The organism is Winogradskyella vidalii (assembly GCF_013403955.1).
In the GTDB taxonomy this organism is placed as follows: domain Bacteria; phylum Bacteroidota; class Bacteroidia; order Flavobacteriales; family Flavobacteriaceae; genus Winogradskyella; species Winogradskyella vidalii.
Genome location: NZ_JABFDG010000007.1, coordinates 57,672 through 173,014 on the forward strand (window position 1 = coordinate 57,672; position 115,343 = coordinate 173,014).

A 115,343-nucleotide genomic window follows, 5' to 3' on the forward strand; every position below is an offset into this window, starting at 1 on the left:
CAAATTTTTAAGCGATTTGCAGATAGAGTTCACTTTTTACACTTAAGAAGTACCAAACGTGATGACAAAGGCAATTTTTACGAAGCCAATCATTTAGAGGGAGATGTAAATATGTTTAACGTTGTTAAGGAAGTAGTTATCGAAGAACGGAGAAGAAAATCAGCAGATATGAAAGACGCGCTAATACCTATGCGCCCAGATCACGGCCATCAAATGCTTGATGATTTGCACAAAAAAACGAATCCTGGATATTCAGGAATAGGTCGACTAAGAGGTTTGGCAGAGTTGAGAGGTCTGGAGCTGGGGATTATGAAGTTATTTTAAAATAAATTTGAGTTAATCTGCTTAAGCCCATTATTAAAAATGATGATTGGGCTTTTGTGTTTATATTAATCACTTACCAAATTCCCCAACATTTGAGCAAAAAATCCTCATTAATTTAGTCTTGGAAACAATTTCAAGGGTGTTGCGAGTATTTTCATTTTTAATATAAGCTTAAGAAGTTATTAATACATAAACAGAGTTTTAATAACTTTTAAAATGAGTCCGCCAAATCAAATTCTCTTACACCTTTCACTTCACAAAGTTTTAAAATTTAGATTGAGACAGACTGCATAATCAGGTTCATGCCTCAATCTATTTATAAGTCTTCATTTAGTCTAAATTTTAAATAAGATTCCGAAAAGGTAACAGCGATGGCGCTATTAGAAATAAGTGAATAAAGTGGAGTTTAAACCTAATCTATATCGTTTTATTCTAAATAGACTGGTAATTAGAAGACAACATAGAATTTCGTGCCAAAAGAAAAGGGAAGCGCTCAAAATAGAATAAGTATATGATTAAAAAAGAGACCGCCTATCAAATTATATTAAACTATCTAAAAATATTACCGATTTTAATTGAATTTAAATGTTTGGAATAATACAAGCCGCTATTAGTCATTTGAATATGAGTTATTTTGCTATTATTTGGATTATCTAACTTTATTCAAAATCCAATGTCCATTAGGACGTACGGGTTCAAGTCCCGTCTTCAGTACAGATGAAAAGCCGAAAACGAAAGTTTTTGGCTTTTTTGTTTTAAAAAATTAAGGAGAGCTAACTTTATAAGAAATTTTTAAATCAAAAAAGTGGTTCTCTCGACACCAATCGGGGTTCAATCCACTTCTCTTAGCATGTTAATATGGACTCGGCGAAGCTAATAGGCGTCTTTAGTACATAAAAAAACGTAATTAATTTTATATAAAAAGTGTTGCGTTATTTTTTTATCTGATTAGTGTTTGCATTTTAATTTTGCCAACTAGTTAGTTTTCCATTTTCGAAATATAAGTATCTATTCTTGTAAACCCATTGTTCATGAGTGCCATATGTGCCTGAAGATTTATTGATGTCCTTAGGTTTACCAATACTTAACTCTGTCATCTTTTTCGTCATGCCAATCCATATTCTACCATTAGAAATTTTTTCAGCAATTTCTTTATTGTATTTTATACTTAAAGTTTCATTCTTGTAGTTATTTTTGATTTTCATCATATCACCTAACTCTCCTATATCATTTTGTCTAACATAACCTCTTATAGAGTCCCTTTCAATTAGCCAGTAACCGTTTTCGTAATCATAAACATTTACCATTTTATATTGCTCTATTACACCTACTGTATTTCCTGTAAAACTAGGTTCATCCTTAATGAAAACCTTTGTTTTGGTTCCAACTTTAGCTATTAAGGTTTTTCCATCTGTTGAGTTATCTCGTTTTGATTTTAATAGATTGATTTTTATTTCGAGTTTATTGATTGAATCGTTTATCTCTTCGCTTTGTTTTGTAAGTTTAATTCTAATCTGTTCTAGTTGTTTTATTTCTTTGTTTTGTGAATTTATAACAGCTGATGTTAATAAGAAAAGGATTAGTAGTTTGTACATAACGATTTGTTTTGGTTCTGTAATTTCTCAAGAATTTAATGAGTTTTTTTATTTATAATATTGAAATAGGATGCTGTCAGTTTTATTTTAGTAATAAATATAAAAAAGCTTTATAAAAAGTTCAAATAAACTTTTCTTCACATTAAGCATTGCCAAAAAGCCTTTTAAATTTAGAGCATTAAATTTTTCGATTGCAATCAAAATGATACAATAATAAACTTTTAGAAAGCTTATTATTCTATAAACTACATATTACTCAATATAGATTATTTTTTCATCAATATCTATATAATCATCATACCTAAAAGGACGTTTTGTGCCGGTGCTGTCTACAATAACTAATGGAAGTAGTGTTTTGTTTTTACTAAATTGAGACTTAATCCATTCACGTGTTGCTATTTTTTCTTTTACAGAAGCTTCAACTTCATTGTAGTTTGAATCTTGTACTTTTTGTATCCATGATTGTATATCAACTTTACCAGAAAACAAGGTTGACGCAGAAACGGAGTTTAAAATGCTTATGCTTCCTCCTTCATCATTGTAAGGTGAAATCGCTACAAATTTTTCTGGAATAAAAATGGTATCATTCATCAGTTGAGAAGCCAGTAAGTTGATTTCATTATTTACGGTTAAAGCGACGAATGTTCTGAAATCTTTAGCTGCGGCTTCGTTTAGAGTTGATTCTTCTAAAATATTCCCGTGAACATATTTAAAACCTTTGTTTTTTGCATTTTCACAATTGGCTTTATTGGCATCGATAAATGTGACTGAGTTGTGTTCTGCTAGGTGCTTACCTAGCAATAAGGCTAATGGGTTGGCGCCAAGAAATAAATAGCCTTTTCGAGAGAATTGTTTTACCAACTCGCCACGTTTTTTTAACCAATTTGTAGACCAAGTTAATAGCACGGGTACAGACAGGGTTGTTATGATGGCCATAAAAACGAGAATAGAGAATATTTCTGGAGTGATTATGCCTTTCTGCAAACCAATACCGGCAATAACGATTTCTACGGCGCCACGACCGTTCATTCCGGTTCCCACGGCTAAACCTTCTCGCCAACCATTGCCACTTGGTAAATAGAATAAAATTGTACCGACTATTTTTCCTACAAATGCCACACCTACAATTAGAAGCAAAAGCATTAAATCAGTTTTAAAAACATCTAAAGTGACGTGGAAACCTGCTGTAACAAAGAAAATAGGCGCCATGAAACCTATAGATACATCGTGAAAAACTCGTGTAATATCTTTGGTGATTTTATCATGAAATACACCATCTTTTATAAATATACCAGCAATAAATGCACCTAGAATTCCATGAAGACCAACGAGTTCTGCTAATTCAGAAAGCCCAAAAACAATGAGAAGTAGAAGTGTAAAATAGGTGGTTCGATTTTCGATGTTTCTTTTTGCCATCCACTTTCCAATTCGTGGTAAGGCATAGAGTCCGAAAGCTGCAGAAAATGCAAAAAACAGTATAATTTTACCTGCAATTATTAATATTTCAGACATATTTACAGCACCAGCATCTATAAAACTAGAGAGTCCAGCGAAAATGATTAAAGCTAAGGTATCAGAAATTAAAGCACCTGCCATTAACACATAGGCAATTCGGGTATCTAATAAGTCTAAATCAACAAGAATACGGCTCTTAGTGGCTAGTGAAGTAACACCTACAGCAATACCTACAAATAGTCCTGCCATACTTGTACCACCAGATAGTGTGACCACAAAATAGCCTAAACCAAACGGGACAACAAACCCGCCGACTGCTGCTAGTAATCCAGCCCAAGAGGCTTTACCTAAGTCTTTAAAGTTTATTTCCATACCAATGTAGGCCATAAGTAATATAACCCCAGCTTCAGAGATAATAACTAATGTGCTTGAGGATTCTACAAGGCCTAGTAAAGGTGGACCAATTATTACACCTATCAATAGTTCGCCTAAAATTGCTGGGTATCCAATACGTTTAATTAATGCGCCTGCTCCCCAAGCAGCAAGTAGTACAATAAATAAATTTAAAATGTCAAATCCTTCCATACGCTTCTTCGTTTATTTGTGAAAAATCAAATTTCATAAATATCGGATTTTTTTTTCAAAAAATTTCATTAACACTTCTATTTAATGGACTTATGATCAAATGTTAACATTAATTTTTGTTTTTCAAGAGTATCAGATTTTGGAAATGTAGTTAGGTAATAATCGAGAAAATCTAGAGCTGATTTTAGAGTTGAAATTAATAATAAAGCATAAAATTGTATAGACTGTTTCTAAAAACTTGTGATTTTAATGAAGAATTTAATTAAATCTTATCTTCTTTTATCAATGACCATAACCGGTTTTCTGCTCATATTAGGAAATTGTAATTTTAGAATTTCCTTTTTGTCATAAAATTCAATTTTAGGTAATACGCGTAGTTTTGCTCTAAAATGATTTTTAATATTTTGCAATAAGTAAACTGTAGGTGTATTTACGGCTATTTTAACGCATATTTCGTCTGTTCCTATGGCATTGTGAGAAAGTTCTATAACAAAGGCTTCTACCTCGTTAAAATCATTTAAAATATTATGCATGGCTGGCGGATACAAAGTAGTGCCTTTATATTTAATCATTTGTTTCTTTCTTCCAATAACAGGGCCTAAACGCATCGTGTTTCTTCCACAATTACATTTTTCATGATGTGCTTTTACAATATCCCCTGTTTTAAACCGAAGTAAGGGCATGCCTTCTACACCTAATGTTGTTATGGTAAGTTCTCCGGCTTCACCTTGAGCTACAGGTTGGTCGTTATCATCTAATATTTCTGTAATAATTAATTCAGGATGTTGGTGACCGCCTTGTTGTTGTGCACATTCTGTAAAAGCGGTATTCATCTCTGTAGAAGCGTAGGTGGAATACAATTCAATATTCCAGTTCTCTTTTATTTTTTTTGATAAAGTATTTAACGAAAAATCTTGATTACGTAAAGGTTCGCCAATACAAATAGCACCTTTGATTCCAGAGCTATTTAGGTCAATATTTTGCTGTTTTGCAAACGCTATCAGTTTTAATAAAAAAGAAGGTACTGCGATAATATAGGTTGGCTTAAATTTTAGAATAGAATCCCATTGCAGTTCTGGAATACCATTACCAACTCTAATAATTCCTGCTCCAAGCTTTCTAGCGCCTAAAAAATAAGCTAAACCCGCCATAAATCGTCGGTCCATGGTAGTCATTAGCTGAATGACATCATCTTTACCAACACCTGCACAAGCAAAAGAGATGGCTTCGTTATACGCTAAACGCTCTAAATCAGTATCGGTTAATCCAAAAAGAACGGGGTCTCCCAATGTTCCGGAAGTGGTGACATAATCCACAATTTTATTTTTAGGGACACAAATAAAATCGTCATTATGTTGTTGTAAATCGTCTTTTGTGGTTGTTGGGATAGTCGCTAAATCTTCAAGCGAATTTATAGTTGAAATATCAATGTTATGAGTACTAAATAAGCGCTTGTAAAAAGCAGAATTTGTATTTAAATACTGTAAAAGCACCTGTAGTTTTTCAACTTGAAAGTTGTTTATCTCCGCTTTGGAAGCATATTCTATTTCAGGAATCATAATTCTAACTTTCTTTTTAATTTCTTAATGTAGTTGTCGACTTCTAAGGCTTCAGGTACCGTTGTAATCTCTTTAGTTTTTGCTGTCTCAAAGGCATTTAAAGCCGCTCTATAATACCCTTTATTATAATAGTAGTTGCCTATTAAAAAATAGGCTTCCCAGTATTCTGGGTTTAAGGTTTTTAAATTTAGAACTAATTGAGATGCTATAGATTCGTTATTGTGAATAGCATGCCATACTTCTGCTCTAAGTTTTCTATAGCTTTGGTAATCGGTATAGGCTTGTGTATATTGAAATGGGTCTTCTTCGATATTTAAGGGTGTATCTGCAAGTGGCGTTTTAATAGGGTTTTTAAATATTTCATTTAAATCATAAGCCACAAACTCTCCTAATTGATATGGATTAGAAGATACCCAAACCAAACGTTGTTCGGGTTTAAAAACCACAGAATGATGCGCTAGTAATTGGTTTAAAGCTTTTTCGTTACCATAACCTATTGCTTTATTATTTAACCCTTCTTTATTTCTTAAAATGTCTACTGCAATTTCAGGTGTTATTTTGGGGTTTTGGTCCAAAAGCTCCTGCATGCGTTCGTAACGGTATTGCGAATGACTTTCTTTAATGTGTTCTTTGTTCTTTTCGTCATTAGCATAAGCGTCACTTTGAAAATGATTAGAACAGATTAATTGATTGGTGTTTTCTACGTCGTAAACGCCAAATTTGTTTGGGGATACTTCAATTAATATGGCTTTTCGGTCGGTTGCGCTTCCTACTAAAATAGATTCAGATACAAATACCTGACGTTTTTTTGCAATTGCAATCGCTTCATTAATGTTGGTTGCATATTGTAAAATTTCACGATTTAAGATAGAAATGGGTGTTTTAGCAACTAATGGAATTTCAGATTTTCCAGCATTAATAGACACCGTTAAACCATGTTCATTCATACCAGAAAGTACGCCTAGCATGCCTGCCCATGTCACCGACATAAATTTATAACCATCGGTTGGATTAGTAAAGGACACTATTTTTTCTTCAGCAAAATCATCACCGGCATAAAAATCTAAATTACGACCAATAATTAAGCTTCCATCTTCTGTTTTTTCATCCCAAGCAGCAAATGAAGTACAGCCCACTAAAGCCAAATCTTGTAAAGCATGACCAATATCGTGTGCGCCATGAAAATAGAGCACTCTTAAATAAGGTTCTGCGATATAATTGTATTTAGGCGAAGCATATTTTGATAGCCCTAAAATTTCGGTTTTGTATTCTAAAGGCACGTTGAGGTACATTTTACGGTTAAACCAAGCTAAAAAACGTCTTAATAGAGCTTGTTTCAGTTTCGATGGAACAAACTCATCAATTTTTGAAACAAAGATGCCTTCTTGTTTTTGAAATAATTCTTCAGTAAGACTTCCTGTAATTAAACCTCTTTGATACGGATTGCCTTCTACATAAAGCTCCCATAACCCTTGTTTATTTTTGCTAAGATGATTGTTTCCTAGTTTAAAAGTTGAATCGGAAGTTTGTACACGTTCCGGAATTACCGAATTATAGGTGCTTACATCTGGAACATCATGTATTGATTTTGATATGCCACATGAGGTTATACTTACAAATAGAAAAAGTAAAAGTCCGTGATGTATGCTTAAATTAAGCTTCATGTTTTTTAATTTTCGATGCTTTCTTCGATTTTATTGGCCTCTAATATTTTTTCTAATAAAGGTTTCATACCCACAATTTCCGAACAGGTAAGAACAGCGCCAATGGTAACGCCTAAAATACCATGCATGTTTAGGCTTTGGCCTGTTAATAAAAGGTTTTTAATTTTTGTACGTGGCGAAACAAAAGAGGCCAAAGGATTATTAGCGTCTTTTACATAGCCATAGATAGAACCTCGATTAGAACCTATATAATCGCGATACGATAATGGTGTTGAGGTGTAAATCTCTTGAATACATGCTCTAATATTTGGATATTTTTTCTCTAATTCTTGAATGAGTATTTCGGCTTTTTCGGCTTTAAATTCTTCATACGTTTGACCTCGGTCGTTTTTATTAGCAACCGTATTAAATGTGTTTTCCCAAGGTTCAACTTCTTCATAACGCATGTAGGTCATCACCGTTAAGCTTTCACCATAAACATCTGTTTTTTTATTAATTCCCATAGATACCATATAACCTTCTGGCCAAGTGTCTGAAGTGTAATCTTGTCCGTCCCATATTTTATTAGGGTCTTTTATATGGTAAATGTTTTTGTTTTGATACTTAAACGTGTTAGGCTTTAAAACAATATACAAGCTAAATCCTGCAATGATGCTTTCAATATTATTGATGCGTTTTGTATATACTTTTCTGAATTTATCTTCACCAACTAATTTTATGGTCAGTTTTGGTTCAATATTAGAAATAAATAAATCGCCTTTGATTTCTTTGCCATTTTTGGTAAAAACAGAACTGATGTTTTTGTCTTTAAATCCAAATTTAACTACCTCGTGATGTTTAAAAGCATCACCACCATTTTCTTTTAACCGTCTGATTAGTAGTTTAGAAATCTGGCTTCCCCCATTTACACAACGATAAGCACTTTCTATATATGAATTTATGGTTAAGGCATGTACATAAAAAGGTGTACGGTCTGCATCTCCAGCATATAGATAATTAGTGCCAGCGAGAACTGCTTGTAATTTTTTATTCTCGGTAATGGAATCAATATAATCTTTAGCTTTTAAACTAAAAATATCGGTATTTTCATAATACGGTTTACCGTGTTTTAATCCATAAAGGGGGAATTGACTACAAACTTCTTTTAACTTATCGCAATACGTAACAATAGCATTTTCTTCCTCCGGAAATTCAATTAATAAATTTTCAATGAATTTATCGTAGCCTTGAGCGTGTTTATATTCATGTGTATCATTATCAAAAGTAATGACATCAAAGCCGTCTTCATCGAGTTTTTTTAAGTTTAAATCGTCAATAATATCAAGATACTTAAAATACTGATATAGATTCTGACCTTCATTTAATCCGCCGATATAATGAACACCTGTGTCAAAAATAGTTTTATCACGAACAAAGGTTTGTAAATTTCCGCCATATTGATTGTTTTTTTCTAAAACACAAACACTATAGCCTTCTTTAGCGAGTAAGTTTGCAGAGACCAAACCACCTAAACCGCTTCCTATTATAACAACATCGTAATGAGATTTCATCTTGCTTTTTACTGTTTTGATAAGATAATAATATTTTCTGATTGGTAGGTACAATCAAAACTTAAATCGAGTTTATTTGTGGTATACAAATGCGTACTTTCTTTTAATAAAATAATATGATTTAAATCGGAATGTATCCCTTCTTTTAATTTTATTTCGCTACAATCTACATCACTTATAATTAAAGATTGCGCTTTAAAAGGTAAAGCATCTTCTATAGTATTTACACAAGTGATATTTCGAGAATTGGTAATAAAACTGTTATTAACGATTGTTCTATTTTCTTCACCTTCAATGTAAGACACAATTTTTCTATCAACAGCATCTAAAGCGAGTAAAAAATCTAGCTGACCTGCATCTTTAGACAAATGTAGTATCTTATCTTTTGTTCCAATAGTATTTAAAACTGTTTTATAAATGCCTTTATTGGTTTTTAAATCCTTTTTTACACGTTTATATAAGGCATCTCCTTTGTATCTGTAATCGTCTAAAACTAGCTTATGAAAATAGGTTTCGTTTTCTCTTTCACTTCTAAAAGCACTAAATTCTGTTCTAAAATAAGAAGCCCCTATTTGTTTAGCGCGTTGTGAGTAAGAAGTGCTGAATCTAGAGTCGTTTGGTGTAATTCTATCTAAGATTTTTAAAGTGATATGACCATCTCTAATCATAGATTCTCCTTTAGGGATGATTTCAGAATTCCCATGAATTAACACCGGAATAATATCTAGATTAAATTGTTCTGCCAAATAAAATGCGCCTTTATGGAATCGTTTTATTTTGTTAGTTGTTGAACGCGTCCCTTCAGGAAAAGCCATTAATGTGTAGCCTTGCGCTACTTTTTTCTTTAAATGCTCTAATCCGTTTTCAATACCACTAGATACAGGATAAAAACCAGCCAATTGTACGGCTTTACCAAATACTGGCGAGTTATAAACCCAATCATTTACCAAGAAAATGATTTTTGGATGTAACATGCCAATGGCTAAAATATCTAAAAACGACGTATGATTTGCTATAATTATAGCTTGCTTTTTAAAATCTTCTTTAGGTTCATTTATTACTTTTTTAACAAGAAATAAATGGGTGTACAATACCGATTTCATGAATTTTGAAATACAAACATGAAACCATTTCATCTTTGTTTTTTTAGGAACCGGAATAATTTTTAAAATAGTAACACTAAACAACGATAATAAAACGCCACCTAATCCAAAATAAAAGAATGATATTACGGAATGAAGAAAAACACGTAATGAAACGGGACGTTTCGTCTTGCTACCAATAAATAATTTAAATAATAAAGGTTGCACACTAAAAGCAATAAGAACTGCCGAAATAATACCAATTAAACAAACTAATGCTATAGAATGTAAAGCAGGATGTTTAGCAAAAATTAATACACCAACGCCTAAAATAGTGGTAATTACCGACAGTAAAATGGACGTTTTATGTGTGGTTAATGCGTTTTCTCCTGTTCTGTATTCATGCAATAATCCATTGGTAATAAAAATGCCATAATCTATACCTAAACCAAAAATAAATGTAGAAATGATAATATTAAAAATATTAAATTCTAGATGGAAAAATCCCATTATTCCTATGGTTAGCAACCAAGTTAAACAGATAGGAATTGCAGTAACTAGAGTTAAAGAAAAGCTTTTGTAAAAGAGTAGAAGAATAAGAATAACCGCAATTAAGGAATACCCAATTAAACTATTAAAATCGGTTTTTAAATCCCCTAAAAAGGTTTCGTTCATTTGTTTCCTATCAATTACCAAAGTTTGTGCATCCTCTTTAAAAGCATCCATTACGGCCTTTGCTTCTTCTACTTTTATTAATGTAGTAATGGTGGTGAATGTATTATTGGTAGACATATAATCGTCTATAGAAAAAGCATTTATAGCTTTGTAGTCTTTACTTTCTAAGGGTTGAAACGATGTATTTAAAAGAGTGTAAAAACGATTAAATGTTTCCGGTTTAAAACCTAAACTGGTACCACTTTCGGTGAGGTATTGCTTTGTGGAATTAACAGTGTTTTTGTTCCAAAACGATTGCCAACGTTCAATTTGTTGGTTTTGCTGTTTTTTAGAATGTACAAAAGTACTGATAGAACTATAATTAATAAGTTTGCCTTCGTCTTTTAAGTTTTGCAACTTTGTTAAAATAGCATCATTAACTTGAAGTGTCTTTTCTTCCGAATCGCCATAAGCGGCAATGTATATAGATTTTGAAGTACTATTAATAAGTTGGTCTAAGCGTAATTCTGCTGCTTCTATATCTTTGGGCATATAATTCATTGCACTTAAATCCTTATTGAAAGCAACGGTATTATAAGTAAAGAAACTAGCAAAGCACAATAAGAATAAACCCAAAATAACCCATTTGTTTTGGTGCATATTATACGATGCAATTTTATCTAAAGTGGTACTTTTTTTAGTTCTATTTATTTGCTCTTTATATACTTGAGGGATAAAAAGTAAGGCGAAAAAAGAAGAACCAATAACACTAATTGCAGCAAAAATCCCTAAATCTTGTAAGGCTTGCGAGTTGATAAATAATAAACACAAAAATGCGAGCGCTGTGGTTAAGCTACTCATTAAAATAGGTTTTGAAATTTCTTGATAAAGATTCTTTACATTGTTGTTACTTCTAATATGGGTAAGAATATGTAAAGAATAATCTAAAGTAACACCAAGTAAAACAGAGCCAATACCTAAAGAAATAGCTGAGATTTTTTCTCGTATTACAAAAAGTATAGCAATAGCTAAAAGACCACCAAAAATGGTAGGTACAAATAAAATAATAGGTACCATTAACTTTTTATAGAACAGTATAAATATAAGTAACAGTATGGTTAGGGCTATACCAATGGTGAGTTGTATATCCTTTTTTATTTGCTTAGCATTTGCTACTGCTATTAATGTTCCTCCAAAATATTCACTGTAAACTTTATCTTTATAAACGCTATTGAGTTTTCTATTGGTTTTATAGAGATTTTCTACAAACTCCGAGTTTTTAGCAGTTTCATTAGAACCTAAAGCAGGCGTGATAAATAAAAGGATATGCTGTTTATCCTTACTGAATAAAAATCCGTTTTTTAGATTAAAATTGTCTCCAAAACTTAAGTCTTGTATTTTTTTTAAAGCTATAAATGATAAGCCTAAAGGGTCTTTTAGAATAAAATCTTTTGCGACAATACCTGAAGGGGAAATAAGGGTTTTGTAATTTTTTAATGTAATAGCCTCAATACTATCTTCTTGAATTTTATTGGTAATAGTTTTATAGTCATTCGCATCTAAAAAGAGTGGTAAATTATCGTAGATAAAATTCGCTGTGTTCTTAATGTCTTTATCTTTAATTCTACCTTGAATTTGTTCTATATATGGACCAGAAGAAGCGTTAATACTATCAATAAATTGGGATGCATATTGCGTTAAGTCATCTATAGAACCATTGGTGTCTTTGGTGATATTTACAATGATTTTATCCGCAAAGTTGGTGTTTTTTAAAACCTTCTGTAATTCTGCGTTTTTAGCGTTAGTAGGAATTAGTTTCGTGATATCTTCTTCAAATTCAATTTTAGAAGCTACAAACACTAAAGCCAAAAGTAAAATTGCCAAAACGCTTAATCCAAGTCCTTTTCTGGAATTAAAATAATGATATATTTTATAAAAAATACTATGCATTGGTTGTAGTTACTTTTTTCTTTTCAAAAAATAAAAACAGGAAATAACTCAAGGTTCCTATGGACAATGCAGTAACCGTTGCCAAAGCAAAACTGCCAATTAAATATGATTTAAGATGTTTTAATACTTCAAAGTCTGCAATAATTTCACTGATATTAAACGTGACTTCTTCGCCTAATATAAAATGGCCTAATTGAAAACTTGTAAAAATAATAAAAGGAATAAATGGCGGAATACTAATGTTTGAAAAAGCGAAGGCAATCGTTTTATTTAACTTAAAAACAAAAGCTAAAAAAATAACAATTACAGTTTGAGCACCCCAAAAAGGGGCAATACCAATAAATAGACCTAGAGCTATAGATGCTGCTTTTTTTTGAGAAGAATCGTTACTTCCAATGATATCTTCGGTTAGGAATCTTTTAAAGCCTTTTTTTTTAAAGCTTCTAAAAAAATCACGTGGCTTTATGTATAATAAAGTAAGGATAACCAGCCATGTGTTTAAAATACTAATTCGTGTAAAATCTTTAAAAGGTCTAAAGTGAGACACACGTTCGTTTTCGTCATATAAAACTTGAATAGGAATGTTTTTTACAACGGTTCCAGACCAAGCGGCTTTTACAATGACTTCTATTTCAAATTCGAATTTTGAGGTATAGAATTTTAAGTTTTTTAAATGTTGAATCGGGTAAAGTCTAAAGCCCGATTGTGTGTCTTGTAGCTTAATTCCGGTTTCTGCCCAATACCAAAAATTAGAAAATTTATTTCCAAAACTACTTTTTTTAGGCACGCTATCGTGTCCCATATTTCTAGCACCAATAAGTAGTAAGTTTTTGTCTTCAGCAACTTCTAAGGCGTCTATAAATGAAGGAATATCTTCAGGAAAATGTTGTCCATCAGAATCTATAGTAATTGCGTAGTTATAACCTAAACTTTCGGCATGTTTAAAGCCTGCCCTTAAAGCTTGCCCTTTGCCTTTGTTTGCTTTAAAATGAATCTGTTCTAAACCTGAAAATTCTTTTAAAATTTCTGAAGTTTTATCTGTAGAACCATCATTGATAATAATGATATTTTCGGTGTAGTTTAAAACACCTTTAATAACACGTTGTAGTGTTTTAGGATTGTTGAAGGTGGGTATAATTACACAACAATGCAAATCGTTTAGTTTTTGATGTATCGTAATATCCTTCATTTAGTCGCGCGAATTAGGTGTAAGACTAAGCTAATTCTTTAGTTTTTATAAATGTACCATTACATTTTAAAGCAATAGTATCATCTGTAAATTTAGTGCTATTTTTAATTTTTACAGCATCGTTTTCTTCATTAATAGAAAGTTCTAAAATGAGTTCTGAATTTATGTTGGGGTTAATTAATGCTGTAAATTTCATATTAGAAATGGTCTGTAAGCATAAAGAATTTCCAACATAATCTTGTGTGATTTCCTTTATAGTTTGAAGCATACAAACTCCTGGTGTAATAGGATTTCCTGGAAAATGGCCATTAAATACCTCATGGCTTTTATTCAGTTTTATAATAACATGAATAAGATTTTGGTCAATAATCGTTGTCTTTAAAATAGTGTAGAAATCTTTAATAAGCATCAGTTTATAATTTAAATTGATAACCAACGCTTAATTGAATAACGTTGTTTAAAATTAACTCACTAACCTCGGTCGTTTCATAACCGTTTCCAGTATCTACATTTCTACCTAATAAATCGGTTAAACCTTGTTTGTAACCTATAGACATCACTAAACCATTACCTATATCGTAACCTATAGCTCCTGCTAAAGCAATATCTACGGTTTGAGGGTCATGGACATCTTTATGACTTAATATAATATCTATAACAGGTGCGATTTGAAAATTAATACCACTGTCTCCAATAAAAAATCTGTTGTTTACAGGTATAGACAAATAATTGAGTTCTATAGTTTGTGTTCCTTCGTTTCCAAATGTTTTGTATTCACTCCCTTGTTTAGAGTAAACTATTTCGGGTTGTAGGGTATAAAATCTTGCGAATTTAAACGACAAAGTGGCGCCAATATGAAATGTGGTAAGTTTTTCACTGTTTAAACCGCCATTCTCTTCAAGGTTGCTTAATCCGGCGATATTCATTCCTAATTTGAGCCCTGGTTTAATTTCTACTTGTGCATTGGTTGTTGTATAAAATAACAGTGCAATTAAAATAATAGTAAATTGTTTCATAGTAGTTTAAGTTCGTTTAGCGGAATACAAAAATGCGGAAATATGTTGTCTTTAAGAAACAATACAGTGTTTATTGTTGCTGATTTAAAAAGCTTAAATCAATTTGAATAGGGGCTGTATTATGTGTAATAGAAATGTTCTTTGCTATGGTGTTTTTAACCTTAGAGAAGGTAATTGTTATTTTTTCTTTGGAATGATTCGTATTTATTATTTGCAAAAGTAGTTGTGTTTTCTCGTCAACGATATAATGATTAAATCGTTTTTTTGTTTTAGATTGAAAGATGATTTTGCCCTCATTGTCTCTAAAAGATTTATGGATAGGATTCCGTTCTTGCGTTAAAGTTTGAAAATCTCTTTTAAGGGTGTTGATAATGATTTTTTTATCTAAATCCTTCATAATAAAATTTGTTTTCATTTCATTATCAAGCAATTCAAAATCAAATATTTTATTTCCAAAATTGGTTGTAAACACAATACGATGCTTATGGTCTTCAATTTTTTTTATAATTAAAATGCCACCAAAATCATTATTATAAGCCTTAATCTTAGCTTTGTAAATATAATCTGTTGTAGGGTTTGAAAAATAAGGATTAGTATATTCCGTGATTTCTGTTTTGTATTCCGGAAGCCCTTTTATGGTAGGAATTCCACAAGACGCAAACAGAGTTACTATACATAGATTAAGGATTAAAAACCGCTTCATTCAAGGTTGTGTTTCGTGTTTTATTCTTAAAAACAATTTTTGTGTAATCTTCTGAAGGTTCTATCATTTTTACTTCGGTAACATCGCTTGTTTTAATGTCGAATTTTAATTCGAATGCCGCAATAAATTGAAGCATGTCTTTATCCTTCGGAATAAATTTTACTAAATAAAAATCATCAACTTTAAAATAAGAGATATCAAAGGCGTTGTCATCAAACATATTTCCTTTTACACTATTTGTAATAAGACTATTTAGACCTTTAAACATTTTATTAGAACCAATATCAATGTTGCTTTTATCGCCTTCGTCATCAATAAATAACTTGTCATCTTTAAAAATAATACTGTATTTATAAGGCGATGTGTATTCCCATTTTACCAATCCAGGAACTTTAAAAGCGAGCTTCCCTTGGGTTTCAACATCATTACTTAAAAAACTAAGGTGTTTATATTGTACAAAATCACTAACAATCGTTTTGGTATTGCTATCTAGTTTTTCTACAGCTGATTTAAAAGCGTTTATTTCTTCTGTTGTAAGTGACTTTTGAGCATTAGAAATCTGAATTCCGATACATAAAAAAAATAAAGTGTAAATATTACGCATAAGCTTTAATATTATATAAAGTGTCTATTGTTACGGATTGATAATTGTTCTCTTGCAAAAATAACAACAATTGTTCCAAAACGCGTACTGTAATTTCCTGTGAGTCATGTAGTAAAATAACAGCACCAGGATTGAGGTTTTTAGTGATTCGGTTTAAGATTTCTTTTTCGTCTTTTTTAACAGTATCTAAAGAACGAATATTCCATCCTATAACGTGATGTTTAGTGTGTTTTATGGCTTTTGTAATGGCGGGATTTGTAACGCCATATGGCGGACGAAACAATTTCATTTCTTTATTTATAATTGAAGCAACAGTAGTATTTGTGTTTTCAATTTCAGTAATTACCTTTTGTTTTCCGTAAAAATCGAAAACATTGGAATGCGAAAAGGTGTGATTTCCAATAGTGTGACCTTCTGCTATAATTTGTTGCACCAATTTGGGCTGTTGTTCGGCATGTTTACCGATAAAGAAAAAAGTTCCTTTTGCCTGATGCCTTTTTAGTAAAGCTAAGATTTGAGGTGTAAATTCTTTATTTGGACCATCATCAAAAGTAATAGCAACTTCTCTTTTAGAATGGTTTTTTTTTGAATTGAAAGCTTGTAAATGATAGTTCCAACCGATATTAAAACTACCAATAATTGTTATAGTAAACCATAGTATAAAGAGTGTTATAAAAACAAAAATAGAGGTATAAAAAAAGAAACTAAATATTAGTAAGCTAACAAATAGAGCAAGAGTGATACCATTTATGTTTTTAAAATTTAACATGATGTTACTAAGGTAAAACTATGTTGTTGTCCTTTAAGTTGATTGTAAAGCAGTACGTTTTTATAGCTAGATTTAGCGATAGAATTTAGCGTTAAAACATCAGGGATTTGTTGTTGTTTAATAATGTTTGTTGCTATCCAAAAGCCAAAGGCCGAAGCTGTAAAAAACTCGCCACAAAGATGTTTGTAATGCAATTGTGGTGTGTCTCTAAATATTGAATCTTGAAGTGTTTGATATAAAACATCAAAAGCATCTCCATTTTTTCCAAGGATTACAGCATCAATATCCTCAGGAACTAAATAATTTTCTTTTAAAAAAGCTTTAATTTTTGTTTCAATTGTGTCTGTTCTAGCTTTATTAAATATTTTGAGCCCTTTTAAAGCACAAAAACTATTGGTTTGTTTGTAAGAAGATAAACTAAAAAAATGAGCACCTTCACCAAAAGGTGTTTGGATAGGATGTTCTTCTGCTTCTTCAGCAAATATAATGTCGTTAATAAGAAATTTTCCTAATTCGTCTGTGCCACCTACTAAAATTGTGTTTGCTTCATTTTCATGAAGCATTAATTGAGCATCAATAACAGCAGATTCAAAAGAAGCAGCACCTTGTACATAAGTAACATTGTAGCCTTTACATTTTAAGGTTAGTGCAATTTGGGCACCAACGGTGTTATGTGTAGATTGAATAAACGATGTTGGTGTTAAAAACTCTTCGTCATTATCGAGTATAGCATTTAAAAACTTTTCAGAATCTTCTATACAGCCAATTCCGGTTCCGGTAATAATAGCGTCGGGCATTTCTAATTTAGCTAATTCTAATGCTTTTTTTGCTGCTGCAACTCCCATTTTTACAGCAGTTGCCATTCGCCTACTAGCAATTGGGCTTAGAAATTTTTTATAATTAGGATGAATAGCTTCAGCTAATTTACCTTCAAAAGAAATCGTATTTTCTAAAAAGTTCGAATCATTTAAAGTGTCTTGTGCGGAAATTGAAACTGCACTATTTATATAGCAAGGTTTCATTATTTTTTTGAGAATATAAGCGTGGAACAATTACCGCCAAACCCAAAAGAATTAGAAAGCACATACGCTAAAGGTTTTTTAGTGAGTTTGGTTACAGGAGTTATGTTGAGTTCTGGAATCGCGGTTTTAAAATTTAAATTTGGAAACATTACATTATTCTGAAGTGCTAAAACAGAATATACAGCTTCAATTGCACCTGCAGCTGCTAATGTGTGTCCCGTAAAGGCTTTTGTGGAACTAAAATCGGGGACAGAATTTCCGTAAATACGTTTTAAAGCTCTACCTTCAGATAAATCATTATTAGGTGTTGCAGTTCCATGGGCATTAATATAATTTATATGTTCAGGATTTAATTTTGCAATTTTTAAAGCTTTTGTTATTGAAAAGTAAGCACCTTCACCGTTTTCGGATGAAGCAGTTTGGTGAAAAGCATCATTGGCATTTCCGTAACCTGCTAAATAGCCTAAAACGGTTTTTTTTTCTTGTTTTACTACAACATCAGATTCTAATACTAAATACGCAGCTGCTTCCCCTAAATTTAAACCTTTTCTGTTCGCATCAAAAGGGGTGCAATGGGTATCCGATAGAATCATTAATGTTTTAAATCCATTGATGGTGAATTTTGCTAAGCCATCCGTTCCACCAACTATAACACGGTCTAATTGTCCAGATTTTATTAATCGCGCCCCTAACATTATAGCGTTTGCCGCGGATGAACAAGCGGTACTAATGGTTGATGTAAAATCCGTAATCCCTAAAAGTGCTGCAATTTTTTCGGTACTATCTACCGCATGATGACTGTTAATTAACTTTCTGCTTTCTTCGTTGTAATTTTGGAAATGTTTTTCTGTCAAATCCATACCACCAACACTAGTTGCAGATATTAAACCTGTTTTAAAGGCTTCAATATCTTTAATGTTAGCATCCTTTATAGCTTGTTTAGCAGCAACACAACCTAATAATGCGGTTCTAGAATAGTTGTGCTTTTCATCTAAATCAAGGCTTTTGGCAAGCTCTTTATTTGTTTGTGAAACTTCACCAACCTTAATCTCGTTTTTATGTTGTGTTTCAATATTTACAATAGTTGCAATGCCTTTTTTATTGTTTAAAAGCGCATGCAAATTTTCTTCTACAGAGTTTCCTATAGAAGAAATAATTCCCATCCCGGTTATGGCAACACGATTTTTCGACATCTTATTTTGTACGGTTATCTGTAATATATTTGGCTAAAACCTCCACAGAAACAAATACTGCTTTTCCTTCATTGGGATCGGTTAATTTAATACCATAATCTTTATCTAGCATTACAATAAGCTCTAAAGCATCAATAGAATCTAATCCTAAACCATCTCCAAATAAGGCATCATCATCTGCGATATCATCAACACTAAAATCCTCTAGATTTAGTTGTTCAATAATACTTTCTTTAAGTTCTTTTTTTAACGCGTCCATTAATCTTCTGTATATATTTTTTTAATAATTTCTTTTGAGTATTTCTGAGGTCCTTCCTCTGCTACAAGGTACATAAAAGCATCATATTTGTCCTTATCAATATCGACCCAACCACATAAAACAAGATCACTTTTTTTATTCTGAATTAAACTTGAAGCATATTGCTCTAATAGTATTTCATTAAACTGTTCTGCAACAAAAAAGACATTTTCACCTTTTATTTGATGTCGAATACTAATTTCTCCAATCATAATATTAGCTAAAGTATAAACAAAAACGGCAGGACTAGGATAATAATTATTTTTATCGTTTATCGTTTCTTGATGCTTTCTATCTGTGTCCAAACTTGAAGCTCTATTTGAGAGTACTATCCCTGTGTTTTTTATAATGTCTGAATCTAGTTTTGCTGCTTCAAAAATAAATTCTGAAGCTAAAAAACCTAATTTAGATAAGTTATCCATTTTAAAAAACTTAGGATAAGCGATGTTTTTTTCTTTATAAACTTGTTTTGCAAATTCAGGAAAAGTAAGCTGAGAATCTTTTGTATAAAGCAACTTGCCATTTACTGAAATAGTATGGTTTTTTATGCGACAATATGCAATGGTATTTAGATTTTTTTTCAATGCGTTACTTTTTTGAAAATTACAGCCGTATTACAACCACCAAAACCAGATGCCGTTTTTAAAAAAGTATTAATCGTCTTTTTAGTGGTGTTTTTAATAATATTTAATGGCATAGAAACACCTAATTCATCAAAACCTAAAGACTCATAAAGTGTATTGTTTTTTAAGGAATGCATACCGATTATAGTTTCTAATAATCCGGAAGCTCCTAAGGTATGACCATAATAACCTTTTAAACTATTTAAAGGAATATGTTCTAATTTTGCACGGTTAAAAGCAATAGCTTCCATTTCGTCATTAAAGGCAGTTGCGGTTCCGTGAGCTGAAATATAATTGATTTCTTCTGGTTGAATTTTTGCTTCTTTCAAGGCTGAAAGCATACTGAGATATAAGCCTTCTCCTGTTCTTGAAGGGCCAGAAATATGGTTGGCATCATTACAGCTTCCATCTCCAATAATTTGAATCGCTTCTTTTGCTTTATTTTGATTTGAAATAGCTACAGACGCAGCAGCTTCACCAATACTAATTCCGGTTCTGTGTTTAGAAAACGGTTTGCAGGGTGTTTCACTTATAGCTTGAAAGGATTGAAATCCGGAAATCGTAAATTCAGAAACAATATCACCTCCAACCACAAAAGCATTATCGTAATAATCGTTTTGTATAAGTCGTTTAGCTGTTGCAATGGCTAAAATGCCCGATACACATGCATTAGAGATAATGATGGGCTCGGTTTTAAAATTAAAGAATGTTTTTATTTTTTCGCTTAGAGCAGGTAAATAAGCGCGTTCTGGTTTAAAATTATTGTTCAACGCATCAATATTACCTTTTGTAGTGGCAATAATTAAGGCGGTCTTGTCGGTTATGGTAAAAGAGGACTGAGAAATGGTGTCTTGCAAAGACAAAATCATCATTTTCTCTAGCTTTGTGTATGCTTTTGGGTTTCCTAAAGTATAAAATGCTTTGTCTAGTTTCTTATTATCTATAATAGCAGCATAACAAGGCATTGTGCTAATGTCTTTATGTAACGTAATTCCAGAATGAGCTTTAGAAATTTCTAAAACATTGGTTTCGGAATTAAAACCTAGTGGAGAAACTATGGTGTTTGAGGATATAAAAACGTCTTTCATCGTAATTTATAAAAGATTGTTTTTAGTTTTCCATGCTTCAAAAAAAGGAGGTACTGTAAGGGATAAGTTATTGTTATCGTCTACAAAAACCTGAATGGTTTCTCCTGTGCAAACTGTTTGTCCGGTTTCATTTAATATTTTATATCTAAAGATAATTTTTGCAGCAGGTGTATTTATATAAGTGGTTTCTACAGTGGCAATATCACCATATTGTAATGGTAATTTATGTTCGCAACTCGATTTTACAATAGGGGAAACATAGCCTTCTGTTTTGGTGTCTAAATAAGAAATACCATGTTTTCTACCAAAAGCTTCACGTCCATCTTCAAAATAGTGTAAATAATAGCCATGCCAAACTATACCTAAAGCATCGGTTTCATTAAAGCGCACTCTAATATGATGTGTAACTTTTAAATTGGTTTCCGTTATGTTTTCTTTTTTAGTACTCATTTTTAAGCGTCCTGTTTTAGTACTGTTTTCATCTGGGCCGTTACAATTGTTTCTCCATTTAATTTTGTAGTTCCTTTTACTAAAGTAACCCCTAAAACTTCATGTAGAATTTCAACTTCCGTTTCTATTTGTTGATGGATCTCAGGTAATTTATTAATAGTAACACCTTTTATTGCACCAATATAACCCTCTGGAGCAGGAATGTTTTGGATGTAGAAATGATAGCCTGTATAAAGTGCTACGGTTTGTGCCATATGCTCAATAAGTCCGGGTTCTGTAAAAATACCATTATCAACAAACATATTGTCATTGGTAATTGTTAATCCAGAAACCACTTTAGTATCATCAAAATATAACAACGCATCTACCATAACAATAGGAGGGCGTTGCGGAATTAATTTTAAAATGATATTTTGATCTGTGATAGGGGCTTTAAGTAAATTCATGAGCTGTTAATCTTTTAAATCATTCCAAAAATCAAAATAGTTAAACCATTGCAAAGGGTATTTCTTTAAAATCCATTCTAAACTTTCGGTATAGGATTTTAATAATGCCATTTGATCTCGTTTTTTAAAATCTGCTATTCTAGCGTATAAGTGATAGTGCTTTGTTGTTTCTTTCATCACATACACAAAAATAACAGGCACTTTTAAGCGTGATCCCAAAAGAAAAGGGCCAGCAGGAAACAGCGCTTCTTGGTCTAATAAATGATGCGAGAGCGACTTAGAAGACTTTACGTAGCGGTCTCCGGTAATGCAAATAATTTCATTTCTAGATAAGGCGGCGTTTATTTCAAAGATATGAGATAAATCGTCTTTAATGATTATAAATTTAATATTGGATTTTTCTGTAACACTTTCTAAATAGGCTTTAATATCTCCGTGTTCGGAATCTGTTGTTAATAAACTAATGGTGACATCTTCTTCTAGCTCATTTAAAAAATATTCTGCAATTTCAAAATTACCAACGTGCGCACTAATAAGAATGCCTCCTTTTTTAGATTTTAAAACCGTATTTAGATGGTCAATCCCGTCAAAAGTATAGGTGAATTTGTCTCTTAATCCTGAAGAAATAGCGATTTTATCTATAATCGTTTGTCCGAAGACAAAGTAACTTTTATAGATGCTTACGATACTTTTTAATTTAGAATATTGACGTCTTTTTCGGAAATAATAGTAGATGGATTTAGTACTGCTTTGAGCAAAAAAACAGAAATAAAAAGCTACAAAAATGAGGACAAAATAAGCAGTATGTAAACCGAGGTTTTTAATACAAAATACAAAAATCTTATATCCTAAAACTGAACCTCTAGATTTGCCTTCCCATTCTGTAGCCATTAAATTTTAATACAAATTAGCTTAATTTATTTTCAATAAGATCGTAGAAATCTTGAAGCGTAAGGATATTAATAAAATCTTCACCAACTAGTTTCACACCAAAATTAGCTTCAACAGCAACTACAAGGTCAACAAAGTCTAAACTATCTAGTTCTAATGCTTCTTTTAAATTAGCTTCTGGTGAAAGGTCTTCCGCTTCAACTTCAAATTCATCTATAAGAAAGTCGTTTATTTTTTCAATAATAACTTCTTTATTCATAACAGGGACTATAATTTTTTAATAATTAGGGCTGAGTTTGTTCCTCCAAACCCAAAAGAATTGGACAAAAATACATCAATTTTTTTATCTAGTGTTTTGCTAACTAGATTTAATTTAATGGCATCTTCATCAGGGTTTTCCAAATTAATATTTGGTGCAATAAAAGAGTTTTGAATCATAAGCATAGAGTAGATAACTTCACTCGCTCCTGCCATCCAACACTCGTGTCCTGTCATAGATTTTGTAGAACTCACATAAGGTCCGTTTTCTCCAAAGACGTCAAATATAGCTTTGGCTTCATTGGCATCTCCAACAGGTGTTGAGGTGGCGTGAGCATTTACATAGTCAATACTATCAATTGAAATATTAGCTTGTTCTATGGCTTTTTTCATTGCTCTAGAAGGGCCATCTACATTTGGTGTCGATATATGTTCACCGTTAGATGAAAATCCATAGCCGATAACTTCGCCTAAAATTGGAGCGCCACGTTTTACGGCAGATTCATAGCTTTCTAAAACTAATGTTGCACCACCGCCACTTGGAATAAGGCCATCTCTGTTTTTATCAAAAGGTTTAGAGGCTTTTCCTGGTTGATCTACATTTGCAGAAAAGACGCCTAAACCATCAAAACTTCCCATAGCAAGCTCATTAATTTCTTGTGCGCCACCGCAAATAATACAATCTTGCATTCCGCTTTTTATAAGCTGATAAGCCATACCAATAGCATGAGAGCCACTGGCACAAGCTGCGCTTATAGTAAAATTGATTCCTGTTAATTTAAAAATGGTGGATAAATTCATGGTAATGGTAGAATTCATCCCTTTGAATATCGCACCAGAACCAACTAATGTCGTATCCTTCTTTTCTCGGATTAAATCTGCAGATTCAATAACAGATTTGGCGGTACTATCGTTTCCGTAAAGAATACCAACTTCATTGGTGTCTAAAAACTCTTGTGTAATATTGGCGTTTTTTAGCGCTTCTAGTGTTGCCATATAAGCATAGGTACCTTCTTCTCCTAGACTTATGCGCTGCCTTCTAGTTAAAAGTTTTTTTAATTGAGGTTCCTTTACCATACCTGTTAAACAGGATCGGTAGCCAAAAGGTTTGCGTTTTTCATCGAAAACAATTCCTGAAGTCCCATTATATAAAGAGGTCTTAACTTCTTCTAAATTTTCTCCTATACAAGAATAAATTCCCATACCTGTTATTACAACTCTACTCATTATATAATTTTGTTTAAGAGTAAATTCCTCCATTGATATTAATCACTTCACCTGTAATATAAGAAGCTTTCTGTGAAGCTAAAAATGATACTAAATGTGCGACTTCTTCAGGGGCTCCAAAGCGATTAGCGGGAACCATTTTTTTAAGTTCTTTTTCGTTTAAGTCTCCTGTCATATCTGTTTTTATAAATCCAGGAGCAACGGCATTTACGGTGATTTTTCGTTTCGCTATTTCTTGAGCCAACGCTTTAGTTGCTGCAATAACAGCACCTTTTGCTGCAGAATAATTAGTTTGTCCTGGCGTGCCTTTTAGGCCCGACAGAGATACTATATTTATAATTCTACCATATTTTTGAACCAGCATTTTCTGAATTAAATGATTGGTGACATTAAAAAAGCCATTAAGACTTGTGTTAATTACATTGTTCCAATCCTCTGTTTTCATCCACATAAACAAACCATCCTTTGTAATCCCGGCGTTGTTAACGATGACTTCAATAACAGCTTCTTTATTTTGGTCTTGCCAAGCATCTAAAGTAGATTGTACATTTTCAATATCTACCACATTAAAGGGTAAAAGTTCACCAGTTCCACCAGCTTCTTTAACTGCTTCTAAGGTTTCTAATGCTGCTGCTTTATTGCTTTGATAATTAATTAAAATATGATAATTTGAATCTTTTGCTAATTGTATGCAAATGGATTTTCCTATGCCTCTAGAGCCACCTGTGATTAATGCGCATTTCATTTATTTATATTCTTTTTTCCAAATTTTATATTCTACCTTTTTAATATTATTTAAAATATTATAAAAAGCTCCCATCCAATAATTTCTTAATCCAAATCCTCTTGGCACTCCTATAAGTTCCTTATGGTATATGATTTCTTTTGTTTTTGAATTAAAATAAACCAAATTGACAACAGCGTTTTTTCTGAATTTATTTAACGCATTCACGATAAAAACCATGGAAACTTCATTTTGAGAATCAACGTCATAAGCGTTTACCATTTCTTGTAATTTATCTAAAGCAAAAGATTTTGGTGTTATGTTGGTTACTAACTCATTTTCATCAACTGAATTATTTAGGATTTCCACAGATTCTATTAAATAATCTACGTTTTCTTTTTTTAGATATTTTGCAACGTCATATTTTTCAGGTTCACTATAGAAAAAGTTATTCCACTTTGGGAAATAGTCATTTTTTATAATTTCAGCATTTTTGAAATCAGAAGATGTACCAACTAATTTACATTCCGAAAAATCTATGCCAATGAAACTAATAGTATAATCTTTTTCTATTAAAACATCTTTTAATTCTTGTGCATTTAAATAGGTGATGTTTTGAAAAATAAGAAATAATAGGATAAGTTTTAGTTTCATTTTTCAATATTATTTTCATGATTCATGATATATTCTTTAACTTCATTTACAAAAGGATACATGATCACGTCTTCCTTAAAGGCAGGAACAATAGTTCTAATAGCATCATACAATTTTTTAGTTTTAGAAGATGCTTTGTCTTGTATGCCTAAGTATTCTATAGCTTGTATGATGGTTATTAGTTCTATAGCAACAACCTCATAAGCGTTTTCAATTACTTTTTTTGTAATTAAAGCTGCATTTGTTCCCATGCTTACTACATCTTGATTGTCGTTGTTATTTGGAATACTATGTACGTACATTGGGTTAGATAACATTTGGTTTTCAGCTGTTGTTGAGGTTGCTGTAAATTGCACACCTTGCATACCAAAATTTAAACCTAAAGTCCCCATATTAACAAAGGCAGGAAGAATTTTATTAAGGCTAGGATTGAGTAAATAATTTAATTGGCGTTCTGCTAGCATACTCATTTTTGTAACGACCAATTTTAATTTATCCATTTCTAGAGCTACGTAATCACCATGGAAATTTCCACCGTGATATACATTTTGTTTTTCTACATTAACAATAGGATTATCGTTTGCAGAGTTTACTTCTTCAAATAAGATATTCTCAACACTATCTAAAGTGTCTAAAACCGGACCTAAAATTTGAGGAACACACCTTAGAGAGTAATATTCTTGTACTTTTTCTTCAAATACGGTGACGTTTTGTGCTTTATTGTATAAATGGTCTTCACGTTTACGAGTCAGTTGACTATCGCTTAGATTAGCTCGCATTTGCTTAGCAATTTCGTGCTGTCCTTTATGTCTTTTAGCGTGGTTTAATTCTGAAGATAAATGATCGTCATAAGCTTCTACAATTTCGTTGATTGCAGAAGAGCAAAGCACAGACCAATTTAATAATTGTCTGGTGTTAATGGTATTCATAATACCAATTCCTGTCATAACAGAAGTGCCATTCATTAAAGCAATACCTTCTCTTAAAGCAACAGTTATTGGTTCTAAATTTTCAATTTCAAAAACCGCTTGTGTGGCTTTTATTTCCCCTTTGTAGAATACTTCGCCTTCTCCAATTAATACCAATGCTAAATGTGCAAGTTGTACTAAATCACCACTAGCTCCAACGCCTCCATGTTCGTAAATTAAGGGAATTATATTGCGATTAATTAATTCAGTCATTAATTCTATGGTAGATCTGTGCACCCCTGAGTTCCCTAAAGACAGGGTGTTAAGCCTAGCAATCATTGCTGCTTTTACGTATTGTGGCGCAATAGGATTTCCTGTTCCAGAAGCATGGCTGCGTATTAAATTGTATTGTAATTTAATTCGGTCCGTATCTGCAATTTTATATTGCGCCATTGGTCCAAAACCCGTATTTACACCATAAATAGTTTTGTTTTCTGAGAACGTTTTTAAAAAATTAAAACTATTCTCTACAGTTTGAAATACAGTTTTTTCAATTTGTATGGGATTCTTTTCAAAAATGATTTTATAAAAATCGTTAACACTTAAACTTCCGGATAATTTTGGCATCTATATAATTGGTAATATTTAATAAAAATAATAGTTAAATAACGAAAAATGAAGTTATTTTGGGATGCAAATTTAGAATAATAAATGATTATTGTACTATTATGGATATTAGTGTTGAAAATGTTGATGTGTTAATCATTGGTGCTGGGCCATCTGGAAGTGTTGCAGCATCATATTTACATAACAATGGAATAAAAGTTAAGGTGGTTGAAAAAAAATCATTCCCAAGATTTGTGATTGGAGAAAGTCTTTTACCGCGTTGCATGGATCATTTTGAGGAAGTTGGTTTATTAAATTGTTTGAAAAAACGAAATTACGAAGTAAAAGCTGGTGCTAGATTTTTGAGAGGAGATGTGGTTTGTAATTTTGATTTTAGTAAAAAACATACTAAAGGTTGGGATTGGACATGGCAAGTACCTAGAGCAGACTTTGATAAAACATTAACGGATGAACTTATAAGCCGAGGTGTTAATATTTCTTTTGAAGAAGAAGTTGTAGCTGTTGATTTTAATAAAGATGGATCTTCGGAAACTAAAACTAAGAATAAATCTGGGGAGTTTAGTTTAGTACATGCAAAGTATATTATAGATTCTAGTGGCTATGGGCGCGTATTGCCACGGCTTTTAAATTTAGATAAAGCATCCGAACTTTTGGGTCAGTCTTCTATATTTACACATGTAAAAGATGTCAATAGACCTGAAGGTTGGGAGGGAACTCGAATAACTTTTGATGTTATAGACTTAAGAACTTGGTTGTGGGTAATTCCTTTTTCTAATGGAGAAACAAGTGTTGGTTATGTTGGTTCTAACGCGTTTTTACAATCGTTTGAAGGTGCTTCTTCAGAGAAATTAAGAGCTATGTTACAGCTTTCTAATTACTATAAAGATCGATTTAATGATGTGGAATTTAGATTTGAACCTATTGAGATTTCTGGTTATTCTAAATCCGTAAAACAACTTTATGGTAATGGCTATGTATTGACTGGGAATAGTGCTGAGTTTTTAGATCCTGTATTTTCTTCTGGTGTTACATTTGCAACAGAATCCGGGTTGTTAGCAGCAAAATTGATTACAAAATCTCTAGATAAAGAATCCGTAGATTGGGAAAAAGAATATTCAGATTATATGAAAAGAGGCGTCGCTGTTTTTTCAACTTATGTTAAAGAATGGTATACTGGTAATCTTCAGAAGCTATTTTTTCATCGCCCAGAAAACCCTGAAATTAAAAAACAAATTTGTTCCGTCTTAGCTGGTTATGTATGGGATACTACAAACCCTTTTGTGAAAAACCACCATAGGCTTGTTAAAGCTGTAGCTCATGTCATTGATATGGGAAAATAAAAAAAGGAGCCTTTTAAATGGCTCCTTTTTTTATTTGTAATAATATTTTAAAATGCTTTTTTCATTATTAATTTAGATAAGGTTTTTCCTGTTTTGGCAAAACCTTCACCTATACGGTCTTCATTACTAAAGGTGCCTCCAAATTTATTTCCTGGAGCTTCTTTACTAGTTATTTCTAATAAAACATTATCTCTATTTGCTGTTTCAACGAACTTTATCAATGTAGTAACTTTTGCTGGTTGTCTCATAACGGCAGCATTCCATCCTGGATATATCCAAACAACTTCTAAAATTAACGTGTATTTTGCATCCGGAAAATCTTTTTCAAATGAGATACCTTTATCTTCATATAAATCACGGTTCATTAACTCTAAAAACTTTGAAGCATAGATAAGGTCTTTACTTGCTTCCCATGATTTTTTCCACGCCTTTCCTTTTCCCTTTCCTTTACTTTCTAAATCGGCAACTCTTTCCGCAACGTATTCATCATTGGTAAGGTTGTCTTTGTTAATTTTAAGATTACTGTAATCAAATTCTACATTAATTTCAGTTTGGCCTTTAAAAAAGCTGAAATCCCCTTCCTTAACTTTTGTCTTTTGAGCATAAATAGCAGTTGTAAACAGCAATATAAATGCTAAGTGTAATATTTTTTGCATGGTAAATTGTTAATTGTTTGATTGTTCTCAAATATATCGTTTATAATTTAAAGGTTGATATTTTTTATAGGAGAAATTATAATTCTATGAATTACTTTGATCTCAGGTGATGTTTAGTTAATTTCACACTTTTATCATAAGTTATTTAACTATACATTTCTTGAGGGTGTAAAACATAAAGGTCTGTTTTTTAGGTTTTTTTGTAAATTTATAACCTTAACAATTCGTAACAAAAGCAATTTTTATGTCAAAGGTCTATAAGCATCACATGCTATGTTTTTATTTTATAAGTTTTTGTTTTTATTATCATTGTAGTGCCCAAGAAATTCCTCCAATTCAAGTTTTTACACCTCAAGATTATGTTGCTGAAGATCAAAATTGGTCCATAGGTCAAACTGCAGATAATTTTATTTATGTCGCAAATAATAAGGGTCTGTTAGAGTATAATGGTGCCTCTTGGCAATTATATAATTCTCCTAATGATGCAATTTTAAGAACTGTAAGTGTAGTAGAAGATATTATATATTCTGGCGGTTATATGAGTTTTGGATACTGGACTAAGAACAAGCAAGGTAAGTTGTTTTATACATCTTTAAGTGATCATGAATCATTGTCTATTAAAGAAGATGAAGATTTTTGGGGTATTGTTGGTGTTGAAGATTATATCTTATTTCAATCTTTCGACCGGATTTACATTTATAATACAATAGACAAAAGCTTTAGTATAATTGATTCCGATTCACGAATTAACAGAATATTTAAAGTTGACGACGCTATTTATTTTCAAAAAACGGGTGTCGGTATTTTTAAAATTATAAAAGGACAAGAATCTTTAGCTATTCCATCAATCGCTATAAACAACAGTGAATTAATAAATATTTTTGATTCTGATTCAGGATTGCTTTTACAAACAAAAGAACAAGGGTTTTTTAGATTTCAGAATGCTACAATTACACCCTGGAAAATCAGTGCAGATAACTTATTGTCCAACTTTAGTGTTTATAGTAGTATACGCTTAAAAGATGGCAGTTTTGTACTTGGAACCATTGCTAATGGAATCATTCATTTAGATGCCAATGGTAATGAACTACTCAAAATTAACCAATCTTATGGTTTGAGTAATAATACGGTATTAGCTATGAAGGCAGATAGCTACGGGAATATTTGGTTGGGCTTAGATAATGGTATTAATGTGGTAAATTTAAATTCTCCTTATAGTGTTTACACGGATAAGCAGGGTAGTTTAGGGACGGTTTATGCTGCCGCCAAAACAAATAATTTTCTTTATTTAGGAACCAATCATGGGTTGTTTTATAAGCCAATAGATTCCAATGCAAAGTTTGAATTTATTGAAGGTACTAAGGGACAGGTCTGGATGTTGTCGTTACTGAACGGAACCTTGTTTTGTGGACATGACAAAGGAACATTTGTAATAGAAAGTACTGACGCAAAACTCATTTCTAGCGAGTTAGGAACTTGGACAATTAAGGCGATAAAAGGCAAACCTAATTTATTAATACAAGGGAATTACAAAGGGCTTAATATTTTAGAATTTGTTGATAATACTTGGCGCTTTAGAAATAAAATAAAAGGCTTTGGTAAATCATCTCGTCATGTGGAGTTTATTAATTCTACGGAGTTATTAGTTAATCATGAGCATAAAGGCGTTTATAAAATTGAAGTTAACCAAGACTTTACAAATGTTTTAGGTTATGAGAAACTTGCGATAAAAAAAAGTGCAAAATCAAGTGTTTCAAGCTATAATGATACTGTTTTGTATAGTTCTAAAGAGGGTGTTTTTGCTTATGATTTGCAAGAGCAACGTTTCCGAAAAGATAGTTTATTAAGTGAGTTAATCAGTGGTGAAAGGTATGCATCAGGGAAGCTTATTAATGGTGAAAATAAATTATGGGGTTTTTCAAATTATGATATCATATATCTCGAACCAGGAAAACTTTCTACAACGCCTAAAGTTAATGTGATACCGATTTCTAAAGTTGTACGTAAAATGAAAACGGCTTACGAAAATGTACTAGAATTAGGAAATAATAAATATTTAATAGGAACTACTGATGGCTATTTAATTATAAATTTAAATCGTATGTTACCTCAGGCATATGATATTAATTTGAACAGTATAGATTACGGGGCTCACCCTAATCAACTTTCGCCTTTTCAATTATCTAATGCAGGTGAGTTTGAGAATAAAACCAATAATATTCAATTTAAATATAGTGTTACAAATTATAACAAACTTTCACAATCAAAATACCAATACCGATTAATTGGTCTTTATGATGATTGGAGCGATTGGACTACGGATTCTAAAACCTTTTATGAAAATTTACCATATGGTGACTTCATCTTTGAGGCAAGGGCGTTGGTTGGAGGTCAACCTTCTAATAACAAAATCGCTTTCAGTTTTACGATAGATAAACCTTGGTATATTAAACCAATGGCTATTATTTCTTATGTACTATTGGCTTCGCTATTTATTTATGTGCTTTATTATTTTAATAAAAAACATTATAAGAAAGAGCAAATTAAATTAATAAGAGATAAGGAGCGACAGCTAGAGTTAGAGCAGCTTGAAAACCAACGTCAATTAATTCAGTTTGAAAATAAAAGCTTACAACAAGATATTGATAATAAAAACAGAGAGCTTGGTATGGCAACCATGAACTTAGTTAAGCGTAATGAATTGCTAAGTAATATTAAAAGTAAGTTATCTGAAAGTAAATCGTTAGGTGAAGTTAGTAAAGTTATTAAATTGATTAACTCCAGTATAAACGATACAAGTGATTGGGAATTGTTTGAAGAGGCTTTTAATAATGTTGATAAAGATTTTATGAAGAAGATAAAAATACTTCACCCTTCAATAACTCCAAATGATCTTCGACTCTGTGCCTATTTAAGACTCAACTTATCTTCCAAAGAGATAGCACCACTTTTAAATATTTCTCATAAAAGTGTAGAAGTTAAACGATATCGTTTGCGTAAAAAGATGGGGTTAGACCATGAGCAGAGTTTATCAAACTATATTATTGAGTTATAGTTCCTATACAACTAGTTTTTTTACCTATACATTACCTATACAAAGCACTAATCTTGTAGCTTTTCTTTAACACCTGTTAATTATTGTTAATTCCTTAATGTCGATGCGGATACTTTAATTTAAAGGCTTTTTCGTTATGATATTGGTATTTTAAAGCTATTTTTTTGAAATGTATGTTTTTTGTATAGTCTTATTTTAAGAAACTGTTAAGGTTTTGTTATAAATTGCAGTATCTAAAATTTAAATTATGAAAATTAAACTTTTAACGCTCATGACTTTCATATTATCAATGGGAGTGTTTGGGCAGAATTTAAATGTTACTGGTACGGTTACTGAAGCATCTTCAGGGCAACCACTTCCTGGCGTTAATGTAGTTGTTAAAAACACAACAAAAGGAGCATCAACAAATTTTGATGGCGAGTTTACTTTAAACGATGTGCCAATGAATTCTGTTGTTGTTGTCTCCTATATTGGTTTTGTAACGCAAGAATTTACAATTGTAAATAGTGATCCAGTAAATGTTTCTTTAGTTGAGGACGCAGAGTCTTTAAGTGAAGTTGTCGTTATTGGATATGGTGTACAAAAGAAACGTGACGTAACTGGAGCGGTTTCTATTGTCGACTCAGAAACTTTAGACAACCTTAAACCTGTTAAAGTAGAACAGGCATTACAGGGTACGGTTTCTGGAGTAAATGTAACAAGCCAATCTGGTGCACCTGGTGCAGGATTGGATATTAGAATTCGTGGTATTTCTACCAACGGTGCCAATGGGCCTTTAGTAATTATTGATGGTTATCAAGGTGATTTAGGGATATTAAACCCTAATGATATTGAAACTATAACCGTATTAAAGGATGCACAAGCAGCTATTTATGGTACAATTGGTGCAAATGGTGTCGTATTAATTACCACTAAAAGTGGTAAAAAGGGTGGTAAAACGCAAATTTCGTTTAACAGCTATGTTGGTTTCCAAGAAGCGACTAAAGAACTCTCTTTATTAAATGCTACAGAGTATGCATTAATTTTAAATGAAAGTTATGCTAATGGCGGTCAGGCATTACCTTATCCTAATGTAGCTGGCCTTGGTGAAGGTACAGATTGGCAAGAAGAGGTACTTAATACAGCTGTACCAATTATCAATCATGACTTTAGTATTTCTGGAGGGTCAGAGAAAATAGCTTATGCTATAAGTGGGTCTCACTTATACCAACAAGGTATTGTAGCTCCTAAAAAAACAGATTTTAGAAGAAATACTGCAAGAGCCTCAATAAGAGCTGATCTATCGGATAAGTTTAAAATTAACACAAATATTACTTACACATATTTAGATAGAGATTCTGTTAACGACTTTGGTTTAGGTTCTGTGCTGTTTAATGCTTTAAATACACCTTCTACCTATTCGCCTTACGATAGCAATGGTGATTTTACTTTATTGCCAAGTAGTGCTGGTTTAGGAATAGAAATTATTAATCCACTAGCACAAATCGCAAATACCTATAATGATTACGATTTAAAAAAACTAAACGGTATGGTCTCTTTAGAGTATCAAGTTTTAGATAAATTAAATTTAACAAGTAGAGTTGGTTTTAACACGGCAAATAGTGAAAGTCGATCATTTTCAAAAATTGTTGATTATGGTGGGAAAGTCTTCGATAATCAAAGAAGTCGTGTAGATCAGAATGCGATAAATGATAACGATTATACTCTAGATATTTTTGGAACCTATGCAAACTCATTTTCAGAAAGTCACAATGTCACTTTAACTGGAGGAACCACGGTGTTTAAAACATTTGGTAACGGTTTATATGCTTCAGGATACGATGTACAAAACAATTCTTGGGATTATGCAGATATTGCATTGGCTCAAGGTACAGGTGGTGATGGCGTTAGAGACGTTAGCGCTTATGCTTATGATGAAAGGCGTTTGTCATTCTTTTCAAGGTTACAATACGACTTTGAAGGTAAATATTTATTCTCTGCCATGTTACGTAGAGATTCTTCAACAAAATTTGGTCCTGGTAGAAAAGTAGGGTATTTCCCTTCAATGACGGCAGGTTGGATCATCTCTGACGAAGGATTCTTTGGAGATTCTAGTGTGTTTAGCTTCATGAAACTTAGAGCGAGTTATGGTGTGCTAGGTAATGATCAAATTGGTGATAATGGTTATGTAGGTTTGTTAAACGGCCAAGCAACTTATGTCTTTAATGGCGTTTTGGTAAACGGAAGGGCTATTGGTCAATTACCAAATCCAGATTTACAATGGGAAGAGGCTAAAAAGTTAGATATTGGATTAGACTTTAGATTATTAAATAATAAAATTGACATCACAACCGATTACTTTATCAATAAACGAGATAATTTACTTATCAATAATATTCCAGTCTCTGGTATTACTGGTATTTATGCGCCAGGCGGATCAGCACCAACAGTAAATGCTGGAGCGGTTGAAAACAGGGGTTTTGAATTCTCAATCAACTATAAAGAAACGTTTAGTGATAACTTTAATCTTTCAGCAAGTTACAATGTAACAACACTTAAAAATGAAGTTACAGAGGTAAATAATAGTACAGGCTTTTTAGAAGCTGGTGATTTTAGTGTTGGTCAACCTGTAATATCTAGAATGGAAGCAGGGCAGCCAATGGGTTATTTCTATGGCTACCAAACAGACGGTATATTCCAGAATCAAGCCGAAGTCGATGCACATCCTTCACAGGTAGATTTAGGTGCGGTAGCATCACCTGGTGATTTAAGATTTGTAGATACCAATAACGATGGTCTTATCAATTCAGACGATAGAACTAATCTTGGTGATCCAATACCAGATGTTACCATGGGACTTAATCTAACATTGAATTATAAAAATATTGACTTTACGGCTTATGCGTTCGCTTCTATCGGAAATGATATGGTAAGAAATTACGAACGTAGTGTCACAGATGCCAATAGATTAAACTATGTGTTAGACAGATGGACAGGTGAAGGAACAAGCAACACAGTGCCAAGAGTAACAACAGGTGCTACTGCAAATAGAGTCTTTTCAGATTTTTTTGTTGAAGATGCGTCTTACCTAAGAATACAAAATGTTCAAGTTGGGTATTCACTTCCTCAAGATGTCATAGAGAAAATAGGCATCACTAAAATGAGAGTTTATTTTGGTGTCAATAACTTATATACATTCACAAAATATAAAGGTTATGATCCAGGAGCTACAAGTGGTGCACCTATTGGTGGTGGTATTGATTATGGTTTTTACCCAATACCAAGAACTTATTTGTATGGTGTAAATCTTAATTTTTAAAAACATTGAAAATGAAAAATAATAGTATAAAAAAAATCATTGCTATAATTATTGTGGTCTTTGCCTACCAATCTTGTACTGATGATTTTATAGAAAGAGAACCCGAATACTCTATTGATTCAGAGAATTATTTTAATTCTGAAGCGGATTATCAAAACGGCTTAATAGCATGTTACGATTTGTTACAGTCAACCTATGTTAATGTATTGCTAGGTGAGATAGCTTCTGATAATACGTTGTGCGGCGGTGGTGATGCTAACGATGTTATTGGTTTTCAGCAGGTCGATGATATGATTCATACCGAAATAAACTCTAATATTAGAGATGTATGGAACTGGATGTATGCAGGTGTTAGTCGTACCAATTATTTATTGGAGTTTCAAGATAAAACAGATTTTGAAGGTCGTGAAATCATAGTTGCTGAGGCAAGATTCTTAAGAGCATATTACTATTTCGAATTAGTAAAATGGTTTGGGCCTGTGCCTGTAAAAGAGACTCGATTTAATTTAGGAGATGAAACAATAATTCCTAGAAGTCCAGTAGAAGATGTGTATGCCTTAATTGAAAGCGATTTAATTTATGCGTCAAACACTTTGAGCTATACAGCGCCACAACTTGGTAGAGCAACTAAAGGTTCTGCACAAGCTTTATTAGGAAAAGCATACTTATATCAAGATAAATTTTCAGAAGCTTCAGTTGTGTTAGAAGACTTAATTCAAAACGGTCCATACGATTTAGTATCAGATTACGACACTATTTTTGAAGAAGAAGGCGAAAACAGTATCGAATCAGTGTTCGAAGTACAATACACCGATGTTCAAGGTGCAAGTTTCGATTGTTTACAATGTAGTGAAGGTAACGTTGCTGTTGGTTTTAGTGGTGTAAGAAATTACAGCGGATCATTATTTACTTCAGGTTTTAGTTTTAACGTACCAACCCAAGAGACCGTTGATCAGTTTGAAGAAGGCGATTTACGTAAAGATGTCGCCATTTTAGATATTGAAAGTTGGGCTACTGAAACAGGTGCTTCTTACGGTACTGGTTATGAACATACGGGTTACTTTAATAGAAAGTATTTACCTAGAAAACGAAGTGAAAATGCTGCAGGAGATTTAAACTTAACTAACCCTAATAATTACAGAGCCATTAGATTTGCCGATGTATTATTAATGGCTGCAGAAGCTTTTAACAGAGGTGGTATTAACGATGCGAAAGCACAACAATACTTAAATAGAGTTAGAGACAGAGCTTTTGGAGATACAGATCACCAAATATCAGCTACAGGATCTTCATTAACTGATGCCATTTCTCAAGAACGAAGAGTTGAGTTAGTAGGTGAAGGCCATCGCTTTTTCGATTTAGTAAGAACAGGTCAAGGTTCTGAAATCGATGGATTTACAACAGGTAAAAATGAACTATTCCCAATACCACTTGAAGAAATTCAATTTTCTAATGGTAATTGGTTGCAAAACGATGGATATTAAAAAAAGAAGCATGAAAATAATAAAACACACATTAAGATTATGTCTTTTAGTAATGGTTTTTTATGGCTGTACTGAAGATGATGCAAATACAAGCTTTGTAGACCAAATTGATTCACCTACTAACATTTCAGCAAATGTTGTAGTCACTCAAGATAACACAGGCTTAGTAACAATAACACCTCAAGGGGAAGGCGCAACAAGTTATGTTGTAACTTTTGGTGATGGGTCAGAAGATTCTGGAGCTATTCAGCCAGGTAACAGTGCCAGTAATATTTATGAAGAAGGCGCTTACGAGGCGCTTATAATTGCTTATGGTTTAAACGGATTGTCAACCACTATTACATTACCCGTAATAGTGTCTTTTCAAGCACCAGAAAATTTAGAAGTCACAATATCTAATGATGCAGCACTGTCTAAAACGGTTAATGTAGAAGCTTATGCAGATTTTGCGACATTCTATGAGGTCTCATTTGGTGAAGATGAAAACGCAGAACCTGCAATACTTAACAATGATGAAGTCGTTTCCTATACTTATGAAGAAGCAGGTGTATACACTATAACAGTTGTTGCTTTGAGTGCCGCAATTGAAACTATAAGTTATACTGAAGACTTTGAAGTTACTGAAATAGTACAACCATTAAGTTCTGCACCAGGACAACCTTCAAGAGCAGATGCTGATGTAGTATCAATTTTTAGTGGTACTTATACGGATATTGAAGGTGTTGATTTTTATCCAAATTGGGGACAATTAACAGCGTTTAATCTATTTAATTTAGAAGGCGACGAAATGCTTCAATACACCAACCTAAACTATCAAGGTATAGATTTTTCAGGAACACCAATTGATGTATCGCAAATGGAATATTTACATGTTGATATCTGGACAGCAGATGAAAACGAAGCTAAATTATCACCAATAAGTTCTGGGCCAAATGAAACAGCGTATGATCTCGATCTAACAGCGCAACAATGGACGTCATTTGATATTCCATTATCATTTTTTACAGACCAAAACCCATTGGTAGATTTAGCAAGTATTATTCAGCTTAAGCTTGAAAGTGTTCCTGAAGGAGGTGCAATTTTTGTAGATAATATTTATTTCTACAGAGAGAGTGAAGAGCCAGTAGATGGTGTAACACCAATTACTTTCGAAAGTGAATTTGAATTAAGTGGTTTCGATGGCGGAGGAACTTCTGTTGTTGAAAACCCAGATGCCAATGGCAATTCATCAGCTATGGTATTAGAAATGGTTAAAGGTGGTGGTCAGCCATGGGCAGGATCTAAAATAACAATGTTTGAACCATTTAATGTTACTTCCGATATGGTAGTGACAGCAAAAGTATGGTCACCTAGAGTAGGATTAGATCTCTTAATGAAAATGGAAGACGATATGCTTTGGCCAGATACATCAGCAACTGCTGAGATTACGGCTACAACAACAGTTGCTAATCAATGGGAAACCTTAATATTCGATTTTTCTGATGTTGATACTTCTATAAATTGGTACGGTCTTGTTTTAATTATGGACAATGGTACTCAAGGTGACGGATCATCTGATTACACCATTTATGTTGATGATATTTCAACAAATCCGCTATTAGATTTTGAAGTTGACTTTACGCTGAGCAGTTTTGATGGTGGAGGAATTTCTGTTATAGCAAATCCAGATATGAATGGAAATTCTTCTGGTATGGTCGCAGAAATGATTAAAGGTGGCGGTCAAACTTGGGCAGGTTCTAAAATAACAGTACCAGCACCATTTGAAGTAACAAGTAGTTCTACAATGACCATAAAAGTATGGTCGCCAAGAGTAGGCTTAGAATTGCTAGCAAAAATGGAAGATAATACGCCATGGCCAGATGTAGCCAGTACAGCAGAGATTACGGCAACAACAACAGTTGCTAATCAATGGGAAACTTTAACATTCGATTTCTCTGGTACAGATACCACTATAGATTGGAATAACCTAGTGTTGATTATGGATAATGGTACTCAGGGAGATGGGTCTTCTAATTATACCATTTACATTGATGATATAACACTAAATTAAAAATAAAGAATATGAAAAATATAAAATATACTTTAATTAGTTGTCTTAGTATTTTGTTTGTCCTTGTGGGTTGCCAAGAGGATGACGCAGAATTTGGAGAAATAATTTCACCGAGTAATTTGGTGATAACTGCAGACATTGTAGGACAAGATGATGCAAACCCTTATGGAGACGGAAGTGGTATTGTTAATCTTACAGCTGTTGCAGACGATGCCTTAAGCTATAAGTTTGTAGTCAACGAAGCTCAATATAATGCGCCTTCGGGTTCATCTCAGGTTAGTCTTAACCAACAAGGGATACATTCTTATGTTATAAACGCTATTGCTTACGGTACAGGAGGTGTTGCAACGTCAACATCTATTACAATCGAAGTTTGGGCAGATTACGAACCACCTCAAGAACTTATCGACAAATTAGTCGGCGATGGTTCTAACGTTTGGAGAGTGAAATCTGAAGCTCCTGGCCATTTTGGTTTAGGTCCAGTAGGCGGTACAGTTCCTGCGGAATGGTATGGTGCAGGCGCTAACGAAAAAGTTGGTGTTGGTATGTATGATGACCGCTTTATTTTTGGTGAAGATGGCACCTATACGCATATCACAAATAACACAAACGATGATCCAGTGACTGATACTTCAGGAACTATTTTTGGACGTGGTGGACAGGTTGAAGAGTTAGCTTCTGGAGGAACACCAGAAGGTGATGATGTTCAAAATGTGCCTTACAATGATTATACATCGAATTGGGTTTTAATTGCTCCTGGTGATGTAGAAACCATAAGCTTAAGTGGTTTAGGTTTTATAGCGTATTACACAGGTGGTAATCATCAGTATCAGATTTTTGATCGCTCAGTTCCTAATGAATTAATTCTGAAAACAACTGATGGGAATGGAGATTTTGATTGGTGGTTTATATTAACGACAGAAGAAGAAGGTGGAGGAGACAATACTGGTGGTGATCTTGATTTAGTATGGTCTGATGAATTTGATGCAGACGGCGCACCAGATGCTTCTAATTGGACCTATGACCTTGGCGATGGTGGCTGGGGAAATCAAGAACTACAAACCTATACTGACAATGCTGAGAATGTAATTGTAGAAGATGGTATATTGAAAATTACCGCTAAAGCTAATGGTAGCAGCGGGTATACTTCTGCTAGAATTAAATCGGAAGGGCTTCAAGAATTCACCTATGGTAAAGTTGAAATTAGAGCTAAACTACCAGCTGCAGAAGGCACTTGGCCTGCACTTTGGATGTTAGGCGCAAATTACCAAGATGTGGGCTGGCCATTAAGTGGAGAAATAGATATCATGGAACAAACAGGTTGGGATAAAAACACAACCTTAGGAACGTTTCACTGGTTCGATGATGGTACTCAAGAGAATGCAAGCTATGGTGAAACTACCGCTGTAGAAAATGCAGCAACAGATTTTCATTTGTACACCCTTGAGTGGGATGAAGCTGCTTTGACGATTTCATTAGACGATGTGCCCTTTGTAACCTTAACGAATAGTCCTGACTTTCCTTTTAATGAAGACTTCTTCTTTATTATGAATATCGCCATGGGCGGAACTTTGGGAGGAACCATTGATCCAGCATTTACAGAAGCTGTAATGGAGGTGGATTACATTAGAGTATATCAATAAAAAATAGAAACGAATATTTGAGTTAGAGCGTTTTTATAAAAGGTCGAGTTTTTTTGGCTCGACCTTTTATAATCTACGTCGTATTTAATAAAAGCTTACACACAGAAATTTAAACCAACCCATGACTAAAAATCCCATATACATAGGAAATAAATTAGCTTCAAATGATGATTTTGAAGTTAAAGGAGAACTTGTAACACTTCAAAATGAAGCTTATTACAAAATTTCTAATAGCGATAAAATGAGACCATTCTTTATGAGTTTGGTAAGTAACTCTAACCATTGGCTATTTATTTCTAGTAACGGCGCTTTAACTGCCGGAAGAAAAAATGCTAATAATGCGTTATTCCCTTACTATACGGATGATAAGATTACGGAATCATTAGAAACTACAGGGAGCAAAACGATAGTTCAAGTTCATAAAGATGATAAAACATTTTTATGGGAACCATTTTCTAATCGGTATGAAGGGGTTTATACAACACAAAGAAACCTTTACAAAAACAGTTATGGTAATAAAGTACGCTTTGAAGAAATCAATGAAGATTTAGGGTTGACATTTAGGTACCAATGGAGCACTAGTGATCAGTATGGCTTTGTGAGAAAAGCGAATATTATCAATAATTCAAACGCACAGATAGAGGTGACTATTTTAGATGGTATTCAAAATATTCTACCTTATGGTTTAGCTTCAGATTTTCAGAATGCAACTAGTAATTTAATCGATGCCTATAAAAAGTGCGAGTTAGAGGAAGATACAGGAATGGGCATCTTTGCCCTAAGTGCAATCATTGTAGATAGAGCAGAGCCTAGTGAAGCTTTAAAAGCAAATACAGTTTGGTTCTCTGGATTAGAACAGCCAACACACTTAATTTCGTCATTGCAATTAGATAACTTTAGAAACGGCGAGACAATTACCCAAGAAAAAGATATTAGAGCAGAAAAAGGCGCCTATTTTATATCTAAGGATTTAAGTCTAAACCCTAAGTCTGAAAACAGTTGGATGTTTGTCGCTAATGTTAATCAAACCATAAGTGCGATTAATAATATTTCTGAAAAAATAAAAAATAACACCAACCTTGAAGCCCTTATACAACAAGATATTGATGCCGGAACACAAAACCTTCTAGAATTAGTTGGTGCTTCAGATGGGATTCAATTAGGCGATGACCAGTTAAGAAATACAAGGCATTTTGCAAACACACTTTTCAATATTATGAGAGGTGGAATTTTTGATAATGATTACAAAATTGAAAAAGATGATTTTGTAAAATACATGGCTAAAGCTAACGTAGAGATCTCAAAAAGCAAAGAAGATATTTTAGAAGGCTTACCTGAGATTTTCAACCTAGAGTATATTAAAAACATTGCAGATGACGATGCGGATAGCGATTTTAAAAGATTATGCTATGAGTATTTACCATTAAAATTTAGTAGAAGACACGGTGATCCAAGCCGACCTTGGAACAAGTTTTCAATTAACACACGTAGTGAAATAGATGGTTCTAAAATTTTAGATTACGAAGGCAACTGGAGAGATATTTTCCAAAATTGGGAAACATTAGCACATTCTTATCCTGCATTTATGGAAGGTATGATTCATAAATTCTTTAATGCCACAACCTTTGAAGGCTATAACCCTTACCGCGTTACTAAAGATGGTTTTGATTGGGAAGCCATTGAAGAAGATGACCCATGGTCTTATATTGGTTATTGGGGGGATCATCAAATCATTTATTTGCTTAAATTTTTAGAGTTTATAGAGAAGCATTACCCAAGTAAACTGTCGCGTATTTTTACACAAGATTTATTTGTTTACGCAAATGTGCCTTATAAAATTAAGAGCTATCAAGATACCTTAAAGAATCCTAAAGATACGATTGATTTCGATTACAAGTTACATCATAAAATCAATCAAGAAAAAGATAAATTAGGTGCTGACGGCGCTTTATTAAGAGCTGAAAACCATGAAATTTACAAGGTTAATTTAATTGAAAAATTACTTGCAACTGTTTTAGCTAAAGTCTCTAATTTTATTCCAGAAGCTGGTATTTGGTTAAATACACAACGCCCAGAGTGGAATGATGCTAACAATGCTTTAGTCGGTAATGGTGTGTCTATGGTGACTTTATATTACCTCAGACGTTTTATTAACTTCTTTGAAGGGATTGTAGAAAATGCATCAACAGCAGAATACAATCTTTCAGTGGAATTAAAAACGTTTTTTCAAGCAGTAGTTTCAACTTTAGAAGCGAATGAAAGCCTACTCTCAGGAAGCGTTTCTGATACAGCAAGAAAAACCATTTTAGACGGACTTGGTACTGCCGGAAGTAACTACCGATTAAAAATTTATAAAGCCAAATTTACGGGGGATAAGGCATCAATTTCAAAAGCGGATTTATTGGGCTTTTTCAAGGTGTTAAAACATTACTTAGATCATACAATTGTCGCTAATAAGCGTGCAGATAACTTATATCATGCTTATAATTTAATGACGGTTGAAAGTGATTCTGAAATTTCAATTTCCTATTTACCAGAAATGTTAGAAGGACAAGTAGCTGTATTAAGTTCAGGGTATTTAAAGCCAAAAGAAGCGTTGAGTGTATTAGATGGTTTAAAAACTAGTGCCTTATTCAGAGCCGATCAATACAGTTATATTCTATATCCAAATAAGGAATTATCACGTTTTGTAGATAAAAATAATATACCGAAAGCAGCTGTTGAAAAATCAAAATTATTAAAGCAGCTTATTGCAGATAATAATACACAGATTATAGAAAAAGATGCTATAGGACAATTTCATTTTAATGGCAATTTTAATAATGCAGATAGCTTAAAAGCGGCATTAACCAAGTTACCGAAAGAAAAATATAAAGCCCTAATTGAAGCTGAAAAACCATTACTCTTAGCTGTTTTTGAAGACATGTTTGATCACAAATCATTCACGGGACGTTCAGGAACATTTTATGGTTACGAAGGGTTAGGGTCTATTTATTGGCATATGGTTTCTAAATTGTTATTGGCCGTTCAAGAAAACTGTTTGTTAGCGATTAATAAAAAAGAAAGTGAAGAAACTATAGGGCGATTATTAGAACATTACTACGAAATCAACGAAGGTATCGGTGTTCATAAATCACCAAAATTATACGGTGCTTTCCCTACGGATCCTTATTCACACACACCAGGTGGTAAAGGTGCCCAACAACCAGGAATGACAGGTCAAGTGAAAGAAGATATCTTATGTCGATTTGGTGAATTAGGTGTTTTTGTAAAAGAAGGCCAACTATATTTTAACCCAAGGCTCTTAAGGTCTGAAGAGTTTTTAACGGAACCTAAAGAGTTTAGGTATACTAACATCGCTAAAGAGTTAGAAACAATTCAATTACATAAAGGTTCGCTTTGCTTTACCTATTGCCAAGTACCGATAATTTATAAAAAGGAAGAAAGTGATAAGGTAGAAGTTGTATTTAATGATGGCTCTAAATCACAGTTTGAGAATTTAAAGCTTGATGCTCATACCAGTACTAAGATATTTAATCGTACAGGTGAAGTCGTTCAAATTGTGGTTTCAATAAATAAATAATCGAAGGTCCAACATGAAAAATAGTATAAAATCAGCAGTTATTGTTTTTGTAGTGCTACTTGTGTTTTCATGTAACAATACAAAGAAAGAAAATCGAAGTAATGAAACTTTTAACGAAGAAGAAGTTTTAAATGCTGAGCATATACTAGGAAACCCTGAGTATTTGGCAATTTCTTATGGTGGTTATAGAGAAAATGACCGAGACATTCAGCCGACAATTCCGGAGCTTAAGGAAGACATGAAGATTTTGAACGCTATGGGAATTCGGATTCTGAGAACCTATAATGTGCATTACGATCACGCTGAAAATGTATTAAAAGCGATAACCGAATTAAAACAAGAAGATCCTACTTTTGAAATGTATGTGATGCTCGGCATTTGGATAGATTGTAAAAATGCTTTTAGTACAGGTGGTGGAGAACCTAATCATGATGAAGAAAGTGAACGAAATCCTGTTGAGGTTAATACCGCAATTGACTTAGCACAACAATATCCAGATATTGTAAAAATTTTAGCCGTAGGTAATGAAGCTATGGTAAAATGGGCTACCTCGTATTATGTGGAACCTTGGATTATTTTAAAATGGGTCAATCATCTTCAAGGCTTAAAACAAACAGGAGAATTGCCTGAAGATTTATGGATTACAAGCTCAGATGATTATTCGTCTTGGGGAGGTGGAGATGCTATCTACCATACAGAAGATTTAGAAAAATTGGCTAATGCTGTAGATTATATTTCTATGCATACATATCCATTCCATAACTCCCATTACAATTCTGAATTCTGGGAAGTTCCAGAAGATGAAATGCATCTATCGGATAAAGAAAAAATCGATGCCGCTATGATACGTGCCTTCGAGTTTGCAAAAGCACAGTACGATAGTGTTGCAAATTACATGACACATATAGGTGTCAATAAACCTATTCATATTGGTGAAACGGGTTGGGCAACAACGTCTAATGGTCAATACGGTAAAGCAGGATCTAGAGCTACAGATGAATATAAACAAGGCTTATACCATAAGCATTTAAGAGCGTGGACTAACAAAGAAAAAATAGCTTGTTTTTATTTTGAGGCTTTTGATGAACAGTGGAAAGATGCTGCCAATCCTTTAGGTTCAGAAAATCATTTTGGATTAATTAACCTAAACAGTGAAGCAAAATATCCGTTGTGGAACTTGGTTGATAAAGGCATTTTTGAAGGGCTAACTAGAGACGGCAAGCCAATTACCAAAACGTACAATGGAAATCTTGACGCATTAATGAAAGACGTGTTAGTGCCAAAAACAGATTACCCAAAATAAAACACACAATACATGAAAAAACGATTTCTCATACCGCTTGTTTTAATTGCTTTTGTGTCGTGTAAAAATGAAACAAAAAAAGCTGAAGAACCAGTGATTGAACCTGTTTTAGTGAACGATGTTATCTCTATTTCAGAACGCCAATTAATGGTTAATGATGAATTTTATTTAATCAAAGGGATTTGCTATCATCCTGTACCAAAGGGAAGTCCAAACCAAAGAGATTTTAGCACTTTAACCCAAGATTTAGAACTTATGGTTGAGGCAGGTATCAATACCATTAGAGTTTATGCACCAATTACAGAAGAACATGTTCTCGATGAAATTAACGAAGCCGGATTAAAAGTGATTATCGGGTTTGGCTATGACCAAGGTGGCAATTTTGATATCGCTTCAGGATCATTTATAGATTATGTCAATAAATATAAAAACCACAATGCCATTTTAATGTGGGAATTAGGGAATGAATATAATTATCATCCCGAATGGTTTGATGGTGATATTAAAAACTGGTATAAAGCCATGAATGCTGCTGCGGCCGTAATTCATGAAAACGATTCGTCTCATCCTGTAACAACAGCACATGGCGATTTACCAAACGAATTAGCACGCACTATGAGTCCGAATATTGATGTTTGGGGCATGAATGTGTATCGCTCTGTAAGACCAGAAACCATTTTTGAAGAATGGAAAACCGTTAGTAATAAACCGATGTATTTGTCTGAAACAGGTGCAGACAGTTATATGCAAATTGCCAATCAAGGTTATGAGCAAGGGGTTAATGAATTTGCGCAAGCAGATGCCACAACAATCATTTTGAACGCCACTTTTAATGGTCAAGATATTTGTTCTGGAGTCACTTTGTTTTCATTTACAGATGGTTGGTGGAAAGCCGGTAATAACGATGTTCAAGATACAGGTGGAACGGCGCCAAACAGTACAGGAGTCCCTTTTGATGGAAGTCCGAATGAAGAATTTTGGGGCATTGTTGATATTGATAGAAATAAGAAAAAAGTATTTGATGTTGTAAAAGATATCTATACAAGTCATACGAAAACTAAAAATTAAAAATGCAGATATGAAAACATTCGGAAAAAGCATATTGGTACTCTTAATTCTCACCATATTGAGTTGTACGTCAGAAAAAAAAGAAAATAAAAATTTGAAGGTTGAAGTGTATGAAACTTCAGAAAGTGGTAATAAACTAACCCGAATGACTGATTTTTCAAAAGCAGATTCTTCAGCAGTTATTAAAATTTTACCCGAACAAAAGTTTCAAACAGTAACCGGATTTGGAGGGTCGTTTACGGAGTCTTCAGCCTATTTATTAAATCGATTGAGTGAAAAAAATCGTGATACCATTCTTCAGGCTTATTTTGCAGAAGAAGGCGCACGCTATTCCTTGACAAGAACACATATTGCGTCTTGTGATTTTTCTCTCAACAATTACACTTACGCACCTGTTGCAGATGATATGGAATTAGAACATTTCAACATTGATGAGGATCGTGACGATTTAATACCAATGATTAAAGATGCTATGGCAATTTCGCAAGATGGTTTTGAAATCATCGCATCACCTTGGACCTCTCCGCCATGGATGAAGGACAATAAAGCTTACGTAGGTGGAAAATTACTGCCAGAATATAACGATGTATTTGCGCTTTATTTTTCTAAATACTTAGAAGCTTATAAAGCTGAAGGCATTGATGTTTGGGGTTTAACACCAGTTAATGAGCCACATGGCAATGGAAATAATTGGGAAAGTATGCATTTTACACCCGAAGAGGAAACCGATTTTGTTCAAAATCATTTAGGCCCAAAGTTAGAAGCTGATGGCTATGGAGACGTTAATATTCTTGGTTACGATCAAAACCGAGCGGGTTTAGGGGAATGGGTAGATGCCATGTTTAAAGATGAAGCGTCTTCTAAATATTTTGCAGGTACAGCAATTCATTGGTACGAGAGTACATATGATCATTTTCCAGAAGAGTTGCAATATGCACATGAAAAAGCACCAGACAAGTACTTAATAGAAACTGAAGGATGTATCGATTCAGAAGTTCCTGCATGGCAAGATGATGCTTGGTATTGGAAAAAAGAAGCTACGGATTGGGGTTATGATTGGCGTGAAGATGATAAGAAATACTTGCACCCAAAATATGCACCTGTTAACCGCTACGCAAGAGATATTATTGGCTGCCTAAATAATTGGGTAGATGGTTGGGTAGATTGGAATATGGTTTTAGACCGTCAAGGTGGGCCAAACTGGTTCGAAAATTGGTGTGTGGCTCCAGTAATTGTTGACCCTGATGCTGATGAGGTTTACTTTACGCCATTATATTACACCATGGCACATTTTAGTAAATATATAAGACCAGGTGCTGAGGTTATTGGAGTAGAAAACTCAGATGATTCTATTTTAGTCACTGCAGCCCAAAACTCAGATGGTTCTATTGCTGTTGTATTGTTTAATGAGGGTAAAGTTGAAAAACACTTTGATTTAAGCCTGAACAATCAAACAGTAGCGGTTAAAATAAATGGCCAAGCGATACAAACAATTATGATTCCATCTAAAACAGAATAACTATGGCTACAAGAACCAATAAAGTGCCTTTAGGGCAAAAAGTTGCTTTTGGAGTAGGCATGCTTGCTAATCAAATGTTTCCTGCTGTTATTGGTATATTCATTGTTGTTTTGGTAAAAGATTTGGGCTTCCCAGGTTGGATGTGGGGCATTATATCTTTAGTGCCACGACTTTTTGATGCAATTACAGATCCAATTATGGGTTATATTTCAGATAATACAAAATCGCGTTGGGGACGACGACGACAATATGTTTTTATTGGCGCACTCATTATGGGTATTGCATTTATGGTGATGTGGCAATTGTATAGAGATAATCCATTAGATTATAACTTTATATATTTCTTGTTGTGGTCATTTGTATTTTACTTGGGCTTAACCATTTTTAGTGTGCCTTATGTGGCCATGGGTTATGAAATGAGTGATGATTTTCACGAGCGCACCAGTATAATGGCTATAGCACAATGGATTGGGCAATGGGCTTGGGTCATTGCACCTTGGTTTTGGGTGATTATGTATGATCCTGAATGGTACGTGACTGCTGATGTAGCGGTAAGAGAATTGGCCGTTTGGGTTGGCGTTATATTCGCTATTTGTGCTATGATACCTGCTATTTTTATTAAAAGTAGGTCTACCGTTAATGAAAATTATTCGCCACTTACCTTAAAAAATATTGGAGGTAGTTTAAAAGAAATTGGAGATAATTTTGTGGAGGCTTTCAAATCAAAGCCCTTTAAAAAACTTTGTTTTGCTACGTTTTTTGTGTACAATGCCTTTAATACGGTAGCAAGTTTTACGTTTTTTATTATTGTTTATTACCTTTTTAAAGGCGATGCTGCTGCGGCAGGGGTTTGGCCTACACTATTTGGAAGTGTAGGTGCTTTAGTAACCATATTTTTGGTAATTCCTATCGTTGCTAAAATCTCTAAACTATTAGGAAAGAAAAAAGCCTTTATGGTCTCGCAAGGGATTTCTATAATTGGATATGTTATGCTGTGGTTTTTGTTTATTCCAGGAAAACCCTATCTCTTTTTATTCGCTTTACCTTTTTTCTCTTTTGGAATAGGAGGCCTTTTTACACTTATGATGTCTATGACTGCCGATGTAATTGATCTCGATGAATTAAATACAGGTAAACGACGTGAAGGTGTTTTTGGATCCATTTATTGGTGGATGGTAAAGTTTGGTTTTGGAATTGCTGGCGGATTAAGTGGTGCAATTTTATCGATAGTCGGATTTGATTCTGCGGTTAATGTGCAATCAGAAAGTGCATTAATCGGGTTGCGGATTTTCTTTTCAGGATTACCTATTTTAGGAACATTAGCCGCTATGTGGATAATGAATGATTATGATATTGATGAAAAACGTGCAGGTGAAATTCGTGAAGCATTAGATAAGCGAAAGACAGAAGAGGTCTAACTATAGGATAATAGCTATATAGGTTCTTGGTTTATTAGGAAAGCAATTACTAAATCGATCACTAAACACTTTAGAGGTTATGATTGATGCTTCAAAATTAAACGAAGGGGTGTATATTGCTAAAGTTTCAATACATAATGGCAATAAAATTAATAAACTTATTAAAAACTAGTTTAAATTTTTTTTAATAGCAATTAAAGAGCGTATATTTTGCGCTCTTTTTGTTTTAAATAAACAACTGTAAAAATGACAACACTCAAAGAATTAGCTGCCCTTTTAAATATTTCTGTTTCTACCGTTTCTAAAGCGTTAAACGATAGTCATGAAATTAGTGAAAATACAAGAGTTCGTGTTAAGGAATTAGCAACGAAATTAAACTATAAACCCAATCGGATAGCGCAGCAACTTAAAACAAATAAATCTAAAACTATTGGAGTTATTTTGCCAACAGTTACCAACCCATTTTTTGCCGAAGTATTGCATGGTATTGAAATGGCAGCAACAAATAGTGATTACGACATTATAGTTTGTCTTTCTAATGAAACTTTGCACAAAGAAAAACGAAGTTTAGAGTTGTTGTCTAATGGTAGTGTTGATGGGTTTATTATGGCTGTAGCAAGAGAAAGTCAAGTAAAAAAGAATACGGACCATATTAAGGCAACAATTGAAAGTAAACTTCCTGTCCTAATGTTTGATCGTGTTGTTAATTCAATTGAATGTAATAAAGTAATTGTAGATGATTTTCAGTCGGTATACGATGCTACCGAACATTTAATAGTTAAAGAACAACGTAAAAATATTCTATTGGTAAGTAATATTGAAGAGCTTAGTGTTGGTAAATTGAGAATTCAGGGCTATACCAAAGCCTTAGAAGATTATAATTTAAAACCAGAAATTTTAAAATTAGATCATGCCGTTGATTTTGATGTTGAGAAAAAAATATGTGACTATCTAAAGGCGAATAGATCAATTGATGCTATTTTGTCTATTGATCATGTTACAGGAATTGTAGCCATTAATATGGCTAAGAAATTAGGGATAGATATTCCTAAGAAACTGTCTATTGTTGGTTTTGGTTATGAGCACACACAATTATTATCAAGTCCAAGAATTTCAATTATCCATCAGAAAGCACATAAGATAGGTGAAATGTCAGCCCAACTACTAATTGATAATATTAATAACGAAGATTTAAAACCGCGAACAATAGTGGTGCCTAGCGAGCTTAAGCTGAGTGATTCTGTTAAGTAGTTTAAATTTTAAACATAAAAAAAGCCTGATGAAAATCAGGCTTTTTTTATGTTTATGAATAGTATCTTACAATCCATTAACTTTACCTGCAGCTTCGTTTACAGCATCAGTTCCTGCTTTTTTAGCATCATCAACAGCGTCTTTACCAGCTTCAATAGCACTGTCTCCAGTCGCTTTTGCTTTGTCAACAGCATCATTAGTAGCTTCTTCTAATTCATCAGCCATATCTTCAGCTTTATCTTCAATACTATCAACAGCTTCTTCTGTAGCAGCTTCAGCATCTTCTAATGCTTCGCTAGAAGTTTCGGCAGCATCTTCTAAAGCATCGTCCATAGTTTCAACGGCTTCGTCAATTGATTCTCCAGCATCATCCATTGCGCCTTCAATTTTATCTTCAGTTTTTTCCTTTGTATCTCTACAAGATGTAAATGATAATCCTAATACAGCAACTAGTGCTAAACTTAATACAACTCTTTTCATTTTAATAGTTTTAGTGTTAATTTTAGTTAATATACGAATTTAATAATTTGAAATAAATTTTAACTTTTTATTTGGTTTTTTTGACGTAAATATGAATTATATACGTTTCAGTTTGTTGATTTGGATGTTGTTTAGGCCTTTTTTTTGACTTCTAATACTTTTATTGTTCTAATGAAATTATATTTACTAAAGTAATTCCTTCAAAATAGATAAGATATGGCATCACCAAAATCTAATTATAAGACACTTTTTTTGTTTACAGTTCTTTGTTTTTCAATTTTAAGCTATTCTCAAAACAATAAGTCAGAGAAAAATATTATAAAAGCGGTTGATAAACATACGCATAGCGCTATAGCTTTAATTAAGAAAACGGTAAATATCAATAGTGGCACTATGAATTTTGAAGGTGTAAAAGAAATCGGAAGTTTGTTTAAAAATGAATTAGATAAATTAGGCTTTAAAACCGAATTAACAAATGGTGATGCTTACGGAAGAGCCGGACATTTAATAGCAACAAGACAAGGGAAAAAAGGTCCTAAGGTTTTATTAATTGGTCACTTGGATACCGTATTTGAATTGGATAGTCCTTTTCAAGAATACACCATGATTAACGACTCTATAATGAAAGGGCCTGGAGTTGCTGATATGAAAGGGGGTAACGCTATTATAATTTTAGCCATGCAAGCTTTAGAAGATGTCGGACTCTTAGATGAGCTTTCTATAGAAATTGTAATGACTGGTGATGAAGAAAAAAGTGGTCGTCCTTTAAACTTATCTAAAAAGGACTTAATTGATGCAGCCAAACGAGCAGATATTGCTTTAGGTTTTGAAAATGGAGATAATAATCCAAAAACCATTGTGGTATCTCGAAGAGGGTCTACCGACTGGAAACTGAAAGTAACCGGAAATTCTGCGCATTCTTCTCAGGTTTTTACAGAAGCAATTGGCACAGGTGCCATCTATGAAACGTCGAGAATTTTAAATGAATTTTACAAGCAACTTGCCAATGAAAAAGACCTTACGTTTAATCCCGGATTTATTATTGGAGGAACTAATTTACAGGAAAATGAAGATGGCACAGGAGGAAACGCCTCTGGAAAAACAAATGTGGTGTCGCAAGAAACAGTTGTTCGTGGTGATTTACGTGCCGTTTCTTTAGAGCAATTGAAAAAAGCTAAAGCAACGATGACAAAAATTGTTTCAGAAAATTATCCGAAAACCAACGCGGAATTAAGGTTTTCTGATGGTGCATATCCGCCATTAACCAAAACAGAAGGTAATGTAATACTATTAGGGTATTATAATATGGTAAGCGAAGATTTAGGTTTTGGATCTGTTACGGCTGTAAATCCTAGAAATGCAGGTGCCGCAGATATTTCATTTACGTCAGAATATGTGGATATGGCAATCGATGGATTAGGACTTACAGGTGGAGGTGATGATCATACCATTAATGAAACAGGAAATCTAAATACCGTAGCAACACAAGCAAAAATTACAGCAGTTTTAATGTACCGTTTGGTGAATTCGAAAATGTAAAAAAATTAATACAATGGACTTATTTAATTCAGAAATAGCATCTAACCTTTTACCGTTTGATGGTGAAGTAAGTTATTACGGTTCCATAATGTCTATTGAAAAAGCACAAGATTATTATGATAAATTGCTTCGTAATATCAATTGGGAGAATGATAAGGCCATCATCTTTGGAAAACTGATTATTACCAAACGTAAAGTAGCTTGGTATGGCGATCAACCTTTCGATTATACCTATTCTAAAACGACCAAGTCGGCTTTACCTTGGAACAAAGAGCTGTTAGAACTCAAAGAAATGGTAGAACAGAAAACAGGTGAAACTTTTAACTCGTGTTTACTCAACTTATATCATAATGGAGAAGAAGGCATGGCTTGGCATAGTGATGGTGAAAAGGATTTAAAGAAGAATGGCGCCATAGGGTCGTTAAGTTTTGGTGCGGAACGTAAATTCTTGTTTAAACATAAAGTGACCAAGCAAAATGTAGCCGTTCATTTAGAAAAAGGAAGTTTATTAGTGATGAAAGGCGTAACACAAACCCATTGGTTACATCGCTTACCACCGACAAAAAAAGTAAAAACACCAAGGATAAATTTAACTTTCAGAACCATAGATTTAAAATCTAAAGATTCAAATAATTCATAATTTTAAGCACTGCTCCTGTGTTAGAATCGATATAGGATTTGGTAATATCACCTTGTTTTTTTCGTGAATTAGCATCTGTAATTAAAGTGTTTAAAGTTGCGTTAAATAAAGAAGCGCTTGAAACACTTGTAACACCTCCTAATTCAATTAAAGTCTTTGCTTCAGGAAACTTTTCGTAGTTTTTTCCAATTAAAATAGGGATTCCAAAAACAGCAGGTTCTAAAATATTATGTAATCCTGTTGTACCAGCACCACCGCCAACATAGGCAATATCGGCGTAACTATAGACTTTACTTAAATAACCAATAGTATCTAATATAAACACGTTATAATCGGCTAAATTTTCGTTTTCATTTAACTCTGAATAACAAATCGTTTTTACGTTTAATTGTGATTTCAACGAAGCCACATAGCTCGATTTAATATTATGTGGTGCAATGATAAACTTTAAATTTGGGTGTTTATGAGAATTGATAAAATCCATGTATAACTTATCATCTTCTGGCCAAGAGCTTCCAAAAACCACACACAGATTGTCGTTTTTAAAAGCTTCAATAAAAGAAACTGAATTATCTGTTTTAAGTTGATTAGAAACCCGATCAAATCGTGTATCTCCTGAAACGGAAACAGAATTGTAATTTATCTGTTGAAGTAATGCTTTAGAGTTTTCCTCTTGTGTAAAAATATGTTGGAAACCAAATAAAGCAGATTTCATATAACCGCCATACCATTTAAAAAAAGCTTGATTTTTTCTAAAGACAGCCGAAATTAAAATGGCATTTAAATCACGTTTTTTTATTTCATGTAAAAAGTTAGGCCATATTTCATATTTCACAAATAAGATATAATCTGGATTCACTAAATCTAAAAAGCGTTTGGCATTTGCAGGCGTATCTAGTGGAAGGTAAACAACAACATCTGCTATCTCAGTGTTTTTTCTAACCTCATAACCCGAAGGTGAAAAAAAAGATATTACCACTTTGTAATTGGGATGCTTTGCTTTTAAAGCTTGAAAAACAGGTAAGCCTTGTTCGTATTCGCCCAAAGAAGCACAATGAAACCAAAAGGTTCTATCTTTTGATTTAACCACATGTTTAAGCTTTGAAAATGTAGATTTTCTTCCAATAACGCCTTGTTTCAATTTAGAATTGAATAACGCTACAATTTTAATAATAAAACTTGCCAAGTAAATTCCTATGGAATAGAGTCTTTTCAAAAAACAAAGATTTATGCTAAAATACACTTCTTTCAATTAATGGCATTGTATTAAATAGTTCAATTTTTAGGGGGGTAAAAATCCGTGTTTTAAAATGTTTTAGGGTTAACGGCGTTATCTAAAAAGAAATATTAAAACACAAGTTAAGTTCATTGCTATAGCGCTCACAATTTCGTATTTTCGCTTAGAGCTTTTAGCTTGTTTATTTACACATTAAAATGTAGTCTTTAGAATGAAAAAAATACAGATGGTTGACTTACAAAGTCAGTATGCCAAAATTAAAGATATAGTAGATCCTTCGATTCAAGAAGTTATGGATAGTGCCGCTTTTATCAACGGCCCAAAAGTGCATCAGTTTCAAAAAAATCTTGAAGATTATTTAGGGGTTAAGCACGTTATTCCTTGTGCCAATGGCACAGATGCGTTACAAATTACTATGATGGGCTTAGGTTTACAACCCGGAGACGAGGTGATTACAGCCGATTTTACCTTTGCAGCAACCGTTGAGGTGATTGCTTTATTGCAATTAACGCCTGTTTTGGTAGATGTAGATCCGGTAACTTTTAATATTGATGTTGAGGCAATAAAAAATGCAATCACACCAAAAACAAAAGCTATAATACCTGTTCATTTATTTGGTTTACCAGCAGAAATGGATGCCATTATGGCGTTAGCAGAAGAACATAATTTATATGTTATTGAAGATAATGCACAGGCTATCGGCGCGAGCTATACACACAAAGATGGTAGTAAAACTAAAACAGGTGCTATAGGTCATGTAGCTTCTACGTCTTTTTTCCCTTCTAAAAATTTAGGCTGTTATGGCGATGGCGGTGCTATTTTTACAAACGATGATGACTTAGCCCATACTATTAGAGGTATTGTAAATCATGGTATGTATGAACGCTATCACCATGATGTCGTTGGTGTAAATTCACGTTTAGATGCTATACAGGCTGCAGTTTTAGATGCAAAATTACCGCACTTAGATACTTATAATAAGGCGAGACGTAATGCAGCAAGAAAATATAATGAAGCCTTTAAAAATCATCCGAATATCGTGACTCCTACTGGTTTAGAGCAAGATGATAATGATGATGCACACGTGTTTCATCAATATACCCTAAATCTTAAGGGTGTTGATCGTGATGCTTTGGTAGCCCATTTACAAGCTAACAACATTCCATGTGGCGTTTATTATCCAATTCCATTACATTTACAAAAGGCTTACCAAGATGAGCGTTATAATGAAGATGATTTTACGGTAACTAATCAGTTGATTAAATCGGTTATTTCACTTCCTATGCACACAGAGTTAGATGATGAACAAATTGAATTTATCACAAGCACAGTCTTAAACTTTATAAATAGTAATAAATAATATTCTTTATTTTTGAGACGTTAAGTTTAGCACACGTTTTAAATCAACTAAAAACAAAGTATTATATATGAAAATTTTAGTAACAGGAGGTCTTGGCTTTATTGGTTCTCATACCGTTGTAGAATTACAAAATGAAGGTTTTGAAGTCGTTATTATAGATGACTTATCTAACTCTACAATCGAAGTTTTAGACGGAATAACTGCGATTACCAATAAAAAACCACTGTTTGAAGAGTTAGACTTAAAAGTAAAGCCAAACGTTCAAGATTTTTTTAAACGTCATCATGATATTGTTGGTGTCATTCATTTTGCGGCAAATAAAGCGGTTGGAGAAAGTGTTGCTGAGCCATTGATGTATTATGAAAATAATATTTCGACCTTGGTTTATATTCTTCAAGAATTAAAAAAATTAAATAAGAAAAACTTTATTTTTAGTTCATCGTGCACGGTTTATGGTCAAGCAGATGAATTACCTATTACTGAAAATGCTCCTGTTAAACCTGCAGAATCGCCTTATGGAAACACCAAGCAGATTGGTGAAGAAATTATTAGAGACACTTGTAGAGTAAATGGCGATATTAAAGCTATTGCCTTACGTTATTTTAACCCGATTGGTGCGCACCCTTCAGCAGAAATAGGCGAGTTACCAATAGGTGTGCCTCAGAATTTAGTACCTTATATTACACAAACTGGTATTGGTATGCGTGAGCAATTATCGGTGTTTGGTGGTGACTATCCAACTTCCGATGGAACTTGTGTACGCGACTATATTCATGTGGTTGATTTAGCAAAAGCACATGTTGTGGCATTGCAACGTTTATTAGAGGGGAAAAATGATTCTAATTTTGAATTTTTCAACCTCGGAACAGGAACAGGAAGCACTGTTTTAGAAGCCGTACAGTCTTTTGAGCGTGTTTCAGGCCAATCGTTAAACTATAAAATTGTAAATCGTAGAGAAGGGGATGTTACAGCAGCATATGCTGAAACATCTAAAGCTAATAATGTGCTAGGCTGGAAAACAGAACTAACGCTAAACGATGCTATGGCTTCTGCTTGGAAATGGGAGCAAAAAATTAGAAGCAAATAAGCTTTAAGCGCTTTAATTTATTTTTTGAAATAAAGTTTTTAGCTTTCTTAATATTATAAAAATCGGCTGTGTTTATTAAATACAGTCGATTTTTTATTGAAATTTAACTTATTGAATGTGTAAATTAAGGTCGTTAATGTTGCGAATATACTAGCTTTTGCTCAAGCTAACATCGAATACGATAATATAAAATATTGTTAATCAGGTTTTAACATTGATTTCTTGGAGTTGACTACTAATATTCGTTATTTTGTAGGGAATGATAATTGAATAACATGAAACTGATTAGTATTAAACGAGAGACCAAAACTGAAGGTCGCTTCACAAAAAAAATGGGTGTATTACAAACAAATGTCACCTACATTAAAAAACGATTTTTAAGTATTCCTTACAAAACGCTTCACAAGTACCGTGAAACGTATTATGGTGAAGTTAAAGATTGTGATGATTGTCGCTTGGCGCGTTAAGCCGAAACCTTTTCTTTTTTCTTACTGTTAAATACACCACTGAATAATAACATTATCATTCCAGCGGTAACAGACATATCAGCAACATTAAAGATGCCTGTTTTAAATACACCACCTAAATCTATAAAAAAGAAGTCTGTAACTTGACCAAATACAATACGGTCAAAAACATTGGCAATACCTCCACCTACAATACAACAAAAAGCAATAAGACTTAAGCGGTCTAATTCTTTGGTTTTAATGATGTAGTAAATTACATAACCTAAGACTAGGGTTGGTAATATAAGTAAGAATATCAATCTTAACGTGGGGTCCATATCACTTCCCATACCTAGAAAAGCACCTTTATTTTCTACCCATATTAATTGAAAATAATCTCCAATAACATCAATCTGTTTTCTAAAAGTTAGTGTGTTCCTAACAATGACTTTAGAAATTTGGTCAATAGCAATGTTAAAAATAATAAGTAGTACAATAAATAAGTTTCTATTCAAACCAGATAGGGATTTTAAGCATTAGTTTCAAAAGTGGCCGAAGCAGTTTCTGCGCCTCTATGAATTTTCTTTACTAAACCTTGCAATACTTTGCCAGGACCAACTTCTGTAAAATGTGCTGCGCCGTCAGCAACCATTTGTTGTACAGATTGGGTCCAACGCACAGGAGCAGTTAACTGCGAAATTAAATTAGCTTTGATTTCGTTTTCATCTGTAATTGCAGAAGCAGTTACATTTTGGTATATCGGGCAGTAAGGTTTACTAAATGTTGTATTTTCAATAGCTGCAGCTAATTCTTCGCGAGCAGGCTCCATTAATGGTGAGTGAAAAGCACCACCAACAGGTAATACTAAAGCACGTCTAGCTCCAGCATCTTTTAGGGACTCACAAGCTTTATTAATCGCCTCAACCTCACCAGATATTACTAATTGGCCAGGGCAGTTATAATTTGCAGCAACCACCACACCTTCGGTTGAAGCACAAACTTTTTCAACAAGCTCATCTTCTAAACCTAAAACAGCAGCCATTGTACTTGGCTGTAATTCACAGGCTTTTTGCATGGCCTGAGCACGTTGCGAGACTAATTTTAATCCGTCTTCAAATGTTAAAGCTCCTGCAGCAACTAAAGCAGAGAATTCACCAAGGGAATGACCAGCAACCATATCGGGTTGAAAACTATCTCCAAGTGTTTTAGCTAAAATTACGGAATGTAAAAAGATGGCCGGTTGGGTAACCTTCGTTTCTTTTAAGTCTTCAGCAGAGCCTTCAAACATGATATCTGTAATGGCAAAACCTAATATTTTATTAGCTTTTTCAAATAATTCTTGTGCTAAAGGTGATTTTTCGTAAAGGTCTAATCCCATTCCTGAGAATTGTGCGCCTTGACCTGGAAATATATATGCGTTCATTTGATATTAAATTTGATACGCGAAAATAATAATAATTTATTTAAACCGCTTGTATATATACCGTATTCAATACTATAATTTATTGCTTTTTATGGTGCTTATAATTGAATTTTAACAAGAATAAGGATGCTTTATATAAAGCATCCTTAAAACTAACCCCTTAATTAATTTTATTCTTGTTTTGAATGTTATGCGTGTACGTTAAGAAATTTTAGAATGTACATGCAAAGACTTAATTTTTTTGATAGCTTTTAATTGCCCTTTTTTGAGAGCTTAAGGATTTTGCTTTAATAGGGTTTGTATTCTAAAGTTTATTATTTTAAATGCATATATAATTATAAAAATATATGTTATAGCTTTTACATTACTAATCGGATACTAACCTAATAGATTAAGTTGTGCCAGAATTATAATTTGCACAGTAATAAGTGTTACCGATGAGGCAATTAGTATACCAATTAAAATAGATTTTTTTTTCATGATAAGTAGGTTCTTAGTTCTATACAATAGTAGCGTATAATTTAAAGTCGAAAAAAAAAATGTCGTGAAGTACCGAGTTTTGTCCGTAAATAATTAAAGTTTAATAGTGATAAGTAATCCGTGTTATGGCTTTCTAATAAAATTTACGATGCGATTCTATGCTTAAAGAGAGTTATATCTTTTTTTAAAAGTTTCTCTATAGGTATTAGATATTGGTATTTTTTGGTTATTAATATGAATAAGCGTTCCCTTTACGCTATCAATATTGTCAATTTTAACCGCGTAAGACCTATGAACACGGCATACACCTTCAATCTTGTTTTTTTTAATAAAAGTGTCAATGCTATCTCTTTTTAAATATTTTTTTGTGCTGGTATGGATTTCTATATACTTATCTGAAGATTCAATATAAAGTAAATCATTCGTTTTAACTTTATGTAATTCATGACCAATTTTGATTGTAAAATAGGAATTGTTTTTAAGGTGTCGATCGATTACAATATTCAAAGTAGAATAAATACTAGCTTCGTTGAATGGTTTTAGTAAATAGCCATCAGGAATTAATTTTGAAGCTTCCTTAACCGTAGAGGCATCAGCAAAGGAGGTGAGAAATATAAAAGGAATGTTTAAATGGTCATTGATGTATTGTGCAATTTCAAAACCTTGATTTCTACCATGCATATTTATGTCTAATATAGCAATATCAGGGCGTTCTGTTTTTAATGCTGCTATAGCGCTTTCAGCATTAAATGCTATTGCTGTAACTTCATAATCTAAATCTTCTAAAATACTATTCAATTGCTCTGAGATGAATACATCATCATCTGCAATTAAAACTTTTATTTTTTTGTTATCTCGCATTAAAAGTGATTTTTATAGCAAAACCATTGGAATTACAAATGGTTGTTTTTCCAAGTAATTGTCTAGTGGCTATTGAGTAGATTAACTTTAATCCAAAAGATTTTGTGGTTGTTATATCTATTGTTTTTGGTAAACCGATACCGTTATCAGCGTAGTCAAATTGTATGGTGTCATCCTTTTTTGAAATACTAATTTTTACTTCTTTCGTCTTGGTTTTAGGCCAAGCATATTTGATGCTATTTGTAATCAATTCATGCAATATAAACCCTAAAGCTTGCGCCTGTTCTACATCTACCCATAGATTGTTGCCTTGCACGGTAAAATTATCATTTTCTAATTGAATAGGGGACAGTAATAAATGCATGATATTATTAAAATATTCTACTATGTCAATCTGCCTATAATTCCCTTTTTGATACATTTTTTGATGTGCTAATTGCATAGCATCGATTCTCGTTTTACTATCAATTAAGGCTTCCTTAGCAATCTTATTTTCTGTGTTTTTAGATTTCAAATACAATAAAGAGGCGACTATTTGCATATTGTTTTTTACGCGATGGTGCACTTCTTTTAATAAGATTTCTTTGTCGTTTAAAGCCTCTTCAATGGTTTTGTTTTTTTGAGAAAGTACTGCTGCAACTTTCTTTTTTTGGTTGTAAAAATATGTAATGCATAAAACGATGAGTAGAAGGATTATAATACTAGAAATAGCAGTGTAGATTTTTAATTTATTACGTTCTTCTTTCTGATCATAGTTAAATTGAAGTAATTTAATTTCATTGACTTTATTGATGCTATCTGCTATAGATTTTTGTTGATAAACGTCTTTAATTTCAAGACGAATAATGTTTCTAATGCCTTCTTCACTTCTAATTTTGTTGCTATAGCTATTAAATTCTTTATAGTAAGCTATAGCTTTAGCTAAATCTCCTTGATTTTCATAAGCTCTACCAAGGCCTAAACTTGCTAATTTTAGAGTGTTAATATGGTTTGTGATTTTAGCAATATTGTACGCTTTTTGGTAGTATGTAAAACTTTCTTTTTTTTGATTTAAGACTTGGTAGGTTTCTGCGGCAATAATATAAGCTTTATCTAAATCTTCTTTGATTTTTAGACTTTCAAATTGTGTGATAGCTAGTGTAATATTATTTTTAGCTTCTTTAATTTGGTTTTTCTGTAAATTAATATGGGCTAAATTGGCTCTTACTTTTGCCTCTAGTATAGTAGCTTTACTAGTTATGGCTATATGTAAAGCTTCCTTATAATTAATTTCTGCCTTTTCTAAGTTTTTAAGTTCTTGATGTAATTCTCCTAATTTTTTTAGTGAATTAATAAGTCTATTATTGTTGGTTAATTTTTTTGCGTATGCTATGGCTTTTAGATAGTTTTTTTCAGCAGTCTGGTATTCTTTAATGGTAATATTTACATCACCAAGACTTTCATAAATTGAGGCCTTATATCCAACATAATTATGGTCTATGCAAAAATTTAAAACTTCTTCAAAAGTTTCTAAACTTAGTCTATAATGCCCTTGCGCCTCATATATTTCTCCAATATTAATTTTGGACCTAGCGTATTCTACATTTATACCGTGTTTATTTGCAATTTCTAGACTTTTAAAATGGTAGTCTAAAGCTAGTGACGTGTTTCCTATACTATTATTTAAGTTGCCTAAGTCACCATAAATTTTTGCAACTCCAGAATAAATCTTGTGTTGTATAGAGAAATCTAAACCTTCTATTAACGTGATTTTAGCATTCTCAATTTGACCTAACATCAAATAAGAATGTCCTAAAAAATGATAAGCTTGAGATGTTCGTTTATAATGCTTACTCGTCTTTGCTAATTTTAAATACTCAGCGCTATACTTTAGGCCTTGATTAAAATCTAAATAAACTGTTTTCCAACAACAATAACTAAAAGCTTTGAGCCTAACATCCATTGGTTTAGTAACGTTGGAGGCAACGTAATAAGCAGAATCTATGGCTTGCTGCTTCTGTGCGTCTACCTGAGAAACTCCTTTAATTGTAATAAACAACGCTATTAGTAAATAGATGTATTTCATTTTATAAACGTGCTTTTTTTACAATGGATTAAGGTATACATAGCGTTAAAAGTTAGCCGTTGCTGCTTCTGCACAGCGTTCACCATCCATAGCTGCAGAAATAATTCCACCAGCATAACCACCACCTTCACCGCAAGGAAATAGGTTGGTAATTTCAGGGTGTTCTAATGTTTCATTTCTTGGAATGTTTACAGGTGATGAGGTTCTAGACTCTACACCAATAATATTAGCTTCTTCAGTGTAATAACCTTTCATTTTTTCACCAAATGCTTTAAACCCTTTACGTAAGGAACCTCCAATTATTTTTGGTAATAGAGAATGTAAAGGTGCCGATTTTAAACCGGGTTGATATGAAGTTTCATTTAAGCTTGAAGACAATTTACCTTCAACAAAATCGGTGAGTCGTTGAGCAGGAGCAGACTGTCGTCTTCCGCCTGCAGTAAAAGCTAAACGCTCTAAATCTTTTTGGTATTCTAGCGCTTTTAAAGGGCCAAAATGTTCATATTTATAAAGGTCTTTATCAGCATTAATTTCTGTGACAATACCAGAATTAGCAAACTTATTATTTCGTTTTGAAGGTGACATACCATTGACCACAACTTCGCCGTTGGCTGTAGCTGCTGGAACGATAAATCCACCAGGACACATACAAAAAGAATACACACCTCGGTGATTCACTTGCTCTACTAAGCTGTATGACGCTGCAGGTAATAATTCATCTCTTGGTTCGCCTTTGCAATGGTACTGAATACCATCTATAATATCTTGCGGATGTTCTACCCTAACACCCATGGCAAACGATTTGGCCTCCAATTTAATCTTTTTGTCATTTAGCAAGTAGAAAATATCTCTTGCGGAATGCCCTGTGGCTAAAATGACTTTTTCAACGTCTAGTTCTTTATCATTTTGAAGTTGAATGGCAACAATTTTATTATGCTTAATGGTGAAGTCAGAAACTCTAGATTCAAAATGAACTTCACCACCAAACTTGATGATATTTTCTCTAATATTCTGAACGACTTTAGGTAATTTATTCGTGCCAATATGTGGATGGGCATCTACTAATATTTGATCCGTGGCACCATGATAAACTAAATTCTCAAAGATTCGTCTAACGTCGCCTCGTTTTAAACTTCGCGTGTATAATTTACCGTCAGAATAAGTGCCAGCACCACCTTCGCCAAAACAGTAATTTGAATCTTCATTTACAAAATGATCTTGATTAATGGCTTTTAAATCACGTCGGCGATCTTGCACATTTTTACCGCGTTCTAAAACAATGGGTTTATAACCTAACTCAATACAACGCAAGGCGGCATACATGCCTGCAGGTCCGAAACCAATAATATGAACCGGTTTGGCGTTAGAAACATCTTTGTAATCAAAATGATAGTCTGAGGTTTCAGGCATGGGCTCATTGATAAACACTTCAACTTTATAATTAAATATAATGTTACGCTTACGTGCATCAATTGATTTTCGTAGAATTTTTATGCCTGAAATTTCTGAAGTCTTCACGTTTAAATCATGTGCTGCTTTTTTTAGCAAGCCATCAGGTTGTCGTTCTTGGTGTAAACTAATGCGTAGTTGTAAGGCTTTTATCATGTTGCAAAATTAAAGAAAAGAAATCGTATCTAAATTTTTAATTAAGTTGAGCTTCTGTTTATATTAAAACACAAAAAAACCACGCGATTAGGCATGGTTTTTTAAGAACTTTATGGAACGTAAATTATGGTTTTGACTGTGGTTGATCTCTGTTGATTTCAGAAATGTCAATATCAGTAGCTTCTACACCAAGTAAGTGTTTGCTAAAATGATCAGCACGCAGCCAAAATGAATATTCTGTCATGTTTCCAAAACTATGACGCTGTCCTGGCATTAGCATAAAATCGAAACGTTTGTTCGCTTTAATTAAGGCGTTTGCCATACGTATAGTTCCCCCTGGATGCACATTATTATCTACATCACCTGTAATAAGCATTAAATTTCCTTTAAGGTTTTTTGCTAAAGATTGGTTATCGTCAATAAGGTATTTGTATTTGGTGTTGCCATCATCGTCCATTTCTTCTTGTACACCATGATGTGTTTCACTCCACCAACTGTTATAAATGTTATTGTCGTGGTTTCCGGCAGAAGATACTGCGGCCTTAAAGAAATCTGGGTAGACTAACATAGCAGCAGTTGACATAAATCCACCTCCTGAATGACCATAAATGCCCACTTTCTCAATGTCTATAAAATCATTTTGGTCGGCAAGTTGCTCAGCAACATGTCTTTTATCAGCTAAACCATAATCTCTAAGGTTGCCATAACCATAGTTATGATACCATTTAGAACGGTCTGGATGCCCACCACGATTCCCCATAGTGACGACAATAAATCCAACTTGTGCCATACGGTCTACACGATCCATTCTAATAGAAAACGATTTATTTACGGCTTCCGTCTGTGGCCCAGGATAAACATATTCTAATAGTGGATATTTTTTTGTTTCATCAAAATCATAAGGTTTGTACATCACGCCGTAAATATCGGTTATACCATCATCGGCTTTCATTTTAAAGGTTTCAGGAAATTGATAACCGGTGGCCATTAATTGTGATAAATCGGCCTCTTCCAATGTCATAATTAGCTTACCTGTACTCGATCTTAATTCTGATTTAGGAACGGTATTTACTCTAGAATAGTTACTCACAAAATAAGCATTAGAATCTGACATGTCAGTACTTGAATTAAAATCACCAGGATTTAAAGCCTTTAGTCCAGTGCCATTTAAGTTAACACTATACATGTGCTCATAATAAGGGTCTTGGTCTTTAGGAATGCCATGAGCAGTGAAGTAAAGCGTACGGCTTTTTTCGTCTACTCCAATAGCACGTTCTACATGATAGGAACCTGAAGTGATTTCATTTTTTAAATTGCCTTCAATATCATATAAATAATAGTGTGCCCAACCCGAACGTTCTGCCCAATGTAGCATTTCTGTTTCGTTATTAAGTAATACTAATGGTCGCGATTCTATATAGGTATTAAAACGCTCTTCAATTAAAACTTTGGTTTCACCTGTATTGATGTCTGCCACACAGATATCTAATTTTTTACGATCTCTACTGATGGTGCTGTAATAGATTTTTCCTTTTTTAGATAACAATAATGATGGATTAAAGTCATCATCATAGCTTGATTTTTTACGTGGCTCACGATACACTTGAATACTTTGTTGTTTCACCGTATCGAGTTGCACTTGGATATTTGATTTAGAAGGGATATCAAATACATGAAGTTCGGTTTTATAATATTCGTCTTCACCTGGCATATGATATTTGTAAGTCTCTAGAGTAGGTCTTTTTCCAGAGGTGGTGTTTATTACCCACAGGTCATTGATATGTCTTGAATCTGTTCTTTGGAACACAAATTTTTTGGAATCATGAGACCAAATACCACGAACAGATTTACGTTTATCTTTGTTTTTTAGTTTCGTTTCGTTGTTTTCACCTCTTCCACTGCTACCATAGCCATAGTTTTCCTCACCATCTGTAGTCCATTGGTTTTCTACAATAGTCGTATCTTTTTCATTTTCTACAGCTTTTAGAAAGTTTTCCTTATCCATCCAATATAAATTATGGTGTTTAGAAAATAATACTACCGAGCTGTCTGGAGCAATGTTAGCCCACTTTTTCCAGTCTTCTTTTTCTTTTTTCTTATTACTAACAACTGTTAAACCATTACTACCAAGTCGGTATTCAAAATGATATACTTTATTAACTTTTTTTGCTTTTTTAGCTTTGCCTTTTTTCTTTTTGTCTGTTTTGGTAGAATCTGTATCTTTTGTGTTTTCTGTTTCAGCATTGTCGTCTTTATCTTCTTTTTCTTCATCCACTTTTTCGGTTGATGTTACATAAAAACGGATAGCGGTTTCATTTTTTACAAATTCAAAATTGAATCTTGGTAAATGTTTGGCGTCGTAAGGGTCTTTTGTGATTTCAGTGAGCCATTTTGCCATTTTTTCATTATCAAAAAGCTCTTTTTTAGATTTTTTATCGGCATCAACAATATAATATTTAGAGCCTTCAGTGGTTTTGTATTGGTACCAAAATCGGTTGCCGTTTTTTAGCCAATGCGGTCTTACAGAAGTAGAATGCACTAATTTTCCTAAATTAGTTGGCGAATATTTTGCAGCAGCTCTGTAATTAGGTGTTGGCGTTTGACTTTCTTTAGGATTGTTTTGTGCATTTATTAAACTAAAGGATAAGCTTAGTGCGAGTAGAACTAGTAATCTTTGCATGCTTTGCGTGTTGGTTTAAGATGAGTATATTTCATGAGTTGACTAAAATACTTGGAATAATATAAAATTGGTAAATATTTAACATTAGCCTAACGAATTAAAAGTAGACCTTTTTCATCGCAATGATAATTGATGACTAAATTTTATTGAATAATTAGAAGAGTTCCTCATTAAAGAAACGGTTTGTTTAGATTTTTTAATTAAAATTTATATATGATTAAATTAAAAAGTATCTTACTTTTTTTAAAGAAATATAAATGTCTATTTTTAAAAAAGACCCTTTACAGATTATTGTTTTTTCTAGTTACGGAACTAATTCTCACTTCTATGCTAGAGGTAGGGCTTTAGAAGATGAATCTATAAATTTAGAAGCCAATAATACTTGGCAGCTCATAGTTAATTCATGGAAACGATTTGCTACAGATGAAATTAAACACGTAGCGCTAGACCTAAAATTACCCAACAATAAAATTTTAAAAGCTAAAACCGATTATAAAGGATATTTTAAAATAGAAGCTGACTTTGAAGACTTAAAAACATTAACTAATGCTGAAGGTTGGTTATCCTATGAATTGTCGTTTAAAGACACGAATGTAAAGTACACCATTCAGAATAAAAATCGGTTTCCGGGTGAATTATTAATACCTTCAAGTCAGGCACAATTTGGTGTTGCAAGCGATATTGATGATACAATTTTACATACAGGTGTTGTTTCCTTATTAAAATGGCGATTAATTTATAATTCTATTTTTAAAAGTGCAATTAGTAGAATTCCGTTAGAAGGTTCTGTAGAATTATTTCACAAATTGCATCGCGGTGTTTCAGGAAATAATGCTAATCCTATTTTTTATGTCAGTCATAGTCCATGGAATTTGTACCGTTATTTGGAACTTTTTTTAAAGCAAAATAAATTTCCTAAAGGCCCTATTTTATTAAGAAGTGTTAGTCAGGCTCTAAAGAAAAAACAGCAAGACGAAAAACCTCAGAAGCAAAATGAAATTATTAATTTACTAAAAACCTATCCTCACTTACCTTTTATTTTAATTGGTGATAGTGGAGAGCATGATCCCGATATTTATATGGAGATTGCTGAAGCTTTTCCGAATCGGATTTTAGCGATTTACCTAAGAAGTGTAAAGCATAAGAAAAAAATGTTACGTGTAAGAGGTCTTGTTGAAAACTATAAAACCACACCATTGCTGTTAGTTGAAAATAGTCAACAAGCTATTGAGCATGCAAGAAAAAATGGCTTTATTGCTTAAGAACCTTATCGATTCTTGTTTTATTTAACTGTTGAAGCCATACAGGATAAAGGTTAAAGATAATGTTAAACGTAAATAACAAAAGAGCATATTGGTATTGCCCTTTAAAAATTTTATAAAGAGTAATAGCAACATAAAAATAAATCCAATAAGATGCCCAATTTCGGCATAAACCATTTCATTTCTAACCTGTTGTAAGTCGCCGCGAGAAGCACTTCTTTTTAGTTTTAATTTTTGATTAAAAACTTTGAAGACACTGTTTTTAATTAGCCAACCAAATTTATCTAATCCAAGTGCTTTAATTATAGCCGTATTTTTTATAAAGTTTAGGTTTTCTATTTTGTAATAAAACGATTTAGTTTTTATGGCATTATTAAGCAATAACCCAACGGTCCAAGATATAAAAGTGATTGTAATCGTGTTAAGAAGATAAATGGAAGTGGTCACCTAATCGCCTAGGTTTAAAATAAACCATTAACTTCAGCATCAATTCGGTTGATGATATTACCTAAATCTTCCGGATTATCAACAAAATCGAGATTATCAACATCAATGATGAGTAAATTACCTTTGTCGTATTTAGAAATCCAAGCTTCATAGCGTTCATTTAATCGGCTTAAATAATCGATGCTAATTGTATTTTCGTAATCACGACCTCTTTTGTGTATTTGAGAGACCAAATTAGGAATAGAACTGCGTAGGTAAATTAATAGATCAGGCCCTTTTACAAAAGACTCCATCAATTCGAATAGCGATGAATAATTTTCAAAATCACGGTTAGTCATTAAACCCATAGCATGTAAGTTGGGAGCGAAAATATGCGCATCTTCATAGATTGTTCTGTCTTGAATGATGTCTTTTCCGCTATCGTGAATTTGATTCACTTGGCGAAATCTGCTGTTTAAGAAATAGACTTGTAAATTAAAACTCCAACGTGCCATCTGATTATAAAAATCATCTAAATAAGGATTGTCAACCACGTCTTCTAACTGCGCTTCCCATTTAAAGTGTTTGGCGAGTAATTTGGTGAGTGTCGTTTTTCCGGCTCCTATATTTCCAGCAACAGCAACATGCATAGTCTATTCTATTTTTAATTGGTAATGACGTAGTAAATTCAAGTCGTAAATATACACCGTTTCGTTGGTTACCAAAAACTGTTTTATTAACATTTTAGGATGGGTGATAGGTTGAATTTTAGTTTTGCTTTTTTCTAAAATATATAGGGATTCATTTTGCTTTAAAATTAAATGTGCTTTGTTAAAGGCTAAGCTATCAAAGCCAGAGTTTTGAATTTTATGAATTAAGCTACCAAAATAATTATAGACATAAAGATAATTTTTGGTCAGTAAATAACAATAGTTGTAGTCACTTTTTAAATCGAGCACTTCTGATTGAACAGGAACGGTCTTTAGTTTTGTTTTATGAGTTTTATAATCATACAATTCTAGATATTGAAAATCCTCATTAAATAACCAAAGTGTATTATCGTAACCCGCGGAAACAAATGACACATTCTTGTAAGGTTGTGTGACGTTAAAATCAATTTTTGAAATTTCAGCTAAGCGATTATCTAAAACTACAACAGTATTAAAATCTTTATAAAACAAGTTTATTTTTAAAGGATTAAAGGTGTTCGCTGAGGTGATATCTCCAAGTTGGAAATTGGCATAAGAAATAACGGTGTCTTTGGTTTTTTTATGAAATGAATTGTTTTCAGTGGTATAATAAAGTGTGCCGAAGGTATCAATTCCGAAAACGGTTTTAGCTTCAATTTTGGTTGAATCTTTTAAGATTGCTGTGACTTGTTTTTTAGTTTCCTGTTGTGAAAAGCTGAGAAATCCAAAGAGAAGAAATAAATAAATTAGCTTTTGCATGATTTTTGGCGAATAGGATTGAAAAGTACGAAAATTGTGTAACATGCTGTACAAGACCTGTTAGGTTTTTAAACCCTGACAGGTCTAGGCTGATTTAATCCGTTAGCTTATACCCAAAACCACGCACATTAATGATTTGAATACTGTCATCTTGTTTTAATTTTTTACGGAGTTTGGTAATAAAAACATCCATGCTTCGGGCGGAGAAAAAATCGTCTGTTCCCCAAAGTTTATTTAATATTAATGTGCGTTCTAAAACTTTATTTTTGTTTTTAATTAAATGGAATAATAAATGAGCTTCGCGGTGGGTAAGTTGAACCGAAACGTCATCTTTAAACATCAATTGTTGCTTGGGGAAATCAAAAGTATAAGCACCAATTGTTATTCGTTTGGAGGTTTTCTGAATTTTTGTTCTGCCTATCAGGTTATGCACTCTTACAATGAGTTCTTCGATACTAAAAGGCTTTTTAAGGTAATCGTTTCCGCCAATAGAAAAGCCTTCAACCACATCGGCAGTTTGCGATTTTGCAGTTAAGAATATAATAGGAATGGCATCATCAACAGCTCTAATTTCCTTAGCCAAAGTAAAGCCGTCTTTTTTTGGCATCATAACATCGAGAACTAATATTTCAGGTGTTTCGGTATGGTATTTTTCAAAAGCTTTTTCACCATTTTCGCAAAGAATAACGTCAAAATTACGAGTTTCAAGACTTTCTTTAATTATTTGTCCTAAAGCCGCTTCATCTTCCGCTAGCAACAATTTAATTTTATCAGTCATCTAGGAGGGTGATTTTAAAGGTGGTTAAGTTTTTATTCAAATCTAGTGCAATTGAACCCTTGTGCTTTTCAATAATGGTTTTAGTATAGTATAAGCCAATTCCGAAACCTTTTATATTGTGTGTGTTTCCTTTAGGAACGCGATAAAATTTATCGAATATTTGTGTTTTATGGGCTTTGGTTAAGGTGTTTCCGGTGTCTGAAATTAGAATTTCTAAATGGTTAGTCTTCGACAATAATTCAATTGAAATCTTATCACCTCCATATTTTACAGCATTATCTAAAATGTTATTCAGTGCGTTTTCAATATGAAATTTATCGGCATTTATAGTTGCGTTTTTAGGCTTAATGTTAGTAGTGAACGTTCTGTTAGGAAACTGCATTTTGTAACTGTTTATTAACGATTGAAGCAGCTCCACAATATCAAAATGTTCTTTGTTTAATTCTAAATTTTCACTATCTAATGTGGCGGTTTCTAGAAGCTTTTCAACCATCGTATTTAGTTTTCCTAATTGCTCGGAAGACATACTTAAATATTTCTTAGTTTTAGCTTTGTCATCAATAGCATTAAAATTATTGATGCTTTCTAGAGCAGCACTTATGGTGGCAATTGGTGTTTTAAACTCGTGCGTAATGTTACTGATGAGGTCGTTTTTAACTTCAGCTAGTTGTTTTTGATGCTTTATAATTTTTAAGAGGTAGAACAGGCAACTAATTACAGCTATGACTAAAAGTGCTGAGATTAGTATTCCTCCTAGAATTCGGAATAAAATAACTTTTGTTGTATTGGTAAATAGAATGGTTAAAAAAGTGCCTTTTGGAAGGAATCTAGATTTTGTGTCAGTTTGAAGGTAATCATCAGACATGTGATTAGAATCAAACACTGGAAAGGACCCGTTTGCTGCAAAATAATCAATGTCACGTTCTATGTCTTTATAATCTAAATAAAAATCGACATCAATATTTTTACGTTCTAATTCTTTTGAAACAAGGGTTTCAACGGCTTTAATATCAAGGGTGTCATTGTTTATGGAAATCATGACTTTAGAGGTTAAAAATTCGGCGTTTTTAAAATTAACATCTTTATTTTCATCTTTTAGACTGTCTATTTTTAATTTAAAGTCATCTATTGATAAAGAGTTTTGCTTTTTATCCTTCTGTTTAAACATGGAATCAGCCTCCATGCCTCTAAGTATGGTTATACCTTTAATACTATTGACATCTAAAGAATCAAGATTTTTGAATTCTTTATTAGTTTCGTTTATGTTTTTTAAGAAATTTTCCAGTTGGCCACCTTCTTCAAAAGCATTCTTCTGCTCATCACCTTCAAGAAACACACCTATTGTGGTCCGTTCTGCCAAAGCGGTATAATAATCATCAACCGCTTTATCTAAACTAATTTGTACGTCGTTGATGAGCTGTTGTTTGTTGGTTTGGTAATTTTTATAATTCCAATAGACTTGTATCACAATCGTGGCCATAATTACAACAACAATGGTGTATAAAATCCATCTGTACCTTCTATCATTCATAGTTCAAATGTATAAAGTAATTACTTAGTATAACTTATCGGTTAACACTCGTTAACACAAGTTAACCTAAAAGATGACTTTGTGTGGCCACCTTTGTAGGGTAATAATCAAAAAAACTTATCATAATGAAAAATGTATTTACATGTTTAGTGTTATTAATTTTTACCGTTGGGTTTAGTCAATCTAAAATTGAAAACAAACAAATTAAAGTTGACAGCATTGGTATTGAGGTGACTGTTGATTCCGTTAAAGATCTCGAATCTATTTTTACCGAAACTGATTTAACAACGTTATTTAACACGTTAGGTGATAACGAAGCGTTGCGTTTTACCTTGCATTGTAGTTTCTCAGAAATTAAAGACAATCTTAAGGGATCCATGACTTATTCTGTAGTAGGAAACTCAAATGAGAAAGAAAAATTTATAGGGAACATTAAAAAAATGAAGTCTACAGCATTGAAATTTTATAATTTAAAAAACAGTAAATAATGATAATCATTACTAGAATTTTAGTCTTTATATTATTAGGGTTAGTCTCGTTAGTTAAAGCCCAAGAATTTCAAGGCGTAGCGACATATAAAACACATCGCGCTTTTGATATTAAAATGGATAGCACCAAAATGAATGATGCTATGCAGAAGCAAATGATGGAAATGATGAAAAAGCAGTTTCAAAAAACATACCTATTAACGTTTGATAAACATTTGTCTTTGTACCAACAAGAAGCTGAATTAGGAAAACCACAAGTCGGTGGTGGCATTCAGATGTCTTTAGGTAATAGTGGTTCGGATATATTCTACAAAAATATAAAAGAGAAAAACTATATAGATCACAAGGAAACCATGGGGAAAAAATTCTTAATTAAAGATTCTATTGTTGAGATTGAGTGGCAATTAGAATCCGATACTAAACATATTGGGGAATACCTTTGTTTTAAAGCAACGTATACCAAAGAGATACCAAAAGAAAAATATAGTTTTAGTAATGTTAAAGAGGATAAGGAAAAAAGCGAAGTTGATGAAGCTATAGAAGTAAGAACCGTTACAGCATGGTATACGCCACAAATACCGGTAAGCAATGGCCCTGCTAAATATCAAGGTTTGCCTGGTCTAATACTAGAAATTCATGACGGTGATTTAACTATAATTTGTAGTAAAATAGTAATTAACCCAGACGATAAAATCACGATTGAACAACCTGATAAAGGAAAAGAAGTGACCCAGTCTGAATACGATATTATTATGGATAAGAAAATGAAAGAAATGTTGGAGCGCTATGCACCACGTAGCGGGGCTAATGATGGTGCAATTCATATTTCAATTGGTGGTTAATTTTCTTAACACAAGTTTAACAAAACGTCATATAACTTTTCTTCATCTGTAGAGTCTAATGGTCATAAGATTAACCGATAATGGTTGCTATTTTTAACTAGAAACTTAAAGATGAATAAATTACCAATTAAAATTGTGTTGTTGTTTACCGTGCTTTTTACCAGTACGCACTTGTTTGCACAAGACGACTTTCAGGGAAAAGCCTATTACATGTCTAAGACCACTATGGATTTAGATCAGTTTGGAGGACAAGACATGAGTGCAGAACGTAAAAAACAAATTCAAGAACGTATGAAGAGTTTTTTAGAAAAGGAATATACCTTAACATTCACTAAATCTGAATCTATTTATAAAGAAGAAGAAAAACTTGAAGCGCCAGGCAGTGGTGGAAGAAGAGGTTTTGGAGGAAGCATGGCTGCTGGACCAAAATATAAAAATATACAAACCAAAGAATTGCTTCAAGATCAAGAGTTTTTTGGTAAACAATTTTTAGTGAAAGACGAATTAAAATCGATAACATGGCAAATGGGTAAGGAAACCAAACAAATTGGGCAATACATGGCTTTTAAAGCCACAGCAACTGTTGAGCCTAGTGGATTTGATTTTCAAAGTTTTAGAGGCCCAAGAGGTAGAGACAATAATGAAAAAGAAAATGATTCTACAGATTCCAAAGAAGCTGCACCAAAAACAATAGAAGTTGTAGCTTGGTATACACCTCAAATACCCGTTAACCAAGGTCCTGATGATTATTGGGGCTTGCCAGGTTTAATTTTAGAAGTCAATGCCGATCGTACAACTATTCTTTGTACAAAAATTGTATTAAATCCGGCAGAAAAAGAAACTATTGAAAAGCCTAAAAAAGGAGAAGAAGTCACCCAAGAAGAATACATTGAAATTACTACCAAAAAAATGGAAGAAATGCGCGAAATGTATGGTGGTCGTGGTGGACGAGGCGGTAGAAGAGGTCGAAATTAAACCGTAATTCTAAAATCCTTAAAGGACATTTCAATAAAAAAAGCATTTAACAGATTACCATAATCAAATTATATGAAAAATATTTTAGCACTACTATTTACTTTAGTAGTAATGAGTTCTTTTGCTCAAATTAAACTGCAAGGGATTGTTAAAGATAGTATTGGTTCGCCTTTAGAACTAGCAAATGTTATTGCCATAAATAAAGCATCTAATACTCTAGAATCCTATGCTATTACAGATGCTAACGGAAAATACGTTATCTCATTAGGTAAAAATGGAAGTTATAGTATTCAAGTTAGTTATATTGGTTTAAAATCGGTTGATGAAACTTTAGAAACAAAAGAAGTAGATATCACTAAAGACTTTCAAATGCTTTCTGATAACATGCTTGATGCTGTAGAGATTACTTATGAAATGCCAGTGACTATAAAAGGAGACACGTTAATTTATAATGCAGACTCTTTTAAAAGTGGAACCGAACGAAAGCTTGAAGATGTCTTAAAAAAACTACCAGGTGTAGAAATCACCTCTGAAGGAAAGATTGAAGTTGAAGGTAAAGAGGTAACCAAACTTATGGTTAACGGAAAGGATTTTTTTGATGGGGATTCTAAATTAGCGACTAAAAACATCCCTTCTAATGCGGTAGATAAAATTCAAGTGTTACGTAATTACGCTGAAGTTGGACAATTAAGTGGTGTTCAAAATAACGAAGATAACGTTGCCATAAATATTAAACTAAAAGAGGGTAAAGAAAACTTTTGGTTTGGTGATGTTACAGCAGGTGGAGGTGTAGCTCCCTCACCAAACGACAACTTGTATTTAGTACAACCAAAATTATTTTATTACAGTCCTAAATATAGTATTAATGTTATTGGTGATATAAATAATGTTGGCGAAGTGGCATTAACCGGTAGAGATATTCGGAATTTTGGTGGTGGCTTTAGACGTCCAAGTGCTAGTAGTGGTACAAGTCTTAATCTTGGAGATAATGGTTTGGGCGGTCTAACTAATCTTAGTGACTCACAATCTATTGAATCTAAATTAGGCGCTGTTAATTTTAGTTATTCGCCAAATAAAGCTTTAGATCTTAGTGGATTTTTAATTTATAATGCGAATCGATTAAATACAAGACAAGAAAGTTTTGTACGTTATACAAATCCAGAATTAGGAATTCCTGACGAAGAAACCGTGCAAACAGGTAGAGAAGCTACCAATCAGGGATTAGCAAAATTAAGTGCCAGTTATAAACCAAATGCTAGTAATCAATTAAATTATGATGTTTTGGCCCGTATTTCTGATGATTCTGAAATGCAAAATGAATTTTCTTCAGTAGTAGGAAACACAACACAGTTAGATGAAGCAAAACCGTTTAGTATTAATCAGAATGTGAATTACTATTACACACTAAATGAGAATAATATTTTTGCATTTGAAGCGCAACACTTAATAAAAGATGAAGATCCGTTTTATAATGCAGTTTTAGTAAATGACCCGACGAACAATAACGATGTTAACCCAGAAAATAGAGATGCTTTTGATAATACAGCAGGTGAATTGGGATTAGATTTAAATCAGTTAACATATGACTTGAATCAAGAACGTCGTGTAAAGTCGAATCAATTAGATGCGAAATTAGATTACTATAATATCTTGAATTCAAAAAGTAATATCAATTTTACTTTAGGGACTATTTTGAGTAATCAAAAATTCAACTCAAATATATTTCAGTTTTTAGATGACGGTTCATTCTTTGATCCAACACCAAGTTTAACTAATGAGGAAGGTGATGTATTACGAAATGAAAATGATACAGAATATAACTTTAGTGATATTTACCTTGGTTTTCATTACCGATTAAAAACGGGGAAATTCACCATTACTCCAGGATTCTCAGTTCATGCTTACGGAAATAAAAACACACAATTTGGTGAAACTTATGAAGATAATTTCTTCAGAATATTACCCGATTTTGAAACACAAATTCAGTTTAAAAAGAGTGAAAGCCTAACATTCCGTTATAATATGCAAAACTCATTTACAGATGTAACGAGTTTAGCAGAAGGACTCGTTTTAAATAGTTATAACAGTCTTCAATATGGTGAGCCTAATTTACAGAATTCATTATCGCACAACCTAAACTTGCGTTACTTTAGTTTTAACTTATTTAACTATACTAATGTTTTTGCATTTCTTAATTATAATAAGAACATTGATCAAATACGGTCTTTTACTAATTTTGATAATGTTATTAGAACGAATACATATTTTAATTCAAATTTTGCTGATGAAAGTGTAACGGCTAGTGGTCGTATTCAACGGACTTATGGTAAATTGAGAGCAAGCATGCGTGTAGGTTATAATTACAGCAAGAGTAATCAGTTTGTTCAAGATGTAAGATCTGTAAATAAGACGTTTTCTCAAACCTATACACCTGGATTAAGTACTAATTTTAGAGAAGCGCCTAATGTAAGTTTACAGTATAGATTTAGTGTGTCTGATACTAAACAAGGTGATGATAATGAAACACAATTTATCACCAATGCGCCTTCAGTTGAATTTGATGCCTATATATGGAAAGCTTTAACTTTTAAAACGGATTACTCATACACTAGTCAAAGTAGTAATGTTAATGATACACAATCTTACCAAACATGGAATGCCAGTTTAGCTTACAGAAAAGACCAAGATGCTAAATGGGAATACCAACTAAAAGCCACCAACTTATTGAATATAGATTCTGAGGTTAATAACGGGTCTAATAATATTTCAGTTTATAGTTCTGAAACGTTTATTTTACCTCGTTTTATTACGTTTAGGTTGACGTATACGCTTTAGGAAAAAGACATCAACCGCTTCGTTAAAAGATTTAAGATTGAAGATTTGTTTTTATTAATTGAATGTCTATAGGGTATTAACAAGATTATAGTTATAAAGGAGAAAGCCTTGCATTCATAGTTATGAATACAAGGCTATTTTGTGTTTGATAAAAGTTGAGGTTATAAACCTCTTAAAACATGAACCACACCTGTTATTGAATGTGGATTACCATCATAATCTTCATAAGAACCACTAAAATTAATATCAATATATTCACCAACTTCACCAAGAGACGTTAGGTTGTAAGTAATATTGTTATTAGTATTTGACATATCAATACATTCTTGAATGTTAAAACCAGTGGTGCTATCGTCAATATCATTCCAGTCATAATTGGCATAGGTGCCTTCATAAGTTGTTTCGTCTATAGTCCCAAACATATAAAAGCAGTTTAAACTAGATCCACTAATATTGAGAGTTGGTCCATTATAATTAGGTGAGTCAGGGTAAAATTCAGCATTTATATTATCTAAAATATAAGTTAAGTCGCCATCATCAATGCTATATTGAATAAATTCTGTAACAGCATTACAGGCACTTATAGTTCCGATGTTTGTTAACGGTGTCGTAAACGTATAACTAATACTATCTGTAGTTTGAAGATTTACGTAATCACTTGCTTTTATTTTAAACGTATTGTCGTCTTCACAACGTAATAGGCTTATTTCAAAAGTGCCATCATTTACGCCATCTATAAATGTTTGACCACCATACTTCAGTTGCACATAGCCATCGGTCACCGCATTATCATCACAAGTATTAAAATTTCCTACTATAGTTTCTTCTATAATGTCTGAGCTCTCTTGTACTGTTATAGAAATATTAGAATCTGTTGAAAATGGACCTATCATTTCAGAATAAAGCGGAGTGCTTCCACAAAAATCATAACTATACACATTAAGTTCTAAGCTTTCATTGCTTGGTACATAACCACAAACGTCTCCAGTTTCATTGGTGTAACCATGTGTAGTACCAAAAGTGGCACTTGTAATACTTACCCAAAGATTATTAAGAGGGTTATTTTCGTCATTATTAGCTGAAATACACAGTGTAATGGCTTCCGCAGGTATATCACAATTCCAAAATGAGAAATGAGATACTGTGCCTACGTACATGTTGCCTTCTAATGTTGCTTCACCTTCTTCAATCCAATAGCCTTTAGTTTCATCAAAATACCAAAGCGGAATAGTTGCAGGAGCAATAGCCATTAAACTTGGGTCAACGTACATTTTAATTTCGGATGTAGAGCCTTCTGCTAAGTTCAGTTCTTCTCCAGCACTTCCTCGTAATTCTACGGCTAACATTCCTAAAGTTTGTAGCATACGTTCGGCACCTTCGCTATTTTGAGCATACAACATACCTGGGCGTTGTAATTCCATATCGTCATCAACAGGATCTAAATGATGTACAATAACATTTACAGTACCAGAATAGTCAGAGCCATCTTCTTTAATGAAATTACCATCAAAGTCTACTGAACTTCCGTTAGCCAATGAAATGTTTCCTGCAGAACCACTATTTACAGTACCTGTTACTGTCGCTTCCAATAGCATTATGGTAACTTTATTGGTACCATTAGATGGCACCACATTGCGGGAACCATGAATGTAACCTGCTTTTGAAGCTTTAATGTAGCCAAACCGTTCGTTAACAGTAGCATCATTAATCAAAAATACCCCGTTGCTGTCGGTTAGTGCTGTGTCATCACCAATAGTGATTAGAACACCTTCTATTGGGTTATGATGTTTGTCGATAATTGTTCCTAAGAAATCTCTAGATATTTCACTTCCAAAATATTCTGAAAATGAATCAGGAATCGTTTCTTGCTGTCCACCGCCTGAGTAGTTGTCATCATTATCTTTTAGGCAAGATGTAAACGAGAGAATTGAAAATAGAATTAGAAAAATAAATTTGGGGAATTTGCTAATACGTTTCATGTTGGTCTTATTTTGATTGTTTATGTCTTACTTATACAACAATTTAATTCTAGAAATTCCTACTGTTTAAACGTTATTAAAAGAAAACCCTCAACATGTTAAATCATATTGAGGGGTTTAAAAATGGTATTTTTATAAAGTTTAGTTTTTTGTGATATCTATTTTTTCAATCACTTTTATTACTTCTGTAGCTTCGTTTTTTACTGATGCTTCAAAAGCGTTTAGTTCTTTTTCTACTTCGGCCTGTGTGCCTTCAAAAATAATAACCTCAGACGTTTTTTTACCTTCTTTTATAGTGGTATAATTAACCGTGGCTTTAGCTAAATCTTTAGAGTGTACAGTTGTTTCTATGCTAATATCTTCGTTATTTGCCAAACCAGTTTCTTCGGCATGGCCTCCCAATATTGGAGCAATAACCAAACCGATTAAACAGGTTAACTTAATTAAAATGTTCATTGAAGGTCCAGAGGTATCCTTAAAGGGATCACCAACGGTATCTCCAGTTACAGATGCCTTATGGGCTTCAGAACCTTTAAAAGTCATTTCACCATTAATTTCAATGCCTGCTTCAAAAGATTTTTTAGCATTATCCCAAGCACCACCAGCATTATTTTGAAAGATTGCCCAAAGCACTCCAGAAACAGTAACACCAGCCATATAGCCACCTAACATTTCAGCAATAGCTAAAGGTTCCATTCCAAAAATCATAGGAACAAATGCAATCACTAGAGGAAATCCAATAGTTAATAAACCGGGTAACATCATTTCTTTTAAAGATGCTTTGGTTGAAATAGCAACACACTTATCATATTCTGGTGTTCCTGTACCTTCCATAATACCAGGGATGTCTTTAAACTGACGACGGACTTCGTGTACCATTTCCATGGCTGCTTTTCCAACAGCGTTCATCGCTAATGCCGAAAAAACAACAGGCACCATACCACCAACAAATAACATGGCTAAAACCGGTGCTTTAAAGATATTGATACCGTCAATTCCTGTAAAGGTAACATAGGCCGCAAATAAAGCTAAAGAGGTTAGTGCAGCAGATGCAATAGCAAAACCTTTTCCGGTGGCAGCTGTTGTGTTACCAACAGAATCTAAAATATCTGTACGTTCTCTAACAATAGGTTCTTGTTCACTCATTTCTGCAATCCCACCAGCATTATCTGATATTGGTCCAAAAGCATCAATGGCTAGTTGCATTGCTGTGGTCGCCATCATTGCTGAAGCAGCTAATGCCACACCATAAAACCCAGCAAAAGCATAAGACGCCCAAATAGCGCCTGCAAATAATAAAACAGAAGGGAATGTAGAAATCATACCAGTCGCTAAACCAGCGATGATATTTGTTCCTGCGCCTGTAGAAGATTGTTGTACGATTTTTAAAATCGGACTTTTTCCTAATCCTGTATAGTATTCAGTAACCGAAGAAATCACAGCTCCTACAACTAAACCAACTAAGGTCGCGTAGAATACACGCATTGAAGAAATCTCTTGTAAACCTTCTCCAAAGAAATTCATTTGCATGGTTTCAGGTAGCATCCAAGTGACTAAACCAAAACAAGAAGCTGCAACTAATACGATGGACGTCCAATTACCAACATTTAAAGCGCCCATAACTTGCGCTTCTTTAGCATCATTACTTTTTATTTTAACCAACATGGTGCCGATGATAGAAATAATTATTCCTGCGCCAGCAATAGCCATAGGTAATAAAATAGGGCCAATACCTCCAAAAGCATCAGAGATTGCGCCTCCCATATCCTCAATAACATAATTTCCAAGTACCATGGCAGCTAAAACAGTGGCTACGTAAGACCCAAATAAATCAGCGCCCATACCAGCAACATCGCCCACATTATCACCTACATTATCTGCAATAGTCGCAGGGTTACGAGGATCGTCTTCAGGAATTCCAGCTTCTACTTTACCCACTAAATCAGCACCAACATCGGCAGCTTTAGTGTAAATACCACCACCAACTCTAGCAAATAAGGCGATTGATTCTGCTCCAAGAGAGAAACCAGCTAAGGTTTCTAGAACTATGGTCATGTCCATGGTATTTGTCCATTCGCTTCCCATAAAGAACCAAAAGAAAAAAATAAAGAATGCTGTTAAGCCAAGAACCGCTAAACCTGCAACACCAAGTCCCATTACAGTACCACCTCCAAAAGAGATTTTTAAGGCATTCGGTAAACTCGTACGTGCCGCTTGGGTAGTTCTAACATTAGTTTTGGTGGCGATTTTCATTCCAATGTTTCCCGCAAAAGCAGAAAAAACAGCTCCAAAAATAAACGCTACAACAATTAACCAATGCGTCGTTGGAACTACGAATGAAACAATAGCTAATAAGAAACTTACAATAACAACGAAAATAGCGAGTAATTTATATTCAGCATTTAAGAAGGCAAGAGCACCTTCGTAAATATGGTCTGATATTTCCTTCATTTTACCATCTCCTGCATCTTGTTTCATGACCCAAGATTGTTTTATAATCATATAGATTAACCCTAAAAGTGCCAATGCAATTGGCATATATATCACCAGTGATCCCATATTATATGTATTTAATTTGATTATTTTTTAACTAGGTAAATGTAGTGAAATGAAACATATTTTTACGAAAAAAGCAATATCAATTGCTTGATATTGCTTTTTTAATATTTTTAAGGTAAAATATTCTTTATTCTTAAATCTGGATATTAAATCGTGAAAGTGCGTTTCTTTTTGTGTTCGCTTTCATCGTAGCGTTTTACACATTCATGATAAATCTCTACAGCTTCTTCTGCATTTCCCCAATCACCAACATCAACTTTCTTCTTTTCTAAGTCTTTATAGACACGGAAAAAGTGTTCAATTTCTTTTAGTCTATGTGGATTTAAATCACTTATATCTCTGTTGTTACTCCAAATTGGATCAGAAACTGGTACACAGATAATTTTTTCATCAGGACCTTTTTCATCAGTCATGTGAAATACACCAATTGGTCTTACTTCCATAACCACCATTGGGAAGGTTGGTTGATGACCTAAAACTAAAACGTCTAAAGGGTCACTATCTAAAGCCAATGTTTCTGGAATAAATCCATAATCTCCAGGGTACATCATAGATGAAAAAAGCATACGGTCAAACCTAATTTTGTGTAAAGTGAAATCGTATTCATATTTATTACGGCTTCCTTTAGGTATTTCGATTAATACATCGAAAGTTAAATCTTCTTTTGATTCTGACATGTTTTAAATTATATTTTGGAGTTCAATTTTATTTAGAACTATTATTATAGTCTCTGTTAAATATTTAAGTCTAACAAAGATAATATATTGTACGAGTTAAGCAATTAATTATTTTTGAGTTTAAGCTGTTTATAGTTGGTGACTTTTCTGGGTGCTGTTTGTTAATTATTTTGAGATAGCTCTATAAGGCTTAAGTATTAATAGGAAATGATAATTTATTTTTAAAGTTACTCTTCATCTGAATTTCCTACGATGAAACATACCAATTATTAATGTACTCTTCTTTTCTTGTTCAATTTGTTTCATTAATTTCGTTTCATCTGTAATGTTATAAATCGTTATTCGACATTTAAATAAGCTATTTTAGTATGAATTCAAACCTAATCAAAGTCATTAATCAACATAAGGAAACCATTAAGATTTCCATGACTTTAAAGGCCGAATGCCAATATTTTACGCAGTTACTCTTTAAAGCCTTTTATGATAGCGATACTAATTCCGAGCAAGCCTTAGAAGAGTTAGAAACGCTTTTTGTGTCGGTAAGAGATAAGGCTTGTCCACAGGTAAAAGGCAAAGCTTGTAAACGCTGGTCTGATTTTAAAGATCAAATTCCGGATTTATATGAAAGTTTGAGGAAAGATGCCGAAGCCATTTATAACAATGATCCTGCTTCGCAATCTATTGAGGAAATATACTTAGCCTATCCTGGATTTTTTACCATTTCAATTTATAGAATGGCGAGAGTTTTTTATAAGTTAAACCTTCCTTTAATACCAAGATTGATGACAGAATATGCGCATTCAATTACCGGTATAGATATTCATCCTGGGGCAAATATAGGCGCTTCATTTTTTATTGATCATGGAACAGGTGTTGTAATTGGTGAAACGACAGAGGTTCATGACAATGTTAAGATTTATCAAGGGGTCACTCTGGGGGCGCTTACCGTAAAAAAAGAATATCAAAATAGTAAACGGCATCCAACAATTGCAAAAAATGTGACTATTTATGCCAATGCCACTATTTTGGGTGGTGATACAATTATAGGCGAAAATAGTGTGATTGGTGGTAACACTTGGTTAACGAAATCTGTTCCGGAGAACTCAATTGTGACGCATAATCATCAAGTTGAAATTTTTTCAAAAGCAAAAAAAATAAGATGAATAAGACCTTAATAGATCAAATTGGAAATACGCCTATTGTTAAATCAATGGCTTTAAATACCAATCCTAATGTGAGTTTGTATTTTAAACTTGAAGGGAATAATCCAGGAGGTAGTGTTAAAGATAGAGCGGCTTATAATATGATCAAAACTGCGCTAGACACCAAGCAAATTGATGCGTCTTCAAAATTAATTGAAGCAACAAGTGGGAACACCGGTATTGCTTTAGCTATGATTGCTAGTATTTACAAGCTAAATATTGAACTTGTGATGCCAGATACCGCTACCAAAGAACGTGTGCAAACCATGCGTGCTTATGGAGCGACTGTGACTTTACATCCTGAAGGTATAGAGGGTGCTAGAGATTATGCAGTTAATAAAGTAGAAAACGAAGGTTATTTTTCGTTTAATCAGTTTGCTAATAACGACAATTGGAAAGCACATTATAAAACTACTGGACCTGAAATTTGGAGAGATACCCAAGGGACAATTACACATTTTGTGTCTGCAATGGGAACTACGGGAACTATAATGGGTACTTCTACATTTTTGAAAGCTCAAAATAAGGCGGTTAAAATTGTAGGTGTACAACCTACAGAGGGATCAAAAATTCCGGGTATTAGAAAATGGCCAAAAGCTTATCTACCACAAATATTTGATGCTTCTAGAGTGGATCAAACGATTGATGTTAGCAAAGAGGAAGCTATAGAAATGACCAGACGATTAGCGAAAGAAGAAGGGGTTTTGGCAGGGATGAGTAGTGGAGGCGCTGTTGCTGCTGCTTTAAAATTAACAAAAGAATTAAAAAGTGGAATTGTAGTTTGTATTATTTGCGACCGTGGCGATCGCTATCTGTCTTCTGAGCTTTTTGTATGAATTTATTAGAAGTAAAACCCAAAACTTCCTGTAACGCCAAAAGGTCTTGCATTTGGCCGGTCTAGATAATTACCTCTAAAATTAAAATCGAGTCGTAATACTTTAAAAATATTAGCAACACCAAAACTGTATTCATAATATAAACGTGTGTCTGGTGCCACTAGCGGGAATTCAACCGGATTTACTCCTGTAAGACTAAGTGCTCTATTTTCTTCAGATAATTCTCCCCAAACGCCTCTTAAACCAACAATAGCTCTCAGGTTGTATTTTTTTAAGAATGGAATACGCGAGAATATCCGTCCATTAAAATTATGCTCTAAATGCATAGAGCTATAAGTGTCAGTTACAAACTCGTAAAAATCTAATTGCGGAAATGTGTTGTAGATTGAAAAATAACTTTGGTTTCCAGGGACCACACTAAGTAAACCTAGTGGCACTTCACCAAAAGTTTTTCCTAGTTCAATTGAAGTTGTTAGCCTTCCAAAACCGCCAACTTGCCAAGGTTGGATATAAGAAAACTGTAGTTTGGTATAGTCAAAATCACTATCAAACCAATCTTGGTCTCCACGACTAACTTGTGCAAATAAAGTCGCAAAATTATCATTTTTATTTTTTCGCTCCACTCCAAAACCAGTCATCTGACGTTTAGGGAAATAAGATAATGATAAGCGAGATTCAAATTGTTTAATTTCAGACGAAATCCCTGTTGGAGATTCTTCATCAATATAATCTAAACTAAAGGTTGGTGATGCCGAGTTTAATGTACGATAGCTTCCGTCAATACGAATTTCTAAATTTCTGAATGGTTCAATAGAAGCCCCAATACTAGTTAAATTAATATTGGTTAATTTGTCATTTGTACTTGTACCAATAACGGCTGATGATGCTAAACTACGTCCTAAAACATCAGTAGAACTTGTTAGGCTAGCACCGATTTGTTCTACATCTCGCCGGGTACCACCAAATAATGTGAATCTAGAGCGTTTATCTACTAGCCACTTACCAGAAATACCATATTTAAATTTATCGTCCTTAAATCCATAGGCTAAAAAACCTTCGAGTCGCCATAAATCATTTTGACCAAAATAGGTCCGTGCACCGGTTCGGATTCTAACACCTTCAACTTCATTATAACCAAAGGTTGAAAAAATAGGACCATAATCTAAATTTAGGCTAGGAAATTCAATATAGCCTGAGGCAAGGATACTTCCGAGGTTATACAAACGCTTAAACTTTTTAACAGTCTTAAGCGTGTCTAACATTTTATAAACGCCTTTTTCGTCTTTATTTAAGGCTTCTAGTCTGTTGCTCTCCCAAAATTCGTCTTCCCTATTGTAGATGTCTTCTTCGTAATTATAAACGACCTTATCGTAGAATTTTGGGTCTTTAGGTTGGTCAAATATATAATTATCATAAATCGTGGTTCGCTTCCCATACACCCCACGCGACATTTCTTTTTTGTTCATCGCGAAGTCGGAAAGAAAATAGTCGCGTTTAATTAGGAATAGTGAATCGTTTAGAACTTCAAACTCTTGTTCAATGTAAATTTCTTTAACCCAATTTATATTGGCACTTTTAGAGGCTTGAAGATTAATTTCTTTAATGGCATAAGTGGAATCATTCACCCAAAAGTCGCCCTTAAAGGTTAATTCATTTTTACGCCTAGGGTAATAAATAATATTATAACACCATTTGTTATCTATATAGGCGCTATCGGATAAAACGTAATTATAAGTTTGAATCCCTGTTCGGCTTAAAGGGCTCACAAAACTCTTGTCGAAAAATTTTAAATAATTATCATAAACATTATACTCAGAGTATAAATCGTCTATAAAATCTATAATGATTTGGTTGTTGCTAAAACCAGAGTTTTTATTACCTATTAAATCTTCATGTTCTTTATTAAGAATATTATCACCTGCTATTTTTTTTACAGATTCATTTAAAAAAATAGGTAAATAGGTTTTTCCTGTGACGTTAGAGGTGTCTACTTCTTCAAAAACAAACTCCATACCTTTAAATAATTTACTCTTTATTAAGGTACTGTCTATTGTGTTGAGGTCAAATTCTACTTTCTCGTACTGGTCGTATTCGTATTGGTCAAACTGACTTAAGCCGTTTTGTCGTTTGCGTTCCCAGATTTTTTTTAGAATTCTAATGGCAGGATTTTCTGAAGCTTTCTTAGATTGTTTTCCGGTAACAATAAGGACTTCATCTAAAGAAGAAGCTTCCTCTTTTAGTATAAATTCTAAGTCGTAATTAACGCGTTTGGTAAGTGATATTTCAAGGGGTTCAAAACCAACAAAAGATACGGTTAATATATCCCATTTTTCATCAGACTCAAGGTAAAATTTACCATCTTCATTAGTAATTGTTCCTGTTGTAGAGCCTTTAAATATGACATTGGCAAAAGGAATAGGGACGTTATTTTCATCAAATACGTGTCCGCTAACCTTTGTCTGTGCTAGTGCAGATAAAAATCCTAAAAATATAAAAGGGATGAATAGTTGTAATCTCATATTAAAAAAACAAACTTCATCAATAACCATGCAAAATGTTAGTTTGGTTACTGATGAAGTTTACTAAACGCAGAAAACTGCAATTTATTTATTTGTACATTACTTTTTTTACCGCTTTAACAACATCGTCGCTATTAGGTAGCCATTCCGCTAGTAATACTGGCGAGTATGGAGCAGGTGTATCTGCAGTATTTATTTTTACAATTGGTGCATCTAAATAGTCAAAAGCTTCCGATTGTACTAAATAAGTAATTTCTGTTGATACGTTTCCAAATGGCCATGCTTCTTCTAGCACAACTAATCGGTTTGTTTTCTTAACAGAGGTTAAAATAGCCTCTCTATCTAACGGACGTACGGTACGTAAATCAATAATTTCACAAGAAATACCCTCTTTTTCTAGCTCGTCTGCAGCTTTGTAAGCTTCTTTTATAATTTTACCAAAAGATACGATTGTTACATCAGTACCTTCTCGTTTTGTTTCAGCAACTCCAATAGGCAATACATATTCCCCTTCAGGTACTTCACCTTTATCGCCATACATTTGCTCGCTTTCCATAAAAATAACGGGATCGTCATCTCTAATGGCAGCTTTTAATAAGCCTTTGGCATCATAAGGGTTAGATGGAACAATTACTTTTAAACCTGGTGTGTTTGCAAACCAATTTTCTAGAGCTTGTGAGTGCGTTGCTCCTAACTGGCCAGCAGAAGCTGTTGGTCCTCTAAATACAATTGGACATTTAAATTGCCCACCAGACATTTGTCTAATTTTAGCAGCGTTATTTATAATCTGGTCAATACCAACCAAAGAGAAGTTAAACGTCATATACTCTACAATTGGTCGATTACCTGTCATTGTAGATCCAATAGCAATACCAGCAAAACCAAGTTCTGCAATTGGTGTGTCAATAACACGCTTAGCACCAAACTCATCTAACATACCTTTAGATGCTTTGTATGCGCCGTTGTACTCTGCTACTTCTTCACCCATAAGATAAACGCTTTCATCTCTGCGCATTTCTTCGCTCATGGCCTCGCAAATAGCTTCTCTAAATTGAATTGTCTTCATGTTCTTGTTTTTTGAATAAATCGTGTAGCAAAAATAATAATTATAAACAATATAATACTACTATTTGCGGTGCTAAAATGAAAATATTTGTAACTTGTTATCATCATCAATTTATCATTAATTATGAGAGAAAAAAAATACATTTTTATAAGTTTATTTATTTTAATTTCCGTGTTTGTAAATGCTCAAGAAACTATCCTTTGTGCGTTACAAATGGATTATATTAAAATTGAATCAATAGAAGATGTACCGTCAGTCTCAAATAATGCAGATGGTACAGTTACACTAACACATCAAGATCAAAACATCACTGATATTTATAACCAATACAGTATTTATGATTTTTATCAAGCTTATCCAAATTCTAATCCCGATGGCGAATTAATTAAATATTACAATATTGTACATGGTAACAGAGCACTTATTAATGATTTGTACAATTATGTTTCTCCTAACGATTACATTATAGAGCCTTATCCTTTTACACCAATCAGTTCTGCTTTAGTTAATTTGTTAGATGGTAATACTTATTCTCTTGTGAAGATTTGTACTGATTCTTCAGAAACAGGAAATGGGTGTCCTGAAGATGAGCAAAATATTCCTGATGATTTTCAACTTGAAATAACTTTTGAATATGATGCTGAAAATGATACAATGCATGCTGAGACTCTTGATGATTCTAGTTGTGGAAATTCTTTTTCAATACATCTCAAGGGTGGTGCTGATTATGGTTTTGAGACAGTAGATAATACGCTTCAGTTATGGGAATCTGAACCCGGAACTACAACACTAGTTGATTATTCTCAGTCTTGTTATGATTTTGAGAGCACATTATTCTCCGTTTTCGATATCGGATGTTATAATGGTAATAATTACGGTAATATTAAAATAGATATAGATACAGGAAACGTAGGAGAATTTGTTATTGAAAGAGAGAATACGTTTTTTGCTACAGACTTTTTAACGTTTCAAGAAAACACAATGTCAGTTAAAGACGAGAATTTTCAAAATCTAAAAATTTTCGAAATTGAAGGGAATCCCTATTTGCAAGTGGAAAACCCAAATAATCAATCGGTAATTGTAGAGGTTTATAATGCCTCTGGGCAATCAATTATTTCGCCTATTTTGTTTGAAGAAAACCGTATAAATATCTCAAATCTCTCTACTGGATTATATTTCACTAAGGTGTCAAATGTCAATAATCAACAAAAAACCTTTAAATTTTTGAAAAATTAACAATATGAATCGTTAAAATTGAGTTTTTCTTAAATTTGTTATGCATGCATAGTAAATTTAAGAATATTATTTTTATATTCGTAACCAAGAATAAAGACGTTTAAAATAAATCATTTTTATATGAAAATATTAGTATGTATTAGTCATGTACCTGATACAACCTCAAAAATTAATTTTACAGAAAACGATACTAAATTTGACACCAATGGAGTGCAATATGTTATTAATCCTAATGACGAGTTTGGTCTCACACGTGCCATGTGGTTTAAAGAAAAACAAGGCGCAAGTGTCGATGTGGTTAATGTAGGAGGTGCTGAAACTGAACCAACGTTAAGAAAAGCTTTGGCTATCGGCGCAGACTCAGCAATTAGAGTAAATACACCAGCGACTGATGGTTATGCCGTAGCAAAACAATTAGCTCATGTGGTTAATGAAGGTGGTTATGATTTGGTGATTGCAGGTAGAGAATCTATTGATTATAATGGTGCTATGGTGCCAGGAATGTTGGCAGCTATGGCTAATGCTAATTTTGTAACTAATTGTATTAGCTTAGAAGTTGATGGTACAAGTGCAAAAGCTGTTAGAGAAATTGATGGTGGTAAAGAAACTGTAAGTACTTCTTTACCTTTAGTCATAGGAGGTCAAAAAGGTTTGGTTGAGGAGAGTGATCTTCGTATTCCAAATATGAGAGGTATTATGATGGCGCGTAAAAAACCATTAAAAGTCGTTGAGCCTACAGAGGTTAGTGCCGAAACCAAAGCGGTAAGTTTTGAAAAGCCAGCGCCTAAAGGTGCAGTTAAATTAGTAGATGCCGATAGTATAGACGAGTTAGTCAACTTACTTCATAATGAAGCAAAAGTAATTTAGTTCAGCTAAATTATTCCGAATAGTTACACTGCGCACAGGCAAAGTGTTGTTTCGGAATCTCATGAAGTAAAGAAAATAATATTAAGTTCCTGAATTGAGTTTAGGAAAAAAAATACAAATATAAAATTATGTCAATTTTAGTATATACAGAATCCGAAAACGGAAAATTAAAAAAAGCAGCATTAGAAGTTGTGTCTTATGCTAAGGCTGTAGCTGATCAGATGGATACATCAGTGACTGCTATTGCTGTTAATGCCAATGATGTTGAAACACTTGGAAATTACGGTGCGTCAAAAATACTTTTGGTTAAAGATACTAGTTTAGAAGCTTTCAATGCTAAGAAATATGCAGCGTTAATTGAAGCAGCAGCAAAGCAAGAAGATGCAAAGGTAGTGGTATTAAGTTCTAGTGCTGATAGCAAATATTTGGCCCCAATGTTAGCGGTTGGTTTAGAAGCGGGTTACGCTTCTAATGTAGTTGAGGTACCATCAAGTGTGTCACCACTTACAGTAAAACGTTCAGCATTTACAAATAAAGCTTTTGCCAACACAGAATTTACTACAGATGTTAAGATTGTTGGTTTATCTAATAACTCATTTGGTTTAGTAGAATCTGAAGGTAGTGCTTCAGTAGAAAACTTTTCGCCTACATTACCAGAATCAGGTGTTACTGTAGAGTCGGTAGATAAAGCGACGGACAAAGTTAGTATTGCAGATGCTGAAATCGTTGTTTCTGGAGGAAGAGGTCTTAAAGGACCAGAAAACTGGGGTATGGTTGAGGAGCTTGCCGAAGTTTTAGGAGCTGCGACAGCCTGTTCTAAGCCGGTATCAGATTTGGGTTGGCGTCCACATGGTGAACATGTTGGGCAAACCGGAAAACCAGTAGCTTCTAATTTATATATTGCTATTGGAATTTCTGGAGCCATACAGCATTTAGCAGGTATAAATGCATCAAAAGTAAAAGTAGTTATCAATACAGATCCCGAAGCGCCTTTCTTTAAAGCCGCAGATTACGGTGTTGTTGGTGATGCCTTTGAAGTGGTGCCCAAACTTATTGAAAAATTAAAAGCTTTTAAAGCTGCAAACGCATAAGTGAAACGGTTTTAAAATGTGGTAACACCGCTTTTTTTACGTGTTTGTTACTTACATAATAATAAATAGAAAATCGCTTTTTTTAATAGGATTTTAAGTTCAATACCTCTAGGCTTGCTTAGAGGTATTTTTTTATTACCTTTAAAATTCAATTCCAATATTTTGGTTTAGGATTAGCAAAAAATGTTTCAATTAAAACGTCTTAATTCACTTGCTTTTTATCGAAAGTATAACGGAAGTTATCCAAATCTGTAAAAAGCAGTTGGTAAAGTCTAAATTTAAACAGTTCTTTGTGTTTTGCCTTTATTGTAATTCTGATACTAGAATTATACCCTTTTCTAAGGAAAAGTAAATGAGGTAATCTCATCTAAAATGAATAGGATGAGAAATTTGATTTAATAATTAGTAGTGTCCGATTAAATTTAGCTTAGTTTCAAAAGTTCTTAAAAAATAAGGATTTTATAACTTTTATATGACACATTGCTTTTTTGAGATAATTTTAAAGACATGTTTCTTTTAAATTACATCTGTATTTCTGGTAGTTAGAATCAAGTCTTGGTTCTTAGCTCTAAAAGTAAAGCGGTCTTAAGTTTTTTATCGGATAACATTGTTTAATATATGAGTTTAGTTCGTTTAAATATCAAAGGCATTTCATACAGTCAAACCCAAAATGGTGCCTACGCTTTAATACTTAATGAGGTTGATGGCGACCGCAAATTACCTATAGTAATTGGTGCTTTTGAAGCCCAATCTATTGCCATTGCTTTAGAAAAGGAAATTCGTCCGCCACGTCCACTTACCCATGACTTATTTAAAAATTTTGCTGATCGATTCGATATTATTGTCAAACAAGTCATTATTCATAAGCTGGTAGATGGTGTGTTCTATTCGAGTTTAATTTGTGAGCGCGACAAAATTGAAGAAATTATAGATGCCAGAACTAGTGACGCTATTGCTTTGGCTTTGCGTTTTCAGGCGCCAATTTTTACGTATAAAAATATATTAGACAAAGCAGGTATTTACCTTAAAGTGAATCCTAAGAAAGAAGATGAGGAAGAGCAAGATAGTATTTTGGTTGATGACCTTATCGTTGAAGAAATTGAAGCTGCTACAGTCGAAAAAGAAGGCTATAAAGACAAATCTCTTGAGGAACTTAATAATCTCTTAGATGAAGCCGTAAATAATGAGGATTATGAAATGGCAGCCAAACTAAGAGACGAAATTTCTAAACGTTAATTAATAACTTTACTTTTTATGAATCAGTTTTTCAAGACGTTTCTTGCTATTTTTATTGGCCTTTCAACAATAACAGCTCAGGAACTTGAAAAAACATGGGAGTCAACAACTTCTGAGATGGGTTACCATACCTTAGAATTTGATAAAGGAGAATTTAATTTTTCTTCAACTTCAGAAAATAACCTTCAAGGTGATTATATGTACCAAAATAACTTATTGGTATTGTATCACAACGACTCGCTTAACTCCATTAAACGCTATAAAATTACAGAACTTACAGATTCGACATTGGTTTTTTCTGGAAATGAAATGCGTTTCGATTTAATAGCTCAGGAAAAAGAAATTGTAGTTACTCCAGAGGCACCTAAGGCAGAAATAATACCAAACCAAGGGTTTTCTATAAACAGTTTATGGCGCGGAATTTTAGGGATGTTCACCTTAATTTTTATAGCCTTTTTGTTTAGTAGTAACCGTAAAGCGATTAATTGGAAAACGGTTGGTATTGGATTACTCTTCCAATTGATTATCGCTATAGGTGTTTTAAAAATTGACTTTGTTAAAACAGCTTTTGAAGTTGTAGGGCAAGGCTTTATCGCTATACTAGGATTTACACAAGCAGGAAGTGAATTTCTGTTTGGAGGGATGTTAGATATAAAATCTTTTGGTTTCATTTTTGCTTTTCAAGTTTTGCCAACCATTATATTCTTTTCAGCATTAACCTCTGTTTTATTCTATTTAGGATTAATTCAGAAAGTTGTAAAAGGTATGGGATGGTTATTGTCTAAGGTTTTAGGGATTTCTGGCGCAGAAAGTTTAAGTGTAGCCGGTAATATTTTCTTAGGACAAACCGAAGCGCCATTACTAATTAAGGCTTATTTAGAGAAAATGAATAAGTCCGAAATTCTTCTTGTAATGATAGGCGGAATGGCAACCGTTGCAGGCGCTGTTTTAGCAGCATACATTGGCTTTTTAGGAGGCGAAGATGAGGCTTTACAATTGTTTTATGCAAAACATTTACTAGCGGCCTCGGTAATGGCTGCACCAGGAGCAATTGTGGTTTCAAAAATATTATTTCCTCAGACGGAAGATATCAATACAGAAGTCGCTGTTTCTCAAGATAAAATTGGGTCTAATATTTTAGAAGCTATTGCTAACGGAACAACAGAAGGGTTAAAATTAGCAGTTAATGTTGGTGCAATGTTACTAGTTTTTGTTGCTTTTATTGCCATGATAAATGGCATATTGGGAGGTGTTGCTGGTTTTGATGGTTTTACGAGTGAAACTTTAAATCTCGATTGGCATTTTACATCGCTTAATGAAATTATTGATAAAAATACACCTTATGAAAGCTTATCATTAGAATTCCTTTTAGGCTATTTATTTGCACCTTTAATGTGGTTAATCGGTGTGGCTTCTGAAGATATGGCGTTGATGGGACAGCTGTTAGGAATTAAATTAGCGGCGAGTGAATTTATAGGCTATATTCAATTAGCAGATTTAAAAAATGCTGCTAGTGCAACACACCTTACTTATGAGAAATCTATAATTATGGCGACCTATATGTTATGCGGTTTTGCTAATTTTGCATCTATTGGTATACAGATTGGAGGCATTGGTTCTTTAGCACCAGGGCAGCGTACTCAATTATCTAAATTTGGAATGAAAGCTTTAATAGGAGGTACACTAGCATCTCTGATTTCTGCAACTATTGCAGGGATGATTATTGGATAGTTCAACAAAAAGAAATATTAGATTATAAAAATACTTAAAACATCAGAGATTAAATTTAATGCTTTTTCTTTATTTTCGCTTCAAGTCTTACTGAAAATCTAATCAGTAATTTACACTTATATTTAAGTTTAATTAAAAGAGATTCCCATATTCGTGGGAAATGTTATGAAACAATATCACGATTTAGTAAAACACGTTTTAGCAGAAGGTAATGATAAAGGCGACCGCACAGGTACGGGCACAAAAAGTGTTTTTGGTTACCAAATGCGTTTTAATTTAAGCGAAGGTTTTCCGATGGTAACCACCAAGAAATTACATTTAAAGTCTATTATATACGAATTGCTTTGGTTTCTTAAAGGGGATACCAATATCAACTACCTCAATGAAAATGGGGTAAGAATTTGGAACGAATGGGCTGATGAAAATGGTGACCTTGGACCAGTTTACGGTCATCAATGGCGTAATTGGGCTAGTGAAGATATTGACCAGATTAAAGAAGTGATAAGTTCTCTTAAAAATAACCCCAACAGCCGTAGAATGTTAGTTTCTGCTTGGAATCCTTCGGTTTTACCAGATACCTCAAAGTCATTTTCTGAAAATGTGGCTAATGGAAAAGCAGCTTTGCCACCTTGCCATGCCTTTTTTCAGTTCTATGTTGCTGACGGAAAATTATCTTGCCAACTCTATCAGCGTAGTGCGGATATCTTTTTAGGTGTGCCTTTTAATATTGGGTCTTATGCATTGTTTACCATGATGATGGCGCAAGTTTGTGGTTACGAAGCCGGTGATTTTATTCACACGTTTGGTGATGCCCATATTTATAATAATCATAAAGAGCAGCTAGAATTACAACTCTCTAGAGAACCGAGACCACTGCCTAAAATGATTTTAAATCCAGAAGTAAAAGATATTTTTGACTTTAAATTTGAAGATTTTACATTGGTAGATTATAATCCGCATCCACATATTAAAGGTAAGGTGGCTGTTTAAATTAGATGTTATGAAATTATCCGTATTATTTACGATTATATTAATAACATTAATGCCGTTTAGTTGGGCGCAAACAGATGCCATTGAACAAGTTTATAGTAGACCTTATGTTATTTTTGATGGTTGCGATACTGCTGAAGACAAAGAAAAATGCTACGAGATAAATCTTCAGGAGCTTATTGGAAAACAATTGAATCATAAAACGTATAAAGATTCTATTTTTTATTTGGCTAAAAGAGATACAATCGCAGTGCCTATAAGTATTCTTTATGATGAATTTGGAACTATAGTAAAAGATTACTCCTTAATAACAAATCCTAACACGGAATCTAAACAAAGTATGAAAGGCTTATTAGATTCCATACCTAAAGTAAAACCCGTTTTGGACACTTATAATAAAGGTGTAGCGATAAGTATAAGTAGTATATTTGGTTATTTCCTAGATAGAACTAAAGATTCAATTATACCTTTAGTCGGTTATGAACCAAAGATAATTCCATTTTCAATTATAGATAAAGCACCAGTTTATAAAGGATGTAATAGAAAATTAAAAAATGAAGAGCTTTTAAAATGTATGAATGGTGAGGTCTCTAAATTTATTGCAAATAACTTTAATATTAATCTTGCAAGTGAATTAGGTCTTTCTAAAGGGGTAAAACGTATTTATGTGTCATTTAACATTAATAAGAAAGGAAAGGTTTCAGATGTAAGAGCACGAGGACCACACCGAGATTTAGAAGCAGAAGCTATTCGTGTAATAAACAAAATGCCTAAGCTAAAGCGACCCGGTTATTTTAAAAATAAACCAGTTATAGTACCTTACTCTTTGCCTATTGTTTTTAGAATAACTGAGTAACAAAAAAAGCTTCCCAGTTTATTGGAAAGCTTTTTTTATATCATATAGGAATAGTTTTATAATTTGATAATGCCATTTTCAGCACCTGCATACTCATTCCAAACAAACTCATCAGCTTCATCATCGTTAAGATAAGATGTACCATCAACGAGGTATCTAAATTCGTAAGAATTATCTTTTTCTAAATCAATAGTTCCTTTAAAAGCACCGCTTTTTAGTTTTTTTAATTTTGTAGCTTTTTTAGTATTCCACTCGTTAAAGCTTCCCACAACGGCCACACTTTTTGCTTCTTCTGCAGGCACAGTAAACGTGACCTTGCAAATAGGTTTACTTTTTAGATATTGCTTTTTAATTGCCATAATAATTAATTTAAGTACCCTACAAAAATATAAAAGAAACACGCATAAATCTATATATAAGTATCTAAAAACTAAATATTTATCGTTTTCTTAATATTGCAATTGTTTTTTGTATAAGAAGATAAATATCAAATACTTATTTTGTCAGATTGATAATCTTGTGTAAGCTTGCTTTATGTCTGGTTTTTAGCACTATAGTTTTGGTTTTGTGTCGTTTTTTAAAGTCTTTTAAAGACGCTATGGATTTCACAAAAAACAAGTATCTTTATCTTATTAAATCATAATTATGTTTGGAAAAAAAAAACCAGTTTCAACTATAGATAAAGATCAATTAGAGTTGATTGAAAATGCTCAAAAACGCATCAAACAGAAGAAGCGTTTGTATATTCATTTTGTTATTTTCTTAATAGGTGCAATCTTCTTGATTTTAGCAAATACAGTTTTAGGGATTGGTAAAAATTTTAAAATAGCAGGTATTGATTGGTTTGTTTATGCCGTAATTGTATGGTTTGCACTATTTATTTATCATTTTATTAGTGTGTTTATTACCAATAAATTTATGGGTAAAGACTGGGAGAAACAACAACTTGAAAAATTAGTAAATCTTCAGGAACAACGCATAGATAAACTAAAGCAGAATTTCATTAAAGAGGATACTAAAATAGCACAAACTAAAGCTTATAATGAAGCTAAAGATTTACCTGAAGCTTCTAAAAAAAAAAAACGCACTGACCTAACTATTATTGTCGCCGCTGGTGAGGATAATGCTATAGGAAAAGACAATGATTTAATTTGGCACTTAAGTGATGATTTAAAACATTTTAAAGCCTTAACAAATGGGCATCATATCATTATGGGACGTAAGACGTTTGAAAGCTTTCCAAAACCGTTGCCTAATAGAACGCATATCGTCATTACAAGACAAAAAGACTACACAGCACCAGACGGTGTTATTATTGTTAATTCGTTAGAAGATGCTCTTGATGCAGCTAGATATGATAAACAACCTTTTGTTATTGGCGGAGGTGAAATTTATAAACAAGCCATGCCATTAGTGGAGAAGTTAGAAATTACGCGTGTGCATTCAACCTTTGAGAATGCAGATGCTTTTTTTCCTGAAATTGATGCATCTAAATGGCTTGAAGTTAAACGCACCACACATGATGCTGATGAAAAGCATGCCTATTCTTTTTCATTTATAACATATTTAAGAAAGTAAACTGGAAACGGTGTTTGTTAAATAAAAACAGTTCGATTTCAGTAGTTACTCAGGCAACCTTTTTGTTTTTTTTAGCGTCTTTGGTTATAAGGACCTGTCTTTTTGCAGCTTAAATGTTAAATTTGTGTAACATTCGTTAGCGAAAGCCGTCTTATTTAAACTAACCAATCAAAATCAGTCTTCTTTATGAGTACGCTAAAAATTACTAATTTATCCAAAACCTACGCTAATGGTGTAAAAGCATTAGATAATGTTAACCTCGAATTAGAAAATGGTATGTTTGGACTTCTAGGTCCAAATGGTGCAGGTAAATCATCGTTAATGCGCACCCTTGCTACATTACAAGAAGCCGACTCCGGCTCTGCAACTCTAGATGACATCGATATTTTAAGCAATCCTGCGGAACTCCGTAAAGTTTTAGGATATCTCCCTCAAGAATTTGGGGTTTATCCGCGTATTACAGCAGAGCAACTTTTAACACATTTAGCTATTTTAAAAGGAATTACTAATGCAAAGGAGCGTAAAGAATTAGTAAAATATCTATTAGATAAAGTTAACCTTTATGAAAAACGAAATAAATCTATAAAAGGGTTTTCCGGAGGAATGAAACAGCGCGTAGGAATAGCACAAGCGCTTATTGGAAATCCAAAATTAATTATTGTAGATGAGCCTACAGCAGGCTTGGATCCGGGAGAACGGAATCGGTTTTATAACCTGTTAGCAGATGTTGGTAAAGGTGTAATTGTAATTTTGTCAACACATATTGTTGAAGATGTAAGAGAATTATGTACCAAAATGGCTATTATGAATTTGGGCGAAATTGTTTTTCAAGGTGCGCCACAAACAGCCATAGATGAATTGGAAGGTAAAGTCTTCAAAAAAATAGTAAGTAGAGAAAGCCTTCAAAATTATGCCAATGATTACAAGGTTATTTCAAATAAAATGGTAGGTGGACAACCGTTAATACATGTGTTTAGTGAAGAACATCCTCAAAATGGTTTTGAGCAAGTCGCTCCAGATTTAGAAGATGTATTCTTTTCAAGAATTAACACATCAAACGTACTTGTTTAATACACCTCAACTATTTTATTATGTTTAAAACATTCTTTTTATCAGAATTAAAATATACACTAAAACAACCTATGGTGTATATATTTATCTTCATATTGGCCTTACTAGAGTTTTTCGCAACGGTAAGCGATAATGTTCAAGTAGGCGGTGCTATAGGAAATGTCTATAGAAATTCACCCTATACTATAACAGTACATGTTACCATCTTCTGTATTTTTAGTCTTCTAATGGCTGTTGCATTTTTTAATAATGCAGCTTTACGAGATTATAATAACGAATTTAATGAGATTTTATTTACAACTCCTATAAGTAAACCAGGCTACTTTTTTGGACGCTTTTTTGGTGCTTTATTAGTTTCTACTTTACCGCTTTTAGGTGTTTTTATTGGAGTGCTTTTAGGGACTACTTTAAACTATAGTTTTGAGTGGATTGCAACTGAACGCTTTGGTGAATTTTACTTAGAAACGTTTGTCAATAATTACTTGTTATTTGTTTTGCCCAATATGTTTTTAGCGGGTGCTGTGATTTTTGCTATGGCTAATAAATGGAAAAGTACTATAATTTCTTTTGTAGGTGGCTTAGTCATTATTGTAGCTTATATCGTATCTGGTTCATTAATGTCTGATGTCGATAATGAAACTGTAGCTGCGCTTTCAGATATTTTTGGAATAAATACTTACGCCATTGAAACCAAGTATTTTACACCTGTAGAAAAAAACATGGTAAGTCCTAACTTTTCAGGCTTACTCTTTCAAAATAGATTGATATGGACAGCTGTTGGAATACTAATATTACTAGCTTCTTATTTTAATTTTTCATTTAAAACAAAAAATAAGAAAGTAAAGAAACTAAAAGCTAATACAGAAGTATTGGAATCTGATTTTGTGCGTCCAGAATTACATCCAACGTTTAACGTGTCTACAAATTGGATACAATTTAAAAGCTTTTTTTATACCAATTTTTTAAGTATTGTAAAGAGTGTCACTTTTAAAATACTGTTTCTATTTTGTATCATCATTTTAGTTGCAGATTTAAGTGGTGGTTTCGAATATTTTGGTTTACAATCGTATCCACTTACCTATAAATTAATGGATTCTATAAAAGATAACACTAATATATTTACCATTATTATTCTTATCTTTTTTAGTGGCGAACTTATTTGGCGCGATAGAGATTCTAAAATAAATGAAGTTATAGACGCAACAGCTCATACCTCATTTATTTCTTTAGCAGCTAAAGCGTTATCCTTAGTTGGTATTACTTTAATTCTAAATGTATTCTTCATTTTTATTGGTGTTATTTATCAATTTTTACATGGCTTTACACGCATTGAATTAGACGTTTATTTTTTAGATTTATTATATGAAAATCTTCCGCTTTACATGGTGTTTGGCGGTATTATGATTACAATTCAAGTCTTGTCTAGTAACAAGTATATTGGCTACTTTATCTCGGTTCTAGTATTGTTGGTTTGGGATATTATTCTGAGTATTTTGGATATTAGTAGCAATATGTTGAGTATTGGTAACGGTGCTTCTATTATGTATTCTGATATGAATGCTTTTGGCCCTGGTTTAACAAGTAAATTATGGTTTAATTTATACTGGATTTTAATTGCAGTTTTAGGCTTGCTAATTGCAGGAGCTTTATGGAACAGAGGTTCTAAAAGTTCATTGTGGAGCCGTGTTAAAACAGCAAGAAAAGAGGTGCCTAAAAGTTATCGTAGCTTTATTGCCTTAACGTTTATCGTTTGGCTAGGTGTGGCGGGTTTTGTGTATTACAATACGCAAGTTCTAAATCCATACCGTTCTAGTGATACCACTGAGCAATTGATGGCAGATTTTGAAAAGAAATATAATAAGTATAAAAAGGCTGTGCATCCTAAAGTTACTGATGCGAAATATTATATCGATATTTTTCCAAATAAACGAGACATTCTTGTAAAAGCAGATGTGACCTTAACTAATGCATCTAGTCAGGTTATAGATTCACTTCACTTTTTTAATAATGAAGGTTGGGATACCAAATTGAATATTCCTAATGCAAAGCCTGTTTTTAAAGACAGTACTTACTTATATACCATTTATAAATTAAATCCACCTTTACAGCCAGGTGATACAATAGTAATCAAAGTTGATAATCAATTTATCACCAAAGGGTTTGAGAATGGGAGAGGCACTACTATGATTGTTAAAAATGGAACCTTTTTTAATAATGGGGATGTTTTACCAACAATGGGTTACAATAGCAGTTATGAACTCAGCGACAATAACACACGTAAAAAATATGACTTAGAACCTAAGGAACGCACACCAAAATTAACGTCAACACTAAGTGAACTTCATAACCGTAACTATATTAGTGATGGTCAATCTGATTTTATAAATGTAGAAACCTATATTTCTACCGTAAAAGAACAAACAGCCATTGCTCCAGGCTCTTTAATAAAAACTTGGGAAGAAAATGGTAGAAATTATTACCACTATAAAACCGATACGCCATCATTAAATTTTTATTCGTTTATGTCGGCCGATTTTAAGATTAAAAAGCAGCAGTGGAATGGGATTGATATTGAAGTCTACTACGATGAAAAGCATCCTGAAAATGTAGAAATGATGCTCGATGCGGTAGAGCGTTCGCTGGTCTATTATACTGAAAATTTCGGTCCTTATTTTCATAAACAATGTCGTATTATAGAATTTCCAAGGTATGCTTCATTTGCTCAAGCATTTCCGGGTACAATGCCATATTCTGAAGCAATAGGTTTTGTGGTTAATTTAGAAGATGAAACAGGAAACAATGTTGTAGATGCAGTTATAGCTCATGAAATGGGGCATCAATGGTGGGCACACCAAGTGATAGGTGCAAATATGCAAGGCGGAACCATGATGAGTGAGGCTTTTTCAGAGTATTCATCTTTAATGACTTTAAAAGGTATAACTGATAATCCGATGAAAATGAGAGAATTTCTTAAATACAATCATGATCGGTATTTAAGAGGTAGAAGTGGAGAACGAGAAAAAGAATTGCCGCTTTATAAAGTTGAAAATCAAGGGTATATTCATTACGGAAAAGGTAGTGTGATTTTATATGCACTTCAAGATTATATCGGAGAGGATAAAGTGAATTTAGCCATGAAAAATTTCTTGGAAGAATACCGTTATAAAGCACCTCCATATCCTACGTCATTAGATTTTATAAGGCATTTAGAGCCTCAGGTTCCAGATTCATTACATTATTTAGTTACCGATTGGTTTAAAGAAATTACCTTATATGATAACCGTCTAAAAACAGCGCATTATAAAAAGTTAGAGAATGGAATGTATGAAGTAACCTTAGATATTGAGAGTTCTAAGATTAAAGCAGACAGTTTAGGGACGGAGAAAGTGACGACTATTAATGATTGGATAGATGTTGGGTTTTTTATGGATGAGGGTGAAGCGCAATTGTACAGCTCTAAGCGAATGAAGTTTACTAAAGCGAGTACCGTAATTACAGTTCAGTTAGATTCGTTACCCGTTAAAGCAGCAATTGACCCAAGGCATATTTTGATTGATCGTGTGTACACAGATAATGTGAAGCGCATTAGCCTAGACGAATAAAAAGACTTGATTTACGTATAAAAAAACACCCTAACCAAATAAATAGTTAGGGTGTTTTTTATACGTTATATCGGTTAAGATTAAATATCAAATGCTTCTTTTATGGTATCTACATAATCTAATTTTTCCCATGTAAATAACTCTACATCTACAGATATAGGTTCACCGTTTAGTTGCTCAAAGGTCTTATTAACCGTTTCATTTTGTCTACCCATATGACCATAAGCTGCAGTTTCGCTATAAATTGGTTGGCGAAGCTTTAGGCGTTCTTCAATAGCAGCTGGTCTCATGTCAAATACACTTTCAACTGTTTTTGCAATCTCTCCGTCAGTTAGGTTATAATGACAAGTTCCGTAAGTATCTATAAAAATTCCCATTGGTTTGGCAACACCAATAGCATAAGAAACTTGTACTAAAACTTGATCACACAAGCCAGCTGCGACTAAATTTTTCGCAATATGTCTTGTGGCGTAAGCGGCACTACGGTCTACTTTACTTGGGTCTTTTCCTGAGAATGCACCACCACCATGTGCGCCTTTTCCACCGTAAGTATCAACAATAATTTTACGACCTGTTAAACCTGTATCTCCATGCGGTCCACCAATAACAAATTTCCCTGTTGGGTTAATATGATAAGTAATATCGTCATTAAACAAACCTTGGATATGTTCTGGCAACTTAGCAATGACTCTAGGAATCAAAATTTCAGTGATATCCTTGTAAATCTTAGCTAGCATAACTTCATCAGCATCAAATTCATCATGCTGAGTAGAAACAACAATGGCATCGATACGTTGCGGTACATTATCATCGCTATATTCAATAGTAACCTGACTTTTAGAATCGGGTCTTAAATAGGTAATATCCTTATTTTCACGACGCATTTCTGCTAATTCTTTTAGAATGCGGTGTGATAAATCTAATGCTAATGGCATAAAATTTTCAGTTTCGTTGGTCGCGTAACCAAACATCATACCTTGGTCACCAGCACCTTGTTCTTCTTTAGAAGCTCTATCAACCCCTTGGTTTATTTCTGGAGATTGCTCGTGGATGGCAGATAATACACCACAAGAATTACCATCAAACATGTAAGCACTTTTAGTGTATCCTATTTTATTTATGGTATCTCTTGCTATTTTTTGAACATCAATGTAAGTGTTCGAATTTACTTCACCTGCAAGTATTACTTGCCCTGTAGTTACTAAGGTTTCACAAGCTACTTTAGCATCAGAGTCAAAGGCTAAAAAATTATCTATAAGGGCGTCACTGATTTGGTCAGCAACTTTGTCTGGATGACCTTCAGAAACACTTTCTGAGGTAAATAAATATGGCATAAATCCTATTTTTAGGTTATAGTTATTACGAAAAATTTGAGATTGCTTGGTCGCTAGAGAAGTCCTTAACTTACTGCTTTAGCATTTTTTGTTTCAGTTGAAGTAAATTCAACGTCAGAGGTTGCAATCAGATCAAATTTTTCCTCTCAATTTTGATGGTACAAAAGTATAGAAATTAAATGAAATTAGAATTCATTTCACTTTATTTTATGTTTTTAATCAAACACTTATCATTATTTTTGTAAATAGAGATGTAAAACTGCGATAACTAAGTTTCTATATACAATATCATTGACTTACGCTTAAGGCATATTTGTCATTATGCTAGGAAAATTATCGCAATAGTTAAATTAATAGTATACACATGAAATCATTACACATTCTTTTTGCCTTATTAACATATACCGTATTATTAAATTGTAGTTCTGAAGAAACTTCACCAGTAGTGCCAGAAGATAGTTTAGTTATTTCTTCAGTATCAGAGTTTTCTTCAAGCGACGATATGCAAACGATTGATGTGACCTCTAATTTGGATTGGTCTGTAAGCGAAAGTGTTTCTTGGATTTCAACAACACCATCAAACGGAAATAGTGATGGCTCAATAACTATTTCTGTAGAAGCCAATCCTACGTTTAATAATCGTTCCGGATTAGTTACAGTTGCAGCTAATGATATTACTAGAACGTTGATAATTACCCAAGCAGGCGCAGAAAATCCGGACTTGGATCCCAATAGTGCACCTTCAGATAATTTTGATTTGTCAACATGGAATTTAAGTATTCCAGATAATTTCGGTAATGGCTATGCAACAACTATTTCAGTGAGCCAGATTAATAATGACTATGAAAATAGTGATTATTTTTACACAGCTGCTGATGGCGGAATGGTTTTTAAATGTCCCGTTGCTGGCTTTAAAACCTCAGAAAATACAAGTTATACAAGAGTAGAGCTACGCGAAATGCTAAGAGGTACTAACACTAGTATTGATACACAGGGTGTCAATGGTAATAATTGGGTGTTTGGTACAGCTCCTGCTTCAGATATAAGTGCTGCTGCAGGTTATGATGGCGAAATGAATGCCACACTAGCTATAAATCATGTTACCACAACAGGTAGTAATAGTCACATTGGTCGTGTTATAATTGGCCAAATACATGCTAATGACGATGAGCCTATTCGACTTTATTATAGAAAGCTTGAAAATAATACATTAGGTTCTATTTATTTTGCTCACGAACCTTCAGAAGGTTATGGCGATGAGCAATGGCATGAGATGATAGGTTCTAGAAGTAATGATGCTTCTAACCCTACTGATGGTATTGCCCTTGGTGAAATATTTAGTTATAGAATTAAAGTGGTTGGTGATGATTTAACGGTGACGATTATTAGAGAAGGAAAACCTGATGTTGTTTCTACAGTTAATATGGCTAACAGTGGTTATAATGTTGGTGGTCAATATATGTATTTTAAAGCAGGACTTTATCAGGCAAATAACTCAGGAGACGACGATGATTATGTACAAGCTACTTTTTACGCTTTAGAAAAAACACATACCACCAATTAATTAAACATTTTTAAAGCTCTTATATTAGCGCAATGTTATCTAAAAAAACAAAATACGGAATAAAAGCCTTGGTACACCTAGCCAGACAGGAAGATCGAAAACCTGTTCAGATTTCTACCATTTCTAAAGCTGAAAATATATCCCAAAAATTCCTTGAAAGTATTTTACTAACCTTACGAAAGAATGGTTTGTTAGGCTCAAAAAAAGGAAAGGGTGGTGGTTATTATCTGCTTAAAGACCCCAAAGAAATTCCGATGACTACCGTGATGCGATTACTCGAAGGTCCTATCGCAATGGTACCTTGTGTAAGTTTAAACTTTTATGAAAAGTGTGCAGATTGTCCCCACGAAGAAACGTGTGCGGTAAATAAATTAATGCTAAAAGTACGCGACAATACCCTTGAAATTTTCAGGAATACTAGCTTAGCTGATTTATCAACGACAAAAATAAGTCTATAAATTAAAACGGTAATATGCTGTATGAGTTTGGTTTAATCTTCTTTTTTCTAAATTTTTATTTTCGATTTTCTTGTAAATGATTTTTTAGTTCATAAATAATATTTATGTTTGTAGTACTCTAGTAAGTCTATAGGGTAAAAGAAAATTAATTAATCAGTTATGATAAATAGTCTATTTCATACTAATTCAAGTTTTAAAAAGCTTGAAAATGAACCGGGAACAACGCAAGAAAATATCAAGCGAAGTATAGCAAAGACGGTTAGTTGGAGAGTTATAGGAACTCTAGATACCGTTATAATTTCATATTTAATAACAGGGACCTTAGCCTTAGCAGCAGCAATTGGTGGTGTAGAATTAATATCTAAAATGGTGCTTTATTTTTTTCATGAACGCACTTGGAATAACATAAAATGGGGAAAATGATAGATATAGATATAAAGGTTTGGAATAAAAAATTAAGAGATAAATCACCAATTGAAATCGCAGAGTGGGCTTTAAGCTTGTCAGAAAATAGAATTGTTACCACCAGTTTTGGTGTCTATTCTTCGGTTTTATTGAGTACCATGTCGCAACTAGATAAAGATATTAGAGTTGTGTGGTGTGATACATTATATAATCAACCTGAGACCTACGAACATGCTTCTAGTTTAATAGCGAAGTACAAGCTTAATATTCATAAATATCAGAGTTTATATACTAAAGAAGAAATTGATTCTTCAATTGGATTGCCAAGTTTAGAACATGATAATCATGAAGTTTTTTCTGAAGCAGTGAAGCTAGAACCTTTTAGACGAGCGCTAAAGGAAGAAGACCCAGAGATGTGGTTTACAAATATTAGAATAAGACAAACAGAGTTTAGAGATAAGAAAGATATTTTAAGCTTTAGTAAAGATGGTATTTTAAAAGTAAGTCCATTTTATTATTGGAGCGATGCTGACTTAGATGCGTATATAGCAGAACATAAATTGGCCAAAAACGCTAGTTATTTCGACCCCATTAAAGCACTTCTCAATCGCGAGTGTGGTATACACTTTCAGTAAAACAAATTTAAAATAAAGGCTTTCAGTAGCTTAAAGAACTCGTTTTAATTTCCTACTAAATCCATAGGAATAATATATTTAAGATTATGCAAAGTTTTAGAACCGAATTAGAAAATCCTGTTGTAGAAAAGGATATCCTTGAGTTAGCTAATAAAATTGAGCTTTTTCATAACGGCAAAATAGATGAAGAAAAATTTCGTAGTCTGCGTTTAGCAAGAGGGGTTTATGGGCAGCGCCAAGAAGGGGTGCAAATGATTAGAATTAAGTTGCCTTATGGTAAGGTGCTCAGCCATCAATTACGTCGAATTGCTGAGGTTTCAGATGAATATTCTAGAAGTAGATTACATATAACAACGCGTCAAGATATCCAAATTCATTATGTCGATTTAAATAGAACACCAGAATTGTGGGCCGAATTAGAGCGTGATAATGTTACTCTTAGAGAAGCCTGTGGAAATACCGTAAGAAATGTGACGGCTAGTGAAACGGCTGGTATAGATGTCAACGAACCTTTTGATGTATCGCCTTATGCCGATGCTTTATTTAAATTCTTTTTAAGAAACCCAATTTGTCAAGAAATGGGTCGAAAATTTAAAGTGTCATTTTCAGCATCCGAGGAAGATACAGGCCTGTCTTACATGCACGATTTAGGGTTTATTGCTAAAATTGAAAACGGTGTTAAAGGTTTTAAAGTGATGTTAGCTGGTGGCTTAGGGTCGCAACCTAGACATGCCGATTTGTTCTATGAGTTTTTACCTTCAGATAAAATTATTCCTTTAATGGAAGGTGTGCTCAGGGTGTTTGACCGCTATGGCGAACGAAAAAGTAGGGCTAAAGCCCGAATGAAATTCTTATTAAAAGATATTGGTTTAGAAGCTTTTAAAACATTAGTTGAAGAAGAACAAACCGCTATAGAGTTTAAAACGGTGGCGATTGATGAATCTAAATACACGGCTTCAAAACCAGTTAACACAGATTTTCCAAAGACTACAATTAAAAATGAAGAAGCCTATAAGCAATGGAAGTCGACGAATGTAATTTCTCAAAAACAAGAGGGCTATGTGGCGATTGGTATTAAAGTACTTTTAGGAGATTTTTATACGGATAAAGCACGATTATTAGCCGATTTGGTAGAAAAATATGCGGCAGGTGAAATTAGATTAAGCTTACGCCAAAATATTTTAATTCCTTTTGTAAAGGAAGAAGCACTTCCTTTTTTCTATACTGAATTAGAAAAGCTTGGATTTGTAGAAGCAGGATATAATAAAGCCGTAGATATCACAGCGTGTCCTGGTACAGATACCTGTAACCTAGGCATAGCGAGTAGTACAGGAATTGCAGAAGAATTAGAACGTGTTATTAAGGCAGAATATCCACAATATTTGGAGAATACCGATTTAGTAATAAAAATTAGTGGTTGTATGAATGCTTGTGGGCAACACAATATGGCCAATATTGGTTTTCAAGGCATGTCTATTAGGACCAAAGATAAATTGGTAGCACCAGCATTACAAGTGCTTTTGGGTGGTGGTAATTTAGGAAATGGAAACGCTTATTTTGCAGATAAAGTGGTTAAGATTCCAAGCCGAAGAGGACCTGAAGCTTTACGTAGAATCTTAGATGATTTTGAAGAAAATACAGCAGGAAAACTATTTGTAGATTACTATAAAGCCAAAGGTGAAAAGTACTTCTATCAACTATTAACAGATTTATCTAGTATAGATAATCTTACCCAAGAAGATTTTATTGATTGGGGAACAGAGGAAGAATATGTAAAAGCTATTGGCGTTGGTGAGTGTGCAGGTGTGGTTATCGATTTAATTGCAACCTTATTTTTAGAAAGTCAAGAGAAGATTGAAGAAGCCCAAACAGCCTTTGAAAATAAAGTGTATTCAGGTGCAATTTATGAAGCCTATCGTTCTATGGTAAATTCAGCAAAAGCCATTTTGCTTTCAGAAAATATAACCACAAATACGCAAGCCGGAATTATTAAACAGTTTGATGAACTTTTTGTAGAAACCGATAAAATAGAACTGGGAGCTTCATTTTCAGATATAATTTATCAAATAAAAACGGTGCCACCGACTGAAGATTTTGCAAGCAATTACATTAATACAGCACAACAATTTTTAAAAACGGTAAGCGCTTTTAGAGACGTACAGGTTGCTGAAAAAAACTAAGATTATGACACCAAGATTGACCATAGTTGGCGCTGGCCCAGGAGATGTAGATTTAATTACTGTAAAGGCAATTAAAGCGATTAAATCTGCCGATGTTATTTTGTATGATGCACTTGTTAATAACGAGTTGTTAGCATATGCTTCGCCAAATGCAGAATTGATTTTTGTGGGCAAACGTAAGGGCTGTTACGCCTATCAACAGAATCAAATTAATGAATTAATCATAGAACGTGCTTTAAGATGCGGACATGTAGTGCGTCTAAAAGGCGGTGATCCATTTATTTTTGGTCGTGGTGCAGAAGAGTTAGAATATGCAAAAGATTATGCTATTGAGGTGGCCGTTGTTCCCGGTATTTCTTCATCGGCAGCAGTACCAGCGTACCAAGGTATTCCGTTGACAAAACGAAATGCGTCAGAAAGCTTCTGGGTCATTACAGGAACTACAAAATCGCATCAAATTTCAGGTGATATTGCTTTGGCTGCAAAATCTACAGCAACCGTTGTTATTTTAATGGGAATGAGTAAACTTTCAGAAATTGTTCAGATTTTCTCAAAAGAAGGTAAGTCCGAAACAGCGATTGCAATTATCCAAAATGGCACTCGAGTTAATGAAAAAGTAGGCATTGGTAAAATATCTACTATCGAAGCTATTGTGGAAGAAAAACAATTGTCTAATCCTGCAATTATAATTATTGGTGAGGTGGTTAAACAACGTGTTGACCTCACAGATATTTATGTTGAAGCTGATTTGGTACAGAAAAAAACAGTATAATTATGGAGCGAAATAATTTGTATCCCATCTTTTTAAAAACAAAGAACCTTAAGGTCTTAATCGTTGGTGGTGGTTATGTAGCAGAAGAAAAATTGACGTTTTTATTAAAGTCGAGTCCAGATGCCAATGTTACTATGGTTTCGTCAATGTTTAGAGAGGGAACAATTGCTATTGCAGATACAGGTAATGTTAATAGAATTACCGATAATTATAAAATAGATTATTTAAAAGGCCATCACATTGTCATTGCCACAACCGATTGTCCTGAAATTAATGTCGATATATATAACGATTGTCGTGCACAAGATAAATTAGTTAATGTGGCTGATAATCCACCATATTGTGATTTTTATATGGGAGGCATCGTTACTAAAGGGAATGTGAAAGTAGCAATTTCTACCAATGGAAAATCACCAACAACTGCAAAGCGATTACGTCAGTTTTTTGAAGATGTGATACCCGAAAACATTGATGATTTAGTAAAGAATCTTAATGTCTATAGAAAAACAATAAAAGGGGACTTTGAGCAGAAAGTCGAAAAATTAAATGAATTCACTAAAGGTTTAGTAGAGAAAATATAAATTATGATTACAACAGATATACTCATTATAGGAGCAGGACCAACAGGTTTATTTACAGTTTTTGAAGCTGGCTTGTTAAAATTAAAGTGCCATTTAATTGATGCATTACCACAACCTGGTGGTCAATGTTCCGAATTGTATCCTAAAAAACCGATTTATGATATTCCAGGATTTCCTGAAATATTAGCTGGTGATTTAACGTCTAATTTATTAGAACAAGGGAAGCAATTTCAACCAGGTTTTACCTTAGGTGAACGCGCAGAAACGATTGAAAAACTAGAAGATGGTAGTTTTATTGTCACCACCAATAAAGGAACACAACACCATGCACCAATTATTGCTATTGCTGGTGGTTTAGGCAGTTTTGAACCCAGAAAACCACAATTAGAAAACATTGAAAAGTACGAAGATAACGGTCTTGCTTACTTTATTAAAGATCCAGAAGTGTATCGGAATAAAAAAGTGGTCATTGCAGGTGGTGGCGATTCGGCTTTAGATTGGAGTATTTTCTTAGCTGATATCGCTTCAGAGGTAACGCTTGTTCATCGACGTAATGAGTTTAGAGGCGCTTTAGATTCAGTAGAAAAAGTACAAGAACTAAAGTTACTCAATAAAATTAATTTAATAACACCAGCAGAAATCACAGCCTTACATGGCGATAATCATTTAGAAGGTGTTTCTGTAACTAAAGATGGTAGCACTCAAATTTTAGAAGCAGACGAATTTATTCCATTGTTTGGATTGTCACCAAAATTAGGACCAATAGGAAATTGGGGCTTAGAGATTGAAAAGAATGCTATTAAAGTAGATACGTTAGATTACCAAACCAACATACCTGGTATTTATGCAATTGGCGATGTAAATACTTACGAAGGAAAATTAAAATTAATTTTATGTGGTTTTCATGAAGCCACTTTAATGTGTCAATCAGCTTATAAGCGACTAAATCCTGGAAAGAAGTTTGTTTTAAAATACACAACGGTAAGTGGAATTAATGGTTTTGATGGGTCACGAAAAGAATCACCTAAGGCCGTAGTGAAGGCAATAGTATAGTACAATATCATTATTAAATAATCATTTATGATGCAAAAAATAGCGTCGGAATTGAAGTAAACTTAAAATTTTGACGCTAATTTAATTAGATAACTATTTATTAGAATTAAATTAACAAAAGACTCTTTTTTTAATCAGATATTTGCGCTTTATTAATACCAATATTGCGCGTAAAAGTTCAATTTGGTTAAAGCCCTTAATCATGAAATTAATAAATAAATATAAATCAGATTTTAGATTTGCGTTACACGTGTTGTTGCTAGCTGCAATTTCTTTAATCGCTACCTTATTTGTGTAGCAGTCTTCTCGGTTTCTTAGGTTCAGAATTATAATTATTGACTATTTTAGCGGCTCAATAATTCACAATGCGAAATCTTTTATGTGCCATTTTATTAGTAATGTCTATAATGCTTTATGGACAAGATAAAAGGCATAATACCTATGTGGATTTTAATTATTTTGGAGGAAACATTGCTCTTCATAATAATGATATTCTACATTTAATCACAGGACACCCTGAAGGTTTCTTCTTTAGTTGGAACAAAAAAACTTTTGGGAAAGAAGCATGGCAGCAGCGTTATAATTACCCAGATTATGGCGCATCGTTTATGTTTCAAGATTTTAAAAATGAAAATTTAGGTGTTAGTTATAGCCTTTTAGCGCATTATAATTTTTATTTTTTTAAGCGTAATTTAATGTTGCGAATAGCACAAGGGTTAGCCTATAATACCAATCCTTATGATAAATATAAGAATCCAAAAAACATTGCTTTTGGGTCCGATATATTAAGTTCAACCTATCTCATGCTTAATTATAAAAAAGACCGAATTATAGACCGGTTTGGAGTACAAGCAGGAGCAACCTTAATTCATTATTCTAATGCCAATGTAAAAGCACCTAATACGAGTGTTAATACAATTGCTCTTAACGTTGGCTTAACCTATCATTTAGACGAAGAAAATCAAGACTATGTTGATAATCTAGAGGATGAACAATTTACTGAAAAAATAAAATACAACATCGCATTTAGAACAGGCATTAACCAAAGTGATGTTATAGGAAGTGAGCGCTTTCCATTTTACATGCTTTCGGCTTATGCCGATAAACGCTTAAGTCATTTTAGTGCTATTCAGTTGGGAGCCGATGTATTCTTTTCAAATTTTCTTAAAGAATTAATTTATTACCAGTCTGTAGCGCTTCCTGAAGCAAATGTTAGCGGTGACGAGGATTATAAACGTGTTGGTTTATTTGCAGGACATGAACTATTTGTAAATAAATTGTCAGTAGAGACACAGGTCGGTTATTATGTATATTATCCTTATGATTTTGAAGGACGAATGTATTTAAGAATTGGCCTAAAACGTTATTTCGGAAAAAACCTCTTTGGTGCTGTAACTTTAAAATCACATGGTGCTAAAGCCGAAGCTGTTGAGTTTGGCGTAGGTGTAAGATTATAGTCTATTTATTACACTGATAATCGCTATCTAAACTAGTTACATTAAGAAAAATTAAATGAGTAAAATATATTATTACATAGGGATATTACTATTGGTTTTTGCCTGTGATAGTGAAGATGTTTCAGACTGTTTTCAAACGTCAGGCAGTATTGTTCAGCAAGAGGTTACTGTTGCAAGTTTTGAACGCATTTTAGTTAATCGAAATGTAACACTCATCATCAAAGAAGCGCCAGAATATAAGGTGACTATTGAAACGGGTGAGAATTTAATGAATGATGTCAAAGCTGAAGTAATAGGCAATCAACTAGTGTTAACTGATGATAATTCTTGTAATTATGTTAGGGAATATGGACTAACAAAAATTTATGTTGAAACGCCAACACTTACAGAAATCAAATCATCAACACAGTACGAAACGACATCAGAAGGGGTTTTAAATTATGAAACTCTAAATTTAATTTCAGAAGATTTTAATCAAGAGGGTCAATTTACCATGGGTGATTTTAGGCTTCAAGTTAATTCCGAAGCACTAAATATTGAATCTAATAATTTATCATTTTATTATATAAGTGGTGCTGTAAATGATTTATATGTAGGTTTTTATTCTGGTGCTGGTCGTTTTGAAGGTGAAAATTTATTGGCTGAAAATGTTCATATTTTTCATCGTGGTAGTAATGATATGGTTGTAAACCCAATACAAAGCCTAACCGGAAGTCTTAAAGGTACTGGGAACCTAATTGCTGTTAATCAACCGCCTATTGTAGATGTGGAACGGGTGTATATAGGGAATTTATTTTTCCAATAACAAAATTTAATGCCTTCAATAGGATATAAAAGTCCTAATGACTCGTCATTTCCCGAAACAAACTTTCTAAACTTGCATTTTTTTGATTCAGTTGTAGAATTTTTAATTCATTATCATGGGCGAAATCAAAGACATGCGAGCGCATATCGTCTTTGGTAGAAAACGTAATTTCATAAACAAAACCATAAGTGTTATGTACGGCCTTTACTTTTGGTAATTTTGAAAGAAAGGCATTTTCTACACGGTAATCAAACTCTACAATTACAATTTGTTCTTGGCCTTCTCTTAAATCTTTTAAGTATTTGTCCGCAACAATTTCGCCTTTATTAATAATAATAACACGATCGCACATGGCTTCAACTTCTTGCATAATATGCGTAGACAGAAATACGGTTTTTTCTTTACCAATGGTTTTTATTAAATTTCTAATATCAACCAATTGATTTGGGTCTAAACCTGTGGTTGGTTCATCTAAAATTAAAACTTCAGGATTGTGTAATAATGCATTGGCAAGCCCAACACGTTGTCTATAACCTTTAGAGAGTTGTCCAATTTTTTTATGCGCCTCTGGTGTTAATCCGGTTAGTTCAATAACTTCGTTTATCCGAGATTTAGAAGTGCCATAAACATTCGCATTAAAATTCAAATATTCTTTAACGTACAAATCGGTGTAAAGCGGATTGTGTTCTGGTAAATAGCCAACACTGCTCTGTACTTCTTTTTTATTTGTTGCAACATCAAAATCATTCACTTTTGCGCTGCCTTCAGTAGCCTCAATAAAAGTCGTTAGAATTTTCATCATGGTTGATTTTCCAGCACCATTAGGCCCTAAAAAACCAACAATTTCAGCATCCTTAACCTTAAAAGATACATTGTTCAGTGCCTTTTGGTCTTTGTATAGTTTTGTAATGTTTTGAACTTCAATAGACATACAGAAATAAATTTAGTCAAAATTTAAAATCAAAAATAAGTAATTCCGAATGTTGAATTGCAATTATTATAGATTCTTTAAAAGTTTCAATTAATTTTTAAAAAAAGGGACTAACAATTTTGATTTGTAAAAATAATAATTACATTAGCACTATAATTAAAGTTTTCCACAAGCGTGGGCAATAACTATGAACATATCTAGAGCATATTATAACTGGTTTTATTTCTTTTTTAGCTAAAGGAACGAGACTGAGTATGTTTTATGTAAAATATAATTTTTAAAAGTCTCGATTTAATCGAGACTTTTTTTTGTTTAAAAAACTAGAATCAAAAGAACAAATGGTGAAAAAACCAATTGCAATACAAGGAATAAAAGGGTCGTTTCATCATGAAGTTGTCCAAAACTATTTTGATAGTCAGGCTGAAGTTGTAGAGTGCATGACTTTTGATAATGAGATTAGTACGCTTTTAGAACATCAAACAGATGAAATTGTAATGGCCTTAGAGAATTCTATTGCTGGTTCAATTATACCCAATTATGCACTTATAGATAATAACCAGTTGTGCATTGTTGGTGAGTATTATTTAGATATTCAGCATCAATTGATGGCTTTAGAAGGGCAATCTATAGCAGCAATTACCGAAGTGCACTCACATCCAATGGCACTGTTACAATGCAAAACTTTTTTTAGGGATTTTCCGCATATAAAATTAGTAGAAGCAAAAGATACAGCAGATGTTGCAAAGCAAATTTCTGAGCAAAACCTAAAAGGAATTGCAGCTATAGCGAGTAAAACTGCTGCGCGGTT

93 protein-coding genes and 1 pseudogene (2 of these 94 cut by a window edge) are annotated in these 115,343 nt (G+C 33.3%); 47 read left to right on the forward strand and 47 right to left on the reverse strand.

Annotation, left to right across the window (positions count from 1 at the left end; translation table 11 throughout):
- Nucleotides 1-324, forward strand: partial view of a mannonate dehydratase gene (uxuA, locus tag HM982_RS14990; RefSeq protein WP_179354152.1) — the final stretch only. The gene continues 852 nt to the left of window position 1, outside the view; 324 of the gene's 1,176 nt are visible here — the last part of the coding sequence; its start codon lies off the left edge, out of view; the stop codon is at nucleotides 322-324.
- A 962-nt stretch (nucleotides 325-1,286) separates the two neighbouring features.
- On the opposite strand, the gene HM982_RS14995 is transcribed toward uxuA, so the two are convergent.
- From HM982_RS14995 to HM982_RS15115, 25 genes are all read right to left on the reverse strand, one after another.
- Nucleotides 1,287-1,919 carry a hypothetical protein gene (locus tag HM982_RS14995; protein WP_179354153.1) on the reverse strand — a complete coding sequence of 211 codons (633 nt, stop codon included), beginning with the start codon at nucleotides 1,917-1,919 and terminating at the stop codon, nucleotides 1,287-1,289.
- A gap of 252 nt (nucleotides 1,920-2,171) precedes the next feature.
- Complete coding sequence (locus HM982_RS15000; RefSeq protein WP_179354154.1) at nucleotides 2,172-3,959, reverse strand: cation:proton antiporter; 1,788 nt, start codon at nucleotides 3,957-3,959, stop codon at nucleotides 2,172-2,174.
- A 269-nt stretch (nucleotides 3,960-4,228) separates the two neighbouring features.
- Nucleotides 4,229-5,518 carry a phenylacetate--CoA ligase family protein gene (locus tag HM982_RS15005; RefSeq protein WP_179354155.1) on the reverse strand — a complete coding sequence of 430 codons (1,290 nt, stop codon included), beginning with the start codon at nucleotides 5,516-5,518 and terminating at the stop codon, nucleotides 4,229-4,231.
- Nucleotides 5,515-7,182 (reverse strand): C45 family autoproteolytic acyltransferase/hydolase, encoded by a 1,668-nt coding sequence (locus tag HM982_RS15010; RefSeq protein WP_179354156.1) that lies wholly within the window; start codon nucleotides 7,180-7,182, stop codon nucleotides 5,515-5,517. Before HM982_RS15010 ends, HM982_RS15005 begins: the two co-directional genes overlap by 4 nt.
- A 5-nt stretch (nucleotides 7,183-7,187) precedes the next feature.
- Nucleotides 7,188-8,732 carry a phytoene desaturase family protein gene (locus HM982_RS15015; protein WP_179354157.1) on the reverse strand — a complete coding sequence of 515 codons (1,545 nt, stop codon included), beginning with the start codon at nucleotides 8,730-8,732 and terminating at the stop codon, nucleotides 7,188-7,190.
- An 8-nt stretch (nucleotides 8,733-8,740) separates the two neighbouring features.
- Nucleotides 8,741-12,418, reverse strand: a complete 3,678-nt coding sequence (locus tag HM982_RS15020) for an MMPL family transporter (RefSeq protein ID WP_179354158.1) — start codon at nucleotides 12,416-12,418, stop codon at nucleotides 8,741-8,743.
- Nucleotides 12,411-13,607, reverse strand: coding sequence for a DUF2062 domain-containing protein (locus HM982_RS15025; RefSeq protein WP_179354159.1), 1,197 nt, complete (start codon nucleotides 13,605-13,607; stop codon nucleotides 12,411-12,413). Before HM982_RS15025 ends, HM982_RS15020 begins: the two co-directional genes overlap by 8 nt.
- 25 nt (nucleotides 13,608-13,632) lie before the next feature.
- On the reverse strand, nucleotides 13,633-14,016 hold the full coding sequence (locus tag HM982_RS15030) for a hotdog family protein (protein ID WP_179354160.1): 384 nt from the start codon (nucleotides 14,014-14,016) through the stop codon (nucleotides 13,633-13,635).
- 4 nt (nucleotides 14,017-14,020) lie between these two features.
- Nucleotides 14,021-14,623 (reverse strand): outer membrane beta-barrel protein, encoded by a 603-nt coding sequence (locus HM982_RS15035; protein WP_179354161.1) that lies wholly within the window; start codon nucleotides 14,621-14,623, stop codon nucleotides 14,021-14,023.
- Between the two features lie 70 nt (nucleotides 14,624-14,693).
- The gene (locus tag HM982_RS15040; RefSeq protein WP_179354162.1) at nucleotides 14,694-15,326 is read right to left on the reverse strand and encodes a hypothetical protein; all 633 of its coding nucleotides are present in this window, start codon (nucleotides 15,324-15,326) and stop codon (nucleotides 14,694-14,696) included.
- Nucleotides 15,304-15,930, reverse strand: coding sequence for an outer membrane lipoprotein carrier protein LolA (locus HM982_RS15045; RefSeq protein ID WP_179354163.1), 627 nt, complete (start codon nucleotides 15,928-15,930; stop codon nucleotides 15,304-15,306). Before HM982_RS15045 ends, HM982_RS15040 begins: the two co-directional genes overlap by 23 nt.
- A complete protein-coding gene (locus tag HM982_RS15050) occupies nucleotides 15,923-16,699 on the reverse strand; it encodes a polysaccharide deacetylase family protein (protein ID WP_179354164.1) in 777 nt (258 codons plus the stop codon). The genes HM982_RS15045 and HM982_RS15050 overlap by 8 nt, the downstream gene beginning before the upstream one ends.
- A complete protein-coding gene (locus HM982_RS15055) occupies nucleotides 16,693-17,721 on the reverse strand; it encodes a beta-ketoacyl synthase chain length factor (RefSeq protein WP_179354165.1) in 1,029 nt (342 codons plus the stop codon). The genes HM982_RS15050 and HM982_RS15055 overlap by 7 nt, the downstream gene beginning before the upstream one ends.
- Entirely contained in the window at nucleotides 17,721-18,914 is a 1,194-nt protein-coding gene (locus HM982_RS15060) for a beta-ketoacyl-[acyl-carrier-protein] synthase family protein (RefSeq protein ID WP_179354166.1), read from the reverse strand. Before HM982_RS15060 ends, HM982_RS15055 begins: the two co-directional genes overlap by 1 nt.
- Nucleotide 18,915: 1 nt before the next feature.
- Nucleotides 18,916-19,173, reverse strand: coding sequence for a phosphopantetheine-binding protein (locus tag HM982_RS15065; protein WP_179354167.1), 258 nt, complete (start codon nucleotides 19,171-19,173; stop codon nucleotides 18,916-18,918).
- Nucleotides 19,173-19,796, reverse strand: a complete 624-nt coding sequence (locus HM982_RS15070) for a 3-oxoacyl-ACP synthase (RefSeq protein WP_179354168.1) — start codon at nucleotides 19,794-19,796, stop codon at nucleotides 19,173-19,175. The genes HM982_RS15065 and HM982_RS15070 overlap by 1 nt, the downstream gene beginning before the upstream one ends.
- Nucleotides 19,793-20,923 carry a beta-ketoacyl-[acyl-carrier-protein] synthase family protein gene (locus tag HM982_RS15075; protein ID WP_179354169.1) on the reverse strand — a complete coding sequence of 377 codons (1,131 nt, stop codon included), beginning with the start codon at nucleotides 20,921-20,923 and terminating at the stop codon, nucleotides 19,793-19,795. Before HM982_RS15075 ends, HM982_RS15070 begins: the two co-directional genes overlap by 4 nt.
- Nucleotides 20,924-20,929: 6 nt before the next feature.
- Nucleotides 20,930-21,373, reverse strand: coding sequence for an acyl-CoA thioesterase (locus HM982_RS15080; RefSeq protein ID WP_179354170.1), 444 nt, complete (start codon nucleotides 21,371-21,373; stop codon nucleotides 20,930-20,932).
- A 2-nt stretch (nucleotides 21,374-21,375) separates the two neighbouring features.
- A complete protein-coding gene (locus HM982_RS15085) occupies nucleotides 21,376-21,819 on the reverse strand; it encodes a hypothetical protein (RefSeq protein ID WP_179354171.1) in 444 nt (147 codons plus the stop codon).
- 6 nt (nucleotides 21,820-21,825) lie between these two features.
- Nucleotides 21,826-22,710, reverse strand: coding sequence for an LpxL/LpxP family acyltransferase (locus tag HM982_RS15090; protein WP_179354172.1), 885 nt, complete (start codon nucleotides 22,708-22,710; stop codon nucleotides 21,826-21,828).
- A 16-nt stretch (nucleotides 22,711-22,726) separates the two neighbouring features.
- Nucleotides 22,727-22,969: an acyl carrier protein gene (locus HM982_RS15095; protein ID WP_092465719.1), complete on the reverse strand. Its 243-nt coding sequence runs from the start codon at nucleotides 22,967-22,969 to the stop codon at nucleotides 22,727-22,729.
- 8 nt (nucleotides 22,970-22,977) lie between these two features.
- On the reverse strand, nucleotides 22,978-24,195 hold the full coding sequence (locus HM982_RS15100) for a beta-ketoacyl-[acyl-carrier-protein] synthase family protein (protein WP_179354173.1): 1,218 nt from the start codon (nucleotides 24,193-24,195) through the stop codon (nucleotides 22,978-22,980).
- A gap of 13 nt (nucleotides 24,196-24,208) precedes the next feature.
- Nucleotides 24,209-24,940 carry a 3-oxoacyl-ACP reductase FabG gene (gene fabG / locus HM982_RS15105; RefSeq protein WP_179354174.1) on the reverse strand — a complete coding sequence of 244 codons (732 nt, stop codon included), beginning with the start codon at nucleotides 24,938-24,940 and terminating at the stop codon, nucleotides 24,209-24,211.
- Nucleotides 24,941-25,573 (reverse strand): hypothetical protein, encoded by a 633-nt coding sequence (locus tag HM982_RS15110; protein WP_179354175.1) that lies wholly within the window; start codon nucleotides 25,571-25,573, stop codon nucleotides 24,941-24,943.
- Nucleotides 25,570-27,108 (reverse strand): HAL/PAL/TAL family ammonia-lyase, encoded by a 1,539-nt coding sequence (locus HM982_RS15115; RefSeq protein WP_179354176.1) that lies wholly within the window; start codon nucleotides 27,106-27,108, stop codon nucleotides 25,570-25,572. Before HM982_RS15115 ends, HM982_RS15110 begins: the two co-directional genes overlap by 4 nt.
- 101 nt (nucleotides 27,109-27,209) lie before the next feature.
- Between HM982_RS15115 and HM982_RS15120 the strand changes: the two genes are divergently transcribed.
- A complete protein-coding gene (locus HM982_RS15120) occupies nucleotides 27,210-28,448 on the forward strand; it encodes an NAD(P)/FAD-dependent oxidoreductase (RefSeq protein WP_179354313.1) in 1,239 nt (412 codons plus the stop codon).
- 47 nt (nucleotides 28,449-28,495) lie between these two features.
- Here HM982_RS15120 and HM982_RS15125 read toward each other — a convergent pair whose 3' ends face one another.
- The gene (locus HM982_RS15125) at nucleotides 28,496-29,104 is read right to left on the reverse strand and encodes a hypothetical protein (protein WP_179354177.1); all 609 of its coding nucleotides are present in this window, start codon (nucleotides 29,102-29,104) and stop codon (nucleotides 28,496-28,498) included.
- 244 nt (nucleotides 29,105-29,348) lie between these two features.
- Here HM982_RS15125 and HM982_RS15130 point away from each other — a divergent pair, with 244 nt between their 5' ends.
- From HM982_RS15130 to HM982_RS15185, 12 genes and pseudogenes are all read left to right on the forward strand, one after another.
- Nucleotides 29,349-32,159 carry a triple tyrosine motif-containing protein gene (locus HM982_RS15130; protein WP_246296876.1) on the forward strand — a complete coding sequence of 937 codons (2,811 nt, stop codon included), beginning with the start codon at nucleotides 29,349-29,351 and terminating at the stop codon, nucleotides 32,157-32,159.
- 247 nt (nucleotides 32,160-32,406) lie between these two features.
- Nucleotides 32,407-35,457: a SusC/RagA family TonB-linked outer membrane protein gene (locus HM982_RS15135; RefSeq protein WP_179354178.1), complete on the forward strand. Its 3,051-nt coding sequence runs from the start codon at nucleotides 32,407-32,409 to the stop codon at nucleotides 35,455-35,457.
- 5 nt (nucleotides 35,458-35,462) lie between these two features.
- A complete protein-coding gene (locus HM982_RS15140; RefSeq protein WP_394354361.1) occupies nucleotides 35,463-36,941 on the forward strand; it encodes a RagB/SusD family nutrient uptake outer membrane protein in 1,479 nt (492 codons plus the stop codon).
- A 10-nt stretch (nucleotides 36,942-36,951) separates the two neighbouring features.
- Nucleotides 36,952-38,991, forward strand: a complete 2,040-nt coding sequence (locus HM982_RS15145) for a hypothetical protein (RefSeq protein WP_179354180.1) — start codon at nucleotides 36,952-36,954, stop codon at nucleotides 38,989-38,991.
- A gap of 11 nt (nucleotides 38,992-39,002) precedes the next feature.
- On the forward strand, nucleotides 39,003-40,634 hold the full coding sequence (locus HM982_RS15150; protein WP_179354181.1) for a glycoside hydrolase family 16 protein: 1,632 nt from the start codon (nucleotides 39,003-39,005) through the stop codon (nucleotides 40,632-40,634).
- A gap of 121 nt (nucleotides 40,635-40,755) precedes the next feature.
- Nucleotides 40,756-44,217, forward strand: coding sequence for a hypothetical protein (locus HM982_RS15155; RefSeq protein WP_179354182.1), 3,462 nt, complete (start codon nucleotides 40,756-40,758; stop codon nucleotides 44,215-44,217).
- A gap of 13 nt (nucleotides 44,218-44,230) precedes the next feature.
- A complete protein-coding gene (locus HM982_RS15160; protein ID WP_179354183.1) occupies nucleotides 44,231-45,520 on the forward strand; it encodes a glycosyl hydrolase family 17 protein in 1,290 nt (429 codons plus the stop codon).
- A gap of 12 nt (nucleotides 45,521-45,532) precedes the next feature.
- Complete coding sequence (locus tag HM982_RS15165; protein ID WP_179354184.1) at nucleotides 45,533-46,588, forward strand: glycoside hydrolase family 2 TIM barrel-domain containing protein; 1,056 nt, start codon at nucleotides 45,533-45,535, stop codon at nucleotides 46,586-46,588.
- A gap of 10 nt (nucleotides 46,589-46,598) precedes the next feature.
- A complete protein-coding gene (locus tag HM982_RS15170) occupies nucleotides 46,599-48,107 on the forward strand; it encodes a glycoside hydrolase family 30 protein (RefSeq protein ID WP_179354185.1) in 1,509 nt (502 codons plus the stop codon).
- A gap of 2 nt (nucleotides 48,108-48,109) precedes the next feature.
- Nucleotides 48,110-49,525, forward strand: a complete 1,416-nt coding sequence (locus HM982_RS15175; protein WP_179354186.1) for an MFS transporter — start codon at nucleotides 48,110-48,112, stop codon at nucleotides 49,523-49,525.
- Between the two features lie 43 nt (nucleotides 49,526-49,568).
- A pseudogene (locus HM982_RS18690) lies at nucleotides 49,569-49,697 on the forward strand (T9SS type A sorting domain-containing protein); the annotation flags it as partial.
- Nucleotides 49,698-49,771: 74 nt separating this feature from the next.
- Complete coding sequence (locus HM982_RS15185) at nucleotides 49,772-50,776, forward strand: LacI family DNA-binding transcriptional regulator (RefSeq protein ID WP_179354187.1); 1,005 nt, start codon at nucleotides 49,772-49,774, stop codon at nucleotides 50,774-50,776.
- A 66-nt stretch (nucleotides 50,777-50,842) separates the two neighbouring features.
- Here the strand turns inward: HM982_RS15185 and HM982_RS15190 are convergent, their stop codons facing one another.
- Nucleotides 50,843-51,256, reverse strand: a complete 414-nt coding sequence (locus tag HM982_RS15190; RefSeq protein WP_179354188.1) for a hypothetical protein — start codon at nucleotides 51,254-51,256, stop codon at nucleotides 50,843-50,845.
- A 216-nt stretch (nucleotides 51,257-51,472) separates the two neighbouring features.
- Here HM982_RS15190 and HM982_RS15195 point away from each other — a divergent pair, with 216 nt between their 5' ends.
- Together HM982_RS15195 and HM982_RS15200 are read left to right on the forward strand one after the other, a co-directional pair.
- Nucleotides 51,473-52,795 (forward strand): M20/M25/M40 family metallo-hydrolase, encoded by a 1,323-nt coding sequence (locus tag HM982_RS15195; protein WP_179354189.1) that lies wholly within the window; start codon nucleotides 51,473-51,475, stop codon nucleotides 52,793-52,795.
- Between the two features lie 13 nt (nucleotides 52,796-52,808).
- Nucleotides 52,809-53,435 (forward strand): alpha-ketoglutarate-dependent dioxygenase AlkB family protein, encoded by a 627-nt coding sequence (locus HM982_RS15200; RefSeq protein WP_179354190.1) that lies wholly within the window; start codon nucleotides 52,809-52,811, stop codon nucleotides 53,433-53,435.
- Here the strand turns inward: HM982_RS15200 and HM982_RS15205 are convergent.
- On the reverse strand, nucleotides 53,413-54,651 hold the full coding sequence (locus HM982_RS15205) for a 3-deoxy-D-manno-octulosonic acid transferase (RefSeq protein ID WP_179354191.1): 1,239 nt from the start codon (nucleotides 54,649-54,651) through the stop codon (nucleotides 53,413-53,415). The two genes, HM982_RS15200 and HM982_RS15205, sit on opposite strands and share 23 nt — an antisense overlap.
- A gap of 232 nt (nucleotides 54,652-54,883) precedes the next feature.
- Between HM982_RS15205 and HM982_RS15210 the strand changes: the two genes are divergently transcribed.
- The 3 genes from HM982_RS15210 (at nucleotide 54,884) to HM982_RS15220 (ending at nucleotide 57,586) form a co-directional block, all read left to right on the forward strand.
- Nucleotides 54,884-56,032, forward strand: a complete 1,149-nt coding sequence (locus tag HM982_RS15210) for a DegT/DnrJ/EryC1/StrS family aminotransferase (RefSeq protein ID WP_179354192.1) — start codon at nucleotides 54,884-54,886, stop codon at nucleotides 56,030-56,032.
- 67 nt (nucleotides 56,033-56,099) lie between these two features.
- The gene (gene galE / locus HM982_RS15215) at nucleotides 56,100-57,119 is read left to right on the forward strand and encodes a UDP-glucose 4-epimerase GalE (protein ID WP_179354193.1); all 1,020 of its coding nucleotides are present in this window, start codon (nucleotides 56,100-56,102) and stop codon (nucleotides 57,117-57,119) included.
- A 275-nt stretch (nucleotides 57,120-57,394) separates the two neighbouring features.
- The gene (locus HM982_RS15220; protein ID WP_179354194.1) at nucleotides 57,395-57,586 is read left to right on the forward strand and encodes a hypothetical protein; all 192 of its coding nucleotides are present in this window, start codon (nucleotides 57,395-57,397) and stop codon (nucleotides 57,584-57,586) included.
- On the opposite strand, the gene lspA is transcribed toward HM982_RS15220, so the two are convergent.
- The 6 genes from lspA to HM982_RS15250 form a co-directional block, all read right to left on the reverse strand.
- Nucleotides 57,583-58,080 (reverse strand): signal peptidase II, encoded by a 498-nt coding sequence (lspA, locus tag HM982_RS15225; RefSeq protein ID WP_179354195.1) that lies wholly within the window; start codon nucleotides 58,078-58,080, stop codon nucleotides 57,583-57,585. The two genes, HM982_RS15220 and lspA, sit on opposite strands and share 4 nt — an antisense overlap.
- Nucleotides 58,081-58,094: 14 nt before the next feature.
- The gene (fabD, locus tag HM982_RS15230; protein ID WP_179354196.1) at nucleotides 58,095-58,988 is read right to left on the reverse strand and encodes an ACP S-malonyltransferase; all 894 of its coding nucleotides are present in this window, start codon (nucleotides 58,986-58,988) and stop codon (nucleotides 58,095-58,097) included.
- A gap of 642 nt (nucleotides 58,989-59,630) precedes the next feature.
- The gene (locus tag HM982_RS15235; protein WP_179354197.1) at nucleotides 59,631-60,329 is read right to left on the reverse strand and encodes a LytR/AlgR family response regulator transcription factor; all 699 of its coding nucleotides are present in this window, start codon (nucleotides 60,327-60,329) and stop codon (nucleotides 59,631-59,633) included.
- Nucleotides 60,319-62,394 carry a tetratricopeptide repeat-containing sensor histidine kinase gene (locus HM982_RS15240; protein WP_179354198.1) on the reverse strand — a complete coding sequence of 692 codons (2,076 nt, stop codon included), beginning with the start codon at nucleotides 62,392-62,394 and terminating at the stop codon, nucleotides 60,319-60,321. The genes HM982_RS15235 and HM982_RS15240 overlap by 11 nt, the downstream gene beginning before the upstream one ends.
- A gap of 45 nt (nucleotides 62,395-62,439) precedes the next feature.
- Complete coding sequence (locus HM982_RS15245) at nucleotides 62,440-63,999, reverse strand: NAD(P)/FAD-dependent oxidoreductase (protein WP_179354199.1); 1,560 nt, start codon at nucleotides 63,997-63,999, stop codon at nucleotides 62,440-62,442.
- Nucleotides 64,000-64,123: 124 nt separating this feature from the next.
- A complete protein-coding gene (locus HM982_RS15250) occupies nucleotides 64,124-66,679 on the reverse strand; it encodes a S9 family peptidase (protein ID WP_179354200.1) in 2,556 nt (851 codons plus the stop codon).
- A 257-nt stretch (nucleotides 66,680-66,936) separates the two neighbouring features.
- On the opposite strand from HM982_RS15250, the gene HM982_RS15255 reads away from it, so the two are divergent.
- Nucleotides 66,937-67,941: an App1 family protein gene (locus tag HM982_RS15255; RefSeq protein WP_179354201.1), complete on the forward strand. Its 1,005-nt coding sequence runs from the start codon at nucleotides 66,937-66,939 to the stop codon at nucleotides 67,939-67,941.
- A 24-nt stretch (nucleotides 67,942-67,965) separates the two neighbouring features.
- Here the strand turns inward: HM982_RS15255 and HM982_RS15260 are convergent, their stop codons facing one another.
- The 5 genes from HM982_RS15260 to HM982_RS15280 all read right to left on the reverse strand — a co-directional run bounded on the left by HM982_RS15260 (nucleotide 67,966) and on the right by HM982_RS15280 (nucleotide 72,124).
- Entirely contained in the window at nucleotides 67,966-68,388 is a 423-nt protein-coding gene (locus HM982_RS15260; protein ID WP_179354202.1) for a glycosyl-4,4'-diaponeurosporenoate acyltransferase CrtO family protein, read from the reverse strand.
- A 14-nt stretch (nucleotides 68,389-68,402) separates the two neighbouring features.
- On the reverse strand, nucleotides 68,403-69,017 hold the full coding sequence (locus tag HM982_RS15265) for a deoxynucleoside kinase (RefSeq protein ID WP_179354203.1): 615 nt from the start codon (nucleotides 69,015-69,017) through the stop codon (nucleotides 68,403-68,405).
- A gap of 3 nt (nucleotides 69,018-69,020) precedes the next feature.
- The gene (locus HM982_RS15270) at nucleotides 69,021-69,815 is read right to left on the reverse strand and encodes a hypothetical protein (protein WP_179354204.1); all 795 of its coding nucleotides are present in this window, start codon (nucleotides 69,813-69,815) and stop codon (nucleotides 69,021-69,023) included.
- Nucleotides 69,816-69,909: 94 nt separating this feature from the next.
- Nucleotides 69,910-70,593, reverse strand: coding sequence for a response regulator transcription factor (locus HM982_RS15275; protein ID WP_179354205.1), 684 nt, complete (start codon nucleotides 70,591-70,593; stop codon nucleotides 69,910-69,912).
- The gene (locus HM982_RS15280) at nucleotides 70,586-72,124 is read right to left on the reverse strand and encodes a sensor histidine kinase (protein WP_179354206.1); all 1,539 of its coding nucleotides are present in this window, start codon (nucleotides 72,122-72,124) and stop codon (nucleotides 70,586-70,588) included. The genes HM982_RS15275 and HM982_RS15280 overlap by 8 nt, the downstream gene beginning before the upstream one ends.
- 125 nt (nucleotides 72,125-72,249) lie before the next feature.
- Here HM982_RS15280 and HM982_RS15285 point away from each other — a divergent pair, with 125 nt between their 5' ends.
- The 4 genes from HM982_RS15285 to HM982_RS15300 all read left to right on the forward strand — a co-directional run bounded on the left by HM982_RS15285 (nucleotide 72,250) and on the right by HM982_RS15300 (nucleotide 77,264).
- Nucleotides 72,250-72,612, forward strand: a complete 363-nt coding sequence (locus HM982_RS15285; RefSeq protein ID WP_179354207.1) for a hypothetical protein — start codon at nucleotides 72,250-72,252, stop codon at nucleotides 72,610-72,612.
- Entirely contained in the window at nucleotides 72,612-73,454 is an 843-nt protein-coding gene (locus tag HM982_RS15290) for a GLPGLI family protein (protein ID WP_179354208.1), read from the forward strand. The genes HM982_RS15285 and HM982_RS15290 overlap by 1 nt, the downstream gene beginning before the upstream one ends.
- 111 nt (nucleotides 73,455-73,565) lie before the next feature.
- Nucleotides 73,566-74,429: a GLPGLI family protein gene (locus HM982_RS15295; protein ID WP_179354209.1), complete on the forward strand. Its 864-nt coding sequence runs from the start codon at nucleotides 73,566-73,568 to the stop codon at nucleotides 74,427-74,429.
- Between the two features lie 72 nt (nucleotides 74,430-74,501).
- Entirely contained in the window at nucleotides 74,502-77,264 is a 2,763-nt protein-coding gene (locus HM982_RS15300; RefSeq protein ID WP_179354210.1) for a TonB-dependent receptor, read from the forward strand.
- Nucleotides 77,265-77,425: 161 nt separating this feature from the next.
- Here HM982_RS15300 and HM982_RS15305 read toward each other — a convergent pair whose 3' ends face one another.
- The 3 genes from HM982_RS15305 to HM982_RS15315 all read right to left on the reverse strand — a co-directional run bounded on the left by HM982_RS15305 (nucleotide 77,426) and on the right by HM982_RS15315 (nucleotide 82,479).
- Complete coding sequence (locus HM982_RS15305) at nucleotides 77,426-79,243, reverse strand: hypothetical protein (RefSeq protein ID WP_179354211.1); 1,818 nt, start codon at nucleotides 79,241-79,243, stop codon at nucleotides 77,426-77,428.
- A 141-nt stretch (nucleotides 79,244-79,384) separates the two neighbouring features.
- Complete coding sequence (locus tag HM982_RS15310) at nucleotides 79,385-81,802, reverse strand: sodium-translocating pyrophosphatase (protein WP_179354212.1); 2,418 nt, start codon at nucleotides 81,800-81,802, stop codon at nucleotides 79,385-79,387.
- Between the two features lie 146 nt (nucleotides 81,803-81,948).
- The gene (locus tag HM982_RS15315; RefSeq protein ID WP_179354213.1) at nucleotides 81,949-82,479 is read right to left on the reverse strand and encodes an inorganic diphosphatase; all 531 of its coding nucleotides are present in this window, start codon (nucleotides 82,477-82,479) and stop codon (nucleotides 81,949-81,951) included.
- Nucleotides 82,480-82,847: 368 nt separating this feature from the next.
- On the opposite strand from HM982_RS15315, the gene epsC reads away from it, so the two are divergent.
- Together epsC and cysM are read left to right on the forward strand one after the other, a co-directional pair.
- Nucleotides 82,848-83,642, forward strand: a complete 795-nt coding sequence (gene epsC / locus HM982_RS15320) for a serine O-acetyltransferase EpsC (protein ID WP_179354214.1) — start codon at nucleotides 82,848-82,850, stop codon at nucleotides 83,640-83,642.
- Nucleotides 83,639-84,517, forward strand: coding sequence for a cysteine synthase CysM (gene cysM, locus HM982_RS15325; RefSeq protein WP_179354215.1), 879 nt, complete (start codon nucleotides 83,639-83,641; stop codon nucleotides 84,515-84,517). Before epsC ends, cysM begins: the two co-directional genes overlap by 4 nt.
- Nucleotides 84,518-84,522: 5 nt before the next feature.
- Here the strand turns inward: cysM and HM982_RS15330 are convergent, their stop codons facing one another.
- A complete protein-coding gene (locus HM982_RS15330; protein WP_179354216.1) occupies nucleotides 84,523-87,036 on the reverse strand; it encodes a DUF5686 and carboxypeptidase-like regulatory domain-containing protein in 2,514 nt (837 codons plus the stop codon).
- Between the two features lie 88 nt (nucleotides 87,037-87,124).
- The gene (locus HM982_RS15335; RefSeq protein ID WP_179354217.1) at nucleotides 87,125-88,102 is read right to left on the reverse strand and encodes a pyruvate dehydrogenase complex E1 component subunit beta; all 978 of its coding nucleotides are present in this window, start codon (nucleotides 88,100-88,102) and stop codon (nucleotides 87,125-87,127) included.
- A 123-nt stretch (nucleotides 88,103-88,225) separates the two neighbouring features.
- Here HM982_RS15335 and HM982_RS15340 point away from each other — a divergent pair, with 123 nt between their 5' ends.
- The 7 genes from HM982_RS15340 (at nucleotide 88,226) to HM982_RS15370 (ending at nucleotide 96,109) form a co-directional block, all read left to right on the forward strand.
- Nucleotides 88,226-89,338, forward strand: a complete 1,113-nt coding sequence (locus tag HM982_RS15340) for a T9SS type A sorting domain-containing protein (RefSeq protein WP_179354218.1) — start codon at nucleotides 88,226-88,228, stop codon at nucleotides 89,336-89,338.
- 120 nt (nucleotides 89,339-89,458) lie between these two features.
- Entirely contained in the window at nucleotides 89,459-90,205 is a 747-nt protein-coding gene (locus HM982_RS15345; protein ID WP_179354219.1) for an electron transfer flavoprotein subunit beta/FixA family protein, read from the forward strand.
- A gap of 128 nt (nucleotides 90,206-90,333) precedes the next feature.
- Complete coding sequence (locus HM982_RS15350) at nucleotides 90,334-91,296, forward strand: electron transfer flavoprotein subunit alpha/FixB family protein (protein WP_179354220.1); 963 nt, start codon at nucleotides 90,334-90,336, stop codon at nucleotides 91,294-91,296.
- Between the two features lie 618 nt (nucleotides 91,297-91,914).
- Nucleotides 91,915-92,532: a bifunctional nuclease family protein gene (locus HM982_RS15355; protein ID WP_179354221.1), complete on the forward strand. Its 618-nt coding sequence runs from the start codon at nucleotides 91,915-91,917 to the stop codon at nucleotides 92,530-92,532.
- An 18-nt stretch (nucleotides 92,533-92,550) separates the two neighbouring features.
- Nucleotides 92,551-94,263 carry a NupC/NupG family nucleoside CNT transporter gene (locus tag HM982_RS15360; protein ID WP_179354222.1) on the forward strand — a complete coding sequence of 571 codons (1,713 nt, stop codon included), beginning with the start codon at nucleotides 92,551-92,553 and terminating at the stop codon, nucleotides 94,261-94,263.
- 165 nt (nucleotides 94,264-94,428) lie between these two features.
- Nucleotides 94,429-95,253: a thymidylate synthase gene (locus HM982_RS15365; protein WP_179354223.1), complete on the forward strand. Its 825-nt coding sequence runs from the start codon at nucleotides 94,429-94,431 to the stop codon at nucleotides 95,251-95,253.
- A gap of 10 nt (nucleotides 95,254-95,263) precedes the next feature.
- Nucleotides 95,264-96,109 (forward strand): energy transducer TonB, encoded by an 846-nt coding sequence (locus tag HM982_RS15370; protein ID WP_179354224.1) that lies wholly within the window; start codon nucleotides 95,264-95,266, stop codon nucleotides 96,107-96,109.
- A 56-nt stretch (nucleotides 96,110-96,165) separates the two neighbouring features.
- Here the strand turns inward: HM982_RS15370 and HM982_RS15375 are convergent, their stop codons facing one another.
- Complete coding sequence (locus HM982_RS15375) at nucleotides 96,166-96,468, reverse strand: isoamylase early set domain-containing protein (RefSeq protein WP_179354225.1); 303 nt, start codon at nucleotides 96,466-96,468, stop codon at nucleotides 96,166-96,168.
- Between the two features lie 286 nt (nucleotides 96,469-96,754).
- Between HM982_RS15375 and HM982_RS15380 the strand changes: the two genes are divergently transcribed.
- From HM982_RS15380 to HM982_RS15390, 3 genes are all read left to right on the forward strand, one after another.
- Complete coding sequence (locus HM982_RS15380; RefSeq protein ID WP_179354226.1) at nucleotides 96,755-97,687, forward strand: dihydrofolate reductase; 933 nt, start codon at nucleotides 96,755-96,757, stop codon at nucleotides 97,685-97,687.
- A gap of 186 nt (nucleotides 97,688-97,873) precedes the next feature.
- Complete coding sequence (locus tag HM982_RS15385; RefSeq protein WP_179354227.1) at nucleotides 97,874-98,758, forward strand: ABC transporter ATP-binding protein; 885 nt, start codon at nucleotides 97,874-97,876, stop codon at nucleotides 98,756-98,758.
- Between the two features lie 20 nt (nucleotides 98,759-98,778).
- On the forward strand, nucleotides 98,779-102,360 hold the full coding sequence (locus HM982_RS15390) for a M1 family aminopeptidase (RefSeq protein ID WP_179354228.1): 3,582 nt from the start codon (nucleotides 98,779-98,781) through the stop codon (nucleotides 102,358-102,360).
- 80 nt (nucleotides 102,361-102,440) lie between these two features.
- Here the strand turns inward: HM982_RS15390 and metK are convergent, their stop codons facing one another.
- Nucleotides 102,441-103,694: a methionine adenosyltransferase gene (gene metK, locus HM982_RS15395; RefSeq protein ID WP_179354229.1), complete on the reverse strand. Its 1,254-nt coding sequence runs from the start codon at nucleotides 103,692-103,694 to the stop codon at nucleotides 102,441-102,443.
- Nucleotides 103,695-104,058: 364 nt separating this feature from the next.
- Here metK and HM982_RS15400 point away from each other — a divergent pair, with 364 nt between their 5' ends.
- The 10 genes from HM982_RS15400 to HM982_RS15445 all read left to right on the forward strand — a co-directional run bounded on the left by HM982_RS15400 (nucleotide 104,059) and on the right by HM982_RS15445 (nucleotide 113,604).
- A complete protein-coding gene (locus HM982_RS15400; RefSeq protein WP_218849873.1) occupies nucleotides 104,059-105,258 on the forward strand; it encodes a polysaccharide lyase family 7 protein in 1,200 nt (399 codons plus the stop codon).
- Between the two features lie 32 nt (nucleotides 105,259-105,290).
- Nucleotides 105,291-105,716, forward strand: a complete 426-nt coding sequence (locus HM982_RS15405) for an RrF2 family transcriptional regulator (RefSeq protein WP_179354230.1) — start codon at nucleotides 105,291-105,293, stop codon at nucleotides 105,714-105,716.
- A 159-nt stretch (nucleotides 105,717-105,875) separates the two neighbouring features.
- Nucleotides 105,876-106,139, forward strand: coding sequence for a DUF2061 domain-containing protein (locus HM982_RS15410; RefSeq protein WP_179354231.1), 264 nt, complete (start codon nucleotides 105,876-105,878; stop codon nucleotides 106,137-106,139).
- The gene (locus HM982_RS15415) at nucleotides 106,136-106,756 is read left to right on the forward strand and encodes a phosphoadenosine phosphosulfate reductase domain-containing protein (RefSeq protein ID WP_179354232.1); all 621 of its coding nucleotides are present in this window, start codon (nucleotides 106,136-106,138) and stop codon (nucleotides 106,754-106,756) included. The genes HM982_RS15410 and HM982_RS15415 overlap by 4 nt, the downstream gene beginning before the upstream one ends.
- An 86-nt stretch (nucleotides 106,757-106,842) precedes the next feature.
- Nucleotides 106,843-108,936: a HEPN domain-containing protein gene (locus HM982_RS15420; protein WP_179354233.1), complete on the forward strand. Its 2,094-nt coding sequence runs from the start codon at nucleotides 106,843-106,845 to the stop codon at nucleotides 108,934-108,936.
- 4 nt (nucleotides 108,937-108,940) lie between these two features.
- The gene (gene cobA, locus HM982_RS15425) at nucleotides 108,941-109,708 is read left to right on the forward strand and encodes a uroporphyrinogen-III C-methyltransferase (RefSeq protein WP_179354234.1); all 768 of its coding nucleotides are present in this window, start codon (nucleotides 108,941-108,943) and stop codon (nucleotides 109,706-109,708) included.
- 2 nt (nucleotides 109,709-109,710) lie between these two features.
- A complete protein-coding gene (locus HM982_RS15430; protein WP_179354235.1) occupies nucleotides 109,711-110,289 on the forward strand; it encodes a precorrin-2 dehydrogenase/sirohydrochlorin ferrochelatase family protein in 579 nt (192 codons plus the stop codon).
- A gap of 3 nt (nucleotides 110,290-110,292) precedes the next feature.
- Nucleotides 110,293-111,342 carry an NAD(P)/FAD-dependent oxidoreductase gene (locus HM982_RS15435; RefSeq protein ID WP_179354236.1) on the forward strand — a complete coding sequence of 350 codons (1,050 nt, stop codon included), beginning with the start codon at nucleotides 110,293-110,295 and terminating at the stop codon, nucleotides 111,340-111,342.
- Between the two features lie 365 nt (nucleotides 111,343-111,707).
- Nucleotides 111,708-112,799 (forward strand): acyloxyacyl hydrolase, encoded by a 1,092-nt coding sequence (locus HM982_RS15440; RefSeq protein ID WP_179354237.1) that lies wholly within the window; start codon nucleotides 111,708-111,710, stop codon nucleotides 112,797-112,799.
- A gap of 55 nt (nucleotides 112,800-112,854) precedes the next feature.
- Entirely contained in the window at nucleotides 112,855-113,604 is a 750-nt protein-coding gene (locus HM982_RS15445; protein WP_179354238.1) for a head GIN domain-containing protein, read from the forward strand.
- Between the two features lie 34 nt (nucleotides 113,605-113,638).
- Here the strand turns inward: HM982_RS15445 and gldA are convergent, their stop codons facing one another.
- Complete coding sequence (gene gldA, locus HM982_RS15450) at nucleotides 113,639-114,535, reverse strand: gliding motility-associated ABC transporter ATP-binding subunit GldA (protein WP_179354239.1); 897 nt, start codon at nucleotides 114,533-114,535, stop codon at nucleotides 113,639-113,641.
- A 341-nt stretch (nucleotides 114,536-114,876) separates the two neighbouring features.
- Here gldA and HM982_RS15455 point away from each other — a divergent pair, with 341 nt between their 5' ends.
- Nucleotides 114,877-115,343, forward strand: the 5' portion of a protein-coding gene (locus HM982_RS15455; RefSeq protein WP_179354316.1) for a prephenate dehydratase. It continues 361 nt past the right edge of the window; 467 of the gene's 828 nt are visible here — the first part of the coding sequence; it begins with the start codon at nucleotides 114,877-114,879; its stop codon lies beyond the right edge, outside the window.

What these genes read in the sequence shown, in the direction of transcription:
- HM982_RS15135 (WP_179354178.1), top strand. Translation starts at nt 32,407, where the DNA reads ATGAAAATTAAACTTTTAACGCTCATGACTTTCATATTATCAATGGGA.
- HM982_RS15420 (WP_179354233.1), top strand. Translation starts at nt 106,843, where the DNA reads ATGCAAAGTTTTAGAACCGAATTAGAAAATCCTGTTGTAGAAAAGGAT.
- HM982_RS15065 (WP_179354167.1), bottom strand. Translation starts at nt 19,173, where the DNA reads ATGGACGCGTTAAAAAAAGAACTTAAAGAAAGTATTATTGAACAACTA.
- HM982_RS15290 (WP_179354208.1), top strand. Translation starts at nt 72,612, where the DNA reads ATGATAATCATTACTAGAATTTTAGTCTTTATATTATTAGGGTTAGTC.
- gldA (WP_179354239.1), bottom strand. Translation starts at nt 114,535, where the DNA reads ATGTCTATTGAAGTTCAAAACATTACAAAACTATACAAAGACCAAAAG.
- HM982_RS15130 (WP_246296876.1), top strand. Translation starts at nt 29,349, where the DNA reads ATGTCAAAGGTCTATAAGCATCACATGCTATGTTTTTATTTTATAAGT.
- HM982_RS15145 (WP_179354180.1), top strand. Translation starts at nt 36,952, where the DNA reads ATGAAAATAATAAAACACACATTAAGATTATGTCTTTTAGTAATGGTT.
- HM982_RS15300 (WP_179354210.1), top strand. Translation starts at nt 74,502, where the DNA reads ATGAAAAATATTTTAGCACTACTATTTACTTTAGTAGTAATGAGTTCT.
- epsC (WP_179354214.1), top strand. Translation starts at nt 82,848, where the DNA reads ATGAATTCAAACCTAATCAAAGTCATTAATCAACATAAGGAAACCATT.
- HM982_RS15350 (WP_179354220.1), top strand. Translation starts at nt 90,334, where the DNA reads ATGTCAATTTTAGTATATACAGAATCCGAAAACGGAAAATTAAAAAAA.
- HM982_RS15390 (WP_179354228.1), top strand. Translation starts at nt 98,779, where the DNA reads ATGTTTAAAACATTCTTTTTATCAGAATTAAAATATACACTAAAACAA.
- HM982_RS15315 (WP_179354213.1), bottom strand. Translation starts at nt 82,479, where the DNA reads ATGTCAGAATCAAAAGAAGATTTAACTTTCGATGTATTAATCGAAATA.
- HM982_RS15125 (WP_179354177.1), bottom strand. Translation starts at nt 29,104, where the DNA reads ATGCAAAAAATATTACACTTAGCATTTATATTGCTGTTTACAACTGCT.
- HM982_RS15275 (WP_179354205.1), bottom strand. Translation starts at nt 70,593, where the DNA reads ATGACTGATAAAATTAAATTGTTGCTAGCGGAAGATGAAGCGGCTTTA.
- HM982_RS15345 (WP_179354219.1), top strand. Translation starts at nt 89,459, where the DNA reads ATGAAAATATTAGTATGTATTAGTCATGTACCTGATACAACCTCAAAA.
- HM982_RS15155 (WP_179354182.1), top strand. Translation starts at nt 40,756, where the DNA reads ATGACTAAAAATCCCATATACATAGGAAATAAATTAGCTTCAAATGAT.
- HM982_RS15220 (WP_179354194.1), top strand. Translation starts at nt 57,395, where the DNA reads ATGAAACTGATTAGTATTAAACGAGAGACCAAAACTGAAGGTCGCTTC.
- HM982_RS15170 (WP_179354185.1), top strand. Translation starts at nt 46,599, where the DNA reads ATGAAAACATTCGGAAAAAGCATATTGGTACTCTTAATTCTCACCATA.
- HM982_RS15285 (WP_179354207.1), top strand. Translation starts at nt 72,250, where the DNA reads ATGAAAAATGTATTTACATGTTTAGTGTTATTAATTTTTACCGTTGGG.
- HM982_RS15030 (WP_179354160.1), bottom strand. Translation starts at nt 14,016, where the DNA reads ATGCTTATTAAAGATTTCTACACTATTTTAAAGACAACGATTATTGAC.
- cysM (WP_179354215.1), top strand. Translation starts at nt 83,639, where the DNA reads ATGAATAAGACCTTAATAGATCAAATTGGAAATACGCCTATTGTTAAA.
- HM982_RS15100 (WP_179354173.1), bottom strand. Translation starts at nt 24,195, where the DNA reads ATGAGTAGAGTTGTAATAACAGGTATGGGAATTTATTCTTGTATAGGA.
- HM982_RS15090 (WP_179354172.1), bottom strand. Translation starts at nt 22,710, where the DNA reads ATGGCTACAGAATGGGAAGGCAAATCTAGAGGTTCAGTTTTAGGATAT.
- HM982_RS15110 (WP_179354175.1), bottom strand. Translation starts at nt 25,573, where the DNA reads ATGAAACTAAAACTTATCCTATTATTTCTTATTTTTCAAAACATCACC.
- HM982_RS15195 (WP_179354189.1), top strand. Translation starts at nt 51,473, where the DNA reads ATGGCATCACCAAAATCTAATTATAAGACACTTTTTTTGTTTACAGTT.
- HM982_RS15305 (WP_179354211.1), bottom strand. Translation starts at nt 79,243, where the DNA reads ATGAAACGTATTAGCAAATTCCCCAAATTTATTTTTCTAATTCTATTT.
- HM982_RS15160 (WP_179354183.1), top strand. Translation starts at nt 44,231, where the DNA reads ATGAAAAATAGTATAAAATCAGCAGTTATTGTTTTTGTAGTGCTACTT.
- HM982_RS15080 (WP_179354170.1), bottom strand. Translation starts at nt 21,373, where the DNA reads ATGAGTACTAAAAAAGAAAACATAACGGAAACCAATTTAAAAGTTACA.
- HM982_RS15045 (WP_179354163.1), bottom strand. Translation starts at nt 15,930, where the DNA reads ATGCGTAATATTTACACTTTATTTTTTTTATGTATCGGAATTCAGATT.
- metK (WP_179354229.1), bottom strand. Translation starts at nt 103,694, where the DNA reads ATGCCATATTTATTTACCTCAGAAAGTGTTTCTGAAGGTCATCCAGAC.
- HM982_RS15385 (WP_179354227.1), top strand. Translation starts at nt 97,874, where the DNA reads ATGAGTACGCTAAAAATTACTAATTTATCCAAAACCTACGCTAATGGT.
- HM982_RS15235 (WP_179354197.1), bottom strand. Translation starts at nt 60,329, where the DNA reads ATGCGAGATAACAAAAAAATAAAAGTTTTAATTGCAGATGATGATGTA.
- HM982_RS15075 (WP_179354169.1), bottom strand. Translation starts at nt 20,923, where the DNA reads ATGAAAGACGTTTTTATATCCTCAAACACCATAGTTTCTCCACTAGGT.
- HM982_RS15355 (WP_179354221.1), top strand. Translation starts at nt 91,915, where the DNA reads ATGAGTTTAGTTCGTTTAAATATCAAAGGCATTTCATACAGTCAAACC.
- HM982_RS15435 (WP_179354236.1), top strand. Translation starts at nt 110,293, where the DNA reads ATGATTACAACAGATATACTCATTATAGGAGCAGGACCAACAGGTTTA.
- cobA (WP_179354234.1), top strand. Translation starts at nt 108,941, where the DNA reads ATGACACCAAGATTGACCATAGTTGGCGCTGGCCCAGGAGATGTAGAT.
- HM982_RS15015 (WP_179354157.1), bottom strand. Translation starts at nt 8,732, where the DNA reads ATGAAATCTCATTACGATGTTGTTATAATAGGAAGCGGTTTAGGTGGT.
- HM982_RS15000 (WP_179354154.1), bottom strand. Translation starts at nt 3,959, where the DNA reads ATGGAAGGATTTGACATTTTAAATTTATTTATTGTACTACTTGCTGCT.
- HM982_RS15005 (WP_179354155.1), bottom strand. Translation starts at nt 5,518, where the DNA reads ATGATTCCTGAAATAGAATATGCTTCCAAAGCGGAGATAAACAACTTT.
- HM982_RS15370 (WP_179354224.1), top strand. Translation starts at nt 95,264, where the DNA reads ATGAAATTATCCGTATTATTTACGATTATATTAATAACATTAATGCCG.
- HM982_RS15210 (WP_179354192.1), top strand. Translation starts at nt 54,884, where the DNA reads ATGAAAAAAATACAGATGGTTGACTTACAAAGTCAGTATGCCAAAATT.
- HM982_RS15280 (WP_179354206.1), bottom strand. Translation starts at nt 72,124, where the DNA reads ATGAATGATAGAAGGTACAGATGGATTTTATACACCATTGTTGTTGTA.
- HM982_RS15410 (WP_179354231.1), top strand. Translation starts at nt 105,876, where the DNA reads ATGATAAATAGTCTATTTCATACTAATTCAAGTTTTAAAAAGCTTGAA.
- HM982_RS15115 (WP_179354176.1), bottom strand. Translation starts at nt 27,108, where the DNA reads ATGCCAAAATTATCCGGAAGTTTAAGTGTTAACGATTTTTATAAAATC.
- HM982_RS15035 (WP_179354161.1), bottom strand. Translation starts at nt 14,623, where the DNA reads ATGAAACAATTTACTATTATTTTAATTGCACTGTTATTTTATACAACA.
- HM982_RS15340 (WP_179354218.1), top strand. Translation starts at nt 88,226, where the DNA reads ATGAGAGAAAAAAAATACATTTTTATAAGTTTATTTATTTTAATTTCC.
- HM982_RS15190 (WP_179354188.1), bottom strand. Translation starts at nt 51,256, where the DNA reads ATGAAAAGAGTTGTATTAAGTTTAGCACTAGTTGCTGTATTAGGATTA.
- HM982_RS15040 (WP_179354162.1), bottom strand. Translation starts at nt 15,326, where the DNA reads ATGAAGCGGTTTTTAATCCTTAATCTATGTATAGTAACTCTGTTTGCG.
- HM982_RS15270 (WP_179354204.1), bottom strand. Translation starts at nt 69,815, where the DNA reads ATGCAAAAGCTAATTTATTTATTTCTTCTCTTTGGATTTCTCAGCTTT.
- HM982_RS15375 (WP_179354225.1), bottom strand. Translation starts at nt 96,468, where the DNA reads ATGGCAATTAAAAAGCAATATCTAAAAAGTAAACCTATTTGCAAGGTC.
- fabG (WP_179354174.1), bottom strand. Translation starts at nt 24,940, where the DNA reads ATGAAATGCGCATTAATCACAGGTGGCTCTAGAGGCATAGGAAAATCC.
- HM982_RS15055 (WP_179354165.1), bottom strand. Translation starts at nt 17,721, where the DNA reads ATGAAACCTTGCTATATAAATAGTGCAGTTTCAATTTCCGCACAAGAC.
- HM982_RS15250 (WP_179354200.1), bottom strand. Translation starts at nt 66,679, where the DNA reads ATGCAAAGATTACTAGTTCTACTCGCACTAAGCTTATCCTTTAGTTTA.
- HM982_RS15380 (WP_179354226.1), top strand. Translation starts at nt 96,755, where the DNA reads ATGTTTGGAAAAAAAAAACCAGTTTCAACTATAGATAAAGATCAATTA.
- HM982_RS15310 (WP_179354212.1), bottom strand. Translation starts at nt 81,802, where the DNA reads ATGGGATCACTGGTGATATATATGCCAATTGCATTGGCACTTTTAGGG.
- HM982_RS15265 (WP_179354203.1), bottom strand. Translation starts at nt 69,017, where the DNA reads ATGCATGTTGCTGTTGCTGGAAATATAGGAGCCGGAAAAACGACACTC.
- HM982_RS15020 (WP_179354158.1), bottom strand. Translation starts at nt 12,418, where the DNA reads ATGCATAGTATTTTTTATAAAATATATCATTATTTTAATTCCAGAAAA.
- HM982_RS15025 (WP_179354159.1), bottom strand. Translation starts at nt 13,607, where the DNA reads ATGAAGGATATTACGATACATCAAAAACTAAACGATTTGCATTGTTGT.
- HM982_RS15330 (WP_179354216.1), bottom strand. Translation starts at nt 87,036, where the DNA reads ATGAGATTACAACTATTCATCCCTTTTATATTTTTAGGATTTTTATCT.
- HM982_RS15060 (WP_179354166.1), bottom strand. Translation starts at nt 18,914, where the DNA reads ATGTCGAAAAATCGTGTTGCCATAACCGGGATGGGAATTATTTCTTCT.
- HM982_RS15050 (WP_179354164.1), bottom strand. Translation starts at nt 16,699, where the DNA reads ATGTTAAATTTTAAAAACATAAATGGTATCACTCTTGCTCTATTTGTT.
- HM982_RS14995 (WP_179354153.1), bottom strand. Translation starts at nt 1,919, where the DNA reads ATGTACAAACTACTAATCCTTTTCTTATTAACATCAGCTGTTATAAAT.
- HM982_RS15365 (WP_179354223.1), top strand. Translation starts at nt 94,429, where the DNA reads ATGAAACAATATCACGATTTAGTAAAACACGTTTTAGCAGAAGGTAAT.
- HM982_RS15295 (WP_179354209.1), top strand. Translation starts at nt 73,566, where the DNA reads ATGAATAAATTACCAATTAAAATTGTGTTGTTGTTTACCGTGCTTTTT.
- HM982_RS15185 (WP_179354187.1), top strand. Translation starts at nt 49,772, where the DNA reads ATGACAACACTCAAAGAATTAGCTGCCCTTTTAAATATTTCTGTTTCT.
- HM982_RS15245 (WP_179354199.1), bottom strand. Translation starts at nt 63,999, where the DNA reads ATGATAAAAGCCTTACAACTACGCATTAGTTTACACCAAGAACGACAA.
- HM982_RS15085 (WP_179354171.1), bottom strand. Translation starts at nt 21,819, where the DNA reads ATGAATTTACTTAAAGCCCCTATCACAGATCAAAATATCATTTTAAAA.
- HM982_RS15445 (WP_179354238.1), top strand. Translation starts at nt 112,855, where the DNA reads ATGAGTAAAATATATTATTACATAGGGATATTACTATTGGTTTTTGCC.
- HM982_RS15165 (WP_179354184.1), top strand. Translation starts at nt 45,533, where the DNA reads ATGAAAAAACGATTTCTCATACCGCTTGTTTTAATTGCTTTTGTGTCG.
- HM982_RS15415 (WP_179354232.1), top strand. Translation starts at nt 106,136, where the DNA reads ATGATAGATATAGATATAAAGGTTTGGAATAAAAAATTAAGAGATAAA.
- HM982_RS15430 (WP_179354235.1), top strand. Translation starts at nt 109,711, where the DNA reads ATGGAGCGAAATAATTTGTATCCCATCTTTTTAAAAACAAAGAACCTT.
- HM982_RS15335 (WP_179354217.1), bottom strand. Translation starts at nt 88,102, where the DNA reads ATGAAGACAATTCAATTTAGAGAAGCTATTTGCGAGGCCATGAGCGAA.
- galE (WP_179354193.1), top strand. Translation starts at nt 56,100, where the DNA reads ATGAAAATTTTAGTAACAGGAGGTCTTGGCTTTATTGGTTCTCATACC.
- HM982_RS15400 (WP_218849873.1), top strand. Translation starts at nt 104,059, where the DNA reads ATGAAATCATTACACATTCTTTTTGCCTTATTAACATATACCGTATTA.
- HM982_RS15010 (WP_179354156.1), bottom strand. Translation starts at nt 7,182, where the DNA reads ATGAAGCTTAATTTAAGCATACATCACGGACTTTTACTTTTTCTATTT.
- HM982_RS15095 (WP_092465719.1), bottom strand. Translation starts at nt 22,969, where the DNA reads ATGAATAAAGAAGTTATTATTGAAAAAATAAACGACTTTCTTATAGAT.
- HM982_RS15360 (WP_179354222.1), top strand. Translation starts at nt 92,551, where the DNA reads ATGAATCAGTTTTTCAAGACGTTTCTTGCTATTTTTATTGGCCTTTCA.
- HM982_RS15255 (WP_179354201.1), top strand. Translation starts at nt 66,937, where the DNA reads ATGTCTATTTTTAAAAAAGACCCTTTACAGATTATTGTTTTTTCTAGT.
- HM982_RS15150 (WP_179354181.1), top strand. Translation starts at nt 39,003, where the DNA reads ATGAAAAATATAAAATATACTTTAATTAGTTGTCTTAGTATTTTGTTT.
- HM982_RS15120 (WP_179354313.1), top strand. Translation starts at nt 27,210, where the DNA reads ATGGATATTAGTGTTGAAAATGTTGATGTGTTAATCATTGGTGCTGGG.
- HM982_RS15240 (WP_179354198.1), bottom strand. Translation starts at nt 62,394, where the DNA reads ATGAAATACATCTATTTACTAATAGCGTTGTTTATTACAATTAAAGGA.
- HM982_RS15200 (WP_179354190.1), top strand. Translation starts at nt 52,809, where the DNA reads ATGGACTTATTTAATTCAGAAATAGCATCTAACCTTTTACCGTTTGAT.
- fabD (WP_179354196.1), bottom strand. Translation starts at nt 58,988, where the DNA reads ATGAACGCATATATATTTCCAGGTCAAGGCGCACAATTCTCAGGAATG.
- HM982_RS15440 (WP_179354237.1), top strand. Translation starts at nt 111,708, where the DNA reads ATGCGAAATCTTTTATGTGCCATTTTATTAGTAATGTCTATAATGCTT.
- HM982_RS15405 (WP_179354230.1), top strand. Translation starts at nt 105,291, where the DNA reads ATGTTATCTAAAAAAACAAAATACGGAATAAAAGCCTTGGTACACCTA.
- HM982_RS15175 (WP_179354186.1), top strand. Translation starts at nt 48,110, where the DNA reads ATGGCTACAAGAACCAATAAAGTGCCTTTAGGGCAAAAAGTTGCTTTT.